General features: G+C 64.8%; 102 protein-coding genes and 1 pseudogene (2 of these 103 running past the window's edge). 44 read left to right on the plus strand and 59 right to left on the minus strand.

Going from position 1 to position 114,623, the window contains the following annotated elements:
- From RXV95_RS10325 to pgi, 5 genes are all read right to left on the minus strand, one after another.
- Positions 1-479 carry the beginning of an acyl-CoA carboxylase subunit beta gene (locus RXV95_RS10325; protein ID WP_338465965.1) on the minus strand. 1,054 nt of this gene lie to the left of the window's left edge, so 479 of the gene's 1,533 nt are visible here — the first part of the coding sequence; its start codon is at positions 477-479; the stop codon falls past the left edge of the window.
- 93 nt (positions 480-572) lie between these two features.
- The gene (locus tag RXV95_RS10330; RefSeq protein ID WP_338465966.1) at positions 573-1,589 is read right to left on the minus strand and encodes an NAD-dependent epimerase/dehydratase family protein; all 1,017 of its coding nucleotides are present in this window, start codon (positions 1,587-1,589) and stop codon (positions 573-575) included.
- A gap of 63 nt (positions 1,590-1,652) precedes the next feature.
- Positions 1,653-2,723 carry a cytochrome c oxidase assembly protein gene (locus RXV95_RS10335; protein ID WP_338465967.1) on the minus strand — a complete coding sequence of 357 codons (1,071 nt, stop codon included), beginning with the start codon at positions 2,721-2,723 and terminating at the stop codon, positions 1,653-1,655.
- A gap of 82 nt (positions 2,724-2,805) precedes the next feature.
- The gene (gene gorA / locus RXV95_RS10340; RefSeq protein WP_338465968.1) at positions 2,806-4,158 is read right to left on the minus strand and encodes a glutathione-disulfide reductase; all 1,353 of its coding nucleotides are present in this window, start codon (positions 4,156-4,158) and stop codon (positions 2,806-2,808) included.
- A gap of 65 nt (positions 4,159-4,223) precedes the next feature.
- Complete coding sequence (gene pgi, locus RXV95_RS10345) at positions 4,224-5,735, minus strand: glucose-6-phosphate isomerase (protein WP_338465969.1); 1,512 nt, start codon at positions 5,733-5,735, stop codon at positions 4,224-4,226.
- Positions 5,736-5,906: 171 nt separating this feature from the next.
- Here pgi and lepB point away from each other — a divergent pair, with 171 nt between their 5' ends.
- The 3 genes and pseudogenes from lepB (at position 5,907) to era (ending at position 8,359) form a co-directional block, all read left to right on the plus strand.
- Positions 5,907-6,773, plus strand: coding sequence for a signal peptidase I (lepB, locus tag RXV95_RS10350; protein ID WP_338465970.1), 867 nt, complete (start codon positions 5,907-5,909; stop codon positions 6,771-6,773).
- Positions 6,746-7,454: pseudogene (rnc, locus tag RXV95_RS10355) on the plus strand (ribonuclease III). The gene lepB and the pseudogene rnc overlap by 28 nt, the downstream one beginning before the upstream one ends.
- Entirely contained in the window at positions 7,451-8,359 is a 909-nt protein-coding gene (gene era, locus RXV95_RS10360) for a GTPase Era (protein ID WP_338465971.1), read from the plus strand. The pseudogene rnc and the gene era overlap by 4 nt, the downstream one beginning before the upstream one ends.
- 4 nt (positions 8,360-8,363) lie before the next feature.
- Here the strand turns inward: era and RXV95_RS10365 are convergent, their stop codons facing one another.
- The gene (locus tag RXV95_RS10365; RefSeq protein ID WP_338465972.1) at positions 8,364-8,978 is read right to left on the minus strand and encodes an energy transducer TonB; all 615 of its coding nucleotides are present in this window, start codon (positions 8,976-8,978) and stop codon (positions 8,364-8,366) included.
- A 166-nt stretch (positions 8,979-9,144) separates the two neighbouring features.
- Entirely contained in the window at positions 9,145-11,715 is a 2,571-nt protein-coding gene (gene topA / locus RXV95_RS10370) for a type I DNA topoisomerase (RefSeq protein WP_338465973.1), read from the minus strand.
- 243 nt (positions 11,716-11,958) lie between these two features.
- On the opposite strand from topA, the gene RXV95_RS10375 reads away from it, so the two are divergent.
- Entirely contained in the window at positions 11,959-12,528 is a 570-nt protein-coding gene (locus RXV95_RS10375; RefSeq protein ID WP_338465974.1) for a hypothetical protein, read from the plus strand.
- A 22-nt stretch (positions 12,529-12,550) separates the two neighbouring features.
- On the opposite strand, the gene dprA is transcribed toward RXV95_RS10375, so the two are convergent.
- The gene (gene dprA / locus RXV95_RS10380) at positions 12,551-13,654 is read right to left on the minus strand and encodes a DNA-processing protein DprA (RefSeq protein WP_338465975.1); all 1,104 of its coding nucleotides are present in this window, start codon (positions 13,652-13,654) and stop codon (positions 12,551-12,553) included.
- Positions 13,651-14,232 (minus strand): glycerol-3-phosphate 1-O-acyltransferase PlsY, encoded by a 582-nt coding sequence (plsY, locus tag RXV95_RS10385; protein WP_338465976.1) that lies wholly within the window; start codon positions 14,230-14,232, stop codon positions 13,651-13,653. Before plsY ends, dprA begins: the two co-directional genes overlap by 4 nt.
- Positions 14,233-14,350: 118 nt before the next feature.
- Here plsY and murI point away from each other — a divergent pair, with 118 nt between their 5' ends.
- A complete protein-coding gene (gene murI / locus RXV95_RS10390) occupies positions 14,351-15,157 on the plus strand; it encodes a glutamate racemase (RefSeq protein ID WP_338465977.1) in 807 nt (268 codons plus the stop codon).
- 144 nt (positions 15,158-15,301) lie between these two features.
- Positions 15,302-16,522, plus strand: a complete 1,221-nt coding sequence (gene hemA, locus RXV95_RS10395; protein ID WP_338465978.1) for a 5-aminolevulinate synthase — start codon at positions 15,302-15,304, stop codon at positions 16,520-16,522.
- 118 nt (positions 16,523-16,640) lie between these two features.
- Here hemA and RXV95_RS10400 read toward each other — a convergent pair whose 3' ends face one another.
- The 5 genes from RXV95_RS10400 to RXV95_RS10420 form a co-directional block, all read right to left on the minus strand.
- On the minus strand, positions 16,641-17,846 hold the full coding sequence (locus tag RXV95_RS10400; protein ID WP_338465979.1) for a type III PLP-dependent enzyme: 1,206 nt from the start codon (positions 17,844-17,846) through the stop codon (positions 16,641-16,643).
- A gap of 216 nt (positions 17,847-18,062) precedes the next feature.
- On the minus strand, positions 18,063-19,316 hold the full coding sequence (locus tag RXV95_RS10405) for a serine hydrolase (RefSeq protein ID WP_338465980.1): 1,254 nt from the start codon (positions 19,314-19,316) through the stop codon (positions 18,063-18,065).
- A gap of 18 nt (positions 19,317-19,334) precedes the next feature.
- Positions 19,335-20,537: a carboxynorspermidine decarboxylase gene (locus RXV95_RS10410; RefSeq protein WP_338465981.1), complete on the minus strand. Its 1,203-nt coding sequence runs from the start codon at positions 20,535-20,537 to the stop codon at positions 19,335-19,337.
- A complete protein-coding gene (locus RXV95_RS10415) occupies positions 20,538-21,077 on the minus strand; it encodes an O-acetyl-ADP-ribose deacetylase (RefSeq protein WP_338465982.1) in 540 nt (179 codons plus the stop codon).
- Positions 21,077-22,282, minus strand: a complete 1,206-nt coding sequence (locus RXV95_RS10420; RefSeq protein WP_338465983.1) for a saccharopine dehydrogenase family protein — start codon at positions 22,280-22,282, stop codon at positions 21,077-21,079. The genes RXV95_RS10415 and RXV95_RS10420 overlap by 1 nt, the downstream gene beginning before the upstream one ends.
- Before the next feature lie 76 nt (positions 22,283-22,358).
- On the opposite strand from RXV95_RS10420, the gene RXV95_RS10425 reads away from it, so the two are divergent.
- The 5 genes from RXV95_RS10425 (at position 22,359) to RXV95_RS10445 (ending at position 26,272) form a co-directional block, all read left to right on the plus strand.
- Entirely contained in the window at positions 22,359-23,354 is a 996-nt protein-coding gene (locus RXV95_RS10425; RefSeq protein ID WP_338465984.1) for a threonine/serine dehydratase, read from the plus strand.
- A 65-nt stretch (positions 23,355-23,419) separates the two neighbouring features.
- Entirely contained in the window at positions 23,420-24,634 is a 1,215-nt protein-coding gene (locus tag RXV95_RS10430) for a DUF3419 family protein (protein WP_338465985.1), read from the plus strand.
- Positions 24,631-25,293: a class I SAM-dependent methyltransferase gene (locus RXV95_RS10435; RefSeq protein WP_338465986.1), complete on the plus strand. Its 663-nt coding sequence runs from the start codon at positions 24,631-24,633 to the stop codon at positions 25,291-25,293. The genes RXV95_RS10430 and RXV95_RS10435 overlap by 4 nt, the downstream gene beginning before the upstream one ends.
- A 66-nt stretch (positions 25,294-25,359) precedes the next feature.
- Complete coding sequence (locus RXV95_RS10440) at positions 25,360-25,812, plus strand: MAPEG family protein (RefSeq protein ID WP_338465987.1); 453 nt, start codon at positions 25,360-25,362, stop codon at positions 25,810-25,812.
- Positions 25,813-25,843: 31 nt separating this feature from the next.
- Positions 25,844-26,272 (plus strand): MAPEG family protein, encoded by a 429-nt coding sequence (locus tag RXV95_RS10445; RefSeq protein ID WP_338465988.1) that lies wholly within the window; start codon positions 25,844-25,846, stop codon positions 26,270-26,272.
- Between the two features lie 4 nt (positions 26,273-26,276).
- Here the strand turns inward: RXV95_RS10445 and RXV95_RS10450 are convergent, their stop codons facing one another.
- The 7 genes from RXV95_RS10450 to RXV95_RS10480 form a co-directional block, all read right to left on the minus strand.
- Positions 26,277-27,476 carry a class I SAM-dependent RNA methyltransferase gene (locus RXV95_RS10450; protein WP_338465989.1) on the minus strand — a complete coding sequence of 400 codons (1,200 nt, stop codon included), beginning with the start codon at positions 27,474-27,476 and terminating at the stop codon, positions 26,277-26,279.
- Positions 27,473-28,903: an NAD(P)H-hydrate dehydratase gene (locus RXV95_RS10455; protein ID WP_338465990.1), complete on the minus strand. Its 1,431-nt coding sequence runs from the start codon at positions 28,901-28,903 to the stop codon at positions 27,473-27,475. Before RXV95_RS10455 ends, RXV95_RS10450 begins: the two co-directional genes overlap by 4 nt.
- The gene (locus RXV95_RS10460; protein ID WP_338465991.1) at positions 28,887-29,249 is read right to left on the minus strand and encodes a hypothetical protein; all 363 of its coding nucleotides are present in this window, start codon (positions 29,247-29,249) and stop codon (positions 28,887-28,889) included. The genes RXV95_RS10455 and RXV95_RS10460 overlap by 17 nt, the downstream gene beginning before the upstream one ends.
- A 5-nt stretch (positions 29,250-29,254) precedes the next feature.
- Positions 29,255-31,117: a dihydroxy-acid dehydratase gene (gene ilvD / locus RXV95_RS10465; RefSeq protein ID WP_338465992.1), complete on the minus strand. Its 1,863-nt coding sequence runs from the start codon at positions 31,115-31,117 to the stop codon at positions 29,255-29,257.
- Between the two features lie 102 nt (positions 31,118-31,219).
- Entirely contained in the window at positions 31,220-31,960 is a 741-nt protein-coding gene (locus RXV95_RS10470; protein WP_338465993.1) for an N-formylglutamate amidohydrolase, read from the minus strand.
- Positions 31,957-32,820, minus strand: a complete 864-nt coding sequence (locus RXV95_RS10475) for a 4-(cytidine 5'-diphospho)-2-C-methyl-D-erythritol kinase (protein WP_338465994.1) — start codon at positions 32,818-32,820, stop codon at positions 31,957-31,959. The genes RXV95_RS10470 and RXV95_RS10475 overlap by 4 nt, the downstream gene beginning before the upstream one ends.
- Positions 32,820-34,466, minus strand: coding sequence for an electron transfer flavoprotein-ubiquinone oxidoreductase (locus RXV95_RS10480; RefSeq protein WP_338465995.1), 1,647 nt, complete (start codon positions 34,464-34,466; stop codon positions 32,820-32,822). Before RXV95_RS10480 ends, RXV95_RS10475 begins: the two co-directional genes overlap by 1 nt.
- Positions 34,467-34,573: 107 nt before the next feature.
- Between RXV95_RS10480 and RXV95_RS10485 the strand changes: the two genes are divergently transcribed.
- The 4 genes from RXV95_RS10485 to RXV95_RS10500 all read left to right on the plus strand — a co-directional run bounded on the left by RXV95_RS10485 (position 34,574) and on the right by RXV95_RS10500 (position 38,891).
- On the plus strand, positions 34,574-35,383 hold the full coding sequence (locus tag RXV95_RS10485; protein WP_338465996.1) for a uracil-DNA glycosylase family protein: 810 nt from the start codon (positions 34,574-34,576) through the stop codon (positions 35,381-35,383).
- A gap of 51 nt (positions 35,384-35,434) precedes the next feature.
- The gene (locus RXV95_RS10490; protein WP_338465997.1) at positions 35,435-37,207 is read left to right on the plus strand and encodes a lytic transglycosylase domain-containing protein; all 1,773 of its coding nucleotides are present in this window, start codon (positions 35,435-35,437) and stop codon (positions 37,205-37,207) included.
- Positions 37,197-37,736: a molybdenum cofactor biosynthesis protein B gene (gene moaB, locus RXV95_RS10495; RefSeq protein ID WP_338465998.1), complete on the plus strand. Its 540-nt coding sequence runs from the start codon at positions 37,197-37,199 to the stop codon at positions 37,734-37,736. Before RXV95_RS10490 ends, moaB begins: the two co-directional genes overlap by 11 nt.
- A 75-nt stretch (positions 37,737-37,811) precedes the next feature.
- Positions 37,812-38,891: a PA0069 family radical SAM protein gene (locus RXV95_RS10500; protein WP_338465999.1), complete on the plus strand. Its 1,080-nt coding sequence runs from the start codon at positions 37,812-37,814 to the stop codon at positions 38,889-38,891.
- Between the two features lie 28 nt (positions 38,892-38,919).
- Here the strand turns inward: RXV95_RS10500 and RXV95_RS10505 are convergent, their stop codons facing one another.
- Genes RXV95_RS10505 through dnaE form a run of 3 tightly spaced genes read right to left on the minus strand, consistent with a single transcriptional unit; the run spans position 38,920 to position 44,592 of the window.
- On the minus strand, positions 38,920-39,351 hold the full coding sequence (locus RXV95_RS10505; protein ID WP_338466000.1) for a DUF1330 domain-containing protein: 432 nt from the start codon (positions 39,349-39,351) through the stop codon (positions 38,920-38,922).
- Positions 39,348-40,955, minus strand: coding sequence for a long-chain fatty acid--CoA ligase (locus RXV95_RS10510; protein WP_338466001.1), 1,608 nt, complete (start codon positions 40,953-40,955; stop codon positions 39,348-39,350). The genes RXV95_RS10505 and RXV95_RS10510 overlap by 4 nt, the downstream gene beginning before the upstream one ends.
- Before the next feature lie 37 nt (positions 40,956-40,992).
- On the minus strand, positions 40,993-44,592 hold the full coding sequence (gene dnaE, locus RXV95_RS10515; RefSeq protein ID WP_338466002.1) for a DNA polymerase III subunit alpha: 3,600 nt from the start codon (positions 44,590-44,592) through the stop codon (positions 40,993-40,995).
- 175 nt (positions 44,593-44,767) lie between these two features.
- Here dnaE and RXV95_RS10520 point away from each other — a divergent pair, with 175 nt between their 5' ends.
- Positions 44,768-45,934 (plus strand): Yip1 family protein, encoded by a 1,167-nt coding sequence (locus tag RXV95_RS10520; protein WP_338466003.1) that lies wholly within the window; start codon positions 44,768-44,770, stop codon positions 45,932-45,934.
- 28 nt (positions 45,935-45,962) lie between these two features.
- On the opposite strand, the gene RXV95_RS10525 is transcribed toward RXV95_RS10520, so the two are convergent.
- The 4 genes from RXV95_RS10525 to RXV95_RS10540 all read right to left on the minus strand — a co-directional run bounded on the left by RXV95_RS10525 (position 45,963) and on the right by RXV95_RS10540 (position 50,983).
- The gene (locus RXV95_RS10525; protein WP_338466004.1) at positions 45,963-46,655 is read right to left on the minus strand and encodes an ABC transporter ATP-binding protein; all 693 of its coding nucleotides are present in this window, start codon (positions 46,653-46,655) and stop codon (positions 45,963-45,965) included.
- Positions 46,648-47,889, minus strand: coding sequence for a lipoprotein-releasing ABC transporter permease subunit (locus RXV95_RS10530; RefSeq protein WP_338466005.1), 1,242 nt, complete (start codon positions 47,887-47,889; stop codon positions 46,648-46,650). Before RXV95_RS10530 ends, RXV95_RS10525 begins: the two co-directional genes overlap by 8 nt.
- A 179-nt stretch (positions 47,890-48,068) precedes the next feature.
- Positions 48,069-49,211: a cytochrome-c peroxidase gene (locus RXV95_RS10535; RefSeq protein ID WP_338466006.1), complete on the minus strand. Its 1,143-nt coding sequence runs from the start codon at positions 49,209-49,211 to the stop codon at positions 48,069-48,071.
- Positions 49,212-49,228: 17 nt separating this feature from the next.
- Positions 49,229-50,983 carry a chloride channel protein gene (locus RXV95_RS10540; RefSeq protein WP_338466007.1) on the minus strand — a complete coding sequence of 585 codons (1,755 nt, stop codon included), beginning with the start codon at positions 50,981-50,983 and terminating at the stop codon, positions 49,229-49,231.
- Positions 50,984-51,217: 234 nt separating this feature from the next.
- Between RXV95_RS10540 and purF the strand changes: the two genes are divergently transcribed.
- The 3 genes from purF (at position 51,218) to RXV95_RS10555 (ending at position 53,894) form a co-directional block, all read left to right on the plus strand.
- Entirely contained in the window at positions 51,218-52,714 is a 1,497-nt protein-coding gene (purF, locus tag RXV95_RS10545) for an amidophosphoribosyltransferase (RefSeq protein WP_338466008.1), read from the plus strand.
- Complete coding sequence (locus tag RXV95_RS10550) at positions 52,715-53,443, plus strand: SDR family NAD(P)-dependent oxidoreductase (RefSeq protein WP_338466009.1); 729 nt, start codon at positions 52,715-52,717, stop codon at positions 53,441-53,443. It abuts the gene before it with no gap.
- 106 nt (positions 53,444-53,549) lie between these two features.
- A complete protein-coding gene (locus tag RXV95_RS10555; RefSeq protein ID WP_338466010.1) occupies positions 53,550-53,894 on the plus strand; it encodes a PilZ domain-containing protein in 345 nt (114 codons plus the stop codon).
- A 46-nt stretch (positions 53,895-53,940) separates the two neighbouring features.
- Here the strand turns inward: RXV95_RS10555 and RXV95_RS10560 are convergent, their stop codons facing one another.
- Positions 53,941-55,209, minus strand: coding sequence for a cyclopropane-fatty-acyl-phospholipid synthase family protein (locus RXV95_RS10560; protein ID WP_338466011.1), 1,269 nt, complete (start codon positions 55,207-55,209; stop codon positions 53,941-53,943).
- Between the two features lie 50 nt (positions 55,210-55,259).
- Positions 55,260-56,642, minus strand: coding sequence for a deoxyribodipyrimidine photo-lyase (locus RXV95_RS10565; protein ID WP_338466012.1), 1,383 nt, complete (start codon positions 56,640-56,642; stop codon positions 55,260-55,262).
- Positions 56,643-56,770: 128 nt separating this feature from the next.
- Here RXV95_RS10565 and RXV95_RS10570 point away from each other — a divergent pair, with 128 nt between their 5' ends.
- Positions 56,771-57,400 (plus strand): phosphatase PAP2 family protein, encoded by a 630-nt coding sequence (locus tag RXV95_RS10570; protein WP_338466013.1) that lies wholly within the window; start codon positions 56,771-56,773, stop codon positions 57,398-57,400.
- Between the two features lie 15 nt (positions 57,401-57,415).
- Here RXV95_RS10570 and RXV95_RS10575 read toward each other — a convergent pair whose 3' ends face one another.
- Both RXV95_RS10575 and RXV95_RS10580 read right to left on the minus strand, forming a co-directional pair.
- Positions 57,416-58,450 carry a 2-oxoacid:ferredoxin oxidoreductase subunit beta gene (locus tag RXV95_RS10575; RefSeq protein WP_338466014.1) on the minus strand — a complete coding sequence of 345 codons (1,035 nt, stop codon included), beginning with the start codon at positions 58,448-58,450 and terminating at the stop codon, positions 57,416-57,418.
- A gap of 11 nt (positions 58,451-58,461) precedes the next feature.
- A complete protein-coding gene (locus RXV95_RS10580; protein WP_338466015.1) occupies positions 58,462-60,342 on the minus strand; it encodes a 2-oxoacid:acceptor oxidoreductase subunit alpha in 1,881 nt (626 codons plus the stop codon).
- A 220-nt stretch (positions 60,343-60,562) separates the two neighbouring features.
- Here RXV95_RS10580 and RXV95_RS10585 point away from each other — a divergent pair, with 220 nt between their 5' ends.
- A complete protein-coding gene (locus tag RXV95_RS10585; protein ID WP_338466016.1) occupies positions 60,563-61,531 on the plus strand; it encodes an alpha/beta hydrolase in 969 nt (322 codons plus the stop codon).
- Complete coding sequence (locus tag RXV95_RS10590) at positions 61,528-62,013, plus strand: RNA pyrophosphohydrolase (protein ID WP_338466017.1); 486 nt, start codon at positions 61,528-61,530, stop codon at positions 62,011-62,013. The genes RXV95_RS10585 and RXV95_RS10590 overlap by 4 nt, the downstream gene beginning before the upstream one ends.
- Positions 62,014-62,044: 31 nt before the next feature.
- On the opposite strand, the gene RXV95_RS10595 is transcribed toward RXV95_RS10590, so the two are convergent.
- The 5 genes from RXV95_RS10595 to RXV95_RS10615 form a co-directional block, all read right to left on the minus strand.
- Positions 62,045-62,551, minus strand: a complete 507-nt coding sequence (locus RXV95_RS10595; protein ID WP_338466018.1) for a tetratricopeptide repeat protein — start codon at positions 62,549-62,551, stop codon at positions 62,045-62,047.
- A gap of 61 nt (positions 62,552-62,612) precedes the next feature.
- Positions 62,613-63,794, minus strand: a complete 1,182-nt coding sequence (locus RXV95_RS10600) for an RsmB/NOP family class I SAM-dependent RNA methyltransferase (RefSeq protein WP_338466019.1) — start codon at positions 63,792-63,794, stop codon at positions 62,613-62,615.
- Positions 63,791-65,302, minus strand: coding sequence for an IMP dehydrogenase (guaB, locus tag RXV95_RS10605; protein WP_338466020.1), 1,512 nt, complete (start codon positions 65,300-65,302; stop codon positions 63,791-63,793). Before guaB ends, RXV95_RS10600 begins: the two co-directional genes overlap by 4 nt.
- 31 nt (positions 65,303-65,333) lie before the next feature.
- Entirely contained in the window at positions 65,334-66,875 is a 1,542-nt protein-coding gene (locus RXV95_RS10610) for a M28 family peptidase (RefSeq protein ID WP_338466021.1), read from the minus strand.
- A gap of 121 nt (positions 66,876-66,996) precedes the next feature.
- Entirely contained in the window at positions 66,997-67,782 is a 786-nt protein-coding gene (locus RXV95_RS10615) for a 3-hydroxybutyrate dehydrogenase (RefSeq protein ID WP_338466022.1), read from the minus strand.
- 95 nt (positions 67,783-67,877) lie between these two features.
- On the opposite strand from RXV95_RS10615, the gene RXV95_RS10620 reads away from it, so the two are divergent.
- The 3 genes from RXV95_RS10620 to RXV95_RS10630 all read left to right on the plus strand — a co-directional run bounded on the left by RXV95_RS10620 (position 67,878) and on the right by RXV95_RS10630 (position 70,643).
- Positions 67,878-68,741 (plus strand): neutral zinc metallopeptidase, encoded by an 864-nt coding sequence (locus RXV95_RS10620; protein WP_338466023.1) that lies wholly within the window; start codon positions 67,878-67,880, stop codon positions 68,739-68,741.
- A 73-nt stretch (positions 68,742-68,814) separates the two neighbouring features.
- Positions 68,815-69,402 (plus strand): hypothetical protein, encoded by a 588-nt coding sequence (locus tag RXV95_RS10625; RefSeq protein ID WP_338466024.1) that lies wholly within the window; start codon positions 68,815-68,817, stop codon positions 69,400-69,402.
- A gap of 89 nt (positions 69,403-69,491) precedes the next feature.
- A complete protein-coding gene (locus RXV95_RS10630; RefSeq protein ID WP_338466025.1) occupies positions 69,492-70,643 on the plus strand; it encodes an alpha-hydroxy acid oxidase in 1,152 nt (383 codons plus the stop codon).
- Positions 70,644-70,669: 26 nt separating this feature from the next.
- Here RXV95_RS10630 and creD read toward each other — a convergent pair whose 3' ends face one another.
- The 6 genes from creD to sdhC form a co-directional block, all read right to left on the minus strand.
- On the minus strand, positions 70,670-72,082 hold the full coding sequence (gene creD / locus RXV95_RS10635; RefSeq protein WP_338466026.1) for a cell envelope integrity protein CreD: 1,413 nt from the start codon (positions 72,080-72,082) through the stop codon (positions 70,670-70,672).
- A gap of 166 nt (positions 72,083-72,248) precedes the next feature.
- Positions 72,249-73,856, minus strand: a complete 1,608-nt coding sequence (locus RXV95_RS10640) for a M56 family metallopeptidase (RefSeq protein ID WP_338466027.1) — start codon at positions 73,854-73,856, stop codon at positions 72,249-72,251.
- The gene (locus RXV95_RS10645; RefSeq protein WP_338466028.1) at positions 73,853-74,224 is read right to left on the minus strand and encodes a BlaI/MecI/CopY family transcriptional regulator; all 372 of its coding nucleotides are present in this window, start codon (positions 74,222-74,224) and stop codon (positions 73,853-73,855) included. The genes RXV95_RS10640 and RXV95_RS10645 overlap by 4 nt, the downstream gene beginning before the upstream one ends.
- A gap of 138 nt (positions 74,225-74,362) precedes the next feature.
- Positions 74,363-76,171 (minus strand): succinate dehydrogenase flavoprotein subunit, encoded by a 1,809-nt coding sequence (sdhA, locus tag RXV95_RS10650; RefSeq protein ID WP_338466029.1) that lies wholly within the window; start codon positions 76,169-76,171, stop codon positions 74,363-74,365.
- 4 nt (positions 76,172-76,175) lie between these two features.
- Positions 76,176-76,559 (minus strand): succinate dehydrogenase, hydrophobic membrane anchor protein, encoded by a 384-nt coding sequence (sdhD, locus tag RXV95_RS10655; RefSeq protein WP_338466030.1) that lies wholly within the window; start codon positions 76,557-76,559, stop codon positions 76,176-76,178.
- A 49-nt stretch (positions 76,560-76,608) separates the two neighbouring features.
- A complete protein-coding gene (sdhC, locus tag RXV95_RS10660) occupies positions 76,609-77,034 on the minus strand; it encodes a succinate dehydrogenase, cytochrome b556 subunit (protein WP_338466031.1) in 426 nt (141 codons plus the stop codon).
- A gap of 154 nt (positions 77,035-77,188) precedes the next feature.
- Between sdhC and RXV95_RS10665 the strand changes: the two genes are divergently transcribed.
- Genes RXV95_RS10665 through RXV95_RS10675 form a run of 3 tightly spaced genes read left to right on the plus strand, consistent with a single transcriptional unit; the run spans position 77,189 to position 79,777 of the window.
- Positions 77,189-77,905, plus strand: coding sequence for an SDR family oxidoreductase (locus RXV95_RS10665; RefSeq protein WP_338466032.1), 717 nt, complete (start codon positions 77,189-77,191; stop codon positions 77,903-77,905).
- Positions 77,895-78,824 (plus strand): subclass B3 metallo-beta-lactamase, encoded by a 930-nt coding sequence (bla, locus tag RXV95_RS10670; protein WP_338466033.1) that lies wholly within the window; start codon positions 77,895-77,897, stop codon positions 78,822-78,824. Before RXV95_RS10665 ends, bla begins: the two co-directional genes overlap by 11 nt.
- Positions 78,821-79,777: a 50S ribosomal protein L11 methyltransferase gene (locus RXV95_RS10675; protein WP_338466034.1), complete on the plus strand. Its 957-nt coding sequence runs from the start codon at positions 78,821-78,823 to the stop codon at positions 79,775-79,777. Before bla ends, RXV95_RS10675 begins: the two co-directional genes overlap by 4 nt.
- A 22-nt stretch (positions 79,778-79,799) precedes the next feature.
- Here RXV95_RS10675 and RXV95_RS10680 read toward each other — a convergent pair whose 3' ends face one another.
- Positions 79,800-80,282, minus strand: a complete 483-nt coding sequence (locus RXV95_RS10680) for a PilZ domain-containing protein (protein WP_338466035.1) — start codon at positions 80,280-80,282, stop codon at positions 79,800-79,802.
- Positions 80,283-80,498: 216 nt separating this feature from the next.
- On the opposite strand from RXV95_RS10680, the gene RXV95_RS10685 reads away from it, so the two are divergent.
- Positions 80,499-80,939 (plus strand): hypothetical protein, encoded by a 441-nt coding sequence (locus RXV95_RS10685; RefSeq protein ID WP_338466036.1) that lies wholly within the window; start codon positions 80,499-80,501, stop codon positions 80,937-80,939.
- A 45-nt stretch (positions 80,940-80,984) separates the two neighbouring features.
- On the opposite strand, the gene ligA is transcribed toward RXV95_RS10685, so the two are convergent.
- Together ligA and RXV95_RS10695 are read right to left on the minus strand one after the other, a co-directional pair.
- Positions 80,985-83,060 (minus strand): NAD-dependent DNA ligase LigA, encoded by a 2,076-nt coding sequence (ligA, locus tag RXV95_RS10690; RefSeq protein WP_338466037.1) that lies wholly within the window; start codon positions 83,058-83,060, stop codon positions 80,985-80,987.
- Positions 83,061-83,094: 34 nt separating this feature from the next.
- Positions 83,095-83,793 (minus strand): DUF4396 domain-containing protein, encoded by a 699-nt coding sequence (locus RXV95_RS10695; protein ID WP_338466038.1) that lies wholly within the window; start codon positions 83,791-83,793, stop codon positions 83,095-83,097.
- A gap of 101 nt (positions 83,794-83,894) precedes the next feature.
- Here RXV95_RS10695 and RXV95_RS10700 point away from each other — a divergent pair, with 101 nt between their 5' ends.
- Positions 83,895-84,377, plus strand: a complete 483-nt coding sequence (locus tag RXV95_RS10700; protein ID WP_338466039.1) for a DUF2165 family protein — start codon at positions 83,895-83,897, stop codon at positions 84,375-84,377.
- A gap of 4 nt (positions 84,378-84,381) precedes the next feature.
- Here the strand turns inward: RXV95_RS10700 and RXV95_RS10705 are convergent, their stop codons facing one another.
- Both RXV95_RS10705 and recN read right to left on the minus strand, forming a co-directional pair.
- Positions 84,382-85,068, minus strand: coding sequence for a GNAT family N-acetyltransferase (locus tag RXV95_RS10705; protein WP_338466040.1), 687 nt, complete (start codon positions 85,066-85,068; stop codon positions 84,382-84,384).
- A complete protein-coding gene (gene recN, locus RXV95_RS10710; protein ID WP_338466041.1) occupies positions 85,065-86,744 on the minus strand; it encodes a DNA repair protein RecN in 1,680 nt (559 codons plus the stop codon). Before recN ends, RXV95_RS10705 begins: the two co-directional genes overlap by 4 nt.
- 187 nt (positions 86,745-86,931) lie before the next feature.
- Between recN and RXV95_RS10715 the strand changes: the two genes are divergently transcribed.
- The gene (locus tag RXV95_RS10715) at positions 86,932-87,834 is read left to right on the plus strand and encodes a UDP-2,3-diacylglucosamine diphosphatase (RefSeq protein ID WP_338466042.1); all 903 of its coding nucleotides are present in this window, start codon (positions 86,932-86,934) and stop codon (positions 87,832-87,834) included.
- Positions 87,831-88,928 carry a glycosyltransferase family 1 protein gene (locus tag RXV95_RS10720; protein WP_338466043.1) on the plus strand — a complete coding sequence of 366 codons (1,098 nt, stop codon included), beginning with the start codon at positions 87,831-87,833 and terminating at the stop codon, positions 88,926-88,928. Before RXV95_RS10715 ends, RXV95_RS10720 begins: the two co-directional genes overlap by 4 nt.
- 110 nt (positions 88,929-89,038) lie before the next feature.
- Here the strand turns inward: RXV95_RS10720 and RXV95_RS10725 are convergent, their stop codons facing one another.
- From RXV95_RS10725 to mdlC, 3 genes are read right to left on the minus strand one after another with little or no spacing between them, the layout of a single operon-like run.
- Positions 89,039-89,848 (minus strand): outer membrane protein assembly factor BamD, encoded by an 810-nt coding sequence (locus tag RXV95_RS10725; RefSeq protein WP_338466044.1) that lies wholly within the window; start codon positions 89,846-89,848, stop codon positions 89,039-89,041.
- Positions 89,849-89,900: 52 nt separating this feature from the next.
- Positions 89,901-90,347 (minus strand): Rrf2 family transcriptional regulator, encoded by a 447-nt coding sequence (locus tag RXV95_RS10730; protein WP_338466045.1) that lies wholly within the window; start codon positions 90,345-90,347, stop codon positions 89,901-89,903.
- A 50-nt stretch (positions 90,348-90,397) separates the two neighbouring features.
- Complete coding sequence (gene mdlC / locus RXV95_RS10735; RefSeq protein ID WP_338466046.1) at positions 90,398-91,963, minus strand: benzoylformate decarboxylase; 1,566 nt, start codon at positions 91,961-91,963, stop codon at positions 90,398-90,400.
- 139 nt (positions 91,964-92,102) lie between these two features.
- Between mdlC and RXV95_RS10740 the strand changes: the two genes are divergently transcribed.
- Positions 92,103-93,014, plus strand: coding sequence for a 2-dehydropantoate 2-reductase (locus RXV95_RS10740; RefSeq protein WP_338466047.1), 912 nt, complete (start codon positions 92,103-92,105; stop codon positions 93,012-93,014).
- 63 nt (positions 93,015-93,077) lie between these two features.
- Here RXV95_RS10740 and RXV95_RS10745 read toward each other — a convergent pair whose 3' ends face one another.
- Positions 93,078-94,265 carry an FAD-dependent monooxygenase gene (locus RXV95_RS10745; protein WP_338466048.1) on the minus strand — a complete coding sequence of 396 codons (1,188 nt, stop codon included), beginning with the start codon at positions 94,263-94,265 and terminating at the stop codon, positions 93,078-93,080.
- A gap of 101 nt (positions 94,266-94,366) precedes the next feature.
- On the opposite strand from RXV95_RS10745, the gene RXV95_RS10750 reads away from it, so the two are divergent.
- The 4 genes from RXV95_RS10750 (at position 94,367) to RXV95_RS10765 (ending at position 97,670) form a co-directional block, all read left to right on the plus strand.
- Positions 94,367-94,951, plus strand: a complete 585-nt coding sequence (locus RXV95_RS10750) for an aminodeoxychorismate/anthranilate synthase component II (RefSeq protein WP_338466049.1) — start codon at positions 94,367-94,369, stop codon at positions 94,949-94,951.
- Positions 94,948-95,943, plus strand: coding sequence for an anthranilate phosphoribosyltransferase (trpD, locus tag RXV95_RS10755; protein ID WP_338466050.1), 996 nt, complete (start codon positions 94,948-94,950; stop codon positions 95,941-95,943). The genes RXV95_RS10750 and trpD overlap by 4 nt, the downstream gene beginning before the upstream one ends.
- A 128-nt stretch (positions 95,944-96,071) precedes the next feature.
- Positions 96,072-96,860, plus strand: a complete 789-nt coding sequence (trpC, locus tag RXV95_RS10760; RefSeq protein WP_338466051.1) for an indole-3-glycerol phosphate synthase TrpC — start codon at positions 96,072-96,074, stop codon at positions 96,858-96,860.
- Between the two features lie 6 nt (positions 96,861-96,866).
- Positions 96,867-97,670: a glutaminyl-peptide cyclotransferase gene (locus tag RXV95_RS10765; RefSeq protein WP_338466052.1), complete on the plus strand. Its 804-nt coding sequence runs from the start codon at positions 96,867-96,869 to the stop codon at positions 97,668-97,670.
- A gap of 9 nt (positions 97,671-97,679) precedes the next feature.
- Here the strand turns inward: RXV95_RS10765 and RXV95_RS10770 are convergent, their stop codons facing one another.
- Positions 97,680-98,789, minus strand: coding sequence for a DUF5694 domain-containing protein (locus RXV95_RS10770; protein ID WP_338466053.1), 1,110 nt, complete (start codon positions 98,787-98,789; stop codon positions 97,680-97,682).
- A 260-nt stretch (positions 98,790-99,049) separates the two neighbouring features.
- Here RXV95_RS10770 and moaC point away from each other — a divergent pair, with 260 nt between their 5' ends.
- Genes moaC through lexA form a run of 3 tightly spaced genes read left to right on the plus strand, consistent with a single transcriptional unit; the run spans position 99,050 to position 101,510 of the window.
- A complete protein-coding gene (gene moaC, locus RXV95_RS10775) occupies positions 99,050-99,520 on the plus strand; it encodes a cyclic pyranopterin monophosphate synthase MoaC (protein ID WP_338466054.1) in 471 nt (156 codons plus the stop codon).
- Positions 99,505-100,734 carry a molybdopterin molybdotransferase MoeA gene (locus tag RXV95_RS10780; RefSeq protein ID WP_338466055.1) on the plus strand — a complete coding sequence of 410 codons (1,230 nt, stop codon included), beginning with the start codon at positions 99,505-99,507 and terminating at the stop codon, positions 100,732-100,734. The genes moaC and RXV95_RS10780 overlap by 16 nt, the downstream gene beginning before the upstream one ends.
- A 59-nt stretch (positions 100,735-100,793) precedes the next feature.
- The gene (lexA, locus tag RXV95_RS10785; protein WP_338466056.1) at positions 100,794-101,510 is read left to right on the plus strand and encodes a transcriptional repressor LexA; all 717 of its coding nucleotides are present in this window, start codon (positions 100,794-100,796) and stop codon (positions 101,508-101,510) included.
- Here the strand turns inward: lexA and RXV95_RS10790 are convergent.
- Entirely contained in the window at positions 101,507-103,762 is a 2,256-nt protein-coding gene (locus tag RXV95_RS10790; protein WP_338466057.1) for a ComEC/Rec2 family competence protein, read from the minus strand. The genes lexA and RXV95_RS10790 overlap by 4 nt on opposite strands.
- A gap of 28 nt (positions 103,763-103,790) precedes the next feature.
- Here RXV95_RS10790 and gltX point away from each other — a divergent pair, with 28 nt between their 5' ends.
- Genes gltX through RXV95_RS10805 form a run of 3 tightly spaced genes read left to right on the plus strand, consistent with a single transcriptional unit; the run spans position 103,791 to position 106,814 of the window.
- A complete protein-coding gene (gene gltX, locus RXV95_RS10795; protein ID WP_338466058.1) occupies positions 103,791-105,251 on the plus strand; it encodes a glutamate--tRNA ligase in 1,461 nt (486 codons plus the stop codon).
- A 50-nt stretch (positions 105,252-105,301) separates the two neighbouring features.
- Positions 105,302-106,588 (plus strand): citrate synthase, encoded by a 1,287-nt coding sequence (locus RXV95_RS10800; RefSeq protein ID WP_338466059.1) that lies wholly within the window; start codon positions 105,302-105,304, stop codon positions 106,586-106,588.
- Between the two features lie 31 nt (positions 106,589-106,619).
- A complete protein-coding gene (locus RXV95_RS10805) occupies positions 106,620-106,814 on the plus strand; it encodes a hypothetical protein (RefSeq protein WP_338466060.1) in 195 nt (64 codons plus the stop codon).
- A 21-nt stretch (positions 106,815-106,835) separates the two neighbouring features.
- On the opposite strand, the gene RXV95_RS10810 is transcribed toward RXV95_RS10805, so the two are convergent.
- The 4 genes from RXV95_RS10810 to RXV95_RS10825 all read right to left on the minus strand — a co-directional run bounded on the left by RXV95_RS10810 (position 106,836) and on the right by RXV95_RS10825 (position 110,799).
- Entirely contained in the window at positions 106,836-108,197 is a 1,362-nt protein-coding gene (locus RXV95_RS10810) for a HAMP domain-containing sensor histidine kinase (RefSeq protein ID WP_338466061.1), read from the minus strand.
- 1 nt (position 108,198) lies between these two features.
- Complete coding sequence (locus RXV95_RS10815) at positions 108,199-109,167, minus strand: hypothetical protein (protein ID WP_338466062.1); 969 nt, start codon at positions 109,165-109,167, stop codon at positions 108,199-108,201.
- 9 nt (positions 109,168-109,176) lie between these two features.
- Positions 109,177-110,394: a hypothetical protein gene (locus RXV95_RS10820; protein WP_338466063.1), complete on the minus strand. Its 1,218-nt coding sequence runs from the start codon at positions 110,392-110,394 to the stop codon at positions 109,177-109,179.
- Between the two features lie 96 nt (positions 110,395-110,490).
- The gene (locus RXV95_RS10825; RefSeq protein ID WP_338466064.1) at positions 110,491-110,799 is read right to left on the minus strand and encodes an Hpt domain-containing protein; all 309 of its coding nucleotides are present in this window, start codon (positions 110,797-110,799) and stop codon (positions 110,491-110,493) included.
- 71 nt (positions 110,800-110,870) lie between these two features.
- Between RXV95_RS10825 and RXV95_RS10830 the strand changes: the two genes are divergently transcribed.
- Entirely contained in the window at positions 110,871-113,588 is a 2,718-nt protein-coding gene (locus RXV95_RS10830) for a hypothetical protein (protein WP_338466065.1), read from the plus strand.
- Positions 113,589-113,892: 304 nt separating this feature from the next.
- Here RXV95_RS10830 and RXV95_RS10835 read toward each other — a convergent pair whose 3' ends face one another.
- Positions 113,893-114,623 carry the end of an amino acid permease gene (locus tag RXV95_RS10835; RefSeq protein WP_338466066.1) on the minus strand. It continues 865 nt past the right edge of the window, so only the last 731 of its 1,596 coding nucleotides appear in the window; the start codon falls outside the window, past its right edge — the gene reads right to left on this strand; the stop codon is at positions 113,893-113,895.

Below are 114,623 nucleotides of genomic sequence, written 5' to 3' on the forward strand. Positions count from 1 at the left end.
ATCTGCGGCACCACGCCCGATGCCAGCACGTTGCGCTGGAATATCTCGGCATAGCCGCCCAGCGAGGCGACGCCTTCCTGGATGCGCGCGCCGCCCGAATCGTTCAGCCCGATCACCGGCGCGCCAACTTTCATGGCGGCATCCATGATCTTGCAGATCTTCATCGCGTGGCGTTCGGAAACCGCGCCGCCGAACACCGTGAAATCCTGGCTGAATACATAGACGAGCCGGCCGTTGATCGTGCCGCTGCCCGTCACCACGCCGTCACCGGGGATCACCGTGTCCGGCATCCCGAAGTCGACGCAGTTGTGTTCAACGTATGCGTCCACCTCTTCGAACGAACCTTCGTCGAGGAGAACCTCAAGCCGTTCGCGCGCGGTCAGCTTGCCCTTGGCGTGCTGCGCATCGATGCGCTTTTGCCCGCCGCCCAGATGGGCTGCTTTACGGCGCTTTTCGAGTTCGGCGATGTTGGCGGACATGGGATTCAGCTCTCCTCTCTGGGAGAAACCGCCTAGCCACGGCAGGGGCTCACCGTCAATCCCGCGATTAATCGCGTGATTAAACGAAAGCGTTCAGACTTTGACGATTCCCAGATCGATCAGGCTGCGCGCGGTATCCACGATCGTGTCGCGAACGGGCCGCGGCTCCCACCCCAGCACGTCTCTGGCATGGCTTGCGTCCATATCGCGCCTGCTCCCCAGTTCGCCGATCACCTGGCGCACCACGGGATTGAACAGCGCCGCGATCCGCACCACGAAATCGGGCAGCCGCCGCAAGGGCACCTTGCGCGCTTCCGGCCCCAGTTCCGCCTTCAGGATGCGCGCGATGTCGATCATCCAGAGGAACGGGCCGGAACAGATGAAGCGTTCATCCTTCATGCCCGGCGCTTCCAGCACGCGCACGTGCAGGTCCGCCACGTCGCGCACGTCCACAATGCCGAAGCCGAAGTTCGGACAGCCGGGCAAGGCCCCGGTCATCAACTGCTTCATCGCTTCGATCGACGTGGAGAAATCGGCTGAAGCAAGCGGGCCGAGCACGAGTGCGGGATTGACGGTCGCGAACTCCATGCCGTCGCCCTCGGTCGCCACCCAGTCGCGCGCGCTGCCTTCCGCGATGGTCTTCGACTTGGCATAGGCCTGGACGCCCGGACCATCGACATCGGTCCAGTCGTCCTCGGTAAAACGGGATTTCGCCTTGCCGTGGCCATAACCGATTGCCGCGACCGACGATGTCATCACGAAGCGCTGCGCCCCCGCCGCCTTCGCCGCTTTCAACGCGCGCAGGGCACCATCTCTTGCGGGCACGATCAGGTCATTCTCATGGCGCGGCGGCTCTGCCGGAAGCGGCGATGCAACATGGCAGACATGGGTGCATCCGGCGGCCGCTTCCGCCCATCCGGCATCGTCCGTAAGGTTGGCCGCGAAGAATTTCAGCGTTTCCGCACTTCCGCCCAGAAGCGGGCGCACCCGCGCCTCGCTATCAAGGTTGCGGACGGTTGTGTGGACCGTCCAGCCTTTCGCCAGCAACTGGCGGATAATCTCCCCGCCGATATAGCCGCTGCCGCCGGTAACCAGAACCGTGCCCGCCATCGCAACCTCTCCCCGGTGTTCAGGAATAGCCGCGAAATACCACCCGTTCCGGACCGGGTCGAGTCAGCCGGGTATCTCGCCCGCCATGCCGAAATCGCGCTGCCCGCCGGGATGGTGGTCTATCGTGGCCACAAGGCTGAACACCACGGCCAGCATCAGCAGCGAAAACGCGCCAAGACCGAAGGCCAGCGTGCTGTTGCGCTTGCGTTCAACCACCAGTTGCCGTCCGGCGCGCAGGCGCTGGTCGGTCACGCGCTGCTCTTCGCTGCCGAAGCGATAGAGCACGATCAGCGCCGAAACGGCGAACATCATCGTGCCGGGTATCCACATGATGATGCCGCCGGTCTGCTCGTCCGACAGCATCGACACGTGCCACATATGCCCCAGTTCTATGTAGGCGTGATAAAGCGCCACGTTCTTGAAGGTAAGGAACGATCCGAGCACGATATTGCCCAGCGCCGCGGCAACGAACATGGCAAGCCGCGTGCCCAGCCCCGGCCCTTGCGGCGCGGTGCGGCGATCGAAGATCACCGAGAAGAACAGCAGCCCCGTAACCAGCAGCGAAATGTGCCACAGGTAATGGATCGGTTCGTTCTCGATCGCCATGTCGTGATAGTGCGGGATCATCCAGAAATAGCTGGCCGCAAGGAACAGCAGCGTCACCACCGGAGGATAGCGAAGGCCGTCTATTACCGCGCGAAGCCACCCGCGACCGGCGAAAAAGCGGCTCACCCCCGCAGGCAGGCCGCGCACCATCGCCGCTTGCGGCCGCGACAGGAAGATCAGCATCGGCGCAATCGTGCGCAGCAGCATGTGCTCAACCTGATGGACGGCGAAAATATGGTCGGCCAGTTCCTCGACCGGTGAGATCAGGGCAATGAACAGTGCGAACAGCCCGCCGAAAAAGGCCGCCATGCGCCAGCGGTCTCCGGCAAGGTCATGCCGCGCCCCGCGCCAGTAGATCCAGCCAGCAAGCACAAGGCCGATCACGATTTCGGGCGAAACGGACCACATCGACCACGGCGATGTGCCTTCGTGCACGTGATCGCCATGGGCGAAGGCAGGCGCCGGTATCAGGGCAAGCGGAAGAACGAGCGGCAAAAAGCGCGCGGAAAGGGAACGGCGGATCTCCATCACGCCAGTCTAGCAAGCCCGGCGCGCCGCGTTAACCGCTGTCCGCCTTACATTTTCGCCATGTTGCCGATGCCACACCGCTTCACCGCATCAGCACGAGTTCCTCGGCCATGCTGGGGTGCAGCGCCACGGTCGCATCGAAATCCGCCTTGGTCAGCCCGGCTTTAACCGCGACGGCGGCGGCTTGCAGGATTTCGGGCGATTCCGGGCCGATCATGTGAACGCCAAGCACCTTGCCCGATCCTTCGTCCACGATCATCTTGTAAAGCCCGCGCTCGTGCCGTTCTGCGAAGATGTTCTTCATCGGGCGGAAGTCGGACGAATAGACCTTGATGTTGCCATAGTGCGCGCGGGCCTGCGCTTCGGTCAGCCCGACACCGGCGAGCGGCGGCTGCGAGAAAACCGCGTTGGGAACGCAATCGTAATCCACGGTGCGCGGGTTGTCGCCGAACACGGTATCGGCAAAGGCGTGCCCTTCGCGGATGGCGACGGGGGTAAGCTGTATCCGGTCGGTCACGTCCCCCACGGCATAGATGCTTTCGCAGCTGGTACGGTTGTATTCATCCACGCAGATCTGGCCGCCGGGGCCGCACTCGATCCCGGCATTTTCCAGCCCCAGCCCACTGGTATTGGGCCGGCGCCCGGTGGCGACCAGCACCACGTCTGCCTCTACCGGATCGTGCTTTTCGAAATGGGCGATGAAGCCGCCGCCGTCCTGCGGCTCGATCCGCTTGATCGGGCAATGCAGGCGATATTCGATGCCGCGCCCCATCGTGATCTGCAACAGGCGGTCGCGCAGCGAATCGTCATATCCCCGCAGGATCTGGTCGGACCGGTTCACCACCGTCACGTGGCAGCCAAGTGCATTGAAAATTCCCGCGAATTCCATCGCGATATAGCCCGCGCCCTGGATCAGCACGCGCTTGGGAAGCTCTGGCAGGTGGAACACCTCGTTCGAGGTGATCGCGTGCTCCACCCCTTCGATATCGGGCATTACCGGCCAGGCGCCGGTCGCGACGAGAATGACCTTCGCGGTGATCTCGCGGCCCGAGGCCAGGCGCACCGCGTGCGGCCCGGCAATCGTCGCGCGTTCGTGGAAATGATCGACCTTATGGCTGTCCAGCGTGTTTGTGTAAGCCGTCTCCAGCCGGTCCACGTCGCGCAGCACCGTGTCGCGCAGGTGCGACCAGTTGAAATGCATCGCATCGATGTGCCAGCCGTAATGCGCGGCGTCCTGCAGCTCTTCCGCGAAATGGGAGCCATAGACGAGCAGCTTCTTGGGCACGCACCCCCGGATCACGCACGTTCCGCCGATGCGGTGTTCTTCCGCCACGGCAACCTTTGCCCCGTGCGATGCGGCCACCCGGCTTGCGCGGACGCCGCCCGACCCGGCGCCGATTACAAACAGATCGTAGTCAAAGGTATGCTCGGCCATGTGTGCTCCTGTTCAGAGGGCGCATATGGCGGCACACGCCCGCTTTTGCCAGCCTCTTGCGCCGGTCAGCCGATCCCCGCGGCATCGAGTAGCGCGGCGGTGCTGGCATCGAAACCCTCCGCACCGTCGCTTTCTATCCGCTTGGCGATCGCCTTGCCCAGTTCCACGCCGAACTGGTCGAACGAATTGATCCCCAGCATCGCGCCGTTCACGAACGTGCGATGTTCGTGGAAGGCGATCAGGCTGCCGAGCGTGGCGGGGTTGAGATCGTCGCACAGCATTGTTGCCGACGGACGGTCCCCCGGATAGGCGCGCGCCGCGTCTCCATCGTCTGCCTTCCCGCTCATCAACGCGGCCCCTTGCGCGAAGCAGTTGGACAGAAGGATGCGATGGTGCGCGGGATCGAGCACGTCGCCCGCCGCCTTCACCGCCAGGAAATCCACCGGGATCAGGTGCGTGCCCTGGTGGAGCAACTGGAACACCGCGTGCTGGGCATCGGTGCCCACCCCGCCCCACGTGACCGGCGCGCTGGGCCTGCCAAGTGGCTTCCCGTCCGCCGTCACCCGCTTGCCGTTCGATTCCATCTCAAGCTGCTGGAGATAGTCCGGCAACAGCGCCAGACGCTCGTCATAGGCGAACACCGCGCGCGTCTCGCAGCGGCGCGCCTGCGCATAATACAGATCGCCGAACGCGGCGCGAAACACGACGTTTTCGTAAAGCGCTGCTTCATAGAAGTGCCGGTCCATCGCGGCGGCACCTTCAAGGAAGGCCGAAAAATCCTCCCACCCCAGCGCCAGCGCGACCGGAAAACCGATTGACGACCACAGCGAATAACGGCCGCCGACCGTTTCCGAGAAAGGCAGGATGCGCGTTTCGTCCACGCCCCATTCGATCGCCTTGTCCGGCGATGCGGTAAGCGCCACCACGCGGCCATAGGGATCGCCCACGCCGGCCTGCCGCATCCAGTCGAGCGCGCTTTCCGCGTTGGTCATCGTTTCGATGGTGGTGAAAGTCTTGGAAGCGACCGCCAGCATCGTGGTCGCCGGATCGCAGGCGGCAAAGGCCTGTTCAAGCGCGCAGCCATCGATGTTGGAAACGACATGCACGTCCACCCGCGCGCCGTCGCGGGTCAGCGCATCGACCGCAAGCGCCGGACCGAGCGCGGACCCGCCGATGCCGATGTGGATCAGGCTCTTCACCTCTCCGAAGTCGCCGGACAGGATCGCTTCGGCCAGCCCGCGCATCCGCTCGTGATTGGCCATCGCGCGTTCGACCGATTCCCCGTTGCCGATTCCGCGTTGCGCGGTGTGTTCGGCCGCCCGGCGCTCGGTGGGATTCACGATTTCGCCCGTGAACAGCGCCTCGCGCCTGCCTTCCACGTCCATTTCGGCGGAAATGGATGACAGGACTTCCAGCACGGCGTTGTCCAGATGCGTTTTCGACCAGTCGAAGCGGATCGCACCGCCCGGCAGGTCAAGTGTGGTGCACAGCGCGTCGAGCCGACGCGGATCGGCGAAAAGTTCCTCCAGCGTGGGGCGCGGCAACGCCTCCAGCTTGCTCCAGCCCGTTTCGGTCATCTGCGCTTCATCCTTCCTGCCGCATGGCAATGTGCGGGCGTAATGCCCGTTCGGTGGCCAGCCGCCAACCCGTCGCGGACCGTGTGCGCCACTTGCGCAATGCTATTCGTGGACTGTAGTATAACAACAATACACTTGACGAAGGGGCCAGCCCTCCACATGACCGCCTCGATGACCGACACCCCCGATCCTGCGGCAGAGCCTGCAACCGCCCAGACGCCCGCCTCCACAGGCGCCGAAACCGCGCCGAAGAAAAAGCAGAAGGAAGAGGAAAGCTTCCTTGCCTTCCTGCTGAAGCTGGCCGTTGTCGTGCTGGTATTCCGCAGCTTCATCTTCTCGCCGTTCAACATTCCCAGCGAATCGATGCTGCCGAAACTGGTGGACGGGGATTATCTGCTCGCGGCCAAATGGCCCTATGGCTACTCCAGGTATTCGCTGCCCTTCAGCGTGCCTTTGATCCCCGGTCGGATACTGGCGGGTGAACCGAAACGCGGCGACGTGGCGATCTTCAAGGCGCCTCCGGGCAACGACACCGACTATATCAAGCGCGTGATCGGCCTGCCGGGAGATACGGTGCAAATGATCGGCGGGCAGCTTTACCTAAACGGCAACGCCGTGCCCAAGGTGAAGGTCGCCGATTTCGTGGTGCCGGTTTCGCCCAACACGCACTGCTATGACGCCCAGTTCGAAAAGACCGCGGCGGACGGCTCGCAGGTTTGCAGCTATCCGCAGTTTCGCGAAACGCTGCCCAGCGGGAAGAGCTACGACGTGCTCGACCTTGGCCCCCGGCCGCAGGACGACACCCCGCCCGTGGTGGTTCCCGAAGGCCACCTGTTCATGATGGGCGACAACCGCGACAATTCGCTCGACAGCCGTTATCCGGCGGTCGAGGGCGGCGGCATCGGCCTGGTGCCCGAAAAGAACCTTGTCGGGCGCGCCGAGATCATCATGTGGTCCACCAACGGTTCGGCAAGCTGGTATAACCCGATCAGCTGGTTCACCGCCGCGCGCTGGAACCGCATCGGCACGACGTTCTGAGGCGCGCGGGTGGCTCTGCCCCCTGAAACGCTGGACTTTCTCTCGAAGCTTGCCGGCGCGCCCGTGCGCGACGGCAAGCTGTGGCGGGAGGCGCTGACGCACGGCAGCATGGGCGAGCCGCGCGATTACCAGCGGCTGGAGTTCCTGGGCGACCGCGTGCTTGGCCTGGTCGTGGCGGAATGGCTTTACGAAAACAGCGAGGCCGCGGAAGGCAAGCTTTCGCAGCGTCTGAACGCGCTGGTCAGCCGCGCCACTTGCGCGGAAGTGGCGCGCACGCTGGGCGTTCCCGATCACATGCGTCTTGGCAAGCAGGCGCGCGACGATGGTGGCCAGCAGAGCGACAACATTCTGGGCGACGTGATGGAAGCCCTGATCGGTGCGCTTTTCGTGGATCGCGGGTTCGACGCGGCGCGCGAATTCGTGCGCAACGCCTGGGCAAAGCCGTTCGCGGGCGGCCATGGCCGGTCGAAGCACCCGAAGGCCGCCTTGCAGGAATGGGCCGCGGGCAACCGGCGCAAGCCGCCCGAATACACGCTCGTCTCCCGCGAAGGGCCGGACCATGCGGCAACCTTCACAGTGCGCGTTGCGGTGCGCAACGTCGGTGAGGCGGACGCGAAGGGATCGAGCAAACAGGAAGCCGAAACCGCGGCGGCACGGCTTTTCATGGAGCGATACGCATGACCGAGAAATGCGGCCTTGTTGGCGTGATCGGCGCGCCCAACGCCGGAAAGTCCACGCTGGTGAACGCGCTGGTCGGCCAGAAAGTCGCCATCGTTTCGGCCAAGGCGCAGACGACGCGCGCGCGGCTGATGGGCATCGCGCTGGCAAAGACCGATGGCGGGGACGACACGCAGATCATCCTCGTCGATACGCCCGGTATCTTCGCCCCGCGCCGCAGGCTGGATCGCGCGATGGTATCCGCCGCGTGGGAAGGCGCGCACGAAGCCGATGCGATCCTGCTGGTGGTCGATGCCCGCAAGAAGCGGCACGACGATCTGGAACCGATCCTGGACGCCTTGAAGGATCGGCCCGAACGCAAGATCCTGGCGCTCAACAAGGTCGATGCCTGCGAAAAGGAAAAGCTGCTGGTTCTGGCGCAAGACCTGGCCGGACAGGCGGATTTCGACGAGATATTCTTCGTTTCCGCGCTTACCGGCGATGGCGTGCCCGAATTGAAGGCCCATCTTGCCGGATTGATGCCCGAAGGCATGTGGCACTATCCCGAAGACCAGGTTTCGGACGCCAGCGAACGCCTGCTCGCCGCGGAAATCACGCGCGAACAGCTCTATCGCCAGCTTCACGACGAACTGCCTTATGACAGCGCGGTTCGCCCTGAAAGCTATACCCAGCGCAAGGACGGATCGGTGGAAATCCACCAGCAGATCGTGGTCGGGCGCGACAGCCAGAAGCCCATCGTGCTGGGCAAGCGGGGCGCGCGGATCAAGGCGATCGGTGAAGCCGCCCGAAAGGAACTGGCCGAAATCCTGGGCCAGAAGGTGCACCTTTTCCTCCACGTGAAGGTGGAGGAAAACTGGGCGGAAAGCCGCGAAATCTATGAAGAGATCGGGCTCGACTGGGTGAAGTGATCGATCAGCCTGCGGTCGTGAAACGCACGGTCAGCGAACGGACGTAGGGCACGTTCTCACCTTTGGTACCAAGGTTCATTACACCGAGCTGCATCCCGCCAAGCTGCTTGCAGGCAAGCGCAGTAAGCGTTGCGTCGGGCTTTTTGCCCACGGCGCCGCAGTGCTCGATCGTTCCTTGTGTCCCCACTTCCACTGCGACGTGTATATCGGCTGGCGACGAAAGCCCCGACGGCATCTGGCTGACCGTCAATTCCGCATCCGGCGCGCGGCGGATGGGCAAACCGTCCGATCCCGGCGTATTGGGGATGAAGAAGTTCACTGTATCGGTGTAGACACCATACGTCGTCATCCCGTCAGATGCGAGCGCGGGACGCAGCGTCGTTTTCCGCCGCTTGATCATGTCGCAAATCTGCCCGGCAAGCTTGTCGTTGCCCACCTTCGCGCGAATCATGCACTTGGCGATTTCGCCATCGGGCGAGATCAGCAGCGTATAGACGACGCCGGCGGATTTGTCCCGCTGAAGCGCCCATTGCGGATAGTTACTGTTCGAAACAAGCTCACCCTTTGGTTCGGGCGGCACAAGCGCCATCGCGGCGGCAAGAAGAGGAAGGGCCAGCACGGGATCGTTCCTTTCCGGATATCTGGTCGTGTCGCGAACGTAGCCCCATAATTGCAGCCACGCCAGTGCATGGCCGAAGACCACCCCCGCGGTCGCCCGTCACGCAGTCGCCAGTCACGCGATTCCAGACAGAACGCGCCGCGACAGGCGAAGGCTGTGGCCGCCCTTATTGTGCGGCGGCCTTGTCCTTCGCTTTTGCCGGGGCCTTCTTCTTTGCCGGCGCCTTTTTCTTCGCTGGCGCCTTCTTGGCGGCGGCTTTCTTTCGGCCGCCCTTTTTCGCCGGTCCCTTGGCGGCCTTTTCGTCGATCAGGCGTATCGCCTCTTCGGCGGTCAGCTTGTCCTGCTCAACCGCCTTGGGCAGCGTCGCGTTGGTCGTGCCGTCGGTGACATAGGGACCATAGCGACCGGCCATCAGCCTGATTTCGCCGCCCGTCGTGGGATGGGCGCCAAAGGTCTTCAGCGGCTCTGCCTTGCCGCGCGCACCGCGACCGCCGTTTTGCGCCGCTTCAGCAAGCTTTGTGACGGCAAGGTTCATGCCCGTCTCGAACACCTCTGCCGTGGATTTCAGCCGCGCATATTTGCCATCGTGCCGCAAGTAAGGCCCGTAACGCCCGATGCTGGCGCTGATCATCTCGCCCGTTTCCGGGTGAGGCCCGATTTCGCGCGGCAGCGAGAGCAGCTTCAGTGCCCATTCCAGATCGAGTTCCGGAATGTCCTTGGGGATGGATGCGCGCTTGGCCTCCTTGCCCTCGCCCAGCTGGATATAGGGGCCGAACCGCCCGGTCTTGCGCGTCACTTCCAGCCCGGTCGCCGGGTCCTTGCCCAGCGCGCCGTCTTCGCCCGCGTCCTCGTGCCCGCCCGGCTGCGCGAACTGGCGCGTGTACTTGCACTCGGGATAGTTCGAGCAGGCAATGAACGCACCATAGCGCCCGCCGCGCAAGCTGAGACGCCCGTCGCCGCATTGCGGACACAGGCGCGGATCGGACCCGTCGGCCTTTGGCGGGAACAGGTAGTCTTCCAGAAACAGGTCGAGCGCCTGGGTAACTTCGCTCGGCTTCTGTTCCATGACCTCGTCGGCCTTGGGCTTGAAATCGCGCCAGAACGCGTCGAGCACGTCCTTCCACGCCGCGCGCCCGCCGGAAACGTCGTCCAGTTCCTCTTCCATCCCGGCGGTGAAATCATAGGCGACGTAGCGATCGAAGAACCGTTCGAGAAAGGCGATCAACAGGCGTCCGGTCTCTTCGGCGAAGAAGCGGTTCTTTTCGGTCCGCACGTAATTGCGGTCCTTCAGAACCTGAAGCGTCGCGGCGTAAGTGGACGGCCGACCGATGCCAAGTTCCTCAAGCTGCTTGACCAGCGATGCCTCGGAAAAGCGCGGCGGCGGCTGCGTGAAATGCTGTGTGGCGTCCACGCCCTTCTTCGCGGGCTGATCGCCCTTGCCCATCATCGGCAGCAGGCCACTTTCATCGTCGTCGGCGTTCGCCTTCTGGTCCAGACCCTCTTCGTAAACCGCCAGAAAGCCGGGGAATTTCACAACCTGCCCGGTGGCACGCAGTTCGTGCCGGCCGGTGGGATCGCGCAAGGTTACGGTCGTGCGTTCAAGGCTGGCAGACGCCATCTGACTGGCCATCGCCCGCTTGAAGATCAGGTCGTAAAGCCGCGCCTCGTCACCGTGTCCGTGGCGGTCTTTCGAAAAATCGGTGGGCCGGATCGCTTCGTGGGCTTCCTGCGCGTTCTTGGCCTTGGTTTCATAGTGGCGCGGTTTTTCGGGCAGGTAATGCCCGTCATACCGGTCAGCGATGGCCTTGCGCGCGGCGGAAATCGCGCTCGGGTCCATCTGCACGCCGTCGGTTCGCATGTAGGTGATCGCGCCCGCTTCATACAGCGTTTGCGCCACGCGCATTGTGTGGCTGGCCGAAAAGCCCAGCTTGCGCGCGGCTTCCTGCTGCAAGGTGGATGTGGTGAACGGCGGCGCCGGGTTGCGGCGCATCGGTCGCGTTTCCACGTCTTCCACGCGGAACTGTGCGCCCTCGACGGCGGCCCTGGCGCGCATGGCAACGCCTTCGTCGCCAAGGCTCAGCCGCTCCAGCTTTTCGCCGTCGAAACGCACAAGGCGCGCGGCAAACTCGGTCCCGTCCTGCTCAAGTTTTGCGATGACCTGCCAGTATTCCTGCGCGCGGAATGCCTCAATCTCGCGCTCACGCTCTACGATCAGGCGCAGCGCGACCGATTGCACGCGGCCCGCGCTTTTCGCGCCGGGCAGCTTGCGCCACAGCACGGGCGAAAGCGTGAAGCCGAAAAGGTAATCCAGCGCGCGGCGAGCAAGATAGGCGTCAATCAGGTCCTGATCCAGTTCACGCGGATGCTTCATCGCATCGGTGACGGTCGCCTTGGTGATCGCGTTGAACGTAACCCGCTCGACCTCCTTTGGCAGCGCGCGCCGCTTGGCCAGCAATTCGCGCACGTGCCAGGAAATCGCCTCGCCCTCGCGATCGGGGTCGGTGGCGAGGATCAGGCGGTCCGCCTGCTTGGCGGCATCCGCGATCGCCTTTACGCGCGATTGCTTGTCGCCGTGCAGTTCCCAATCCATCGCGAAATCCTCGTCCGGGCGGACCGACCCGTCCTTCACGGGAAGATCGCGGACGTGGCCGTATGAGGCGAGCACCTTGAAGCCGGGGCCAAGGTATTTTTCGATGGTCTTGGCCTTGGCCGGTGATTCGACAATGACGAGTTGCATGGCGGTGTGTGGCATTCCTTACGCGTATACGTACGCGCGAGGGTGGATAGCTTCGCGGCCTATCGTCAAGAGAAAGAAATGCGCGGGCGGTGCAACCGGCACCGGATCGGTGCCTTGCCTCTCCGGTGGCCGGGAAGACAAATGGCCATGCATCCCTTCCGGGCCGGTCACCACCTTTCGCGGCGCCCTCGCCCGCGCTAGGACACGCATCAGGACGCGCGCCGCCGTCAGGAGACTACGCCCATGAAAACCGCGCTGCTTGCGCTTCTCGCAACCGGACTTGTGGCGGCCGCGCCGGGTCAGGACAGGGCGCAACCGGGCGACGGCTATCTGGCCGGTCCCACGCTGCCCGGCTTCGAGATCGGGCATACCGACGGGGACGGTCAGCAGTGGATCATGGAACAAGTGCCGCGGGGCGAATCCGTTCACGACTGGACGCGGATGATCACCACCCAGCGTTTTAACGGAATCGCCGGCCAGACGACGCCCAAGGACTATCTTGGCGTCATCGCGCGCAGCCTGCCCCAGTCCTGCAAGGGCGCGCACGCAAGCGATCCGGTAACGTTCACCGTTTCTGGCAGGCCCGCCGCGAAGATGCGGGCCGACTGCCCGAACAACCCCGAAACCCATCTGCCCGAAACGTTTGAGATCCTGGCGATATCCGGCCCGCGCGATCTGCACGTAAGGCAGGTCGCATTCCGCTACGTCCCGTCGCCGGAGGATATCGCGTGGGCCGAATCCTACCTGGCATCGACCACGTTCTGCCCGCCGCTGAGCAAGACGCCGGCCTGCCGGATCCTGACGCCCGATTGAGACCGCGGACACCCCATCGCTCCTAGTCCTGCAGGCTGACGCGCCCACCTGCGTGGCGCACCAGGCGGCCTGCCAGTTCGAGGTCGAGCAGCGCACCCTGCACCGTTGCCGCAGTCGTGCCCGACTGGCGGACAAGCTCGTCAATCGCGACAGGTGCGGGGGAAAGCAGCGCGGCAATATCTCCGGGATCGATCTCGGGCTCGGCTTCGGGCAGGTCGAACACGCCGGCACCATCGTCGCGGAAACGTGACTTCGGCTGCCCGTCGAATCCCGAAATCAACTCAAGCACGTCTTGCGCGGATTGCACCAGCACCGCGCCATCGCGGATCAGCTGGTTGCACCCGTGCGCGCGCGAATCGAGCGGAGAGCCGGGAATGGCCATCACTTCGCGCCCCGCCTCGCCGGCCAGCCGTGCCGTAATCAGCGACCCGGATTTCGGCGCGGCTTCCACCACGATGGTGCCCGCTGCCAGCCCCGCGATGATCCGGTTGCGTTTCGGGAAATGGCGCGCCAGCGGGTCGGTGCCCGGCGGCTCTTCCGCGATCAGCAGGCCACCGGTCGCGATGCGTTCCTGCAAGTCCGCGTGTTCGGGCGGATAGGCGATGTCTATCCCGCTGGCGATCACGCCAATCGTGCCGGTCGCGAGGCTGGCTTCGTGCGCCGCACCGTCAATCCCGCGCGCCAGGCCGGATACGACCACTATCCCCGCTTCGCCCAGCGTCGCGGCGAATTCTCGCGCAAGGCGCACGGCAGCGGCCGAGGCGTTGCGCGCGCCGACCATCGCCACGCAAGGGCGCAATGCCAGCGCGATGTTACCGCGCAAGGTGACGATCGGCGGTGCGCCGTCCATCTGCGCCAGCAGCGCGGGATACTCTTCCATGTCGTGGAACAGGTATCGCGCACCTGCCCGCCGCGTCGCTTCGATTTCGCGCTCTATCCGCGCAGCACTTGCCGCCTCGTACCGCCTGCCGCCCCTGCGGGCGAGGTCGGGCAAGGCAGCGACAGCCTCGACCGCCGAACCGAACCGCCGCAACAGTTGCGCATAGCTGACAGGGCCGACATTGGGCGAGCGCAACAGGCGAATGCGTGCGAATGCCTCTTCGCGCGAAAGAGCCTTTGCGGTCACCCCTTGCTGCCGACTTTCGGTTCGGTTCCCGCCATCAGGCGTGCGATGTTTGCACGATGCAGCCACAACACCAACAGCGCGATGGCCGCCAGCGTGGGCGCATATTCGCGATAGCCGAACGCAAGTGCAGCCGCGGGCGCGGCAATCGCGGCCAGCATCCCGCCAAGCGAGGAAATCCGCACGATCGCCAGCACGGCCAGCCAGACCGCAGCATAGGCCAGCCCGATCGGCCACCCCAGCCCGAAGCACACCCCCGCCGTGGTCGCCACGCCCTTCCCGCCCCGGAATCGCAGCCAGACAGGAAAGCAATGCCCGATCACCGCGCCCCCGGCAGCCGCCGCTTCCGCGCCGGGCCAGAAATGCCGCACCAGCGCGATCGCCGCGAATCCCTTGGCAAGATCAAGCAGCAAGGTCGCCGCGGCGAGCCCCTTGCGCCCGGTTCGCAGCACGTTGGTCGCCCCGATATTGCCCGAACCGATCGCGCGCAGGTCTCCCGCGCCGGTGATCCGGGTAAGGATCATGCCGAAGGGGATAGAGCCCAGCACATAGGCGGCGAGGAAGGGAAGAATGAGGTTCACCCCCGCTTCTTATCCGCGACAGCCGTCCGCTTCCAAGTGCTGTCTTTCCTTTTTGCCGCCGATACCGATAGAAAGCATGTTCGACAGTGCGGGACCGCGGACGGGATTTGAACGACAAGTGACCAAGAGCGTCAAACCTTCTGCGCCGCTGCTGATTTTCGATTCGGGCGTTGGCGGACTGTCCGTGCTGCGCGAAGTGCGCGACCTGCTTCCGCAGGCACCCGTGATCTATGCGGCGGATACCGCGGGCCTTCCCTACGGTTCGAAAACCGAAGCCCAGATCGCGGCGCGCGTTTCGGGCCTGCTGGGCCGGATGACCGAACGCTTCCGCCCAAGACTGGTCTGCATCGCCTGCAACACCGCGTCCACCATCGCGCTGGGCATGGTGCGCGACGTTCTGGAAGTTCCGATCGTGGGCACCGTCCCGGCGATCAAGCCCGCCGCGGCGATGACCCGCACCGGCGTGATCGGCCTTCTCGGTACCGAAGCGACGATCCGGCAGGGATATGTCGACCGGCTGGAGGCGGAGTTCGCCGCCGGAAAGACGCTGCTGCGCCATGCCGCGCCCGGCCTCGTCACCGCTGCTGAAGCGAAGCTGCGCGGCAAGCCGGCCGATCCACGGGTATTCGCCGAAGCGGTGGCGGGGCTGCGCAGCCAGCCCGGCGGCGACAGGATCGACACCGTCGTTCTCGCCTGCACGCACTTCCCGCTCGTCCAACAGGAACTGGCCGAAGCGTTCGGCAACGGCGTTGCCTTTATTGACGGATCGCAAGGCATTGCGCGGCGCATCGCTTACCTGACCGCAGGCCAGGAATGGAATCGCACGGAAGACGATCTTGCCCTGTTCACCAGCGACGGCGGCGATATCAATGCCCTGCGCCCGGCACTGGCGGAATACGGACTGGGGCGCGTGGCGATTTTCTGACCGGTCGAAGACAAGCAATCGGCTTTGCGGTACGCAGGCGTTCGCGGAATTGAGACTGGCCATTCGCGGCGCGCGGCGCTAATAGCGCGAATTCGCCGATAATTGTCCGTTCGGGGGATCGGACTGTCGCCAGGAGGAACGGCGTTGAACTACGATCAGGTATTCGACCAGGCAATCGATCGCCTTCACACGGAAGGCCGCTATCGCGTCTTCATCGATATCCTGCGCAACAAGGGCGCCTATCCCAACGCGCGGTGCTTCGCCGGGCACAACGGACCGAAGCCGATTACCGTATGGTGTTCGAACGATTACCTCGCGATGGGGCAACACCCGAAGGTGATCGCCGCGATGGAAGAGGCGCTGCACGATGTCGGCGCGGGTTCGGGCGGCACGCGCAACATCGGCGGCAACACGCACTACCATATCGAGCTTGAAGGCGAACTGGCCGACCTTCACGGCAAGGAAGGCGCGCTGCTGTTCACCAGCGGATACGTCTCGAACGACGCCACGCTTTCGACGCTTGCCAAGATCCTGCCGGGCTGCGTGATCTTTTCGGACGAACTGAACCACGCCAGCATGATCGCGGGCATCCGCAATTCGGGCGCGCCCAAGAAGGTGTTCCGCCACAACGACGTTGCGCACCTGGAAGAGCTGCTGGCCGAAACCGATCCGGCGCTGCCCAAGCTTATCGCATTCGAAAGCGTCTATTCGATGGACGGCGACATCGCCCCCATCCACGAGATCTGCGACCTTGCCGAAAAGTACAACGCGCTGACCTATATCGACGAGGTTCACGCGGTCGGCATGTATGGCCCGCGCGGCGGCGGCGTTACCGAACGCGACGATGCCGCGCACCGCATCGACATCATCGAAGGCACGCTGGGCAAGGCGTTCGGCGTGATGGGCGGATACATCGCGGCGGACAAGCGCATCATCGACGTGATCCGGTCCTATGCGCCGGGCTTCATCTTCACGACCTCGCTCTCGCCCGTCCTGGCGGCAGGCGTGCTGGCGTCGGTTCGTCACCTCAAGTCCTCCAGCGTCGAGCGCGACGGCCAGCAGGCCGCCGCCGCGATGCTGAAGCAGAAGTTCCGCGACGCGGGGCTGCCGGTGATGAATTCGACGACGCACATCGTGCCGCTGATGGTGGGCGATCCGGTGCGCGCCAAGAAGATCAGCGATATCCTGCTTGCGGAATACGGCGTCTATGTTCAGCCGATCAACTTCCCCACCGTGCCGCGCGGTACGGAGCGGCTGCGCTTCACGCCCGGCCCCGCGCACACAGAGGAAATGATGGACGAATTGACCGGCGCGCTCGTCGAAATCTGGGAACGCATGGAAATGAAGCTGGCCGACGCGGCCTGACCCTTAAGCCGGCCCTGAATTTCACGCCGGCCCTCACCTGCACACCTGCAAAACCACGAAAAAGCCCTCCCGCCCCATCGCGCGGGAGGGCTTTTTCAATGCGGCATCCGCAATTGCGTCAGCGCAGCGCCACCACGTTGTCCGACACGCGCGGATCGTTGCGGTCCCCGCGATACTGGCTGGCCATCGGCTCGTCGCTGACATTGATGACGTCGGCGGCGTCAAAGCCGTTGAACGCGGTCTTCATCGCCGCGCCATAGGCACCCAGCATGCCGATCTCGATGAAATCGCCCGCCTTGATGTCCGAAGGCAGTTCGAACGGGCCTTCCATATAGTCCATGTCGTCACAGGTCGGGCCATAGAAGCTGAACGCCTCCACCTCTTCCGACGCGCCGTTGCGCAGCAGCCGCACGGGGAAACGCCACGCGACGTGGGCCGCATCGAACAGCGAGCCATAGGCACCGTCGTTGATGTAAAGCTCGTTCCCGCGCCGCCGCTCTACCCGCACGATCAGCGAGTTGTATTCGGCAGACAGCGCGCGGCCCGGTTCGCACCACAGCTCGGCCGAATAGGAAATCGGCAGCGATTCATAAGTGCGGTCGATCAGCGAGAAATAGTCTTCCAGCGGCGGCGGTTCCATGCCCGGATAGACCGAGGGGAAGCCCCCGCCCACGTCCACCACGTCGACCAGTACCGAAGCCTCCACAATCGCTGCGCGCACGCGCTCAAGCGCCTGGACATAGGCGAACGGGCTCATCGACTGGCTGCCGACGTGGAAACACACGCCAAGCGCGTCCGCCACCTGGCGTGTCGCCTGAAGCAGTTCGGGCGCATCGGTCAGGTCGCAGCCGAACTTGCTGGCAAGGCTCAGTTCCGAATATTCGGACGAGACGCGCAGCCGCACGCAAAGCGTAAGGTCGGTGGCCGGGTTGCCGTCTGCATCCACGGTCGCCGCCTTGATCTTTTCCAGCTCTTCCAGCGTGTCGAGGCTGTAGGTGCGCACGCCGTGCACCTTGTAGGCTTCGGCAATCGCGCTTGGCGTCTTGACCGGGTGCATGAAGCACAACGTCGCTTCGGGCAGCGTTGCGCGCACAAGGCGCACTTCCGCGATCGAGGCGACGTCGAAATAGCGCACCCCTGCATCCCACAACACGCGCAGCAAATCCGGCGAGGGATTGGCCTTTACCGCATAGAGCGAGCGGCCCGGAAACTTCTCTACAAAGAAGCGGGCGGCGCGCGCAGCGGCGTGCGGGCGGTTCAGAATGACGGGTTGGTCCGGCGCCGAAGCGCCAACTACAGCCAGTGCGTCAGGATGTTGGAGCAATTCAAGGGACCCCCAAAACGGTAAGTTGGACAAGGCTGCCTTGCGGTTTGGAAGTCCCCATGGGGCAGCGGGGGGTCGCTATAGAACCCATACGCTGAACATCAAGTGAAATAATCGGCTGTCCGATTATCGGTCACAAAAATGCACCTTCGCTGCCCCGACCGGGTCTGGCGCCGGGGATGCAAGCGCCACTTATCTTACGAAAACACAAGGCTTTCATACGTTCCCGAGATAGTCACCCAATGCGCGCCAGCACGGAAGCGACGTCGGATCGTTGGCACCGTTCGCCGCAACCGGATGCGACGCGAATCGGGCGATAACCATCCCGGCAACCGGATCGATCCACAGCGTCTGGCCATGAATCCCGCGGGCGCAATAGCATCCATGATTTTCGTGGGCCACCCACCACTGGCTGCCATAGGACCAGCCGGGAAGCTGCGGAAAGCGCGCCTTGTCGAACCGTTCCGGTTCTCCGCCTGCCGCCACGCGTTCCACCACGCGCGCCGGAATCACGCCCAGCCCGCCCAGACGCAGCGCCTCTCCGAATCGGGCCAGATCCTCAAGACGCAGGTTAAGGCCGCCGCCGCAGAACGGCATGCCCGCCTCGTCCACCAGGAATTCGGCATCGCCCATCATGCCCAGCGGCTGCCAGATCCGTTCGGACAATATGCGGGCGATGTTCTTCCCCTCGACCCGCGAGACGATCCAGCCGAGCACATCGGTGTTGACGGTGCGATAGGTGAAGCCTTCGCCATGCGTGCCGCTTTTGCCGACGGTGGCGGCGAACGACAGCAAGTCGCGCGGGCCGTCATATCCTGCCGGGCGCGGCGTAAGCCCCAGTGCATTCGACAAACCGCCGATGCCCGACGTGGGATCGGCATAGTCTTCCGAAAAGTCGATCGCGGTTGTCATGTCCATGACCTGCCGCACCGTGGCATCTCCGAACCCGCTGGCGCGCAGTTCGGGGACAAGGCTTGCCACCGGCGTTTGAGGGTCGAGCCGTCCTTCCTCGATCAGCATTTCGGCCAGCGTGCCGATAAAACTCTTGGTCATGGAAAAGGCGATGTGGCGTGTTTCCGGCCCGGTTACGCCGAACCACCGTTCGTAAACCACCGTGCCCTTGTGCAGCACCAGTATGCCGTCCGTGTAGTTCGCCAGCAGTCCTTCGGCGAATGTCATCGCCTTGTCTGAACCTAGCGGCGTGCAGGTGACGCTTTCGATATCGTCGCGCAGCGCGCGGGCGAAAGGCGCACCGCCCTGCCCCGCGCCGACGCGCAGCGTGGGGCAGAACTGGCGCATGTTGGAATAGGACCAGCGGATCATAGGAAAGCGCATGTGGCCGGCTTCGCTGGCCAGGATGCGCTTTGCGGCAGGCGGCGGCGTGCCTTCCATCCAGCCCATCGTCACCGGATCGCTGGTGACGGCGTCAAGCATCTGTTCCGGCATGGCCTCTCCTTCCAGCCCGGTCACTCCACTGCGCAGAGTGCCCTAGGAAAGCCGGTCGCGAAAGGTCTCCCACGTGAAATTCCGGACACATTCCAATGCGTCGGTCTCGCTGTCCCACAGCCAGATGGACGGCAACGGCACGCCGTTGAAGGTGGTGGTCTTCACCATCGAGTAATGCGCCTGGTCAAGAAAGGCGAAGCGCGTTCCCGGCGTCTCCAGTCCGGGCAAGCGGTAATCGCCGATCACGTCCCCCGCCAGGCATGACGGGCCGCCCAGCCGCACCGGTTCCGGCCCCTCGCCCACGCCATGTTCGTATTCGTCGATAGGCAGTTCGCCCAGCATCGCCGGGCGATAGGGCGCCTCGATAACGTCGGGCATATGGCACGTGGCGGAAATGTCGGTGATGGAAACCGGCATGCCGTTCCAGTGACTGTCGAGCACGGTCCCCGCAAGAATCCCGGCATCCAGGGCCACCGCCTCACCGGGTTCGATATAGACCTGCGCGCCCGTATCCTCTGCCACGTCGCGCAGGAACTCTACCAGTTCCTCCCGCTGGTAATCCGCGCGGGTGATGTGGTGCCCGCCGCCAAGATTGATCCATTCGAACTGGCCGAAACAGGGTTCAAGGAAATCGAACACCTTGTCCCATGTGCGGCGAAGCGGCTCAAAGTCCTGCTCGCACAGGTTGTGGACGTGGAACCCGTCGACCAGTTCCACGTGTTCTTCGGTCAGCTGGTCGATCGGGAAGCCCAGCCGCGAATGGGGCGCGCTGGGATCGTACTTCGCCACTTCGCCTTCGGGCTGCATCGGGTTCAGGCGAAGCCCGATATCGAAGCTTTCGCCGCGCGCGCGCGCCGCTTCGATAATGGCTGAACAGCGGACAATCTGCTGCGGCGAATTGAAGATCACATGGTCCGAAAGCCGCAGCACCTCGTCCAGTTCGTCGGGCTTGTATGCGGCAGAGTATGTCGCGATCTCACCGTCGTAGAACTCGCCGGCAAGCCGCGCTTCCCACAGGCCAGAGGTGCACACGCCATCCAGATATTCGCCGACAATCGGCGCGGTGGACCACATCGAAAACGCCTTTAGCGCGGCCAGGACTTTCGCACCCGAGCGCTCACCTATGTCCTGCAACACGCGCAGGTTATCCCTCAGTTTCGCGGCATCGACCACGAAGGCAGGACTATCGACGCGGGTGAGGTCGAAATGGGCGAATGCGCCCGGATCGCCGGCTCTGGTTTCCATCTATTCATCCCCAAGCGCGGCCAGCGCGCTGTTGAATTCCGCCGCCGCCGAATCGTTGAAACAAACGAGCAAAATGCGATCGAATGTGCCCGGCGAAACGCGCAGCACGTCTGCAATCGTCTCCACCGCCGTCCGGGCGGCCCTGTCCACCGGATAGCCATAGACTCCTGTCGAAATCGCCGGAAAGGCAACGGTTCGCGCCCCTGCCCTTGCTGCGACGGCAAGCGAATTGCGATAGCAATCGGCCAGACGTTTCGGCTCGCCGTTTCCGCCCCCGTGCCAGACCGGCCCGACCGTATGGATCACATGGCGCGCAGGGAGGCGGTACCCCCCGGTGATCTTCGCCTGCCCGGTTTCGCAACCGCCAAGAGCGCGGCATTCTTCCAGCAGGCGCGGACCGGCGGCCCGGTGGATCGCCCCGTCCACCCCGCCACCGCCCAGAAGCGACCGGTTGGCGGCATTGACGATGGCATCGACGTCGAACGTCGTGATGTCGCCGGTCACAACCTCGACCGGCGTACCGGCGACGATACGCTCCATCAGAACGAAAGCGGCCCCGGCAGTTCCTTCACCTGCCACGGCAACCCGTGCCTGTTCAGCATGTCCATGAACGGATCGGGGTCCATCTGCTCCATGTTGAATACGCCCTCACCCTTCCACGCGCCGGTCACGATCATCGCCGCGCCGATCATCGCGGGAACGCCGGTGGTGTAGCTGACCGCCTGATTTCCGGTTTCGGCATAGGCGTCCTCATGGTCGCAGATGTTGTAGATGTAATAGGTGTGCTCTTCCCCGTCCTTGTAGCCGGTAGCGATATCGCCGATGTTCGTCTTGCCCTTTGTGGTGGAGCCAAGGCTGGAAGGTTCGGGCAGCACCGCCTTCAGGAACTGCAGCGGAATGATTTCCTTGCCTTCGTACATCACGGGGTCGATCCGCGTCAGCCCCACGTTCTGCAACACGGTAAGGTGCGTGATGTAGGCATCGCCGAAGGTCATCCAGAAGCGGATGCGCTCAATCTCCGGCATATGCTTCGCGAGGCTTTCCAGTTCCTCGTGATACATCAGGTACATGTTCTTGGGGCCAACGCCTTCGAAACTGAATTCCTGTTTTGTGCCGAGCGCCGGAGTCTCGATCCACTTGCCGTCCTGAAAGTGCCGTGCGGGCGCGGTCACTTCGCGGATGTTGATTTCCGGATTGAAGTTGGTGGCGAAGTGCTGGCCGTGGTCCCCGCCGTTGCAGTCGAGGATGTCCAGCGTGCGGATCGTGTCCAGCTTGTGCTTCTTGAGCCACGTCGCGAAAACGCTGGTCACGCCCGGATCGAAGCCGGAACCGAGCAGCGCCATCAGCCCCGCCTGCCTGAACCTTTCCTGGTAGGCCCACTGCCACGAATATTCGAAGTGCGCCTCGTCGCGCGGTTCGTAGTTCGCGGTGTCCATATAGTTGACGCCCGCTTCAAGGCAGGCATCCATGATGTGAAGATCCTGATAGGGCAGCGCCAGGTTCACCACCAGCACCGGCTGCACCTTGCGGATCAGGGCAACGGTGGCGTCCACATCGTCCGCGTCGATCTGGAACGTCTCGATCGAAACGCCGGTGCGCTGCTTCACACTCTCGGCAATCGCATCGCATTTCGCCTTGGTGCGGCTTGCCAGCGCGATGCCGGTGAAGATGTCGGCATTCATCGCCATCTTGTGAACCGCGACCGAACCCACGCCGCCCGCGCCGATCACCAGTACTTTCGCCATGGTATCTCCAATTGTATTGCGCCTTGCGCATCCCGCTATGGCGCGGGAATCAATCGCCGCGCTTTAGGGGAAGCCAGTGACAAACCCAAGTCCCGACACACCGCAACGCGAACCGACAAGCGAAGGCGTTGCGCGCGCCGCAAAGAAGATCGCGGCGCTGCTTCCACCAACGCCGCTTCTCCCCCTCGAAGTGGGGGGAGCCACCGTCTGGTGCAAGGCGGAAAGCCTGCAACCGGTCGGCGCGTTCAAGATACGCGGCGCATGGCACCGCCTTTCGGACATGGGCGAGGAAGAGCGCGCACACGGGGTTGTCGCGGTGTCGAGCGGCAACCATGCGCAGGGCGTGGCATGGGCGGCGCGGCGGCTGGGCATCCATGCCGCCATCGTGATGCCGAACGACGCCCCTGCGGTGAAGCTCGCCAACACGCGCGCGCTGGGGGCGGAAGTAGTGCTTTACGACCGGCCCGGCGGTGAAGATCGCGATGTCATCTCGCGCGCGCTGTGCAGCGAACGCGGTGCAACGCTGGTCCATGCCTATGGCGATCCCTGGGTGATCGAAGGGCAAGGCAGCGCGGGGCTGGAGATCGCGGAACAGATGGAACGCCTGGCCGGTGGCAGCCCCACGCGGATCGTATGCCCCTGCGGCGGCGGCGGACTGACCGCCGGCCTTGCCCTCGCCTGTCCCGATGCAGAGATCGTTCCGGTCGAACCCGAAGGGTGGGACGATGTGCGGCGCAGCCTTGAACAGGGCCGGATCGTGCCCGTGCAGCCATCGCCCCCACCCACGGCCTGCGACGCCTTGCAGACGCCGCGCACGTTCCCGATCAACTTTGCCGTGATGAAGGCGCGCGGCCTGCGCGGCATCAGTGTGACCGAAAGCGAAATTCGCGCGGCGCAGCGCCTGGCTTTCAACACGTTGCGACTGGTGATCGAACCGGGCGGCGCGGCGGCCCTTGCGGCGATCATGACGGGCAAGGCTGCCACCGATGGCCACACGGCGGTCGTCCTGTCGGGAGGAAACGTCGATCCGGCGGCATATGCCGCGATCGTCGCGAAACCGTCGCACGACTGACACGCGCGCGTCACCGAAGGTTCGTAATCGCCGGTCCCGGGAATCGCAGACGGGACGGGCGAAGCATGAATATCCGGGGCCACGAAATAGATCGCGCGGTGTTGCGCAGCGATGCAGAGCCGAAATCGAGGATACTGGACCGCGCGTTCGCGTTTGCCTTTCGCGGGCTGGTCTATGCACAGATCTGGGAAGACCCGGTGGTCGACATGGAAGCGCTGGATATCCGGCCCGAAAGCCACGTCGTCACCATCGCCAGCGGCGGATGCAACGTGCTGTCATACCTTACCGCCGATCCCGCGCGGATCACGGCGGTGGACCTCAACACCGCGCACGTCGCGCTGGGGAGACTGAAGCAGGCCTCGGTCCGGCACCTGCCCGACTATGCCGCCTTCCGCAGCTTTTTCGCTGAGGCGGACCGGGACGAAAACCTTGCGCTTTACCACCGGTACGTCGCCCCGCATCTCGACGATGCGACGCGCCGCTATTGGGAAGGCCGCGATCTTGTCGGCCGCCGCCGTATCGCGGGATTTGGCAAGGGCATCTATCGGCGCGGGCTGCTGGGCAATTTCATCGGCATCGCGCACCTTCTGGCAAAGCTCTATCGCATCGACCTGCATGCGGTGCTCGAAGCCGAAACGCTGGAAGACCAGCGCCGCGTGTTCGAGGAAAAGCTCGCCCCCGTGTTTGACCGAAAGTTCGTGCGCTGGCTGACCGACCTGCCCGCGTCGCTGTTCGGCCTTGGCATCCCGCCCGCGCAGTATAACGCGCTGGCCGGAAACCGGCGGATGGCCGAAGTACTGAAAGCGCGGCTTGAAAAGCTGGCTTGCGGCTTCCCGGTCCAGGAAAACTATTTCGCCTGGCAGGCCTTTTCGCGCGGGTATGGCAAGCACGCGGATTGCCCGCTTCCGCCCTATCTCGAGGAACGCAACTATCGCACGGTCAAGGCGCGGATCGACCGGATCGAAACGCGCCACGCGAACATGACCGGTTTCCTGATGGAACAGGACGAAAACAGCGTGGATCGCGTGGTCCTGCTGGACGCGCAGGACTGGATGGACGATGCGCAGCTCACCGCGCTGTGGAGCGCGATCACGCGTGCGGCCCGCCCCGGTGCGCGCGTGCTGTTCCGCACCGCTGCAGAACCGTCGCTGCTACCCGGCCGCCTGCCCGATGCCATCCTTTCGCGCTGGGACTATGCCGAGCGACAATCGGGTGACTTCACGCAACGCGACCGTTCGTCGATCTATGGCGGCGTCCACCTCTATACGCTGCGCGCATGACCGCCGCCGAAGGGGCAAGGGCCACCCATGCGGCTGCGATGGACGCGCAGTATCGTTATCAGCGACACCTCTATGACCTGACGCGCAAGTATTACCTTTTCGGCCGCGACCGCCTGATCCGCGAACTGGACTGCAAGCCCGGCGACAAGGTTCTGGAAATCGCCTGCGGCACCGGGCGCAATCTGGCAAAGGTTGCGCGCCAATGGCCGGGCGTTTCGCTCTACGGGCTGGATATCTCGGCCGAGATGCTGAAATCGGCACAAGCTGCACTGGGCGAAGAAGCGCGGCTGGCGCTGGGCGACGCGACCGGATTCGATGCCGCCGGTCTGTTGGGCCATGCCCGTTTTGACCGCGTATTCATTTCCTTCGCCGTGTCGATGATCCCCGATTGGCAAAAGGCCGTCGATCATGCCGCGGCGCTGGTTGCGCCCGGCGGTTCGCTGTCGGTCGTCGATTTCGGGGACATGGACGGGCTCTGGCCCGTCGCACAAACGGCACTCGGCGCGTGGCTGGCCAAGTTCCACGTCACGCCGCGGGCCGATCTGCCCGACGTCGCAAGCCGGGTTGCGCAAAGGCACGGCCTGTCACTGGAAACGCGGCGCGGTGCCTTCGGGTATTACACGCTGATCCAGATCGAACGCTCCGTTCATGCAACCTAGGTTGCATTTGACAATCCATTGGGCCGCGCGCAGTCTCCCGGCCGATAACAAAGGGGGGAGACAATCATGCAGGCGCAGATGCTTGCACCCGCTGCCGTGCTGGTGCTGTGGTCGCTTGTCATGCTGTTCTGGACCGCTGGCACGCGCTTTCCGGCCATGGCGAAGTCGGGGATCGACCTGAAGCAGGCCAAGCCCGGCGGACGCGGGCAGGATCTTGAAGGCGTGGTGCCGGACAAGGTGCAGTGGAAATCCCACAATTATTCGCACCTGATGGAACAGCCGACGATCTTCTATCCCACGGTCGTCATCATCGCGATCATGGGGGCCGGCGCAATCGATGTCGCGCTGGCGTGGGCCTATGTTTTCATCCGGATCGTCCATTCGATCTGGCAGGCGACCGTCAATGTCGTCAGCGTGCGCTTCATGCTGTTCATATTGTCCACTTCGTGCCTGCTGGCGCTGGCGGTGCGCGCGGTGCTGGCAACGCTGCTGCACGATCCATCCGTACTGGCCGGATAGATCCGGTTCAACGACCAAGGGGGAGACAAGAATGATAGGCATGGAAATCCTGAAACCCGTCGTGGTGCTGGCGGGCTGGACGATGATCATGTGGATCTGGATGTTCGCCACGCGCATTCCGGCAATGGGCGCGGCGAAGATCGACAGCGCGAACATGGTCGGCGGCACCGGCAAGGATCTTGACGGACAGTTGCCCGAAAAAACCATGTGGGTTGCCCACAACTACAATCACCTGCACGAAGCGCCGACCGTGTTCTATGCGGTCGCCATCGTGCTGGCGGTCATCGGACAGGGAGACGGGCTGAACGCGACGCTTGGCTGGTCCTATGTGATCCTGCGCATCCTGCATTCCCTTGTGCAGGCAACCTTCAACCGCGTGATGGTGCGCTTCCTGATTTTCGTGCTGTCTTCACTGGTGCTGATGGCGCTTACGGTACACGCCCTGCTGGCGCTGTTCTGAACGCTCAACGCACGAACAGGCTTGCCAGCTCTACGTGGGTGGACCAGCGGAACTGGCCCACCGGCCGAAGTTCGGCGAGCCTGTAGCCACCCGCCGCCAGTTGCGCCGCATCGCGTGCCCAACTGGCGGGGTTGCAGCTGATATAGACGACGCGCGCCACCTTGGACGCGGCGATCTGCGCCACCTGCTCGCGCGCGCCGGCACGCGGCGGATCGAGCAAGACGGCGTCGAAGCGGTCCAGCTCTTCGGCGCGCAGCGGATTGCGAAACAGGTCGCGGTGAAGCGAATGGACCGGCTTGCCCGATGCCCGCGCGGCGGACTGGCAGGCAAGGTGCGCATCGCGCGCGGCCTCGACCGCCAGCACTTTGGCCGGTCCCGCCAGGGCAAAGGCAAACGTGCCCAGCCCGGCGAACAGGTCGGCAATCGTCCCGGCGCCATCCAGCCATTCGGCCGCTGCGCCAGCCAGTGCCGCCTCGCCATCGGGCGTGGCCTGAAGGAACGCGCCGGGTGGAAGCGTCACCGGCGTGCCGCCAAGCGTGACCGTCACCGGTTCAGGTTCCCACTGGGTTTCCGGCCCGTATCCGCCATCCAGCGTCAGGCGTGCAAGGCGGTGATCCTGCGCGAAGGCAATCAACGCCTCGGTCGCGGCCAGCCCTTCCGCCTCCAGCCCCTTGATCCCCGCTGCAACGCCCTGATCGCAAGCCGTTAGTTCGATATCGGCAGCCAGCTTGCGGTTGCCCATCTTTGCCAAGAGATCGCGCAATGGGTCCACGAGTGCAAACAGGTCCGGCGCCAGTACATGACATTCGCGCATATCGACGATGCGGTGCGAACCTTGCTCGCGAAATCCCAGCACGATGCGCTTGCCGATGGCCTGCGCATGAAGCGCCGCGCGGCGGCGGCTGCGCGGCGGAGACAGATGCGCGGCCTGCACCAACTCCGCATCAAGCCCCTGGCCCTTTGCCGGACCAAGCACCCGGTCGCTGACGAATGCGGACAGCGCGGCCTCGTCCAGATGCTGCAACTGACATCCGCCGCAAGCGGGGAAATGGCGGCACGTCGGCGCAGCGTGATGCGGCCCCGGCACCAGAACGCCGTCCGCGCCGATCACGTCCCCCGGCGCGGCAAAGGCCACGTGGCGGCCGTCCGCCGTAACCCCGTCGCCCTTCGCGGCGACACGCACGATTTCCGCACCCCCGCTCATGCCAGTGCGCATTCAAGCGAAGGAGCAATCGCCGAAGCCAGATCACCGGCGGTGAATGCCGCGCCGCAATGCCGCGCCGCCGCCGCGTGGAGCCACAACCCCTCCTCGGCCGCGCGCAACGCATCGCCATGAACCGCAAGGCGGCTGGCAATCGCGCCCGCCAGCACGTCTCCGCTGCCCGCGACGGAAAGCCAGCTTGGCGCGCGCGGAGCCATCACCACCGTCCCGTCCGGCGCGGCGATCAGGCTGTCCGGCCCCTTGAGCAGCACGACCGCATCGCTCGCTTTTGCAAGCGCCAGTGCGCGGTCGCGCCGCGCGCCCTGCCCCGCCAGCCCGAACGACCCTTCCAGCGCGGCCATTTCGCCTTCGTGCGGCGTAAGCACGAGTGCGCCCTGACGTTCGGCCAGAAGATCGGGCGACAACAGTTTCAGCGCGTCGGCATCGGCCACGGCCGGCGGTGCAAGATCGAGCACGGCGCGCAACCGCTCGCGCGCGTCCGCGCCCGTGCCGAGCCCCGGCCCCACCAGCATCGCCGCGATGCGCCGGTCGCGCAGGCTGTCCCACACGGCTCCGGGATCGGGCGCCTCGGTCACGACCAGCTCATGCGGAACGCTCGCCGGACGGCGCGAAGCGACCAGTTTCACATACCCGGCACCGGCCCGCAGGGCTGCATCGGCCGACAACAGCGTTGCACCGGGCATATCGCCGCCGACGATGGCAAGAAGGCCGCGCGTGTATTTGTGTGCATCGGGCGCGGGCGACGCGATTTGCGGTTTGGCCAGCACTCTTGCCGCGCCGCCCGTCGCACCCACGCCGATATCGACAAGATGCAGCGCCCCCATCGTTTCGCATGCGGGCATCGTCCAGTGCGCGAATTTCCACGCGCCCAACGCGACGGTCATGTCCCAACGCGGCAGCCCTTCGTTCAGCGGCTTCCCGCTGTCGCTCTCGATGCCGCTGGGCAGGTCAATCGCTATGCGATGCGTGTGGCTTGCCGAAAGGCTCGCAAGCAGCGCCAGAAGGTCGTCCGACAAGGCCCGCGCAAGACCGCTGCCGAACAGGCAGTCGACCAGCACCTCACCATGCGGTAATGGCTCCGCCGGGACAATTGGCCCCTTGTAGAGCGAACGCGCTGTCCTTGCGGCGTCGCTTTTGGGCTCGATCGCGGCGACGACCTCTACGCTGTTTCCATGCGCGAACAAGTGCTGCGCGATCACATAGCCGTCGCCGCCATTGTTTCCCGGCCCGCACAGAACCGTCACCTTGCGCCCCGCCGCCACGCGCCGCACCCATTCGCCCGCGCCGTGCCCGGCACGCTGCATCAATTCGTCAACCGACGTTCCGGCAGCGATCAGCGCCTCTTCCGCCTCGCGCATCTGCGCGACGGTGAGCACCTGGCCCAGCCGGGGATCAAGGTGTTGCGGCATCGTCCGGTTTCACGCTGGCGGGGAAAAGATAGCGATCGCTTCCCACGGTAATTTCAAGGCGGCCATCCGCGGTCCATCTGGCGGACGAATCCTCGGCGCCGTCGGCGGGAACGGCTCCGCGCCCGTCATCGACGGCCCGGAAGCGCCGGAACGCGCCGTCGGAGGACTGAACGAACAGATACTTGTCTCCGCCCTGCGTAACGGTTTCGACCGAACAGACCTTTGCGAAAGCTGCCGTCCCGCCAATCGCGCAATCGATCTTGCGCGCGTTCGAAGAGGCGGCACCGCCGCTGCCCGAACAGGCGGCAAGAGCGAGAATCGGCAAGGCAGCGAAAACGGGGCGCATGGCCCCTAGTCGCGCTTCGCCTTCAATTGCGCAAGGTCGCGCACGGCACCGCGTGCCGCGCTGGTCGCCATCGCGGCATAGGCCTGCAAGGCGACGGAAACCTTGCGCTTGCGCGGCTTGACGGGTTGCCAGGCGGCGTCGCCTTTCGCTTCCATCGCGGCGCGGCGCTCATCCAGCACCGCGTCCGAAACCGTCAGGTTGATCGTGCGATTGGGGATATCGATCTCGATCGGGTCGCCATCCTCGACCAGCCCGATCGCACCGCCTTCCGCAGCTTCGGGCGATGCGTGACCGATGGAAAGGCCCGATGTTCCGCCCGAAAAACGCCCGTCGGTGATAAGCGCGCAGGCCTTCCCCAGACCTTTCGATTTCAGGTAGCTGGTGGGATAGAGCATTTCCTGCATGCCCGGCCCGCCCTTCGGCCCTTCATAGCGGATAACCACCACGTCGCCCGCTTCCACCTGCCCGGTAAGGATGCCGGTCACGGCGGCGTCCTGGCTTTCGAACACCTTGGCCTTGCCGGTGAACTTCAGGATCGAATCGTCAACCCCCGCCGTTTTCACGATGCATCCGTCGCGCGCGATGTTGCCGTAAAGGACGGCCAGCCCGCCGTCCTTGCTGAACGCGTGTTCGGCGGAACGGATCACACCGTTTTCGCGGTCAAGATCGAGGCTGTCCCACCGGCGCTCCTGGCTGAACGCGACTTGCGAGGGCACACCGCCCGGCGCGGCGCGGAAGAAGGTCTGCACCTCTTCATTGTTCGTGCGGCCGATGTCCCACGTGTTCAGCGCATCGAGCATGGACTTGGAATGCACGGTCGGCAGGTCCGAATGGATCAGCCCCGCACGCTCAAGCTCGCCAAGGATCGCCATGATCCCGCCGGCGCGGTGGACGTCTTCCATGTGCACATCCGATTTCGCCGGCGCCACCTTGGAAAGGCAGGGCACGCGGCGCGACAGGCGGTCGATATCGGCCATGGTGAAGTCCACGCCCGCTTCGTGCGCGGCGGCCAGTAGGTGCAGCACCGTGTTGGTCGATCCGCCCATCGCGATATCCAGGCTCATCGCGTTTTCGAACGCTTCGAAGCTGGCGATGTTGCGCGGCAGCACGCTTTCGTCGTCCTGCTCGTAATAGCGGCGGCACATATCCACGACCTGGCGGCCCGCCCGCAGGAACAGCGCCTTACGGTCGGCATGGGTGGCCAGCGTCGATCCATTGCCCGGCAGCGAAAGGCCCAGGGCTTCGGTCAGGCAGTTCATCGAATTGGCGGTAAACATGCCGCTGCACGAACCGCATGTGGGGCAAGCGGAACGTTCGATGCTTTTCACTTCATCGTCGGTGAAGCTTTCATCCGCTGCGGCAACCATCGCATCGACCAGGTCGAGCGCCTGTTCCTTGCCCTTCAGCAGCACCTTGCCCGCTTCCATCGGGCCGCCGGACACGAACACCACCGGAATATTGATGCGCAGCGCGGCCATCAGCATGCCGGGCGTGATCTTGTCGCAGTTGGAGATGCACACCATCGCGTCGGCGCAATGGGCGTTGACCATGTATTCAACGCTGTCAGCGATCAGATCGCGGCTGGGCAGCGAATAGAGCATCCCGTCATGCCCCATCGCGATACCGTCATCCACAGCGATGGTGTTGAATTCCTTGGCAACGCCGCCCGCAGCCTCGATCTCGCGCGCGACCATCTGGCCCAGATCCTTCAGGTGCACGTGACCCGGTACGAACTGCGTGAAACTGTTCACCACGGCAATGATCGGCTTGCCGAAATCGCTGTCCTTCATGCCGGTGGCACGCCACAGGCCCCGCGCGCCTGCCATGTTGCGGCCGTGAGTCGTGGTGCGGGAACGATAGGCAGGCATTTCAAGCTCCGGTGGAGAGTCGGGGGGATCGAACGCGCGCCCTACTCCCTTGTGCCCGCTATTCGAAGCAAAATCGCAAGTTGGTTGCGGCCGAAACCGGCTCTATTCCGCCACTTCCAGCGCAATCGTGTTGCAGATGCGCGCCAGCCGCGCGGCCCATTCCCGCTGCCCTTCCGTATCTGCGATCAGGTCCTGCCGGATCTCGAGATAGAGATAGGGGCGACCCTCGCTTTCGAAATGGCGGCGGATCACCGCGTTATAGATCTTGCCCGAATAGGGCAGCTGGTCGCCCACCAGCAGGCCGTCCGCCTCAAGCAGCGGTTCGGCCAGGCGCGCGCCGCGACTGTCGTTGTCATACAGCACGCCGCAATGCCACGGCCGCGGTTCCGCCGGATCGCTGGCAAGGCTGGGCGTGAAGCTGTGCAGCACCAGCGTAAGCGCGGGCGGCGTTTCATCCAGAACGCGGGCCAGCGCAGCATGATAGGGCCGGTGGAAACGCGCAAGCCGCGCTTCTCGGTCGATCCCGATATTGCCCGGAATTGACCGCCCGTCGCTCGCTTCGGGAATGGCCGCGGCATCGCGTTCGTCCCGGTTCGTATCGCACACCAACCGCGAAACGTTGCCCAGGAAAGCGGCCGTCCCCGTGCGCACCATGGCTTCGGCCACGCCCGCGACGCCTATATCCACCGCGATATGTTCGCGCATCAGCGCCGGCGCGATGCCGAGGTCTATATCCTTCGGCACGCGATTTGACGCGTGGTCCGCAACCACCAGAATACCGCCGAAACGCGGGGTTCCGACAAGCCGCCAGGCTTCGGGTTCGTCAACGCTCTCGGCTGTCATGACAGGCGGGTTTCCATCACCCACCAATCGGGATGCGCGCGCCGGATTGCAACACCCGCCGCATCTCTTTCCGCGCAAGAGCCGAACAGCGCAAAACACGTTGCGCCCGAACCGCTCATCCGCGCGCCGAATGCGCCGGGTTGCGCCGCAAGCGCATCGATCGCGTCACCGATCGCCGTAGCCAGCGCACGCGCCGGCGCTTCAAGATCGTTGCGGCCCGAAGCCATGACGTCAGCGAACCGGGGAGTATCACCCAGCCCGCCGCGATCCCTGCCGTCCCATTCCCTGAAAATAGCACCGGTCGATACTTCGACGCCCGGATTGACCAGCACCACAGGCCAGTCGCGATAGGCCGCATCGCCAAGCCGCGTGAAATGCTCCCCACGTCCAATGACATGCTTGGGCCACGAAAACAGGCACGGCGCGACATCGGCGCCAAGCGTGGCGGCAATACCTGACATGCGATCAGGATCGTCCGGCAAATCCCACAGCGAAACCAGCAGCCGGATCGCTGCCGCCGCGTCGGCCGACCCGCCGCCTATGCCGGAAGCGAGCGGCAGGTTTTTCACCAGCGTGATGGCCGCGCCCCGATCACCCCCGTATTCCGCCGAAACCGCGCGTGCGGCGCGCATGACAAGGTTATCCTCGCCGGTCGAAAGCCCGTTCCCGAACGGTCCCGTAATCGTCAGCGAAAGCGCGTCTGCCGGTTCCGCCCACATCTCGTCCCCGTCCACGCAATGAACGAAGACGGAGTCGAGATCGTGGTATCCATCTGCCCGCCGCGCACGAACATGGAGGGCAAGGTTCAACTTTGCGCGAGCAACCTTGCAAATCCGGCCACCGCCTGTCCGGTCGGCCATCACATATTCGGATAGTTCGGCCCGCCGCCGCCCTCGGGCGTGACCCAGTCGATATTCTGGGTGGGGTCCTTGATGTCGCAGGTTTTACAGTGGACGCAGTTCTGCGCGTTGATCTGCAAGCGGACCTCGCCCTCGTCCTCTCCCACGAATTCATAGACGCCCGCCGGGCAATAGCGCGCTTCCGGCCCCGCATAGACCGGCAGGTTGATGCGCGTTGGAACCGTGGGGTCCTTCAACACAAGGTGAACCGGCTGGTCTTCTTCGTGGTTGGTATAGCTGAACGAAACGCTGGTCAGCCTGTCGAAGCTGATCACGCCGTCGGGCTTGGGATAATCGATGGGCCTGTAAAGATCCGCGCGCTGCGTCGATTCCGCATCGGTATGGTGTTTCATCGCCGGAAGCACGCCAACCTTCAGCACCCGCGACCACATGTCCGCCCCGGCCAGGACGGTGCCCAGCGATCCGCCGAACTTGGCGACGAGCGGCTGCGCGTTCTGGACCATCTTCAGCTCCTTCGCGATCCAGCTTTCGCGGACGGCGGCGTCATATTCGCCCATCTCGTCCTTTTCACGTCCCGCGGAAATCGCGGCGGCGATGGATTCGGCGGCGAGCATTCCGCTCTTCATCGCGGTGTGGCTGCCCTTGATGCGCGGCACGTTGACGAAACCGGCCGAACAACCGACCAGCGCGCCGCCGGGGAATGCCAGCTTCGGCACAGACTGCCAGCCGCCTTCGTTGATCGCGCGCGCGCCATAGGCGACGCGGCGCCCGCCTTCCAGGATTGCGCGGATTTCCGGATGCTGCTTCCAGCGCTGGAATTCCTCGAACGGATAGACGTAGGGATTCGCGTAATCGAGCGCGGTAACGAAACCCAGCGCCACCTGGTTGTTCGCCTGGTGGTACAGGAAACCGCCACCCCAGGTATCGCTTTCGGACAGCGGCCACCCCTGCGTGTGGATCACGCGTCCGGGCACGTGCTTGTCGGGATCGATGTCCCACAGTTCCTTGATGCCGAGGCCATAGACCTGCGGCTGGCAATCGCGCTCAAGGTCAAAATGCTGCTTCAACCGTTTTGTGAGGCTTCCGCGCGCACCCTCTGCAAACAGGGTATATTTCGCGTGAAGTTCCATGCCGGGCTGGTAGTCGGGCTTGTGGCTGCCATCTCGCGCGATGCCCATGTCGCCGGTCGCCACGCCCATCACCGCGCCGCTTTCATCGAACAGCACTTCGGCCGCCGGGAAGCCGGGGAAGATTTCCACGCCCAGTTCCTCGGCCTTGCCCGCCAGCCAGCGGCACAGGTTGCCAAGACTGCCGGTGTAATTGCCGTGGTTGGAAAGGAAGGGCGGCATCGGCCAATGCGGGATCGCATATTTCTTTCCGCGCGTGAGCACCCAGTGCCAGTTGTCGGTCACCGGCACTTCGGCCATCGGGCAATCCTGATCGCGCCAGTCGGGCAGCAGTTCGTCCAGCGCCTTGGGATCGACCACCGCGCCAGACAGGATGTGCGCCCCGATTTCGGAGCCCTTTTCAAGGATGCAGACCGAAAGATCGGCGTTCACCTGCTTCAGCCGGATCGCCGCAGAAAGGCCCGCCGGGCCACCGCCTACGATCACCACGTCGTAAGGCATCGATTCGCGTTCGCTCATTCCCCGGCTCCATTTCCCTTAATTGCGCGATTATTTCACACGCGAGCCTTGAAAGAGGCCCTTGGCAAGGTCAAGACCGCATCTTGCACAAAAAGCGGGCGGGACCGGTGGACGCAAATGACGACAGGCCAGTTGAAACGCAGCCGGGGGCACCCGGCCGCGTCGATCTGGCCGATTGGATCGGCGCCGCGCTCGACTGGTGGCGAGACGCCGGGGTTGACGCCGATTATGCGGAAAATCCGCAAGACTGGCTGGAAGCCGCGAAGGCAAAGCGCGCAGCGGCCAATCCGGCCTCCCACCCGGCGGACACGCCGGCCGAATCGCGCAAACCTGAAACCGAGGGAAAGGCCGTCCGCATCGGGGGCGAACGCGATCGATGGCCCGACACGGCGGAAGCGTTCGCCACATGGTGGCTCACCGAACCGACTCTTTGCCCGCTTCCCGCCGAACGGCGCGTTCCACCCTCCGGTCCGGCAGGCGCACCGTTGATGGTGCTGGTGCCGATGCCCGAGGCGGAAGACACCAACGCGCTGATGACGGGCGCGCAAGGCCGGCTGCTCGATTCCATGCTGCGCGCAATGAGCCTGTCGCGCGATGCGATCTATGTCGCCAGCGTCCTGCCCGCCCGAATCGCGGCTCCCGACTGGCAGGCACTCGCGGCAGGCGGCATGGGCGATATTGCGGCCCACCACATCGCGCTCGCCAGCCCGCAAAGGCTGCTTGTACTGGGCCGAACCGACATTTCGCCGCTGCTCGGCAACGATCCGGCGAAAAGCGCTCCATTTGAACCGATTGTTAACCATGAAGGGCAAAAGGTTGCAGCGTTTGCCGACTATGGCCTCGATGTCATGTTGGCGCGACCGGGATTGAAGGCAGGGGTCTGGAGCCGCTGGCTTCAATGGACCGCACAAGGGTAGGTTAAACCCGGCCGGACGGGACCGGCGGGGGCATTGGACGGGGAAATACGCATGTCGAGGACGCGCATGGCGCGCGCTGCAATCCTGGGGCTTGCCGCAGCCGGAACGCTGCAGGCGATGCCTGCTGCCGCGAACAGCGCCGCGGCCGCCTATTTCAGCAGCCGGGCAGACCGCACCGCGGTGCCGATGCTGCTGACGCAGGACGACCGCACCTATTACACGAAGCTGTTCTCCGCGATCGACGCGAAGGACTGGTCCACGGTCCAGCAGATGTTCGCGCAGCGCCCCGACGGCCCGCTTCATTCGGTGGCCCGCGCGCAGTATTATCTTGCCCCCACGTCCCCGAAGATCGAACTCCAGCCGCTTACCGACCTTCTGCAGAAGGCACCCGACCTGCCATGGGCCGCACAGGTTGAAAGCCTGGCACAGAAGCGCGGCGCTGCGGCGCTGCCCGCCCTGCCCTATGCGCAAGGCCTTGTATCGCTTCCGTCCATGCCGCGCCGCCAGCGGCCGCCCAGCGTGGACGACGGCACGATGCCTTCGGGTATCGCGGATTCGATTACCGACCATATCGTGAACGACGATCCCGCAGGCGCGCAGCAACTGCTTGACGGCATCGACGCTTCGCTGTCGCCCCAGGCGCGCGCCGAATGGCGGCAGAAGGTCGGCTGGTCCTATTACATCGAGAACAACGATGCGATGGCGCGCGCCGTATCGCTCAGCGCCACGCAGGGCAGCGGCCCGTGGGTTGCCGAAGCGCTGTGGACCGCGGGCCTTGCCAGTTGGCGGATGGACGATTGCCAGTCCGCGGCGCTTTCGTTCGAAAGAACCGCGGCGCAAACCGCGAATTCAGAGCTTCGCGCGGCGGGCGAATACTGGGCAAGCCGCGCATGGACACGCTGCCGCCGCCCCGACAAGGTAGAAAACCTGCTGCGCAGCGCCGCACGCGCGGACGAGACGATGTACGGCATGCTTGCGGCCGAAGCGCTGGGAATGCGCGGCCAGAGGCCTGACCGCGAGGCGGATTTCACCAATGCCGACTGGCAGAAGCTGCGCACCGTCCCCAATGTTCGCGATGTTGTTGCGCTGGCCGAAATCGGGCGTGACGAGCTTGCCGGCGAAGTGCTGCGTTACCAGGCGCGGATCGGCGATCCTTCCGAATACGGCGCGCTGTCGCGCCTTGCGCGCGATCTGGGCCTGCCCTCCACGCAGTTGTGGATGGCCTATAACGCGCCGCGCGGCGCCCGCCCCGACGAAGCGGCGCGCTTTCCCGCGCCGAAATGGGTTCCGGCGAATGGCTGGCAGGTCGATCCCGCGCTTCTCTTCGCGCATTCGCTTCAGGAATCGAGCTTCCGCACCGATGCGGTCAGCGGCGCGGGCGCGCGCGGATTGATGCAGGTGCGCCCCGGCACCGCGCGAGACATGGCGAGCGAAGACCCGCGCCTTTCGGGTCGGAGCGGCCAGCTCGACAACCCGAGCGTGAACCTTGCCTTTGGCCAGCTTTACCTTGAGCAGTTGCGCGATAACAGCGCGACACAGGGCCTGCTGCCCAAGGTGATGGCCGCCTATAACGCCGGGCCGGTTCCGGTCGCGCGTTGGAACACGGAAATCCGCGACGAAGGCGATCCGCTGCTGTGGATGGAATCGATCCCCTATTGGGAAACGCGCGGATATGTTGCCACGGTGATGCGCAACTACTGGATGTACGAAAAGCAGGCAGGCGGCGAATCCGACAGCCGTCTGGGCCTTGTCGAAGGGCTCTGGCCGAAGTTCCCCGGCCTTGCCGGTGCGGATTCGGTGCGGGTCGCCTACAATGGCCGTTGATCCGGAACGTGCGTTCAAACCGGTCAACATCGCCGTCCTGACCGTTTCGGACACCCGCACCTTAGATAACGACACATCCGGCGATATCCTGGTGGAACGGATCGCCACGGCCGGGCACACCCTTGCCGGCCGCGCGATCGAAAAGGACGATGCGACGCGCATCGCCGCGCTGCTTGACGATTGGGTTGACGACGACGGCATCGACGCCGTGGTGATAACGGGCGGAACCGGGCTTACCGGGCGTGACGTGACGCCGGAAGCGCTCGAACGCGTGAAGGAAGCGGGCGGCGGCAGGGACATCCCCGGCTTTGGAGAGCTGTTCCGCTGGATCAGCTTCAAGACCATCGGCACCAGCACCGTGCAATCGCGCGCCTGCGCCATCGTGGCGCGCGGCACGTATATCTTCGCCTTGCCCGGATCGAACGGCGCGGTGAAGGACGGGTGGGACGGCATCCTGGCCGAGCAACTCGATAGCCGGAACCGGCCCTGCAACTTCGTGGAACTGATGCCGCGCCTTCGCGAGGTCTGATCCTAACCGGCCACCGCCCACCAGTTGGCCGCCTTCGTTTGACCTTTTGTTCCGTATATGTTCTTATGCAGCGTCATGTCTGGCCCCTCCCCTGTCCGCGGCCGCGGCGCGCAATCGGGCGCGGTCCCGCTGCGTTTCGGCCTTGCCGAACGCAATGCGGACGCGGACTGGCTGGACATGCGCGAAACGGTTGACGGGCCTGCCGGCAAACTTCGGACCACCGTAACCGAAGAGTTTCCGCGCACGATCATGACGTTCAACCGGTCGCCAGACGTGCCGTTCGATCGTTCGCTGAATGCCTATCGCGGATGCGAGCACGGCTGCATCTATTGCTATGCCCGGCCCACCCATGCCTATCATGACCTTTCGCCGGGGCTGGACTTCGAAACGAAGCTTTTCGCCAAACCCGATGCCGCGCGGCTTTTGCGGGAAACATTCGCAAAGCGCGGTTACAAACCCGCCCCGCTGGCGATGGGGACCAATACCGATCCCTACCAGCCGATCGAGGCACACTATCGCATCACGCGCGCGGTGCTTGAGCTGTGCCTCGAAGCGCGCCACCCGGTAACGATCACAACCAAGTCCGACCGCGTGCTGCGCGACATCGACATGCTGCGCGATCTTGCCGCATTGAACCTTGTGGCGGTCAGCATCTCGGTCACCAGCCTCGACCCCAGGCTGTCGGCGCTGCTGGAACCGCGCGCGGCGGCCCCCGCCAGACGGCTGGCGGCGCTGGGCGCACTGGTCGAAGCGGGGATACAGGCGCACGTCTCGGTCGCGCCGGTCATCCCTGCGATCACCGACGAATTCATGGAGGCCATACTGGAGCGCGCGGGTGCGATGGGTGTGCGTTCGGCAAGCTGGATCATGCTGCGACTGCCGCATGAGGTTGCGCCGCTGTTCCGCGAATGGCTGGACACGCACTTTCCCGACCGCGCGGCGAAAGTAATGCATATCGTGCGCGACGTTCGCGGCGGAAAGGACAACGAGGCGCGTTTCTTCGACCGGATGAAGCCGCACGGCGTTTGGGCGGACCTGATCAGGCGGCGCTTCCGCGTGGCTTGCAGGCGATCGGGGATCGATCAGCCCGCATTCGAACTCGATGCCACGGGGTTTGTCGCGCCCGGACCCGACGGCCAGTTGCGCTTGTTGTAACGTTCAATCCGTGCCGCGTCGCAAGCGGTCAGCCAAAGCCGCCGCCCGCCTCGCCCGGCGCAAATCGCACCAGCCTGCTGGTCTTCACCGCGGCCTGCCGGTTGACCACCGCCTTCTGGTATTCCGGATTGGTGATCATCGCCAGGAACGACGCTGCATCGGGATAATAGGCAACGAAGCCATCGTCCCAGCGTTCGTCATCCGGGCCAATCACCGTCGCCTCGAAAGTGCCGCGCCACACGATCTTTCCGCCGACAGCGGCAAAATGCGGGCCGCTGGTCTTGCCGTATTCCTCATAGGCGCGCCGGCCGGTCCAGCCCTTGCCCGCGTTTTCGTGCCCTTCGGGATATTGCGCTTCGTCGTGATAACGCAGCAGGTTCAGCATGTGGATCGGCGTATCGCGCGGCAGGCTTTTGAAGATTTCGAAGTTTTCACGGCTCGGATCGAGATAATCGGTCACGCTGCATCCTCCAGGGTATAGTCCTTGAACCTTTCGCGCAGGTCCTTCTTGCTGATCTTTCCGGTGCCCGTGTGCGGAATATCGTCCACGAATTCAATCGCATCGGGCAGCCACCACTTGGCAACATGGCCAGCCAGATAGTCTTTCAGTTCATCGGCGGAAACGTCCTGCCCCGCTTTCTTCACCACGAACAGCACAGGCCGCTCGTCCCATTTTGGGTGATGAATGCCGATCGCCGCCGCTTCCGCCACCGCGGGGTGGCCCACCGCCGCGTTCTCCAGCTCTACAGAACTGATCCACTCGCCGCCGGACTTGATCACATCCTTGGTCCGGTCGGTCAATTGCAGTGTGCCGTCCGGATAGAGGATCGCCACGTCGCCCGTGTCGAACCAACCGTCCTTGTCGACAGCATCCTCCTCGGCCTTGAAATAGCGTTTGAGCACCCACGGACCGCGCACCTGCAAGGCTCCCGACGTCTCTCCGTCGCGCGGCAGAACCACGCCGGGATCGTCCAGGCTGACGCAGCGCAGTTCAACGCCGAAGGGCGTTCGGCCCTGCTTGCACTTGATATCGACCTGCTCTTCGAACGAAAGATCGTCCCAGTCGAACGTCCGCGCGCCGGTCGTGCCGATCGGGCTTGTCTCTGTCATCCCCCACGCGTGGGCCACGTTGACGCCCGCTTTCATCAGCCGCTCAACCATGAAGCGCGGCGCGGCGGACCCGCCAATGATGGCCTGTTTCAGGTGCGGCAATGTCGCGCCCGTCGCGTCCATATGCTGGAACGTCGCCAGCCAAACGGTAGGCACGCCCGCCGAATGCGTCACTTTTTCGCGCTGCATCAGGTCGCACAGAACGGCCGGATCGTTGACCGCGGAATAAACGAATTTGACGCCCGCCGCGGCTCCGCCCCAGGGCAGGCCCCAGGCGGCGGCGTGGAACATGGGCACCACCGGCAGCATGACCGAGCGCGCATCGAAATCGAAGATCGACGGCTGGAGACCGGCCATCGCGTGAAGCATTGTCGATCGGTGCTCGTACAGAACGCCCTTGGGATTGCCCGTGGTGCCGCTGGTATAGCAAAGCATGCACGGCTCGCGCTCGTCCCCGTCTTCCCATTCGGTTTCGCCGTCCTGCGCACCGATCCAGTCCTCGAAATGGATCGCCGGCTCTCCGCTGTCGAAGCACACGTAATGTTCGATCGTCTTCCATTTGGGCTTCATGCGTTCGACAATCGGCGCGAAGGCGGCATCGAACAGCAGGACTTTGTCCTCCGCATGGTTCGCGATGTATTCAAGCTGATCGTCGAACAGGCGCGGATTGACCGTGTGCAGAACGCCGCCAACGCCCACGGCGCCATACCAGGTAACCAGGTGCCGGTGGTGGTTCATCGCCAGGGTGGCGATACGATCACCCTTTTTTACACCCATCTGGCGCAGGGCCTGCGTCATTTTCAGCGCATCGCGGCGAATGCCCGCCCAGTTCGTGCGCGTTTCCGAACCGTCCGCCCAGTGGCTCACGATCTCTCGCGTGCCATGTTCACGCGCGGCATAGTCCGCAAGGTGCGTGACCCGCAATTTCCAGTCCTGCATTGCGCCGAGCTGCATCCCATCCTCCCTGCCGCCCGGCTTCGACGCCGGGACTCTATTCCACCAGGCGCAGGTGACTCCCCGCCCGCGCCGTCAGCGCGACATTGGCAAGTCCTTCGATCCCGATCAAGCCTTCCACAAGGTCGCTGTCGAGCATGAAATCCTTGCCCAGCGAAACCAGGGGGTCCGCGCCGCGCCCGGTGCGCAACCGGGCCTGGACCTCGCCCATGCCACCGTGCCCGCGCGGCAGGATCAGGGCCAGTTCCGAAAGCACGTCGGGTCGGCTCACATCCAGCTTCAGCAGCATCCGCGCCGCCTTGGTAACCGATGCCAGCGGGCGGGCGCCGCGAACCGTGATGCGCGGCGGTTCATCCGGGTTGGGCCGGTCCAGTTCCACGTTCAGCAGCACGCAGGTTCCGTCAGCCGCCCATTTCTGGAAGGATTCGACCAGCGATTCCTCAAAGCACGAGGAAGAGAATTGCCCGCTCGAATCCGAAAAATCGGCGGCAATGTAGTCGCGGCCTTTCTTTGTCTGGCGGCGCTGCGCCTTTTCCACCAGCGCGGCCATTACCGCACCCTGCCGGCCTGGCAATGGCGGATCTTCCGAACCGCCCGCCATCAGGCTGGCATACGTCCGCGCGCCATTGGCGGAGGCCACCGCGCGGTATTCCTCGACCGGGTGCGCGGCGAAATAGAAGCCGAAATTTTCCTTTTCGAATCCCATCTGGTCAGAGCGTGACCACTTGGGCGTTTCGGCCAGCCGCAAAGTCGGTTCGGCATGATCCTCGCCCCCGAACAGCCCGCCCTGCCCGCTCGCCTTGCTGCGCGCCGCCTCATCCGCCACGGCAAGCAGCAAATCGGCGTTGGCGACAATCCGCGCCCGGTTGGCATCCAGGCTATCGAAAGCCCCGGCAGCGGCCAGCCCTTCCAGTTGCCGCCGGTTCATCGATCCCTGCGGTGCGCGGCGGAACACGTCTTCCAGCGTTTCGAACCAGCCGTGGGCTTCGCGCTCTTCAACCAGCGCGTCCATCGCCTTTTCACCCACGTTGCGGATTCCTGCCAGCGCATAGCGCACGGCATAGCCGGTATCGGTCCGCTCAACGGTAAATTCCGCCTCCGACCGGTTGATATCCGGCCCGGCCAGTTCGATGCCGTTCCGGCGCATATCGTCGACGAAGACAGCCAGCTTTTCCGACTGGTGCATGTCGAAGCACATCGATGCGGCATAGAATTCGTGCGGATAGTGCGTTTTCAGCCAGGCGGTCTGGTAAGCCAGCAAGGCATAGGCGGCCGCGTGAGACTTGTTGAAGCCGTATCCGGCGAACTTGTCGATCAAGTCGAACAACTCGTTCGCCTTCGCGGCGTCGATGTTCGAAACCTCCTTGCACCCGGCGATGAAGCGGGCGCGCTGGGCGTCCATTTCTTCCTGCTTCTTCTTGCCCATCGCGCGGCGCAGAAGGTCGGCATCGCCCAGCGAATATCCGGCCAGGATCTGCGCGGCCTGCATGACCTGTTCCTGATAGACGAAAATCCCGTAAGTCTCGGCCAGGATGCCTTCCAGCTTTGCGTGCGGATACTCGATCGTCGCCAGGCCGTTCTTGCGCTGGCCGAACAGCGGGATGTTGTCCATCGGGCCGGGACGATAGAGCGAGACGAGCGCGATAATGTCACCGAAATTGGTGGGCTTCACCGCCGCCAGCGTGCGGCGCATACCTTCGGATTCCAACTGGAACACACCCACCGTGTCACCCGACTGGAGCAGCCGATAGGTATCCGCATCGTCCCACTTCAGCGCGGACAGGTCGATATCGATCTGCCGCTTCTTGAGAAGGTCCACCGCCTTTTTCAGGACCGACAGGGTCTTGAGGCCAAGGAAGTCGAACTTCACAAGGCCCGTATCCTCGACAAACTTCATGTCGAACTGGGTCACCGGCATGTCCGATCGCGGATCGCGATAGAGCGGCACCAGCTTTTCCAGCGGCCTGTCACCGATCACCACGCCCGCCGCGTGGGTAGACGAATTGCGCGGCAGCCCTTCCATCTGCATGGCAAGGTCAATCAGGCGCTTCACCTCTTCGTCACGGTCGTATTCGCGCTTGAATTCGCTCACGCCATTCAGCGCGCGCGGCAGGGTCCAGGGGTCGGTCGGATGGTTGGGCACCATCTTGCACAGGCGATCGACCTGGCCATAGCTCATCTGCAGGATGCGGCCCGTATCGCGCAGCACCGCGCGGGCCTTCATCTTGCCGAACGTAATGATCTGGGCGACGCGATCGTGGCCGTATTTCGCCTGGACATAGCGGATAACCTCGCCCCGCCGCGTTTCGCAGAAGTCGATATCGAAGTCCGGCATCGAAACGCGTTCGGGGTTGAGGAAACGTTCGAACAGCAGGCCCAGCCTGATCGGATCGAGATCGGTAATGGTCAGCGACCACGCGACAAGGCTGCCCGCGCCGGACCCGCGCCCCGGCCCCACCGGGATATCGTTTTCCTTGGCCCATTTGATGAAGTCCGCAACGATCAGGAAGTAGCCGCCGAAACCCATGCCGTTGATGATGCCGATCTCGAATTCCAGGCGGCGGCGGTATTCAAGGATTTCGTCCCACACACCTTCCACCGTAAGCGCCGGATAATCCGCCGGATCGGGTTCGGCATCCGGCCCCAGGCAGATAACGCGCGAAAGGTCTTCCCACGCGGCCTCGGGGTAATAGGCCTTCAGGCGCTCCACCAGGCCGGTGCGCGAATCCGCCGCGCACATGCGGGCCTCGCCCTCCTTGTCGCCGGCAAGGCTGGGCAGGATCGGCTTGCGGCGCGGCGGCATGAACGCGGTGCGCTGCGCAACGACCAGCGTGTTGGCAAGCGCTTCGGGCAAGTCCGAAAACGCTTCCTCCATCATCTCCGCGGACTTCACCCACAACTGGTCCGAACTGCGTGGCCGGTCGGCACTGTCGATGTGCGTGGAATGGGCGATGCACAACATGGCATCGTGCGCCGGGTGGAAGGCGGGATCGGCGAAACAGGCGGGGTTCGAGGCGATCAGTGGAAGATCGCGCTCATAGGCGAGGTCGATCAACGCTTCCTCGGATGCGTCTTCCACCGGATCGCCTCGCCGGGCGATCTCTATATACAGCCTGTCCGCGAACAGTTCCTGCAACCTGTCCGCATAGGCACGCGCGGCGGGCACCTGCTCTTCTGCAAACAGCCGGGCCAGCGCGCCCTCCCCAGCCCCGGTCAGCGCGATCAGGCCATCGGTGTAACCGACAAGATCGGCCAGCACCACGTGCGGCGGATGCTCAAGCGGCCTGCCGAGGTGCGCGTGGCTGACAAGGTGGCACAGGTTGTCATACCCCGTTGCATCCTGCGCATAGAGCGCCAGCCAGTCGATGGTCGGCGCGGCGGGGCCGAAGCCAACCTGCGCGCCTTCGTTTTCCGGCCTGGCGACGGCCAGCGTCGCGCCGATGATCGGCTGCACGCCTGCATCCTTCGCCGCTGCCGCGAAGGCCGATACGCCATACAGCCCGTTGCGATCGGCAATGGCGATGGCGGGAAACCCGCGATCCGAAGCCGTTTTCGCGATTGCCTTCGGATCGATCGCGCCATCCAGCATCGTGTAGGACGAATAAATGCGGAGCGGGACGAAGGGAGCAAACGGCATGGCCGGATTATGGCCCCTGCCCTCCGGACCGCCAAGCCTTGCGAACCACTTGACGGAGGAAAACTGCATCAACGCCAGGGCTTCACGAATGCCCCCCTTTGATTTCATCCGATCCGGGCGTATCCTGAGCGGGCAATCGGGTCGCGTGCCACCTCTGGAGGGAAGGACAACGCGAATGACGGATACGCAGACGCCCGCAGCCGGGCACGGCCTTGTCGAGAGAGCCAAGGCGATCATCCTCAATCCGGCCGAACAGTGGCCGAAGATCGCCGCAGAGACCGAAAGCCCGGGCGATATATTCGTGCGCTATGCCATGCCGCTTGCGGCAATCGGGCCGGTCGCGCAATTTATCGGCGGCCAAATGTTCGGCGTCGGCGCGTTCGGTTTCAGCTACAAGCCGGGATTCTTCAGCGGACTGGGATCGGCCGTCCTGTCCTATGTGCTGTCTCTTTTAGGGCTGGTGGTGCTGACCTTCATCGCCGACTGGCTGGCCCCCCGGTTCGATGGAAAATCCGATCGGGCGCGGGCGTTCAAACTTGTCGCCTATGCCGCGACAGCCGGATGGATCGCCGGGATTTTCGCGCTGATACCGATGCTGGGCTGGCTCTCGCTGCTGGGCCTTTACAGCTTCTATCTGTTCTACACCGGCGCCGCGCCGCTAATGCAGGTGCCCGGAGAAAAGGTGATCGGTTACACGGTGGTCACCGTGATCGTGGCGGCGGTGCTCTATATCGTGGTCGGCGCGCTGGTCGGGACGTTCGCGGCAATGCTGTTCGGCGGAAACCTTGCGACCCACGTTACCCCGAACGACCGGATATCCGGAACGATGACGATTCCCGGCGTCGGCAAGGTGAACATGGACAAGATCCAGAACGCCGCCGACCGGCTTGAGGCGCGTTCCAAAGGCGACGCAAAGGCGGTTTCACCCGATTCGCTGAAGGCCCTGCTGCCGCAATCGATCGGCGGCTTCCAGCGGACATCGGTTGAAAGCACCGGCATCGGCGCACTGGGAAGCAATGCCGAGGGAACGTATGAAAATGGCGACCAGCGCTTTACCCTCCGGATCTCTGACCTGAACGCCGCCGGGGCGCTTGCCGGGATCGGCGCCGCGATGGGCGTAAGCCAAAGCAAGGAAGACGCGAACGGCTATGAACGCACGGGCGTGGTCGACGGGCAGATGCAAACCGAAAAGTGGGACAGCTCAAGCAATTCGGGCACGTTTGGCCGCGCGGTGGATGATCGCTACATGATCCAGGCCGATGGCAACGTCGGCAATATCGACCAGCTCAAGCAAGCGGTCGCGGCGATCGATCGGGGCAAGCTCACCAGCCTGGGCGGATAACGGCGCCCAGGCCTTCACGCAGGCGTGTCTATTCCAGCACGCCTTCGTGAAGGCGGACAATGCGGTCCATGCGGCGGGCCAGACGCTCGTTATGCGTGGCGACCAGCGCCGCGCTGCCTTCGCCGCGGACCAGTTTCAGGAACTCGTCGAACACGCGATCCGCCGTCACTTCGTCAAGGTTCCCTGTCGGCTCGTCCGCCAGCACAAGTTCCGGCCGGTTGGCCAGCGCGCGGGCGACCGCCACGCGCTGCTGCTCCCCGCCGGAAAGCTGGCTGGGCCGATGATCCAGCCGCTCCGCAAGGCCCAGAGCGCTCAAAAGGTCGCGCGCGCGCGCTTCGGCGTCCGCCTGCTTCGTGCCGGCCACCAGCTGCGGCAACACCACGTTTTCGACTGCGTTGAAATCGGGCAGCAGGTGGTGGAACTGATAAACGAAACCAAGGTGCTCACGCCGCAAGGTGGTGCGCCCATGGCCGGGCAGCGCCGAAGCATCGTTGCCGGCGATCTCTATCCTGCCTTCGAACCCGCCTTCGAGCAGCCCGATGGCCTGGAGCATCGTCGATTTGCCCGAACCCGACGGGCCAAGCAGGGCGACGATTTCGCCGGGGCGGATTTCAAGGTCCACGCCGCGCAATACGTCAATCGTCACGCCGCCTTGCCGGAAGCTGCGCTTCAGCCCGGTCAGGCGCACGACGGGATTGGCCGGACCTGCCATGTCATTCATAACGCAACACCTGCACTGGATCGGTGCTGGCCGCCTTGAATGCCGGGTACAGCGTTGCAAGGAAACTGAGCACCAGCGCCATGACGCTGATCACCACGATCTCGGTCGGGTCGCTGCGACTGGGCAGTTCGGTCAGGAACCGGATCGAGGGGTCCCACAGGTTCTGCCCGGTCAGCCGTTCCATCAGGTGCACGATGGGCTGCCGGAAATAGAGGAACACGAAGCCCAGCATCAGGCCGACCAGCGTGCCCAGTGCACCGATCACAAAACCGATCGTCACGAATATCTTCAGCAGGCTGGACCGCGTCGCCCCCATCGTTCGCAAGATCGCGATGTCGCGCGTCTTGGCGCGCACCAGCATGATGAGCGATGAAAGGATATTGAACACCGCCACCAGCACGATGATCGAAAGCACCACGAACATCGCCACCCGCTCTACCGCCAGCGCCTCGAACAGCGACGCGTTCAGCGTCTTCCAGTCGGTGATCACGGCGGTGCCGGCCAGTTGCCGTTTCAGCGGTCCCAGCGTCTGCATCACCGTGTCGGGGTTCTTGGTGGTCACTTCGATCATGCCGATGGTGTCGCCCGTCAGCAGAAGCGTCTGCGCATCGGGTATCGGCATGACGACATAGGCATTGTCGTAATCGTAGATGCCGATCTCGAAGATCGCGGCGACACGATAGCCGATCTGTCGCGGAACCGTGCCGAACGGGGTGGATCGCCCCTGCGGATTGATGATCGTGATCGTGTCGCCCACGCTGACGCCAAGGTTTTCCGCAAGGCGGGAGCCGATCGCGACATTACCCGATCCCGGCGTCAATTCCGCGAAAGAGCCGGCCGTGCGCTTGGCGGACAGGCGCTTGATATCCCTGGCCGTGTTGCCGCGCAGCAGGATCGCTTCCACCCGGCCGTTGGACGTTGCCAGCAAGGGCTGTTCGATCAGCGGCGAGGCGCGCGTTACGCCCGGCGTCTTTTCAACCTCTTTCAGGATCGATTGCCAGTTATCCAGCCGGCCGCCGTAGGCCTGGATGATCGCGTGGCCGTTCAGCCCCACGATCTTGTCGACAAGCTCGGCCCGAAAACCGTTCATCACGCTCATCACGATGACAAGCGCGGCAACGCCCAGCATCACCGCAGCAAGGCTGATGCCTGCGACCAGCGCGATGAACGCTTCGCCGCGCCCCGGCAGCATATAGCGCTTGGCGATGGTCCATTCGAAGTTGGAAAGGATCAAGCAGAGGGCTCGCTTATGGTGGGACCCGACAGTTCCGGGGATGTAGGCTCTGGCGCGCCGAAGGGCAATGCCTTGTACCACTCAGGCCGGGTTGCGCCCGAAAAATGAAAAGGGCCGCTCCCTTGCAGAGCGGCCCCTCCCTGGCGATCCGCCTGGTTCATGACGGATCAGCGCCCGCCTTACCGGTCAGGTCGCAGTGTGTCCGGTCCACTGGCGGGCAGAATGGGGACCATGACCTTTGGCTGGTCCCCGGTCAGCGCATCCAGGAATGCGCTGATCTTGTTGACGTCCTCATCGCTCAACTGTTGTCCGAGTTGAGCCTGGCCCATCACACGCACCGCTTCCTTGAGATCCCAAACGGAACCGGTGTGGAAATAGGGAGCCGTAAGCGCGATGTTACGGAGCGACGGCACCTTGAACGAGTACTCGTCGCTGACTTCGTTGGTGACGGCTTCGCGACCCTTGTCAGCGGCAGGCCGGTACTTTGCGGCGGGAGCGGCGACGACGCCGAACTTGGCATACATTGCACCGCCAACGTTGATGCCGTTGTGGCAGGCCGCGCATCCCTTATCGATGAAGAGGCGCAGGCCGTCCGTCTGTTCGGTCGACAAGGCCGTGGCATCGCCAGCGAGATATTTGTCGAATGGCGCATTCGGCGTGATCAGCGTGGTTTCAAAGGCCGCGATCGCCTTTTGCGCGTTTTCAAGCGTTACCGGCTGTTTGTCACCGGGAAAGGCCTTGGCAAAAAGCGGCGGATAGCCGGGAATGGACTTCAACTGCTCGGGCACGTGGCCCGGCCTGGAGTTCATCTCGATCGGATTGACGATCGGCCCGCCCGCCTGTTCGTAAAGATCCTTTGCCCGACCGTCCCAGAACTGCGCGGTATTGAACACCGCATTCAGCACCGTGGGGGCGTTGCGGCCGCCCTCCTGCCATTTGTGCCCGACGGACGTTGACGCGTCGTCGCCGCCGCCCAGCCCGATATTATGGCAGGATGCGCAGGACAACGCATGGCTGCCGGACAGGCGCGGATCGTGATAGAGCATATTGCCGAGTGCGACCTGGGCCTCAGTAGCCGTGTTGCCTGGCTCGTCCTTGTAGCTGGCGGGTATCACCTTGAACAATTCGCGGGCCGAACGCATCAGTTCGTCGCTGGCCGGAGCCATCGCCTGCCCGCTCGCCGAACCGTTGGCCGCATCGCCGCCACCCTGCCCGCAGGCAGCCAGGGAAAGCGCCAGGAATGAAACAGCTACTATCTGCACGCGCCGCATTGCGCCCTCCATTGCTTGGATGGGCGCAATGATGATCTGCCAGGCTGACAAGAACCTGACCTTGGATGCTATTCCCCGTATATCTGGCGCTGGACGCGATCCATCTCGGCCGCATAGCGGCGCCGAACATAGCTGTCGCTGAGCATCCCTACGATACGGCCTTCGGCGTTCACCACGGCAAGATCGTCTGCCTCGGACTGATCGAAACGGCGCATCACTTCGCCGATACCCATCGTCGGCGCCAGCGTGCATTCGCGATAGGCGGCGAGCGACGACACCGGTTCTTGTGGATCGACGTCGCCATAAGCCGTCGGCGTCTGCACCAGCCCCGCGTAACGCCCCGCCGCATCCCGCAGCATCACGCGCTTGGTGGACCCCAGCGGGAACTTCTCGCGAAGCGCGGCAACCGTCTCGTCCTCGCGCATGGTGGCGGGAGCGCGGCGCATCATGCGCTCTGCCGTCAGGTCGCGCATCCAGCCGATATCGCGCGCGCTGCGCACAACCTCTCCGCGCAAGTGCAGGCGCCAGGTGGAGAAGGAATAGCCAAACTGCGCGCGGACCAGCGCGCTTGAACAAAGCGCGGCGGTCAGCACGACCGCGGTGATGCCGAAATCGTGCGTCGTCTCAAGCACAAGGAGCGACATGGTCATCGGCCCGCCAACCACGGCCACGGCCATCGCCGCCATGCCTACAAGCGCCGCGTCGACCGGCATCAGCGGCGGTGCGCCGGGGATCAGCGCCCATGCCAGCGCAAAGATCTGGCCCAGCACCGATCCCAGGAACAGCGACGCGAAAAACAGGCCGCCGCGAAAGCCGAAGCCGAGCGATACGGCCGACGCCAGCAGTTTCAGCAGGAAGATCATGCACAGCGCCAGAAGCGATAGCTGGCTGGCAATCGTCAGGTTCAGCGCGCCGTGCCCGGATGACAGCGCCTGCGGTGACAGAAACGCGATCGGCACCAACAGGACGCCGCCGATAATCGGCCGGACAGGTTCTGGCAGTTTCAATCGCCGCACGCCGCTGTCGACAACGGAAACAAAGCGCATCAGCGCAATGGCAACCAGCGCGGCGACGATGCCCAGCAGCGCATATATGCCATAGTCTATGCTCGGCAGGGACCGTTCGGCGGTTGCGGCGATCAGGTATGGCTGCATCCCGATGGTGCGCGCGGTGACGACGGCGGACAGCGCGGCAGCGGCTACCGGGGCGATTCCCACCGGGCTGTAAGCGCCGATCACGATCTCGAAGGCATAGAACGCCCCCGTCATCGGCGCACCGAACGCCGCGCCCAGCGCCGCGCCCGATCCCGCGCCCACCAGCGTGCGCAAGTCCGCGCGGCGCAGGTTGAACCACTGGCCGACCAGCGAAGCGAGGCCCCCGCCTACCTGGGCATAGGCGGCCTCAAGCCCCACAGACGCGCCGAATCCGTTGGAGACAACCGTTTGCGCGGCGACAGCCCCGGTATCGCGCGCGGGCACGCGCCCCCCGTGCAGCGCGTTCGCCTCGACCACGTCGACTGCGGTACGGCGCGCGCGCGTTGTGGCGATGATCGTCAGGGCAAGCACAACGCCGCCAACCGGCAGGACAAGAAGGCGCACCGGATCGAGCCGGGGAATCGCGCTCAGGTGCAGTTCGCCGGGCTGGAGCCCGAACAGGATATGTTGAAGCCCGTGGGCAACGAAGCCCAGCGCTGCCGCCGAAAGCCCCGCACCGATCCCGACGATGATGGCCAGACCGATCAGGCTGGTCTCGCTGGACCGCACTTGCCGCCGGGTAAGCGCCAGCAGGCCGTGGGGTCTCAGGTGTCGGGGAATCGCGGTCATGAGGCTGGCAGACGGAAAATTGCGGAGGACTCGGGGAAGCGCGACGAGTCGCGCGCCGCGCCCATAGGGCACATGGGCGGCCCTGTCTGCCCCTAGTGACGTCCCGCCGCACCCGCTTCAGGCCGGAACAAGTTCCACCCGGCACGACGGTCCACCCTTGCCATCGCGCCAAAATGACGCCATTGGCGCCCACATCAACGGCGCGACAGGCGCCGAGGCGAGACCGGGCGGCCAATGACCATCTCTGAACCCCTTCGCGAAGGCCTGCCGTGGGACATTGTCCCCGGCGGCAATGACGATGACCACCTGCGTGAGGAATGCGGCGTTTTCGGCGTGATCGGCGCGCGCGATTCCGCCGCCATGGTTGCGCTGGGGCTCCACGCGCTCCAGCACCGCGGCCAGGAAGCGGTGGGCATCAGCAGCTATGACGGGCAGGAGTTTTACTCCCGCCGCGCGCTGGGCCACGTTGCACAGAATTTCTCGAGCGGCGCGGCCATCGCGGAACTGCCCGGCAGCATGGCATCGGGGCACGTGCGCTATTCCACCACCGGCGGATCGGGATTGCGCAACGTGCAGCCGCTTTTCGCGGATCTTGCGACCGGCGGCTTTTCCATCGCGCACAACGGCAATATCTCCAACGCGATCCACCTGAAGCGCGATCTTGTGAAGCGGGGCGCGATCTTCCAGTCGACGTCCGATACGGAAGTGATCATCCACCTCGTCGCGACCAGTCGTTATCCCACGCTGCTCGATCGTTTCATCGATGCGCTGCGCATGGTCGAAGGCGCCTATTCGCTGATCGTGATGACGCCCGAAGGCATGATCGCCTGCCGCGATCCGCTGGGCATCCGTCCGCTGGTGATGGGCCGCATCGGCGATTCGGTGGTATTCGCGAGTGAAACGGTGGCGCTCGACGTGGTCGGCGCGGAATTCGTTCGCCAGGTTGAACCGGGCGAGCTGGTGGAAGTGTCGATGGACGGCACCGTGCTTTCGCACCACCCCTTCGGCAACCGCAAAGCCCGGCCGTGCATTTTCGAGCACGTCTATTTCAGCCGCCCCGATTCCATCGTCGACGGGTCGTCGGTGTACCAGGTGCGCAAGGCGATCGGCGAACAGCTCGCGCTGGAAAGCCCGGCGGATGCCGACCTTGTGGTGCCGGTGCCCGACAGCGGCGTTCCGGCCGCCATCGGATATGCGCAGCAATCGGGGATTCCCTTCGAACTGGGCATCATCCGTTCGCACTATGTGGGCCGCACATTCATCCAGCCTTCGGATGGTGCACGCCACGCCGACGTAAAGCGCAAGCACAACGCCAATCGCGCGCTTGTGCAGGGCAAGCGCATCGTGCTGATCGACGATTCCATCGTGCGCGGCACGACCAGCCTGAAGATCGTGCAGATGATGCGCGATGCCGGCGCGAGCGAAGTGCACATGCGCATCGCCAGCCCGCCGACCAGCCATTCGTGCTTCTATGGCGTCGATACGCCCGAACGATCCAAACTGCTGGCCGCGCAGATGGATATTGCCGCCATGGGCGAGTTCATCCACGCCGACAGTCTGGCCTTCGTTTCCATCGACGGTCTTTACCGCGCCGTCGGCGAAAAGGACCGCAAGGCAAAGTGCCCGCAATATTGCGACGCCTGCTTCACCGGTGATTACCCGACGACGCTGACCGACCTTGGCGAGCGCGACCAGAAGCAGCTTTCGCTTCCCGTCGAAAAGGTCGCCTGAATGCCTGAAAACCAGTCCACCGGCCCGCTTGCGGGCAAGCTTGCGCTTGTCACCGGGGCCAGCCGCGGAATCGGTGCCGCCACCGCAAAAGCCCTCGCCGCCGCCGGTGCCCATGTTGTCTTGTGCGCGCGCAGCGCCAAGGAACTGGAAGCGGTCGAACAGGCGATCTTCGAAGCGGGCGGAAATGCCACCATCGCCCCTGTCGACCTGGCCGAGCCGGACGGGATCGCCCGGCTCGCAACCGCCATCGGCCAACGCTGGCAGGCGCTCGACATCCTGGTGATCAACGCCGCGGCCTTTTCCCCGTTGATGCCGACCTGGCAGATCGACAGCCGGGATTTCAACAAGACTCTGACGCTTAACGTGCTGGCGACGCAGGCCCTGCTTGCCAATTTCGATGCGATGCTGAAACGCAGCAAGGACGCGCGGATCATCGCGATGACCAGCACCGTTGCCGCATCGCCGCGCGCCTATTGGGCCGCTTACGGTTCATCGAAGGCCGCGATGGAAGTGCTGCTGGATTGCTATGCGCAGGAAGTCCGCGCGCTGTCCGGTATCAAGGTGGTTATCCTCAACCCCGGCGCGACCCGCACGGAAATGCGCCGCCGCGCCTATCCGGGCGAAGATCCCGAAACGGTGAAGCCTCCCGAAGTGGTGGCGGATCGTGTTGTCGAACTGTGTGGTGAACAGATCGACAGCCCGCAACGCGAAACCATTAACCAGTCCTGATAGGGCGCGCGTAACCCAGAACAGACATACATTGCCAAGCAGCGTCGCAAAGGCGGCGTCTACCATACACAGCGCTTGGGGTGCGCCGGGTACGGGAAACAGGGCAATGAACACCAAGGCGGAACAGAACCTTTACGAGATCGCGGCCCAGGAAGATCGCTGTGCGCCGCGCGTCCGCGTAAGCATTCCTGCGTCGCTGCGTCCGTCGGGCGGGCGCAGTTACCAGACAACGGTCCACGATCTTTCGCTTGGGGGCTTTTCCGCCACCGCGCACAGCCGGATGTACGCCGGCAACATCTGCTGGCTTACCCTGCCCGGCCTGGAAGCCCTGCAGGGCGAAGTGATCTGGTGGGAAGGCGGCCTTGTGGGGTGCGCGTTCGCCAGCCTTCTCAGCCCCATCGTTTACGACAACATCCTTGCCCGTTTCCGGAGCGACGGCACATTGCGCTGAACAAAGCCGGGATCAAAACGGCAATCGGGTCGCCAACGGCGCGGTATCATCCTTTGACCAGCGTAACCTGGCACACGTCTATGCCGCCGCCGAGAAAACCGCCTTCGCAATACATCAGGTAATATCGCCACAAGCGCACGAAGCGCTCGTCAAAGCCTGCGGGCAAGGTTCCGTCTTCAACGGCCGCGTCGAACGATTCGCGCCACGCCGCCAGTGTGCGGGCATAGTCCTGCCCAAAGGCGGCGCGGTCGCGCCAGACCAGTCCGTTTTCGAAGGCGAGCCGCTGGAATTCGCGTTCGCTTACCAGCATCCCGCCGGGAAAGACGTATGTCTGGATAAAATCGGCGCTGGCGGCATAGGCATCGAACAGTTCTTCGCGAATGCAGATATATTGCAGCGCGGCCTTACCGCCGGGCTTCAGGTTGCGGGCAAGGCAGGCAAAGAAATCCGGCCAGTATTCGCGGCCGACCGCCTCTACCATCTCGACGCTGGCGATCGCGTCGAACTGTCCGTCCACATCGCGATAGTCCTGGCGGCGGTATTCGATGAATTCCGCCCCTTCGCGGCGCTGCTCGTCGCGGCACCAGCCAAGTTGCTCGTCAGACAGGCTGATACCTGTGACCTGCACCTTGTGCCGTTGCGCCATCCGGCGGGCCAGAAAACCCCATCCGCAACCGATCTCCAGCACGTGCTGGCCGGGTCTCAGATCCAGCCGTTCGGCCAGCAAGTCCACCTTGTTGGCTTGCGCTGCACGAAGGTCGGCATCCCTTTCCATCCCTTCCCAACGCGCGCTTGAATAGCTCATCGTCGGATCGAGCCAGAGCGCATAGAAATCGTTGCCGAGATCATAGTGTGAGGCGATGTTCGCCCGCGCACCGGTGCGACTGTTGCGGCGCGCGGCGTGCAGCGCGCGGGCTGCCCAGCGCCACGGCCCCTTGGCCCGCGCCGCTTTGCCCAGCGAAGCGGCATTGCGCATGAACAGCGCGAATATCTGCACCGGATCGGGGCTGTCCCATTCACCCGCTTCCCAGGCCTGGTACCAACCGGCGGACCCGCCCGTTGCCAGCCGCACCAGCGCCCGCCAGTCTTTCAGGTTTATCTCTGCAGCCGGCCCCTTCGCGCGCCCGCCAAGGATGCGCACCGATCCATCGGGCAGGCGCGCCTCGATCATCCCTGCGTCCAGCCCCTTGTCGATGCGGTCCATCACGCGGTGGAACGAACCCGCGAAACGGCGTGCTATCCACCCACCGCCAGCTTTGGCCCGGCGGCCACCTTCGACCAGATGTCCGCCCCTCCTCGGCGTCTGTGCATTCATGGCGCGATTCTATGCGCTCTTGCCGCGCCAAGGGCAACGGTCGGGCGCGTTCATTCCCCGGCGCGTGTCTTTGCCTCTTCCCATGCGGCCAGCGCCCGTTCGCGCGCTTCGCGATGGCCGATGATCCTGGCCGGATAGCCGCGCACCGGCCGTTGCGGATCGTGGATCTCGCTATCCGGCACGTCCGCCAGTTCGGGCACCCATTCGCGGACATAGGCCGCCGCATCGAACTTGTCCGACTGTGAAAGCGGCGCCATGATCCGCACGAACATATTGGAATCCACGCCGGACCCCGCCGTCCACTGCCAGTTCACCGAATTGCTCGCATAGTCGGCATCCACCAGCGTATCCCAGAACCATCGCTCACCTTCGCGCCAGTCGATCAGAAGATGCTTCACCAAGAAACTTGCCGCGATCATGCGAACCCGGTTGTGCATCCATCCCGTGCGCCACAACTGGCGCATGCCTGCGTCCACGATCGGATAGCCGGTGCGGCCCTGCTGCCATGCGGCAAGGTCCGCATTCGCCGCCTCGCCCGTTCGCCATGGAAAGCCATCGAATGTATCGCGGGCGGACTTCCCCCCGTAGTCCGGAAATTGCAGGATCACGTTCTGCGCATAATCGCGCCAGCCCAGTTCACCCAGAAACGTGGCCACCGATCCGCCGACAGACGACGTCGCGTGCCATGCCGCGGCAGGCGAAATTTCACCGAAATGCAAGTGCGGCGACAGGCGCGAGGTGCCTTCGCGCGACGGCAGGTTGCGAACGCCTTCATAGCGGGCCGCGCGGCGAGAGAAGGCGTCCAGTCGCTTCCTTGCCCCTTCCTCGCCCGGCTCCCATTCGTCGCCAAGGCCGCCCGACCAGTCCGGCCTTGTGGGCAAAAGGTTCCAATCCTCCAGATTGTCGCTTTCCGCCCACTGGTCCGGTGCGGGAACCTGCGCCGGACGACGCTGCGGTTCCGGCGGCGGCATCCGTTCGGACAAGGCGCGCCAGAACGGGGTATAGATCTTGTACGGGCTGCCCGAACCCGTGGTCACGCTGCCGGGCGGGGCAAGGTAGTTTCCGTCATGCAGGCAAAGGTCCACCGTCTTCGCCAGCGCCCTTTCGGCATTGCGCCACCACGGTTCGTAATGATGCAGCGCGTGTATACGCGATGCCCCGCATTCTTTGGCAAGCCGGGCCAATTCCACGTCCGCCCTTCCCCGCCGCAGTGTCAGTTTAGAGCCCTTCGCACGCAACGTGGCGTCAAGGCTGACAAGACTGTGGTGCAGCCACCAGCGGGATGCGCCGCCCATGACCCGGTGCTTCGGCGTCTCGTCATCCAGAACATAGACGGGGATCACCGGCCCGCCCGCGTGGCAGGCGGCGGCGAAAGCTGCCTGGTCGGAAAGCCGCAGATCCCTGCGAAACCACACGATCTGCGGTGCTGGCAACTGCGTCCTCCCCCCGGTTGTTTGCGCCTGCTATCCGGAACCGTTCCGCCGCGCTAGGGTTCCTGCGCCCGATGGATCAGCGTTTGCCCTCCCCATCTCCCTGCCGCGCCCGCGTGCAAAGCGCGCTTGTGGCTGGCGCAATGTGCTGGGCCGGGTTCCTGCTGATCGCGTGGCTGGTTCACATCGGGGCGGCACAGGGATTTGACCGCACGGGCCTGTTTTACTGGCGAACCGGCGCGAACCGGATGCCGTGGGGGCCGTCGTGGCTTCCGGATGTCATGCTAAGCCTGACGGCGCTGGGCGGTGTCCTGCTGCGCAACCTTCTCGCACTGGCGGCCGCCGCGGGCCTGATGATCGGGCGAAGAACCCGTGAAGCGGCTTGGTTTGCGGGCACCTTCGGCAGCGCGTGGATCGTGGACTGGCTGCTGAAAATCGCCATCGCGCGTCCGCGCCCGGAAATCGTGCCGCACCTGACGCATGCCACCGGCATGAGCTTTCCCAGCGGGCACAGCTTCAATTCCGCCGCCATATACCTAGCGATGGCCCTCACCTTCGGCGCGCTCAGCCAACGTCGCCGCATACGGGTGTTGCTGGTTGCGGGCGCCTTCACGCTTTCGTCCGCGATTGCGCTCAGCCGCGTCTGGTTGGGCGTGCACCATCCCACCGACGTAATAGCCGGCTGGCTGGGCGGCACGGGCTGGGCATTGTTCGCTTACGCCCTGTCTCACCGCAGCCGCGCCGCTGGTGAGACAGGGTAAATCAGGCCGGGTAGGTCAGACCGGGTCCTGTGCAGTGCCGCTTACGGTCCATGTCTGGCCCTTGGCGAGAAGCGCGGCGAGGTCTGGCTTCTTGCCCTCGCTTGCCTTCGCATTCTGCGCCACGACACCCGTTTCGTAAGTCGGGCGCGGATCGTCGTAGATCACGCCCAGCGCCATCGGGAACGCGCCGAACGGCAGTTCCACCAGCATGTGCGCAACCGAACGGTTGGTCACATCGTGGACGATCACATCCGCCGCCTGCCAATCGCCGTCGACCACGTCGACAACCTTCAGCGTCAGCGTATCGCGGCACAGCGTGATGCCCTTGGTGCCGTTCGCGAAGAGCATCGGCTCACCGTTCTTCAGCCAGAGCTGCCGGTCTTCCGCGCCCTTGGGGGCGGCGAAATCCTCGAACACGTCCTTGTTATAGACGATGCAGTTCTGGAAAATCTCGATGAATGCGGCGCCCTGGTGGGCATGCGCGGCCTTCAGCACGTTCGGCAGTTCCTTGGACACGTCGAACCCGCGCGCCACGAAGCGCGCACCCGAACCCAGCGCGAAGGCACACGGGCTGGCGGGGCGGTCGATCGAACCCAGCGGCGTGGAAGGGCTGGTGGTGCCCACACGGCTCGTCGGCGAATACTGGCCCTTGGTAAGACCGTAAATCTCGTTGTTGAACAGCATGATCTGCATGTTCACGTTGCGCCGCAGAACGTGCATCAGGTGATTGCCACCAATCGACAGGCCATCGCCGTCACCGGTGATCAGCCAGATATCCAGATCGGGATTGGACAGCTTCGCCCCCGTCGCCAGCGCCGGTGCGCGCCCATGGATGGTGTGAAAGCCATAGGCTTCGACATAGTAAGGGAACCGGCTGGAACAGCCGATGCCGCTGATGAACACGGTCTTGGCCGGGTCCGCACCGATTTCCGGCAGCGTGCGTTGCACCGCCTTGAGGATCGCATAGTCGCCGCAACCGGGGCACCAGCGCACTTCCTGGTCGGTTTCCCAGTCCTTCAGCGTGGTCTTGATCGGGGTCATGTCGTTCATCGTCTATCCCCTCAGGCCAGGATGTCTTCGATCGCGGCTTCGATTTCCGCGATGGTGAACGGCTGGCCCGACACCTTGTTGAACGGCCTGGCGTCGACCAGGAACTGATCGCGCAGGACCGTCTTGAACTGGCCCGTGTTCATTTCGGGCACCAGGATCTTTTCGTAACCGCGCAGAAGATCGCCCAGATTTTCAGGCAGCGGCCAGACATGGCGGACGTGCACGTGGCTTACGTCCAGCCCCTTCTTGCGCGCGCGGCGCACGGCCTGGTGGATCGGTCCGTAAGTGGAACCCCACCCGACGACCACCAGCTTTCCGCTCGTCTCGCCCAGCGACACGTCCTGCGCGGGCACGCCCTTGGCGATACCGTCCACCTTCGCCTTGCGCGCATCGGTCATCGCCTGGTGGCTGGCGGGCGCATAGTCGATGTTGCCGGTGCCGGGATTCTTCTCGATCCCGCCGATACGGTGCATCAGGTCCGGCGTGCCGGGCTTGATCCACGGTCGCGCGCCCTTCTCGTCGCGCGCGAAGGGCAGCAGCGTTCCGTCCGGCCCGTTGCGTTCTTCAAGGAATTTCACCGGAAACGGCTCGAACGCTTTGGGATCGGGCACTTTCCACGGCTCCGCCGCGTTGGCGATATAGCCATCGGTCAGCAGCATGACCGGCGTCATGTATTGCACCGCAAGCCGGCACGCCTCGATCGCGCATTCGAACGCATCGGCAGGCGAGCGCGCGGCAACCACGGGGAGCGGCGTATCGCCGTTCCGGCCATAGACCGCCTGGTAAAGGTCGGACTGCTCGGTCTTGGTGGGCAGCCCGGTGGAAGGCCCGCCGCGCTGCGAGTTCACGATCACCAGCGGAAGTTCCGTCATCGCCGCAAGGCCGATCGCCTCGGTCTTGAGCGCGATGCCCGGCCCCGATGACGACGTGACGCCAAGATGCCCCGCCCAGGAAGCGCCGATCGCGCTGGCGACAGCGGCGATTTCGTCTTCCGCCTGGAACGTGGTGACGCCAAATTCCTTCAGGCGCGCCAGATGATGCAGGATCGCCGATGCCGGCGTGATCGGATAACCGCCGAAGAACATCGGCAATTCGGCCAATTGCGCACCGGCAACCAGCCCCAGGCTGATCGCTTCGGCCCCGGTCACGGTGCGGTAGAGGCCCGGCTCGGTCTTCACCGGATTGATGTGCACCTGCCGCAGCGGGCCGGAAAGTTCGGCCGTCTCGCCATAGGCATGGCCGGCGTTCAGCGCGGCGATGTTGGCTTCGGCGATGATCGGCGCCTTCTTGAACTTGGCGTTCAGCCAGTCGATCAGCGGCTGCCGGTCGCGATCGAACATCCACAGCGCAAGCCCCAGCGTCCACATGTTCTTGCAGCGCAGGGCTTCCTTCTTGCCCAGTTCGAAGGGTTTGACCGCTTCAAGCGTCAGCGCCGAAATATCGAAGGCGAGCAACTGCCACTTGTTGAGGCTGTCGTCCTCAAGCGGGTTTTCGGCATACTTGGCCTTTTCCAGGTTGCGCTTGGTGAACTCGCCGCTGTCGGCAATGATCAAGCCGCCTGGCTTCAACGACGCGACATTGGTCTTCAGCGCGGCGGGGTTCATCGCCACAAGCACGTCCGGCGCGTCGCCGGCGGTATCGACTTCGGTCGACCCGAAATTGATCTGGAACGCCGAAACACCGAACAGCGTGCCCTGCGGCGCCCGTATTTCCGCCGGGAAATCCGGAAAAGTGGCAAGGTCGTTGCCGGCCAATGCCGTGGAAAGCGTAAACTGCCCGCCTGTAAGCTGCATCCCGTCGCCGGAATCGCCCGCGAAACGCACCACGACCGCTTCGGGCGCACCTTCGCCCGGCTTCACCGCCGTCGTCTCGTCAATCGTTGCTGTGGCCATCAATCGTCCTTGCTGCGCCTATCGGGATCTTTTCTGCCCCTTGTTCTCTTCGCGCCTAGCCATTCCGGTGCCGCGACGCAAAAAAGAAAAATTCGTCCCGCTGATACGATCACCTGACCCTAGATTCCCATCCGGAACGCTAGTCAAGTTGCAAAACCGCACCTAGACCGGGGGAAACAGCGACGATTTGCGATTCATCAAGGGACGAGGAAAGACTTTCATGAACGACAGCGACACCATGGATAAGACCCCGCATTTCGTGCGCCCTGACGTAAGCGCCTTCCTTTCCTTCCTTAACGGGATGGACCGCCCGCAGCTCAGCGAAATGGCGCTGGAGGAAGCGCGCGCATCCTATGTCGCGATGAACCCGCTGGCCGAGGCCGATCCGCGCGAACTGGCGGTTATCAAGGATCTGACCTGCCCCGGACCGGCAGGGGACATCCCGATCCGGCTTTACGATGCGCGCGGGACGCGCGAACCAGGCCCGGTGGTGATGTTCTATCACGGCGGCGGCTTCGTGATCGGTGACTTGGAAAGCCACCATAACCTTTGCACCGAAATTGCCGCCGAACTGGATATGCCGGTCGTCGCGGTCCATTATCGACTGGCACCGGAACATCCGTTCCCCGCCGCTCCCGACGATTGCGAAGCGGCAACGCGCTGGGTCGCGGGCAGCCCCGAAGAGCTGGGCCGCAAGATCACCGGCCTGATTCCGATGGGCGATTCGGCCGGCGGCAACCTGACGATCGTGACGACGCAGGCACTGGCGGAAAAGCCGGCAGACGTGCCGGTTGTGCTGCAGGTGCCGATCTATCCGCTGAGCGACGAAAAACCCGATCACCCATCCATGATCAATTTCGCGGAAGGCTTCCTGCTGACGGCGGAAGCGATGGCGTGGTTCGGCGAATGCTACAAGGCGGCGTCCGATGACAAGCGCGCCTATCCGATCCTTGGCGAACACAGCGACATGCCGCCAACCGTGCTGATCACGGCAGGGTTGGACCCCATTCGCGACAGCGGCCGTGTCTATGGCATGGAACTGATCCGCGCGGGGTCCGACGTCGTTTTCCTTGAAATGAAGGGGTCGATCCACGGCTTCACCAATGTGCGCAAGGCGATTCCCTCAGCGCAGGTGGACCTGCACAGGGTCTTCGCCGCGATGCGCCTTATGCTCGGGATGGCCGAATGACAGACGAATACGCCTCGCTTCCTTACCGTCCCTGTGCCGGGCTGATGCTCGTCAACGGGGACGGCCACGTGTTTGTCGGCAAGCGGATAGACAACAAGGAAGGCGATGCCTGGCAGATGCCCCAGGGCGGAATCGACGACGGCGAGGACTTCCTCGCCGCCGCGATGCGCGAGCTTTGGGAGGAGACGGGCGTTTCGGAAGGGCTTGTCTCCGTCCTGGCCGAAAGCCGCGAGGAATACTTCTATGACTTGCCCGAAGACCTTCTGGGCAAGCTGTGGGGCGGAAAATATCGCGGACAGCGCCAGAAATGGGTGCTTTTGCGCTTTTCGGGAAATGACAACGACGTGCGGCTGGATGCGCACAACCCGCCCGAATTCTGCGACTACAAATGGGTGGTGCCCGATGACCTGCCCGACCTGATCGTGCCGTTCAAACGACGCGTCTATCGCCAGGTGGTAGAGGAGTTCCGCACCCTGATCTGAGCCGCACAGTGCGGCGCCGGTTGCGGCTGCCTCAGTTGCTTTCGACCTTGGGTTCGGGCTTGACCGATTCCGCGCTTACGACGCGGGGCATCGGGCCGCGCGCGATCGTGGCGGCAAGCGCCTTGGAAGCGTCACACGTCTTGCCGCACAGGCCCTCAAGCCGGGCAAGATTGCCCTTGGCGCGATCGAGCGCGCCCTTGTCTGCCAGCGCCTCACCCTCGCCCGAAATGGCCGAGACGTTGTTCGGATCGCGGCTGAGCGCTTCGCGGTAATAATGGATGGCCTTGCCCGGCATTCCGTTGCTGCGCTCTGCATTGCCGAGCGCCACAAACGTGGCCACATGCCCCGGATCCAGTGCGAGGGCGGATTCGAACGATCCTATCGCCGCATTCTTCTCACCTGCCGAAAGCTGCGCCTCACCACTTGCCAGCAAGGTATTCACCCGCGGATCGGCAGGTTCCACATCCCGCGCCTGGCCCACGCTTGCCGTAACCGCGGCGAGCATGGAAAGGGCAATGGCAGCGGGATAATAACGCATGGCAAACTCCTTGAGCCGAGGTCCCAGATCTTGAGCAACGGCAGTCATGACCGGATCGTTATCACAGCCTTTGCAGCGTTGCGAAGAAAAACCCGTCCGTGCCGTCATGGCACGGTGTCAGCCGCGTTCCCGGTCCATGCGGCCGCCCGGCGGCAAGCAGCGAGGGCAGCACCTTCCAGCCAGGGTGGCTATCGAGAAACCACGCAATCTGGTCCGTCCCTTCGGCATCGAGCAGCGAACAGACGATATAGGTGAGCCGTCCACCCGGCGCGACCAGCGCCTGCGCAACGTCCAGCACGCCGCGCTGGGCGGCAACGTGCCGGTCGAGCGTCTTGGGAGACAAGCGCCAGCGCGCTTCCGGGTTGCGCCGCCAGGTGCCCGTGCCCGAACAGGGCGCGTCCACCAGAACGGCATCGGCACGGCCCTGCCAGTCCGCCAGCATCTCTGGCTCGCGTCCGGGGTCCAGCAAGCGCGTTTCGACGATGGCCCCGGCCCGCGCGGCGCGCGGCTGGAGGCGCGATAGGCGCGTGCGATCGATATCGCAGGCCAGAAGACTGCCGTTGTTCTCCATCGATGCGGCCAGCGACAGGGTCTTGCCCCCTGCCCCGGCGCACAGGTCTATCACCTTTTCGCCCGGCGCTGCCGCAAGCGCGGCGCAGGCAAGCTGGCTGCCGCCGTCCTGCACCTCGAACAGGCCCTCGTCGAACTGTGGCCAGCTTTCGACCGGGGTGCCTGCGGCGAACCGCAAGCCATCGGGCGCGGTCAGCCGCTCTGCCGGGTGCGCCAGTTCGGCGGCAAGCGCATCGCGATCCGCCTTCAGCCGGTTGACCCTGATATCCAGCGGCGCGCGGTCCAGCAGCGCGGCCCGCTCTGCCTCGTCAACGCCGGACGCCGCCAGTGCATCGACCAGCCATGCGGGGGCGACACCGCCCGATGCTGCGCCTTCGCCTTCGGCAACGGGCGCCGGACCATAACCGGAACCATCGAACAGCGGCGCAATCGCCGTGTCCACTTCCGCCAGACGCAGCATGGCCGCGCGCCCGCTTGGCGGAATATCGCCGCAAGCGCGGATTGCCGACCAGACCAGTTCGCGGATCGCGCGCCGGTCCTTCGATCCGGCAAACCGCCGCGCGCGGAACCATTCCGCCGCAATACGGTCGGCAGGCGCCCCGCCGGACCGGGCGGCGGCGATCACACCGTCGAGTATCTCGATGGCTGCCTGAACACGCGCGGCAGGCGTCATTGGGTCGGGTAGTTGGGCGCTTCGCGAGTGATGGAAACGTCGTGAACATGGCTTTCGCGCAGGCCCGCGCCGGTAATGCGCACGAAGCGCGCATTGCGGCGCAGCTCGTCGATAGAGCGCGATCCGGTATAGCCCATGGCCGCCTTGATGCCGCCGACAAGCTGGTGAACCACGTCCTTGGCCGGCCCCTTATAAGGCACCTGCCCCTCGATGCCTTCGGGCACCAGCTTCATCTGGTCCTTGATGTCCTGCTGGAAATAGCGGTCCGCGCTGCCGCGCGCCATCGCACCGACAGAGCCCATGCCGCGATACGACTTGTAGGCACGCCCCTGATACAGGAACGTTTCGCCCGGCGCTTCCTCGGTGCCGGCCAGCATCGACCCGACCATGATTGTGGAAGCACCGGCGGCAAGCGCCTTTGCCGCATCGCCGGATGTGCGCAGGCCGCCATCGGCGATAACCGGGACGCCCGATTTTTCCGCCTCCGCTGCGCATTCCATCACGGCGGTAAGCTGCGGCACACCAACACCCGCAACGATGCGCGTAGTGCAGATGGAACCGGGGCCGATGCCCACCTTGATCCCGTCTGCCCCCGCATCGATCAGCGCGCGGGTTGCTTCCGCGGTGGCGACGTTGCCGGCAATCACCTGCACCGAATTGGACATCTTCTTCACCGCTTCGACAGCGCGCGCGACGTCGCGGTTGTGACCGTGCGCGGTATCGATGATGACCACGTCGCATTCGGCCGCGATCAGCGCCTCTGTGCGCGCGAAGCCCTTTTCGCCCACAGTGGTTGCCGCCGCGACGCGCAACCGGCCCGCCGCGTCCTTGGTCGCATTGGGGAAGGTCACCGCCTTTTCGATGTCCTTCACCGTAATCAGACCCACGCAGTGATAGGCATCGTCCACCACCAGCAGCTTTTCGATGCGGCGCGCGTGCAGCAGGCGGCGCGCATCTTCCTGGCTGGTGCCGAGCGGGACGGTCGCCAGGTTTTCGCTCGTCATCAGTTCGCTTACCGGCTGGGCCGGATTGTCGGCAAAACGCACGTCGCGGTTGGTAAGGATGCCCACCAGCCTGCCGCCGTTTTCCACCACCGGGATGCCGCTGATCCGGTTAGCCTGCATGATCGCCTGCGCCTCGCCCAGCGTCGCGCCGGGCGCAACGGTGATGGGATTGACGACCATGCCGCTTTCGAACCGCTTCACCGCGCGCACCGCGGCGCACTGTTCCTCGATCGTCAGGTTCCGGTGCAGCACGCCGATCCCGCCCACTTGCGCCATGACGATCGCCATGTCCGCTTCGGTAACGGTATCCATGGCGGATGAAATGACCGGGATGTTAAGGCTGATTTCCCTGCTGAGGCGCGTCCGCGTATCAGCCTGCGATGGCAAGAGGTCGGACTCGGCCGGACGCAGCAGGACGTCGTCGAATGTAAGGCCGATGGGGATATCGAAATTGGCTGCCACAGCTTTGTCCGTTCGTGCGCGGGGGGAATCGTGGCGGCCCATGTAACCAAGCCGGGGCGACTGCGCTAGTGGTTCAATGCGCGCCACTGTCCGGCAGGGGCCACCGGCGCGGGTCGGCGAATTCCCGCACCAGCGCGACGAGCATGTTCACGTCGTCCACTGCCCCGCCCAGTTCCAGCTTGGGGGAATATTCGTCGTCCGGCTTGTGATAGCGTTCTTCCATGAAGCGTTTCAGGCGCTTGTCGTCGCCATAGGCGGTGCTGACCATCACGGATGGCACATCGTGCTGCATGAAGGCCCAGATGTCCTGTCGTTTGACATAGGCATTGGCCTCATCGCCGTCGGCCAGCTTGCGCTTCGTTGCCGTGACGACCTTTTCGATACCGGGATCAAGCCCCGTCATCCCCTTGCCGACGATCCCGAATGGCCCGCCCGATCGGGCGATCGCATCGGAATCGACGTTGAACGCGGCCACTATACGGTCAAGCGGCAATGGCGGGTTTTCGGTGAACGCCTGTGCACCCAGCATCCCCATTTCCTCGCCCGTGGTCGCGACGAAATAGACGTCGCGATCGAGCGGTTTGCCGCGAGCGAGGATGCGCGCGACTTCGGTGATAACCGCAAGGCCGCTGGCATTATCGACCGCGCCGTTGCAGATCGCGTCTTTCGACGGATCGCCGCACCGGCCCAGATGGTCCCAGTGGGCGACAAGCAGCACCGCCCCGTCCTGCGGCCGCTTGCCCGGCAACCGGCCGACAAGGTTGTGCGTCTGCACACGGGTTTCGCGGCTTGTCGCTTCAAGCGAGACGGTAAAGGGCATCAGGCGCGGCACGAAGCCCGCCTTCGATGCCTGCGCTTCCAGCGAGGAGACGCCTCCGCCCGGTTTCGCTCCCAGCAGCGTCGCGGCAAAGGCCGGCGTGACAAACGCCTCAAGGTCTCCGTCCGAACGCCCGTTGGCCAGGGCATATCCGGCCTTTGCCCGCTTTGCGCGTATATCGGGTATCGAATGATCGCCGTCGAGCACGGTCATGACCGCGGCCGCGCCGCCGTCAAGCAGCCGGCCCTGCCGTTCTGCCAGCGAAATGCCGGATTTTTCCTTGTCTCCGTCGCCGGTCTGGGCATCCAGCATCATCGCCACCCTGCCGGCAAGTTCGGCGCGTGGCGGCACCGGGCCGTTCCCCTGCCCGACAAACAGGACAGGCGCGTTGTTGACCAGCCCGCGCGTGCCGGAGGTCGCGACGAATGCCGCCCCTTCCGGAACCGGGATGCGCCGCTTGCCGCGCATGAACACCGCGCGCGAGGCAACGGGAACGCGTTCGACAAGGGCGACGGGCGCGAACCAGGGATTGCCCGGATCGTTCGTTCCTGATTCCAGCCCGATATCGAACCATTGCCGCACCAGGTAACGCAGCGTTTTTGTCTCACCGTCGGTGCCTGGCAGACGGCCTTCGAACGCATCGCTGGAAAGCGTTTCGATATGCGCGCGCAAGGCTGCCTCTATCCGCGCGTCGGACGGGCCGTCGGCCGTGGCGGGCGCGCGTGCCGCAAGCAACGCTGTTGCCGCAAGGACAAGCCCTGCCGCACGCACCGCCACACCAAAACGCAAACGCTTCATCGCCCCCCTCGGAAGGTTCCGCCCCCGATATTCAGAAAGGCGGCGGCGAACGCAAGGTTCCCTGTGTCCGGGGCGGACGCGTTTGCGCAGCGATTGCGTGGCGATTGTGTCGTGCGTGCCGCTATTCGGCCGTCCAGCCACCATCGATCGACATATTCGCGCCGGTGATCTGGGAGGCTTCGTCGCGGCACAGGAACAGGGCCATCGCGGCCACCTGTTCGGGCAGCACGAACTCACGCGTGGGCTGGCGCACCAGCATCACTTCGTTCAGCACCTGCTCGCGCGTCATGTTACGCGCTTTCATCGTATCGGGAATCTGGTTTTCCACCAGCGGCGTCCAGACATAGCCGGGGCTGATGCAATTGACGGTGATGCCGCAGGTCGCCAGTTCAAGCGCCAGTGTCTTGGTAAGCCCCGCAAGGCCGTGCTTGGCCGAGACATAGGCCGATTTGAAAGGCGATGCCGTAAGCGAGTGGGCAGACGCGGTGGAGATGATGCGCCCCCAGCCCTTCTCCTTCATGTACGGCACCGCCAGTCGCGCGGCATCGAAAGCGGAGGTCAGGTTGAGCGCGATGATCGAGTCCCATTTTTCCGGCGGAAATTCCTCGACCGGCGCGACGTGTTGCATCCCGGCATTGTTGACGAGGACATCCACCCCGCCGAACGTATCGGCGGCCAGCGCCATCATCTCTTCGACACCCGATCGCCTGGTGAGGTCCGCCCCTGAATGCACGGCCCTGCCGCCGCTGGCCGACGCCAGTTCCTCACATATCCGCGCGATTTCCGCCTCGTCGCCAAATCCGTTGATGACCAGATTGGCGCCTTCGGCCGCGAATGCCTTTGCATAGGCAAGACCGATTCCGGATGTGGAACCGGTAACCAGTGCGCATTTGTCCTTGAGGAACATGACTCGACTCCGGATAGTGGCTGACGATGGTGCCAATCGCCGTCCGCGCCCCGCTTGTCCAGAAGCAGGCACGACCAGACCAACAGGGGATCACGATGCGCCTCGACGATTACGATAACAACATAAGGGTCGAGGACCAGCGCGGTTCCCGCATGTCCATTGGCGGCAGGGGCGGCAAGGTCGGCTGCGGCGGCATCGTGATCGCGCTGATCGCGGCGCTGGTGTTCGGGGTGGACCCCGGCCAGATGCTGTCGATGATGGAAGGCAGCGGCTCCACGACCGGCCCCGTGCAGACGCAGGGCGGCAACACGATAGAGGAAAGCTGCTCTGTCAACGAATACAGCCATGAAAGCTGCAACGCGCTGTCTTCGCTGAACAAGACATGGGCACCGCTGTTCAGGCAGGCGAACATCCCCTTCACCGCCCCCAAGCTGGTGTTCTATTCGCAGTCGGGCCAATCGGGCTGCGGCGCGGCGCAAAGCGCGATGGGGCCGTTCTATTGCCCCACCGACCAGGGCATCTACATCGACACGGATTTCTACAGGGAAATGGCCGGACAGATGCGCGCCGGCGGCGATTTTGCCCGCGATTACGTGATCGCGCACGAATACGGGCATCACATCCAGAACCTGCTTGGCCTGTCCAGCCAGGTACACAGCCTCCAGCAGCGCAATCCCTCGCGCGCGAACGAGCTTTCCGTGCGGCTTGAGCTTCAGGCCGATTGCTATGCCGGCGTATGGGCAGGCCGCAATCGCAGCCGGATTGAACCCGGCGATATCGAGGAAGGGATGACCGCGGCCCACCAGATCGGCGACGACGTGCTGATGAAGGCCGCCGGGCGCCGCCCGGTCGAATCCGCCTTCACCCACGGCAGCGCGGCGCAGCGCATGAAGTGGCTGAGGACCGGCATCGAAACGGGGGACGAAGACAAGTGCGATACGTTCTCCGACTTGCGATAATGCCCATGCGAATAAGGGATTGGGGGAACTCCTTCCCTTTCCTTGCGTAGAAAAAGGAGAAAGATTTATTCGCATGAAAGCCGCCCGGTTCCTTTCCCTTGCCATTGCCGCCACTACCGCGGGGACGGCGTTCATTCCTGCTTCGGCGCAGACCGCGGTGGACCCGGACAACGTGACCGCGCGCGACGTGGTGTTGAAGCCGTTCACCGACTTCAATCTTGAGAAAGACCCCGTTCCCGACATCCTGCAAACGGCGGTTGCCAAGCCATACGACCTGACCGGGCTTCGCGAATGCAGCGCCATGTCGAACGAAGTGCGCGACCTCGACACCGTTCTGGGCGACGATATCGATGCGGTGCAGGAAAAATCGCGCGGAGAAAAGCGCGGAAACGCGATTGGCGGGGCGGCGCAATCGGTTGTCGGTTCGCTGATCCCTTTCGGCGGCCTGATCCGCGAGATTTCAGGCGCGAACGAAAACCGCAGGCGCTGGAACGTCGCGCTTTACGCGGGATCTGTGCGGCGCGCGTTCCTGAAAGGCATCGGCCAGCAGCGCGGCTGCGCTTATCCGGCGCGGTCGGCCGACCACGCGACGCCGGAGCAGGTCGAAGCGGAGCGCCTGCGCATCGACGAGGCGCGCAAGAACGGCAAGGAAGACGACTGAGCGCCGCACGCGCGCTTCGCAGACCTGCTTGCTCAGGCCGCAGGATTTCGGCCCTTCGCGTTTGGCGGCAATTCGCCTAAAGAGCGCCGATGCGCCTGACCGACTGCCACAACATCGCCGATTTCCGCCTGCTCGCCAAAAAGCGGCTGCCCTGGCCGGTGTTCGACTATATCGACGGCGCGGCCGACGACGAGATCACCAAACAGCGCAATACGGCCGCTTATGACGACGTGGACCTGGTGCCCGAAATCCTTGCCGGGGTCGAAACAATCGACATGTCGACCACGATCATGGGCAGGAAAAGCGCGCTGCCTTTGATGCTTTCGCCCACCGCGCTGCAACGCATCTTTCACTGGCAGGGCGAACGCGCGGTGGGCCGCGCGGCAGAAAAGTTCGGGCTGTGGTTCGGCATTTCCAGCCTGTCCACGGTCAGCATAGAGGAGATCGGATCGACGATTTCCACGCCCAAGCTGTTCCAGTTCTATTACCACAGGGACAAGGGCCTCAACCATTCGATGATTGAGCGCTGCCAGGCCGCGAAGTTCGACGCGATCGCGCTGACGGTGGACACCATCGTGGCCGGCAAGCGCGAACGGTGCCTGCGATCGGGCTTCACCTCGCCGCCGAAGCTGACCCCGCGTTCGGCCATTTCCTATGCGATCAAGCCGCAATGGGCGTTGAACTGGTTCCTGCGCGAAAAGTTCAGCCTGCCCAACCTGGATACCCACGTCAGCGAGGGCACCGGGCAGGCCGTGTCCATCGCCGACTATTTCAACAAGATGCTCGATCCGTCGATGGACTGGAAAGCCGCACAGGACATTCGCGACCGCTGGGGCGGCAAGTTCTGCCTGAAAGGCGTGATGAGCGTGGCCGACGCGAAGCGCGCGGTGGAGATGGGCGCCGACGCGATCATGATTTCCAACCATGGCGGCCGCCAGCTTGACGGCAGCCGCGCCCCGTTCGACCAGCTTGAGGAAATCGTCGATGCGGTGGGCGGGCAGATAGAGATCATCAACGATGGCGGTGTGCGGCGCGGAACGCACGTGCTGAAGGCGCTGGCCACGGGGGCGACGGCCGCTTCGGGCGGGCGGCTTTACCTTTATGCACTCGCCGCCGCCGGTCAGGCGGGTGTCGAACGCGCGCTCTCTATCCTGAAGGAAGAGATAGAGCGCGACATGAAGCTGATGGGCGTGACGAGCGTGGACCAGCTCGACCGCACCCGCCTGCGCCGCCGCCGGTAGGGCAAGCGACGCCGGCGGGCGCACGGTCAGGCTGTGGCGTCGTGCCGGCCCACCGCGCCCCAGTCCACCTTGCGCGTCGCGTACATCACCCCAGCCAGCGCCGCGAAGAGCAGCACCGAACCGATCAGCAGGGACCATGCCGCAAGGTTAAGCAGCACGAACAGAAGCGCATAGAGGCCAACCAGCAGCGCACCGATGAAGCGCGCGCGCTTCCAGCTTCCCAGCACCGCGGCGCTATAGGCCGTCAGCAGCCCGATGATCGCGGCGCTGGCCAGAAGATAGGCGGCGGTAAAGCCGATCACTTCGGCAAAGGCCAGCAACAGCACGAAGAACAGGATAAGCCCCGCCCCGGTCAGCAGGTATTCGGCGGAAGCCACCCGCGCGCCGCCCACAACGTCGAACAGCAGGAACGCCAGGAACGTGAAGCCGATGAACAGGAAGCCGTATTTCACCGCGCGGTTGACCTTCGAATAGAGGTTTACCGGCTCCACCAGCCCGACTGTAACGGCCAGCGATTGCCCCGACCCGCCGCGATCGGCCCGTGCCATCGCGATATAGCTGCCGGACGAACCGTCCAGATTATCGATCTGCGGCGGCGCCATGTCCTCGTTCGCCACGGGCGGCTGGCCCAGCGCCAGCTTGTCGACCGTGTAACTGGCGGTGAAACCCTTGCCGGAGATCCGCGGTTTTTCCGGCAGGAACGATCCGCCGAAGCTTGGGCTGGGCCATGCCGACGTAACGTCCCAGCGGGTCGATCCTCCGCGCGGGACAAGGCCGATCGCGCGGCTGCCGCGCACCGAATAGGCATATTCGACTGGCAGCGTGCCCTGCCCGTCCCACGGCACGAACGCGAAAAAGCCTTGTCCGCCGCTGGCTGCCGGACCGTTTCCGGGCTGCACTTCAAGCGGCTTTCCACTCGCCTTGACAAACCCGCCGGTCGTCAGCCCGCGCGCGTCGGACACGCCGATGCGCAGTTCGGCGCGGTCCCACAGTATTTGGGCGGGCTTTATCCCGAACCGCGCAAGGTCCGCCGGAACGGCAAATGACGCGTGGCCTGAAACCCGCGCGGTATAAAGCACGCTGCGATAGATGGATTTCTTGCGCTCCTGCGGGTCGATCCGCGTCTCCGCCCTGTTTTCCACTGGCGAGAGATAGAGCGTCTTTTCCACTTCCACCGCGCGTTCAACGGTTTTTCCGTCAACGCTTTCGCGCTGCAGTTGCGTGGTCTTGTAGGGGATCGCGACGATGGGGCCTGAAAGCACCTGCTGCCCGCCCCACCCGGCGTTGATCGCCTGCTGCGCGGTTTGTGCCTGATCCTGCCGGTCGTAAACCAGTGCATAGACCAGCATCAGCGGGACGATCAAAACGGCGGCGACAATCGCCACGAACAGCAGCTTCATCCCCGGCGACCGTTCGCGCCGCGTCACACCGTTATCCATCGCGCTCTCCCCGTCGGCGACGTGTCATCCATGCACAGGGCTATGCCGCAAACGATGAACGGTTGCTGACGCACGACCAGACGAAATGGGCCGGCGGATCGAGGGGGACTGGAATCCCTCGTGCCGCCGGCCCGGGCCAAGTCAGGAAACCCGTGGGGATCGGGTGTCAGCTTTCCTGAGACAGCTTGGCGATTTCGCGGTCCATCGCGCGCAGGATGGTCTGCCGGATGCCATCGTCCATCTTGGGATCGGCGGCGATCTTCGCGCGGGCCTGGCGTATGCCGTCAAGCGCCTTGCCCATCGCGCAAACGCGGATGCGGGCGGCGCGCTGCTCACGCCCCGTTCCCGAACTGGCGGAGAAGTCATAGCTGTTGCCCGATGTGCCGCAGGTCGACGCTTCGGTCCGGGCAAGCGCGCGATCGGCTTCCGCTTCCGCGTTTGCGCGGATTTGACGCGAATTAACCTCGACCTGCGCGGCCTTGGCGGCGGCCTCGTCGGCCTGGCGCCTGGCCTCCGCCACTTCGCGATCGACCTTGGCCATCTCACGATCGAATTCGGCGTCGCTCATCCTCCGGTCGGTCTTGAGCACATAGCGCTGGCCGTTGCGCTCCACCGTGCGGGTATAGAGCTTGCCGTCCTTGCCGCCTTCGTTGCGGGTGATCATCACGATCCTGTGCCCGTTCTTTACCGCCTGGGGCGGAGCCTGAGGCGTGGGCGGTTCGGGAGCATCCGGCGCTGCAGGAGCGGCTGGCGCGGGCGGTGCGTCAGGGGCAACGGGCGCCTGCGGGGCGGCAGGCGGCGCCGGCGGCTCGGGCGCATCGGGCGCGCTGATCTGGGCATAGGTGACAGTGGCGGTAAGCGGCAGGGCAAGCGCGCCGAAGGCAACAAGCGTGCGCCCGGCCATGCGGCGGCGGCGGCTTGGGGTGGACATCGTCAGGCTCCTCAAACGGTGAATTATCGATTTTTCGCCGGCGACCGGGCAGGCGAGCGCCAGTTCGCGGCCAAGGCGCGGCCCGGCGGCGAAACCGGCGATCAGGCGGGCATAGGCCTCCCGCTCGGCCTCTGGCTCACCGGCAAGAACGCGCGCATCGCAAGCCGCTTCCTGGTCGCGCCGCAATGCGCGCCACGCCAGCCACGACACCGGGTTGAACCAGTGCAGCGCGAAAAGCGGCTGCATGGCCATGTTGAGCAGAATGTCCCCGCCATCGTGGTGCTGCAATTCGTGCCGCAGCGCCAGGTTGCAGCCCCGGCGATCCGCGCTGGCGGATAGCCCCACCGGCAGCGCCACGATCTTGTCGAACACGCCGAATGCAACGGGTGCGGGAACCATCGCGCTCTCGATCACGCGGATCTTGCCAACGCGGCCCAGTTCCACGCTGTCTTCGAGCACGCGCTTGCGCATCGTGTAATAGGTGACACCGCGCCACAGAAGGAACGCAAGCGCCCCCGCGATCCACACGGCCAGCAGCGGTGTTACAAAATTGATGCCGGCAGCGGTGGACACACTCGCCTGCACCGGCGCAGCGGTCGATGCGGCGTCGTTTGCGAGAACCGGCACGACCAGCGGCGCCCCGCCCGATGCCTGCATCGCGGAGACCGGCAACGTCACCGGGGGCACGACAAGGCGCAAAAGCGGCAGAAGCCAAAGGGCATAGGCAAGGCCGGGACCGAACGTGCGCGAAACCGGTCCGCGCAGGACCAGCACCAGCGCCATCAGCCCGCCGGTCCACACGAGCGTTTCCAGAAGCCAGGTTGCGAAAAGGGTCTGGGTCATTTGCGCAGCTCCTTCAGAAGGGCCTCGATCTCTGCAAGGTCGGCATCGGAAAGGGCTTCCTGCTCGGCCAGGTGCGCGAACAGCGACGATGCGCGCCCGCCGAACAGGCGATCTACCAGCCTGCGCGATTCACCGCCTACATAGGCGGAGCGTTCGACCAGCGGCGAATAGAGGAACCGCTTTCCGTCCGGTTCCGTGCCGACGGCCTCCTTCGAAACAAGGCGCGACAGCAGCGTCTTTACCGTGGCCAGGCTCCACCCTCGCGGTTTGCAGACGGCTTCGCACACTTCCTGCGCGGTAAGCGGGCTCCTGTCCCAGAGCGCCTCCATCACCGCATGCTCGGCCTCGCTGATACGTTCCTCGGCCATGAGCCTCCCTTTCGTTTACACACGTAATCGACTACGCATGTAAACGTGAACGGCATATGAATGGAGTCGTAATGAAAAGGGCGCGGCGGCCATTGGCCACCGCGCCCTCGACAAACGTATGTTCGTGATCGACGAGCGTCAGTACACCCGCTTCTTCGGCTTGATGTAGTCGATGTCGCCGGTCAGCGTGTAGTCGTGAACCGGGCGGTAATCGAGCGAAACGGTGCCACCCTTGCCGCCCCAGCCGTCGAAGCGAGAGACGGTGTGTTTCATCCACTCCGCATCGTTGCGATCGGGATAATCCTCGTGCGCGTGGGCGCCGCGGCTTTCCTTGCGGGCGTGCGCTCCGTGAAGCGTTACGCTGGCCTGCGCGATCAGGTTGTCCAGCTCCATCGTCTCGACAAGGTCGGAATTCCAGATCAGCGAACGGTCGGTCACGTGGATGTCGTTCATCCGCTGGTAGGTCTTGGCAAGCTGCTCCTTGCCTTCCGCCATCAGCTCGTCGGTGCGGAACACCGCCGCATGGGCCTGCATGCACTGCTGCATTTCCACGCGCACTTCGGCGGTGGGCGAACCGCCCTTCGCATTGCGGAAATGATCGAGGCGCGACAACGCAAAATCCGCGCTGTCCGTCGGCAGTTCGGGCTGCTTGCCGTTGGGTTCGACCAGTTCCTTGAGGCGATGCCCGGTCGCGCGGCCGAACACGACAAGGTCGGTCAGCGAGTTGGAGCCGAGGCGGTTCGCGCCGTGGACCGAAACGCAGGCCGCCTCACCCACCGCGAACAGGCCCGGCACGGTCGCGTCGGGGTTCTCGGCGGTCGGGTTCAGCACTTCACCGTGATAGTTCGTGGGAATGCCGCCCATGTTATAGTGCACCGTGGGGCAGACCGGCAGCGGCGCGCGCGTCAGGTCCACGCCCGCGAAAATCTTGCCGCTTTCGGTGATGCCGGGCAGGCGTTCCGCCAGCACCTTGGGATCGATGTGATCGAGGTGCAGGTAGATATAGTCCTTGTTCGGCCCCACGCCGCGCCCTTCGCGGATTTCCATCGCCATCGAGCGCGAAACGACGTCGCGGCTGGCAAGGTCTTTCGCGCTGGGGGCATAGCGTTCCATGAAACGCTCGCCTTCGGAGTTGGTCAGGTACCCGCCCTCGCCGCGCGCGCCCTCGGTGATGAGCACGCCCGCGCCATAGATGCCGGTGGGGTGGAACTGCACGAACTCCATGTCCTGCAACGGCAGCCCGGCGCGCAGCACCATGCCGCCGCCGTCGCCAGTGCAGGTATGCGCGCTGGTGCAGTTGAAATAGCTGCGGCCATAACCGCCGGTCGCCAGCACCACGGCCTGCGAACGGAAGCGGTGGATAGACCCGTCGTCGAGGCACAGCGCGATCACGCCCACGCACTTGCCTTCGTGCATGATCAGGTCGATCGCGAAATATTCGATGAAGAAGTCCGCGTCGTACTTCAGGCTCTGCTGGTACAGCGTGTGGAGCAGCGCGTGCCCGGTACGGTCGGCCGCGGCGCAGGTGCGCTGCACCGGCGGGCCTTCGCCCATGTTTTGCATATGGCCGCCGAACGGACGCTGGTAGATCGTGCCGTTCTCGTTCCGGCTGAACGGCACGCCTGCGTGTTCCAGTTCAAGGATCGCATCGGGCGCTTCGCGCACCATGTATTCGATCGCATCCTGGTCGCCCAGCCAATCGGCACCTTTCACGGTGTCATACATGTGCCAGGTCCAGTGATCGGGCGTGTTGTTCTTAAGCGACGCGGCGATCCCGCCCTGCGCGGCCACGGTGTGGCTGCGGGTGGGGAAGACCTTGGTGATGCAGGCGGTGCGCAGGCCGGCCTGGGCCGAGCCCATGGTGGCGCGCAGGCCCGAACCGCCGGCGCCGACGACGACGGTATCGTATGTATGGTCGATGATCTTGTAAGCGGGCTGGTCAGCCATCGGTTCAGGCGCCTCCCAGCGCGATGCGGATTACCGAGACGATGCCGAATACGGCGCCGGCGAGCGGAATGGTGTTGAGCAGCGCGAGAACCAGGATCTTCGATCCGTCCTCGTGCACGTAATCCTCGGCGAATACCTGAAGGCCAAGACGCGCGTGCCAGAAAGTGGAAACGATCAGCAGGATCATCGCGGTGGCGGGCACCGGGCGCGAAAGCCACGCGTGCATCGTCTGGAAATCGTATGACGGCATCATCAGCAGGCTTGCCAGAAACCAGACAACCAGCACGATGTTGCCGATGGCGGTGAAGCGCTGTACCAGCCAGTGGTGCGGTCCCTGGTGCGAAGAGCCGAGCCCCCGCACCCGTCCGATCGAAGTTCCGTTGCCCATGTCAGTCTTTCCCGAAAATTCAGCGTAAGGTTCGTGGCCGCGCGATGCGTCAGCGCAGCAACACGAAAGCCCAGAAGGCGATGGTGGCAAGGACGGAGAAGACCACCGTCATCGTCGACCAGCGCGCGTTGGCATTCAGTTCATAACCCGCGCCGATATCGAGTACGAAGTGGCGCACGCCCGACGCAAGGTGCTGGAAGAACGACCATGTCAGCCCGACCAGCGCGATCTTGCCCAGCACGTTCGCCGCGCCCTGCAAGCCATTGCCCGGCTCTGCCGCCCAGACCCAGTGAACGAACGTGGCGTAGGCATCCGGACCGCTCGCCAGTGCGCCCAGCCACCACAGCAGCAGCCCGAGGCCCGCGATGGCGAGCGCGGTGCCGGTGGCGCGATGGACGATCGAGACGAACATCGCCGGACCCCAGCGCCATATCTGCAGATGTGGCGAGAGCGGACGGTTGCTGGCTTGCGCCATGATATTCCCCTTGTTGCTCAGCTCTGCGCGGGGCCATGCGGCCGCCGGCGATCGAGACTCGCTATTAGTCGAAACGCCGCCCCGTGCAAGCGCGCCCGCCAAACGAGTGCGCCGCCGGTTGCGGCATATGCCCTTGCCCGCCTACTAGGGGGCGATGAACACGTCCACCACCATTCTTGTTACCGGAGCGACTCGCGGCATAGGCGCGGCAACGGTTTCCGCCCTTGAATCGGCCGGCGCGAAAGTAATCGGCCACGGCAGCCGCGCGCGCGACGGCGTGATCGGCGCCGACCTTTCCGATCCGCAGGCTCCGCAGGCCTTGTGGGAAGAAGCGCTGGATCGCGCGGGCGGCAGGATAGACATCCTCGTCAACAATGCCGGCCTGTTCGAGGCGAGTGCACTCGATTCCTCGGACATCGCCTGGCTCGACGCATGGGAAGAAACGCTGCGCATAAACCTGACGGCGGCCGCGCAGCTTTCGCGCTTTGCCGTGCGCCACTGGCAGGAACGCGGATCGGGCGGGCGGCTGGTGCACATTTCGAGCCGCGCCGCCTATCGCGGGGACAGCCCGGCGCACTGGCACTATGCCGCCGCGAAAGGCGGGATGGTGGCCATGCACAAGACCATTGCCCGCGCCTATGCATCCGAAGGCATCCTCAGCTTCGCGATCACGCCCGGCTTCACCGACACGTCGATGGCCGGGGACTACCTTGCCAGCCGCGGCGGGCCGGGGCTGCTGGCCGATATTCCGCTGGGCCGCGTGGCGACGCCCGATGAAATAGCCGCCATCGCGAAGTTCTGCGCGCTGGAGGCGCCGCCCAGCATGACCGGCGCGGTGATAGACGCGAACGGCGCAAGCTATGTCCGTTAGGCTTTTCGTGCTGGGCGCCGCGCTTGCCGCAAGCGGGGCCGCGACCGTATCGAAAGCCCCGGAAAGCTGCCTTGCCACAACACCCGCAGCCCATGCAGCGGCCTGCAAGGGGCACGACGGCTGGAGCGATCCCGCCCCGCCCGTCCACGTCTTCGGCAATACATGGGACGTTGGCACCTGCGGCATCACCGCGCTGCTGGTCTCGTCCGACAAGGGGTACGTGCTTGTCGACGCCGGGATGGCGGACGCGGCGCAGTCCGTCCTCGCGAATATCCGGCGGCTGGGCGTGGAGCCGCGCCAGGTGAAGTGGATCGTATCGAGCCACGAACACTTCGATCATGCCGGCGGCCTTGCCGAACTGAAGCGCGCGACCGGCGCGAAGCTGGCGTTGAGCGCGCCCTCCGCCGCCGTGCTGGCAAGCGGACAGCCGGAACGCGACGATCCGCAATTCGGCAGCCTGAAGCCGATGGCCCCCGCGCAGGCCGACCGCATCCTTGCCGACGGCGACACGATCGCGCTCGGCTCGTTGACCATGACCGCGCACCTTACCCCCGCCCATTCCCCCGGTTCGACCAGTTGGACGTGGAAAAGCTGCGAAGGCACCGACTGCAAGACGATCGCCTATGCCGACAGCCTGACGATGATCTCCGCCGACGGCTACCGTTTCAGCGACCATCCCGCATATGTCGCCCGCGCGCGCAAGGCGCTGGCCAGGGTCGCCGCCCTGCCCTGCGACATACTGGTTACCCCGCATCCGGGCGCGAGCAACCTGTTCGCGCGGCTTCACGGCGAAGCGCCCCTTAACGATCCGCCCCTGTCGGATCCGGGCGCCTGCAAGGCATACGCGGCAAAGGCCGGACAGAGGCTGGACGCGCGGCTGGCGAAGGAAGCGGCGCAATCGCAGGAGCCACGGCGATGAGCTGGAAGATCACCGCATTCGCCCCGCGCGACATCGTGCAGGCCGCGCTTGTCGCCCACGAAGATGCCTTCGACTGGGATTACGACATCGTTCTGGCCGGCAGCGAGATCGCGGAAGACAAGCCGGAGGAATGGCAACTTGAAGCCTGGCTTCCCCGCAAGCCGACGCGGGCAGACAAGGCCGCCATTGCCGCTCTGTTCGAAGCGGGCGCACCCGGGATGACTGTGGAAAAACTGCCCGAAACCGATTGGGTAACGTTGAGCCAGCAAGACGTGGCGCCGATCCGCGAAGGGCCGTTTCACGTCCACACGCCGGAATATCCCGCGAAAGACGGACCGGGCCTGCGCGACTTCACGATCCCGGCAAGCCAGGCCTTCGGCACCGGGCAGCACGAAACGACCGCCGGATGCCTTGCCATGCTGGCGGAAATGAAAGCGCGCGGCGCGCTGGTGCGTAACCTTGCCGACATCGGCACCGGCACCGGCCTTCTGGCCTTTGCCGCGATGCACCTTTGGCCACGCGCGCTGGCTACGGCGAGCGATATCGACGCGGTCTGCGCGCCGGTGGTGCTGGACAATGCCGCGTTGAACGGCGTGGCAACCGGCGCGCGGGCAGGCGAACTGACCATGGTGATCGCTGACGGAATGGCCGATCCGCTACTGAAGGCGCGCGGCCCTTATGACCTGCTGATCGCCAACATCCTGGCCGGACCGCTGGTGGAGCTTGCGCCCGATTTCTCGCGCGCGGTGCTGCCCGGCGGAAGCATTCTTCTGGCGGGCCTGCTGGCGACACAGGAACGCAAGGTGCGCGCCGCCTATGCCCGCGCGGGGTTGCGTCTTGCCGCGCGGATCCAGCGCGGCGACTGGTCGATCCTGTGGCTGCGCAAAAGGGCGTATGGCCGGGTGCGCGGATCGCGCGTTGGCCAGATGCCCGATTGGTCGCGCGGCTGGTAACGCCCGGCCGCGGCGGCGCGACCTATCCGGTCTGCTTGCGCCCGAATGCCCTGCGCGGCCCAAGCGGAATGTTGCCGAGTTCCGCGCCGGGAAGCCCGCGCCGCACCTGCCGCCTGCCGCCAAGCGAAACGGTGCGCAAATCCGCTTCCGGGCGCGGCTCTTCCATTTGCTGCCCGCTGGTTTGCGTAACGGTGCCTTGCGAAACGGGGCGTTCGAACACCAGCCCGCACGCTCCATTGTCTGCCCATACCACCTTGCAGAACATCTGGAAGGTCTTCCACTCCAGCATCACCGTCGTCCCTTCACGCGGAGGATCGGCCAGTTCCAGGCGGACACCGCCGGTGGAAATGTTGGTCAACCGGCCCGTCCGGCTTCCGGTGGTCAGCTTCAATTCGGCGGAACAATGGGCGAGAACCCGCGTGTCTGCGCGGCGCTCGATCTGGAGGACTTCCTCCTCTCCGTCGAAATAGGGCATCTGCAAAAGCTCCAGACGATCACGGCGCATTGTCATGCGCTCTGTTGCGGACGTTGTGCGAACACCCGCATTGCCCGGCCAGGTTTCCGATTTCCTCCAGAATGCTGGTTACCCGAACTTTACCATTCGGTTCGGCGCGAAAAGGCGGCATCCGATTGGGTGAATGGCCACTTATGCATTTCCGTTCGGCTGCGGTTAACCCGACGATCCGGAGCATCCGCGAACGGGATTCGCCGCGGGGTTCGCATGTCCATAATGCATACGGCGTTCAAGATCGGGGTTGCAGGAACCTTTGCCGCGTGGAGCGGCATGGCACCGGCAGAGCGCGCGCAAGACCGCGCATCGCCGCACGACGCGCTCGCCCGACAGGCAGGTTCGAACGATACCGGGGGGTCCAACGAAACCGGGCTTTGTATCGCCGGGATCGACCCGGCAGCACCCGGCGCGCTGCCGCACGAGCCGACGACCTGCCCGGCATTCCTGGCCACGGCGCTTCCGGCAAAGGCCGACGCATCGGGGATGCTGCCGCTGGGCGTCGCGCCGCAGCCCGCGTTCGACGACCGGCCCCGCCCGCAATGGGAACACCGCTTCGATGCCACGGGGCCATCGATCGAACTGGGCGCACTCGGCTTCGGAAGGCCGGGCACACCCTCACTGGTGCATTTCGCGTTTGCCTGGGATTTTTGAGGCCGGACTGGGGCGCATTCGGATCGCGCAGCCCGCGAACCCTGCCTATCCCGCGGCCTTCACGATCTCTGCCCAGCCCGCTTCATCAATCACGCGAATGCCCAGCTTTTCCGCCTGTTTCAGCTTCGATCCCGCGCCGGGGCCGGCAACAACAAGGTCCGTTTTGGCGGAAACTGAGCCCGCCGCACGGGCACCGAGCCGCTCGGCCTGGGCCTTTGCCTCGTCGCGGCTCATCGTTTCCAGCTTGCCGGTGAAAACCACGGTCTGCCCCGCGACTTCACTCTCAAGCGTCTCCACCACATAGCGCGGCGGATCGACTTCGTTCAGCAAGTCGGTCCAGACCTCGATATTGTGCGGTTCGTGGAAGAAGTCGCCCAGCGCCTCGACAACCACGGGGCCGACCCCGTCGATGCCGGCAAGTTCATGCCCGGCGTCCTCGTCACCCGAACGCGCCCTTTCGGAAACCTCCCGCAAGGCCGGAAGCGTGGCGAAACGCTTCATCAGGTCGCGCGCCGTTACCGCGCCAACGTGGCGGATACCCAGGCCGAACAGCAGGCGCGCGGCATCGGGCTTCCGCCGTGCTTCTATCGCCGCCAGAAGGTTGTCGACCGATTTTTCCTTCCAGCCCTCCAGCGCAAGGATATCCTCGCGCCGGCCTTTCAGGCGGAAGATGTCGGCCGGGCTTTCCAGCCAGCCTTTTCCGAAAAACTCGTCGATGGTCTTTTCGCCCAGCCCGTCTATGTCGAGCGCGGCGCGGCTGACGAAGTGCTTCAGCCGCTCTGTCCGCTGCGCGGGGCAGATAAGGCCGCCGGTGCAGCGCACGTCCACCTCACCCTCTTCCGCCACCGCCTCGCTGCCGCATTCGGGGCAATGATCGGGAAAGACATAGGGATCGCGCGGCTCGTCCGGCGTCAGGTTCTCCACCACTTGCGGGATCACGTCTCCCGCGCGCTGGATCACCACGCGGTCGCCCACGCGCAGTGCCAGCCGGCCAATCTCGTCACGGTTGTGCAGCGTGACGTTGGACACCATCACGCCGCCCACGGAAACCGGCGTCAGCCGACCCACCGGCGTCAGCTTGCCGGTGCGGCCAACCTGGATGTCTATCGCCTCCAGCGTCGTCTGCGCCTTTTCCGCCGGGAACTTGCGCGCGATCGCCCAGCGCGGAGCCTTGGCGACAAAGCCCATGCGCGCCTGCCAGTCTAACCGGTCGACCTTGTAAACGACGCCGTCGATATCGTGCGGCAGGTCTGCCCGCTCGATCTCTATTTCGCGATAGTGCGCGATCATCTGTTCAAGCGAGGTGCAGCGCTTCAGCAAGCGTGAGACCGGCACGCCCCATTTCGCGATCCGCTCCATCATCGCGTGCTGCGTTTCGGCGGGCAGGTCGCCTTCCACCAGCCCCCAGCCCCAGGCGAGGAAGCGCAAGGGGCGACTGGCGGTTACGGACGGGTCTTTCTGCCGCAGCGATCCGGCGGCCGCGTTGCGCGGGTTGGCGAAGATCTTGCCGCCAGCCGCCTCCTGCGCCGCGTTGAGCGCCTGGAAATCGGCCTTGGCCATATAGACCTCTCCCCGCACCTCGAACACGGGGGGCACATCGCCGGATAGCCGCGCGGGAATATCGGCGATAGTCGCGACGTTGGGCGTCACGTCCTCGCCCACCTCGCCGTCGCCGCGCGTCGCGGCGCGCACCAGTGTGCCGTTTTCGTACCGCAGCGAGCAGGAAAGCCCGTCGATCTTGTCCTCGGCCGTCATTGCCACTTCGGCGTCTTCGCCAAGCGCCAGGAAGCGCCGCACGCGCGCGACGAAATCGGCCAGGTCTTCGTCCGAAAAGGCGTTGTCCAGGCTGAACATCCGCACGTCGTGGCGGACCTTGCCCAGCGGAGAGGCGGCGACTTCGAAACCGACCTGCTTCGAAGGGCTATCATCGCGCACAAGCTGCGGGAACGCTTCTTCAATCGCGGTATTGCGATGAACCAGCGCATCGTAATCGGCATCCGAAATCTCGGGCGCGTCTTCGGCGTGATACAGCTTGTTGTGACGCGCGATCTGGCGCGCGAGGCGCATCAGCTCGTTCGCGGCGTCGGCCTCTGTCATGTTCGCGATGGAATCGTCTGCCATGACCGAGGGCTATGCCGCGCGCGAATGCCAGCCGCTACATCTTTTCCTTCACGCCGGTTCGCACCAGCCACCAGTTGACCGGATAGGCCGTGGCAAAGCCCGCCAGCATCGCAATCTGCATCACGAACCAGAATTCGGGCGAATTGACCGGCGCCACCTTACCGTAAAGCGGTTTCAGAAGGCCGAACTGGATCAGCGCCATGCCGCCGTACATCCCCACCTGCCACGAACTGATGGAAAGTGTATCGGCCTTGATCGCCGCGGCCAGCCCCTCTCGCAAGCCCAGCCCGCGCATCGGCGCGATGGAGAAATACTGGAATACGATGCCGATCGCGAAGGCGAGGATGAAATCGGGAATCCACATCGCGAAGGTCTTTTCCGCGAAAATCGTATGCCACCCGAACCACACCGCCAGGACGGGGAACGCAAGACCTACCCATTCCGCGATAATATCGCCCAGCGTGCAGCCCGCGCCGCAGTGGCTGGCCCCCTTCGCGACGGCCAGCGGCATGGGCGTTTCGCCGCCCCCTGACGCCTGCGCGCGCGATTTTCTGTAGAGGGCGAGCCACAGCACGCTGCCGAACATCGTGGCGAGCGGCCAGACCCAGTTCATCACCACCATCTTCTCCGGCCGGCGCAAGAGGTCGAAAGTTATCCACAGCGCACAAGCCGCCGCGACGGCCAGGGACGCGATGGCAAGCGCATGGAACCAGACAGGAAATTGATCGGACATACCGTCCCAATGGCCGGAAACGCGCCTGTGTTCCCGTAACGGCGATTCTGCCCCTGCGCTGTGCCGCGTTACCCTCTGCGCGGGGAACAAGGGGAGATCGCATGACGGACCGTATTCTGAAGGCCCTGTTTGCCGTGTGCCTTGGCGCAATGGCCTTGCTCTATGTAGCGCACAACATCGCCAACGTGGGCGCCGCCTATGACTTCTTCGTCTATACCACCACGCCCATGGAGAAGGCGGCCTATCCCGTCACGCTGCTGCCCGTGCCGCCCGCGCCGCTGATCGTGGTTGCGATGGTGCTGGTCTTCGCGCTTGAGATCGGCGCGGGCGTGTTCCTGATCTGGGGCGGGTTCGATATGTGGCGTGCGCGAAACGGCGATACGCAGGCATTCGGCAAGGCGGCACGATATGCGAAGATCGGCATCGGCTGCGCGGTGGTGAACTGGTGGGGCCTGTTCCAGGCGCTGGCCGTCGCGGGATACCAGCTCTGGCAGAAGCCGTTGGGGGAATCGCCGTTCTACGGTTCGTTCTTCTATGGCGCGATGAACCTGCTGCTGCTTATCTACATCAACCAGCGCGAATGACCGTTCAATCGGCGGCGAGTATCGTCACCATCATCTCGCGCCGGATTTCGAAGCCCAGCGAACGGTAAAGCGCGATCGCAGCCGTATTGCCGGCGTAGGAATGCAGGAAAGGCGTCAGTCCTTCGGCGCACATCCCCGCCATGACGCGGCGGATCAGCCTGCCCGCATATCCGCGTCCGCGCGCGGCCGGATCGGTGCACACGCCGCTGACTTCGGCATAGCCCGGCGCGGGCCGCATTCGCGTTCCGGCCATCGCGATCAGCCGCCCATCCGCGCGAATGCCGTGAAACGGGCCATAGCGGTGGGTGGATGTGCCCCACGGCCCCGGCTCCGTCGCATGGGCAAGCGCGGCCATCTGCGCCGCATCGGCTTCGCCCAGCGGCACGATATCGTCCCCGCCGGGATCGGGCGCGGGGCTTCGGGCGACCATCTGCACCAACGGCGCGGTGCGAACCACGCGCGTTCCGCGCGGGGCGGGCCATTCGTCGGGTTCGACCAGCCACAAAGCGCCCATACTGCGCGAAACCATCGCGGCAAGATCGGCCTGGGCTGCATCGGAAAGCTCACGCGCCGCGGCGAAAGGACCATAGGCGGGATCGATGCGCACCGCCGATCCATGCCGCACCGCCAGTGCCGCCTGCCCCCCGCCAAGCATGTTCCAGACCGGCCGGTCCAGCGGATGGCCGCTCACGCTCCCTCCATCAACCGCTCCGCCTGCGCGCGCGCCTCTTCGGTCACTTCGGCGCCCGAAAGCATCCTGGCGATTTCTTCCTGCCGGCCGTGCGCGTCCAGCAGGTGGACGGACGTGCGCGTAACCGTGCCTTCGTTCGATTTGGCGATCATGTAATGCACCGTACCGCGCGCGGCGACCTGCGGGCTGTGCGTTACCGCCAGCAACTGGCCGCCGCCCGCCAGCCGCGCCAGCCTTTCGCCGATCGCGCTGGCCACTGCGCCGCCCACGCCGCGATCGATCTCGTCGAAAATCACCGTCGCCGCGCCGCCCTGCTCGGCCAGCGCGACCTTCAACGCCAGGATAAAGCGCGAAAGTTCGCCGCCGCTGGCGATCTTGGCAAGCGGGGCGAAATCGGCGCCGGGGTTGGTGGCGATAAGGAATTCCACCGCGTCCATACCGCCCGGCCCCCAGCGATCCTCCGGCAGGCGCATCACCGCGGTGCGGAAGCGCGCGGCATCCAGTTTCAGCGGCGCAAGTTCTGCCGCCACGGCCGCGTCCAGCTTGCGCGCCGCTTCGGCCCTTTCAACCGAAAGCGCCTCCGCCCTCGCCTGGTAGTCGAGCGCAAGGTCGCGCGCCTTGCGCTGAAGCCCGGCAAGCTCGGCCTCGCCGCCTTCGATGGCGTCGAGCGTGCCGCGCATCCGGCGCATCAGGTCTGGCAGTTCGTCAACCGTGCAGCCGTGTTTGCGCGCGGCGGCGCGAAGATCGAACAGGCGCGTTTCGATGCGGTCCAGCTCTGCCGGATCGTGCGCAAGCGCTTCTGCCGCGCGGGCCAGCCTGTCTTCCGCCTCGCCCGCCTCGATCACCGCGCGATCGAGCGATTCCAGCGCCTCGGCCAGCATCGGGTGTTCGGCGGCAATCCGGTCCAGCCGCCGCGCCGCGCTTCGCAGCGAAGCAAGCGCCGAATCCGAACCTGCCCAAAGCTGCTGCAATTCGGCAAGGTCGCCCGAAAGGCGCTCTCCCTTCTGCATCGTCGCGCGCGCTTCGGCCAGGCCTTCTTCCTCGTCGTGCTGCGGCTCGAGCGCGGTCAGTTCGGCCAGGTGCGCCAGCAGAAGGTCGCGGTCCGCCGCCGCCCTTTCTATCGCTTCGCGCGCGGCGGCCAGATCGCGCTCTGCCGCTTGCCATCGCTCCCACACATCGGCCACGCCCTTGCGCCCCGCATTCGCGTAACGATCGAGCAAGGCGTGATGGCCGCGCGCGTTCACCAGGCCGCGATCGTCATGCTGGCCGTGCAATTCGACAAGGTGGCGCGCCAGGTCGCGCAGCAGCGCCACGCCGACCGGCTGATCGTTGATGAACGCCTTGCTGCTGGCGCCCGAATCGCCCTCGCCCGAACGGATGCGGCGCTTCACAATCAGCGGCTCGTCCGGTTCCACATCCACTTCGGCATCGGACATTATCTCGCGAATCCCCGGCGGCAGGCGGTCGAATTCGAATGTCGCGGTTACGCTGGCCTGCGCTTCCCCTGCCCGCACCAACGCCGCATCGGCCCTGTCGCCCAGCACAAGGCCCAGCGCGTCTAACAGGATGGATTTGCCCGCGCCCGTCTCGCCCGTAAGCACGCCCAGACCGCCGTGGAAGGCAAGGTCCAGCGCCTCGATCAACACGATGTTGCGGATGGAAAGGCTTGTCAGCATGGGGTGTCGTCCGCCTCCTTAGCCGGTCCCGCCCGCGCCGTCACCAGCGCAACTTTATCGCGCGGGGGAGAAGCCGGAAATGCCCGCCGCAAGGGCGCAGGTTTCACCATCGTGACACACCGCCACGCCCCCGCAACGAATCCATGGGAAATAAAGGCAGGTCGCCACTGCCGAGGAAGGAAAACCCATGACCGAGGCGAACAATCCAATCGCGAACCTGTCCATCGGAACCGGCGCGGGCGTGCCTGCATGGCTCGACCTGCCCGAACCGCGCGGTTTCAGGCCCAAGCGCAAGTTCCGCACCGTGTGGATATCCGATACGCACCTTGGCACGCGCGGTTGCAATGCCGCGATGCTGCTGGACTTCCTCCATTCGATAGAGTGCGAAACGCTCTATCTCGTTGGCGATATCGTCGACGGCTGGCGGTTGAAGAAGGGCTGGTACTGGCCTGACGCGCACAATGAAGTGGTTCGCCGCATCCTGAAACTTGCCCATCGCGGAACGCGCGTGATCCTGATCGCAGGCAATCATGACGAAGTGCTGCGCCCCTATGCGGGGATGAGCTTCGGCGGCGTCGAACTCGCGCTGGAAGCGATCCACCAGACGGCGGACGGGCGCCGGTTGCTCGTCACCCACGGAGACGGGTTCGACGGCGTGGTGCTCTATGCGCGCTGGCTCGCCTTCCTGGGGGACCAGGCCTACGAGATGATGCTGCGCGCGAACATCGTGTTCAACGCAATCCGCCGCCGGCTGAAAATGCCGTACTGGTCTCTTTCCGCGTACCTCAAGAAGCGCGTGAAGAACGCGGTCCAGTTCATCTGCGATTTCGAGGAGGCCGTCGCCCACGCGGCGCGCGAACGCGGCGTGGACGGCGTGGTATGCGGCCATATCCACTCGGCGGAAATCCGGCAGATCGGCGATGTCACCTATTATAACGATGGCGACTGGGTCGAAAGCTGCACCGCGCTGGTGGAGGACAAGACCGGCGCGATGAGCATCGTCGACTGGACAGAGGAAGGCCGCCAGCGCGAACAGGAAAAGCGCGCGGCTGCCGCAAACGTCCCCGCACGCGAGGAAGTGCCGGCATGAGGATCGCGATTTGCACCGATGCCTGGCACCCGCAGGTCAACGGCGTGGTCCGCACGCTGGGGATGACGGTGGATCGGCTGCTCGCGCGCGGGCATGACGTGGAACTCGTCACCCCGTCGCAATTCCGCACCGTGGCCCTGCCCGGATACAGCGAGATCCGGCTGGCGCTGGCGCCCCGCTTCGGCACGCGGCGCGCGCTGGCCGAATTCCGTCCGGACATCGTCCACATCGCGACCGAAGGCCCGATCGGCTGGAGCGCCCGAAAGTGGTGCCGCGACAACGGATTGCCCTTCACCAGCGCGTTTCACACGCGCTTTCCGGACTATGCGGCGGTGCGCACCGGGCTGGACGCGAAGCGCTTCTGGCCGGTCATGCGCCGGTTCCATGCGCCAAGCCGCGCGGTGCTGGTGTCCACGCCCACGCTGGGCCGGGAACTGGCGGCGCAGGGTATCGCGCAATGGAAGCTGTGGTCGCGCGGTATCGACCGCGACCTGTTCCACCCAGGACACGCCCCGCTGCCCGAACTTGCCGGGCTTCCCGGCCCGGTCATGCTCAACGTCGGGCGCGTGGCGGTGGAAAAGAACTTGACCGCGTTCCTCGATGCGCCGGTGGAAGGGACGAAGGTCGTCGTCGGCGACGGGCCGGACCTTGCCGAACTGCGCGACCGCTATCCGCAGGTGCGCTTTACCGGCGCACTATCCGGGCAAAAGCTGGCGCAGGCCTATTGTTCGGCGGACGTTTTCGTCTTCCCCAGCCGCACCGACACGTTCGGACTTGTGATGATAGAGGCGCTTGCCTGCGGTGTGCCCGTGGCGGGCTATCCGGTGCCCGGTCCGCTGGACATCGTCGGCGCTTCGGGTCGCGGACCGGACAATGCCCTGCCCGCGGCGGTCGGCGCGCTTGACGAGACGCTTGCAACAGCGATCCGCAAGGCGCTTGCCTGCGATCCGCTCAACTGCGCGATCCATGGCGCCAGCTTCAGCTGGGACCGCGCGACCGACCAGTTCATGGCCGCGCTGGGCGAAGCGTCACGATGCGCAAGCGCGATTGGCGGCGGCGCGGTGGAGTTGGGCGACGAGATGGAGCCTGCCTGACCCCGACACCAACCGATCCCCCCGACTGAAAGGCCCGCGGTGCCATCCGGCAGCGCGGGCCATTTGTTGTTCGGTCGCCAAGCGATACGGCCCGCAACAGGGCCAGCGTATCAGCTTGCCTTTGTATCGGGGGCGTACTTGTTCATCAGGCGATAGGCCTTCTGGTACCACTTGCTGCCCGGATAGTTCGAGCCCAGCACCGCAGCGTTCTTTTCCGCTTCCACCGGAATGCCCAGCGCAAGGTTGGTTTCGACCAGGCGGAACAAGGCTTCGGGCGTGTGGCTGGTGGTCTGGTAGTTCTGGATCACGTTGCGGAAGCGCAGCTGCGCGGCAAGCCACTTGCCGCTGCGTTCATAGAACCGGCCGATCTCCATCTCCTTGCCCGCAAGGTGATCGTTCACAAGGTCCAGCTTCAGCTTGGCGTCCGCCGCATACTCGGTTTCGGGGAAGCGGCGCATCACTTCCGTCAGCGCGGTTTTCGCCTGCTCGGTAATCTTCTGGTCGCGCGTGACGTCGCTGATCTGCTCGTAATAGCACAGCGCGATCAGGTAATAGGCGTAGGGCGCGTCCTTGTTGCCCGGGTGGATCGACAGGAAGCGCTGCGATGCCTGGATCGACTTGGTGTAATCGCGCGCGACATAATAGCTGAACGCGCTCATCAATTCGGCGCGGCGCGCCCACGGCGAATAGGGATGCTGGCGCTCGACCTCGTCGAACAGCGCGCCCGCCACCTTGGGCTGGTTGCGGTCAAGCCGGTCCTTCGCCGCCATGTAGAGCGTATCGACATCGCGCGCGACATAAGAGGTATCGCGCTTGCCGCGCCCGCCGGCAGCGCACCCTGCGGTCAGCGCGGTGGCGGCGGTGGCGACAGCCAGGGCGGCGAGGCGCAGCGGGCTGCGGCCATGAGCGTTGATCGACATGGGACGCCCTATAGCCAGCGTACCCCTGAACGCCAAGTGAAGTTGCGCGCCTTCACGCGTGCTCATCCACACCCGTCCCGATCGTGGCGGTCGGGATGGGGTCGGCAAGCGTCACCTGGTCCAGCATCGCTGCCATTTCATCACGCAGCCGAAGCATCAGCACGCGCAGGCGGCATTCCGATTCGGGCAGGCAGTTTTCGCAATGTTCGTGCGCGTTGCGGCTGGCGCAGGGCACCAGCGCAAGGCTGCCGCGCGTGATACGGATGATATCGCCATAACGGATATCGACCGGAGGCAGCGCAAGTTCATACCCGCCGTCGCGCCCGCGATGCGAAGCCACGATGCCGTCGCGCGCCAGTTCGGCCAGGATAACGGTCAGGAACTTGCGCGGAATGTTCTGCGCCCTGGCTATCGCGTCAAGCCGCACAGGCCCCTGGCCGAAGGCATCGGCAAGGTGCTGGAGCGCACGAATGGTGTATCGTGTCCTTTGCGAAAGCATCGGTTCCCCAACGCGCGGGCAGAGAAAAAGTCAATCGCAGGGGTAGATATTTATCCGTCGACGATGACTTCCACAAGACTCGGACCGTGGGACGCGAAATTTTTCGACAGGGCGGCATCGAGGTCGGCCGACTTTTCAACCCGCGTGGCGGGCACGCCCTGCCCCTGCGCAAGCGCCACGAAATCGAGGTGCGGCAGCGCGGTGCCGACAAGTTGCTGCATCCCGAACACCCGGCCGAAGCTGTGCAATGCCTCGTACCGGCCGTTGTTGACGATCACGAACGTCACCGGCAGCTTCCATTGCGCGGCGGCGTGAAGCCCCTGGATCGCGTACATCGCCGAACCATCGCCCAACAGCGCAATCACCCGCTCTCCCGGACGGCCCAGCGCAACGCCCACCGCCGCCGGAAGCCCGTGGCCCAGCCCGCCACTGGCCGTGGTATAGAACCCGTCCCGCATGACGATGGGTAGCCGGTCATGCAGCACACCACGGCTTGACGGCGCTTCTTCGACAAGGATCGCGCCTTCGGGGCGCAGGCGGGCAATCTGCTGAAGCAGGTAGGCATCCGAAAGAACCGATCCGTCCAGCGGGCCGGGCCGCGTCAGGGGCGCGGGCGCGGCCCGCTGCGGCGCATCTGCGCGAAGCAGCGTTCCGATTGCCAGCCGGGTGTCCGCAACGATGCCTATTCCCGCCGGATTCCATGCAACGTGCGCGGGATTGTCCGCGATCTGGACCAGCCTCGTGCCCTCCGGCACGTGCGGCCCGAATGCTTCCACGTGGTAAAGCGACATCGGCCCGCCCAGCACCAGCACAAGGTCGTGCCCGGCAAGGTCGGCCACGATCGGTTCGCGCCCCGCCGTAAGGAATCCGGCGAACAACGGGTGATCCTCAGGAAAGCTGCACCGCGCGGACATCGGCGCAACCATGACCGGCGCATCGTGCTTTTCCGCCAGCGCGATAACCGCGTCCCATGCGTCGTCGCGCGCGACGCCCGCGCCGACCACGATCAGCGGGCTGCGCGCGCTGGAAAGCATCGCCGCCGCCTCGTCCAGAAGAGCGGGATCGCCCGGATTGCGCGCGCTGACCTTGCGCGCGGCAAGCGGCTCGCATTCGCGGTCCCAGTCGTCGACAGGAATGGAAACGAACGTCGGCCCGCAAGGCGGCTGCATCGCCACGTACCATGCCCGCGCGATGGCGGCGGGCACGTCTTCGGCGCGCGCGGGTTCCGCCGCCCATTTTACGTAAGGCTGCGGGAATTCAGTCGGCCGCTCGGCAAAAAGGAACGGCTCGAACGGCAGGATGGACCGCGCCTGTTGTCCTGCCGTCACCACCAGAGGCGTCTGGTTCTTGTAAGCGGTGAACAGGTTGCCAAGCGAATGGCCCACGCCCGCCGCCGAATGCAGATTGACCAGCGCCGCGCTGCGCGTCGCCTGCGCGAAACCGTCCGCCATGCCCATCACGATCGATTCCTGAAGCCCCAGCACATAGCGGAAATCGTCGGGAAAATCGCGGAACATGGGCAGTTCGGTGGAACCGGGATTGCCGAACACCGTCGTCATGCCAAGTTCGCGCAAAAGGGAAATCGTCGCGTCGCGCACGGTGGTCATCTGGGGCATGCTCCTTGTCCGGGTTAGCCGCCTTTGCCGGAAGGATGCCCCTCTGCGCAATCCCGCACAGCCCTCGCCCGCCGCATTGCGGCAAGGCGATTCACATACTATCCGCTGCGTGAAACCGGACCGAAGGACAGCGCCGCGCATGAAACACGTAACGATCGTTGGCGCCGGCGCCATGGGTTGCCTGTTCGGCGCAAGGCTTGCCGAATCGGGCGCGGACGTCACGTTGGTGGATATCGATCCGGCGCGGATTGCCTTGCTGAAACAGCACGGCGTGGTGCTTGCGGACGATGCCGGGTCGCGCCGCGTCGCGCTGGGGGCGGCGCTGGCGGAAGAAGCGGGGCCGGCGGACCTGGTGCTGTTCTTCACCAAGGGAATGCACACCGAAAACGCCGCGCGGTCGGTTTCGCACCTGGCAGAAGCGGGCGCTCTCGCGCTCACCTTGCAGAACGGGCTGGGCAATGCCGAAGCAATCGCGCAGGTTTTCGCGCCCGAACGCGTATTGATGGGCGTAACCGACGTGCCCGGTGATCTTGAACTGCCCAACCGCGTTTCCAGTCACGGCAGCGGCAAAGTGGTGATCGGCGGGCTTGTGCCCGGTGCGCAGGGCCACGCCGAACCCGTAGGCGCGCTGCTGGACAAGGGCGGCTGGCAGGTCGTGGTCGATCCGCACGTACAAGTGGCCGTATGGGAAAAAGCCGGCTTCAACGCCGCGTTGAACGCCATATCGACCATCCTGCGTGTGCCAGTGGGCGGCATGGACAATGCCCCGTGCCGCCGCGTGGCGAGCGCGGTGCTCGACGAAGTATGTGCAGCGGCCAAAGCACGCGGGCTGGAGTTGGATCGGGCAAGGCTGGATTCGCGCGTCGACTTCGGGCTTGCCAACCACAAGGCGCACAAGCCCTCCATGCTGCAGGACCGGCTGGCGGGCCGCCCGACAGAGATCGAAACGATCAACGGTGCGGTTGCAAGGCTGGCGGCCGAGGCTGGCGTGGCAACTCCGGTAACACAGGCGCTGGCAGACCTGGTGCGCGCCGGCGAACTGCCGGAGTAACCTGCAAGCCTTCGCCTCGCCGCAAGGGCGAACGACGGGAATCGAGCCGCGGTCCCGTGCGGCTCAACCGGCTCCCGTCGGGTAATCGGGCAGGTCGATCCGGTCCGTCAGCGTGCGGCCGAATGCGGCCTTGGCGATCCAACCCACGTTCATCAACCGGCCTACGGCGGCGCGGAACCGGATGCCGAACGGCGTTTCGGGAACGAACGCGCGCCCGATCGGCAGGGCCGCGTCCTGCTTCGCCTTCATGAAACCGGCAAGGCGGGCGTGATATGCGGAAAGCGCCGCCTCCACGGTTTCCGCCCGCCGCAACTCACCCGCCAGCACATAGGCGCCGATCATCGCCAGCGCCGCGCCCTGCCCCGCAAGGAAAGACGGTCCGAACGCCGCGTCTCCCAACAGCGCGACGCGGCCCTTGTGCCAGCGATCCATGCGGATCTGCGCGATCCTGTCGAGATAGAGATCGCGCGCGCCATCAAGCGCCGCCAGCATTTCGGCCGCTTCCCATGCCATCCCGGCAAAACGGCGGCGCAGCAGCGCGCGCTGGCCCGCTTCTTCGTGCGGGATCGGTTCCCCTTCCGCGTCGCGCCACAGGAACAACGCAAGGCTGGTCCCGTCGCGCAAGGTAAAGCGCGCGGCGGTGCGGCCCGGTTCGCCATAGGCCAGGTAGGCGTCCTCGTCGCGGTGCGGATAGTCGGGCATGATCCACGCCGCGAACTGGTATCCCAGATAGCGTTCGAATGCCTCGCGCGGGCCGAATGCAAGGTCTCGCGTTCGCGAATGCAGCCCCTCGCAGCCGACCACCAGATCGAAACGCCGCGATGGCGCGTGCTCGAATGTCACGTCCACACCTTGCGCGTCCTGCCGGATCGCGGCGATGCTGTCTGCGAACTGCATCCGCGCGCGGTCCTTCACCACGTCCACCAGCGCCAGCGAAAGTTCGCCGCGCGGAAGGCTGATAAAGCGTCCGTCCGTTACCGAAAGGAAGGCCTTGCCTCTGACCCCGCTCTGGCGCTGTCCATCCGCATCGACAAGCCGCAGTTCGTCCAGCCGGTATCCCGCGTCGAGCAGGCGCGGCAGGATGCCCATGCGTTCGGCAATATCGTATCCCTGTCCCCAGAAATCGACGATATAGCCGCCAGTGCGCGGCGATGCGGCACGCTCGACGATCGTGACCCGGTGCCCGTTTTCCAGCAGCCACCAGGCGAGACAGGGGCCGGCCACCCCCGCGCCGCTGATCAATACGTCCATAACGCCCGTTTTACGCCGCTATCGCGCCCGCGCAAACAATCGCCCGCCCCGCGATTGGGCGATTGCCAAGCCCCGCGCCGCCCCGTAAGCGGCAAGGCGCCATGATCCTTGTCATCGACAACTACGATAGCTTCACCTGGAACCTCGTCCATTACCTGATGGAAATGGGCGCGGAAACAGAGGTTGTGCGCAACGACGCGATGAGCGCGGCGCAGGCGATCTCTTCGGGCGCGAAGGGGTTCCTCATCTCGCCCGGCCCCTGCACGCCCAACGAAGCGGGGATCAGCCTCGACCTTGTCGCCGCTTGCGCGGATGCGGAAATTCCGCTGCTGGGCGTTTGCCTTGGGCATCAGTCGATCGGCCAGCACTTTGGCGGCCGCGTGGTGCGCGGCGGGCTGATGCACGGCAAGGTCTCTCCCGTAGAGCATGACGGGACGGGCGTGTTCGCAGGCTTGCCCTCACCCTTCATCGCCACGCGCTATCACTCGCTGGTGGTGGAAGACGCGCCCGAATGCCTGATCGTCAACGCAACCAGCGACGATGCGCACGTCATGGGTTTCCGTCATGAAAGTCTGCCGATCCACGGGGTTCAATTCCACCCCGAATCCATCGCCACCGAACACGGCCACGAACTGATCGGCAACTTTTTGGGGATTTGCGGGATCGAGGCGAAAATCCCGGCATGAACGTGCTCCCACCCGTCGATACGCCGCTGTCCGAAGCGGAGGCCGAAGCCGCGTTCGGCGCCATGCTGGACGGTGCGATTGCCGACGATGCGGATATTGCCGCATTTCTTGTCGCGCTGTCGGACCGGGGCGAAACGGCCGGGGAAATCGCCGGCGCAGCGCGGGCGATGCGCGCGCGGATGGTACCGGTCCGGGCGCCCGAAGGCGCGATTGACGTGTGCGGCACGGGCGGAGACGGGCATCACACGCTGAACGTTTCCACCGCCGTATCGCTGGTGGTCGCCGCGTGCGAAGTGCCGGTCGCCAAGCACGGCAACCGCGCCGCCAGTTCAAAGGCAGGCGCGGCCGATACGCTGGAAGCGCTGGGCCTCAACCTCGACCGTGCGGCCGAAACCGCCGAACAGACGCTGCACGATCTTGGCATCTGCTTCCTGTTCGCGGCAAAGCATCATCCCGCGATGGGTCGCATCATGCCGATCAGGAAAGCGCTGGGCCGCCGCACGATCTTCAACCTGATGGGACCGCTGGCAAACCCTGCGGGCGTGACCCGGCAACTGGTGGGCATCGCGCGGCCCGCCTATGTCCCGATCTATGCAGAAGCGCTGCACCGGTTGGGGAGCGAACGCAGCTTCGTCGTCTCGGGCGACGAAGGGCTTGACGAGCTGAGCCTTGCCGGCGGCAACGAACTGGCGATCGTCACGCGCGAAGGCGTGCAGATGGGCCGCGTTGCGCCGTCCGACGCGGGGCTGCCGGGTGCCGCGGTATCGGCGATCCGCGGCGGAGACGCGGCATTCAACGCAAACGCGCTGCGCGGGTTGCTGATGGGGGAGCCCGGCCCCTATCGCGACGCGGTGCTGTTCAACGCCGCCGCCGCGCTACAAGTGGCAGGCGCCGCAGCCCACTGGCACGAAGGCGTGGAAGAAGCCGCCGAAGCGATCGACAAGGGCCTGGCCAAGGCGCTGCTCGATTGCTGGATCGCGATGCTCAGCTAAAGCATCGCTTCTTATTCAACTTCAAGCCGCGATGCCGTAGAGACATTTCCGTTCGGTTAGAGCGGCGTTCAGCAACGAATGCACAACCTGTCTCGACTTTGCTCGACACGAACGGCAGAGAGGCCGCGATGACCGACAAGCTGACAGAAATCTGCGCAACCAAGCGCGAGGAAGTGGCCGCGCGCAAGGCGTTGGCAACGGTGGCGGACCTCGACAGCCGGGCCGCGGCGCAGTCCGCCCCGCGCGGGTTCGAGGCGGCGCTGCGCTCGAAAGCCGCAACAGGCTTCGCGCTGATCGCGGAAATCAAGAAAGCTTCGCCGTCCAAGGGATTGATCCGGCCAGATTTTCGTCCGGCTGAACACGCCGCAGCCTATGAAGCGGGCGGTGCCGCCTGCCTTTCGGTGCTGACCGACGCGCCCTATTTCCAGGGGCACGAGGACTTCCTGCAGGATGCCCGCGCGGCCTGCGCGCTGCCGGTTCTGCGCAAGGACTTCATGGTCGATCCCTGGCAGGTCGCGGAAGCGCGCGCGATCGGCGCGGATGCGATCCTGATCATCGTCGCCGCGCTGGACGACGCGGTGATGGCCGAAATCGAAGCTGCCGCGCGCGAACGCGGCATGGACGTTCTGGTGGAAGTTCATAACGAGGGGGAAATGGAGCGCGCGGCGCGGCTCAAATCCCGGCTCATCGGCGTCAACAATCGCGACCTGAAACGCTTCGTGACCGATATCGCCATTACCGAACGGCTCGCCCCGCTTGCGCCGGAAGGCACACTGCTGGTCAGCGAAAGCGGCATAAACGCCCATGCGGACCTTGAACGCCTTGCCAGATGCGGCGCGCGCACGTTCCTGGTGGGCGAAAGCCTGATGCGGCAGGACGACGTGGCGGCCGCGACCAGGGCGCTGATCGAAGGCTAGGCCGCGATGTCCCTCCTCCGCGCGCCTCCCCTTGCCCTGTTTGCAGCCGGCGTTCTGCCAGCCGCCGCCCATGCGGACATTCCGGTGTGCGATTACACCGTCGTGCGGAGCTATCCCCACGGCACAGGCGACTTTACCGAAGGGCTCTTCTACCGGGAAGGGCTGCTCTACGAGAGCACAGGAGAGCCCGGCCACTCGCGCATTGTGGTGCGCAAGCTCGACAGCCTGAAACCGCTGCGCGAAGCGCGCATACCCGCCCCCCTGTTCGGCGAAGGCGTGATTGACTGGGGGGATCAGCTTATCAGCCTCACCTGGCGCGCCGGGATCGGATACCGCTGGGACCGCAAGACGCTGCGCAACACCGGCACCTTCACCTACAAGGGCGAAGGCTGGGGAATGACGCGCGACGGCAACACGATCTACCAGAGTGACGGATCGTCCACCCTGCTGCTGCGCGATCCGGCAACGATGAAAGTCACCGGCACGCTGCCCGTCACCGCCGAAGGCCGCGCGGTGCCGCTGCTGAACGAACTGGAATGGATTAACGGGGAAATCTGGGCGAACGTCTGGATGACGGACAGCATCGCGCGGATCGACCCGGCCAGCGGCAAGGTAAAGGCGTGGATCGACCTTTCCGGCCTGCGCACCCGCGCGAAGGGATACGGGCAGGACGACGTGCTGAACGGCATCGCATGGGACGCGAAGCACCACCGCGTATTCGTGACCGGCAAGAACTGGAACCAGCTGTTCCAGATCCGGTTGAAGCCGCCGTGCAAAATGCCGGCCGGCAAGCGCGAGGCACGGCAATAGGGCGTCTGGTCAGCGCAGCATCTTTTCCGCGTCGACCAGTTGAACGTCGCTCATCCGGTCTAGAAAGTCTTCCAGATAGAACTTGTGCGATGCGCCGGTGAAAACCAGCATCCGCGTGCCGGGGTGGCGGGCAAGAACGTCGCGGATATTCGCCGCCATGCGCAGGTTGCGCACGTCCCATGACCCGGCATAGCCGCGCCCATACTGGCCGGGCGAAGGTTCGTTCATCGCCGCGCCGAAATCGGACCGGTATATCTCCATCGCCTGCGCCGGATCGTTATAGGCCCGGTACATGGCCAGCACCGCACCCGGCTTGCCAAGGTTCGCCGCCAGCGCATCGTCCAGCGCCTTGCGCCGGGCGGTGGCGGGATTGTCCCACGCCTTGCCTATGGCCTCCCCGGCCGCCTTGCGGTCCTGCGCCGATCCGTCGCGCGTGTCCGCGGTATGATCGTCGATCGGCCAGACCCGCTGGAGCCCCAGCCGCACCGCAAGGCGCGCCGCGATCAGCAGGGATTCGTTGCTGCCGCCGATCCGCTCATCGAGGAACTTGACGAGCGCGGCGCTTATCCCGTCGCCGGCGCGGCGTTCCGCACGGGGAAGATAAAGCCACTGGACGAATGCGGAAAACTCGTCGCCGGCAGCCAGCATCAGCGCGGCAAGATGGCGCCGCTGCGCGGCGGACGGGTTGTCCGGCCAACGCGCGAACGTGCTGTCCATCTCGGCGGTTGCCGACGGAACGTCCAGCCCGGTGGCAAGGCGCGCAGGCGCGGTGTCTATGCAATAGTCATCGATGTCGAAATTGTAGCGGCCCGGATAATGCAACAAGTACCAGCACTGGATACCGGAAAGGTTCTCTATGGCGATTTCCTGCGGCTTCCACGCGGCAAGGCGCTGCATCAATGGCTCAACCATCGCGTCGTCGATTTTCACCGGAAGCTGCGGAAGATGCGCGCCGCCCAGCACCATGACCTCGTTCGGTTTGTGCGGCCCGTGGTACTTGAACACGCCGGGATCGAAGGCGGCGCGATAAGGCGCGGCCAAGGCCGGTGCAGCGCAAAATGCCGACAGGCCAAGCGCGATTGCGGGAAGAATGCCCCGAAAAACGGATCTGCGTGCCATGCCGTGTTCCCTGTGCGGATTGCTCTTGCGACTGCTGTCGCAAGTGACTGCCCAATGCGTATTACTGTGTCAATACAGCAAGTCTCATCACATCGGCGCAGACTATCCTGCTGGCGCAGACTGCCCCCTCGCGGCGGCACGGCTGCCCCGGACTTTTCTGCCCGCTTTGACCATACCCCTTCCCTTCATCGCCCGGCGTCGCCAAGTTGCGATGCGGAACCGTCAATTTCGTCCACTTATTCGGGGTAATCTGCAAAGGCATGAACAAACTCACCCATCTTGACGACGCGGGCAACGCGCGGATGGTCGATATCGGCGGAAAGGCGGAAACGCATCGCGTGGCCGTGGCCGCCGGGCGGATCGCGATGTCGCAAGAGGCGCTGGCCGCCGTGCGCGAAGGAACCGTGGCGAAGGGCGACGTGCTTGCCACCGCGCGGATTGCCGGCATCATGGCCGCGAAGAAGACCGGCGAACTTATCCCGCTTTGCCACCCGTTGTCGCTTGACGCGGTAAGCGTCGACTTCACCTTTCCGGACGGCGCAATCGAAGCGACCGCAACCGCGTCTCTGACCGGCCGGACCGGCGTTGAAATGGAAGCGATAACAGCGGTTTCCGTCGCGCTTTTGACAATTTACGACATGGCAAAGGCCATCGACAAGGGCATGGTGATCGAAAGCGTTCGCCTGATCGAGAAGCGCGGCGGGAAAAGCGGCACATGGAAGGCCGCGTGAGGGACGCGCCGCGCCAGCCGCCGCTTCCGCTGGAAGAAGCGCAGCGCCGCCTGCTGGACCTTGCGCCCCAATTGCGCATGGAACATCGCGCGGCAGAGGAATGCGCGGGGTTCTACCTTGCCGAACCGCTCAAGGCGCAGCGCAGCCAGCCTGCGCGCCCTGTTTCGGCAATGGACGGTTATGCCTGCCGCGCGGCCGACCTGCCGGGGCCATGCCGCATAGTCGGCGAAAGCGCGGCGGGGCATCCTTTTGCCGGACGGGTAGCCCCCGGCGAGGCGGTGCGCATCTCCACGGGTGCGGTCGTGCCCGAGGGAGCCGATTCCGTACTGTTGCAGGAAGACTGCACGTGCGAGGCAAACCACGTGCGGGTAACGGGTGAGCCGCCCTCGCCCCCGCACCGCCATATCCGCCCGGCGGCGATGGACTTTGCATCCGACAGCGAAATCCTGCCCGCCGGAACCCGGCTTGGCCCCGCGCAGATCGCGCTCGCCATCGCGGGCGGGCACCACCTGTTGCCCGTGCGTGCCATGCCGCGCGTAACCGTGATCGATTCGGGCGACGAACTGGTTGCGCCGGGGGCCGCGTGCGGGGTGCACCAGCTTCCCGCCAGCAACGGCCCAATGCTGGCCGCGATGGCTTCCGCCTATCCCGCCGCCGTTACCCGCGTCGGCCCGGTGCCGGACAGCATCGATGCCATCGTCGCCGCGCTCGACACGCAACCCGCGGCGGATCTTGTGGTGACGAGCGGCGGTGCATCGGTTGGCGATCATGACCTGATCCGCCCCGCGCTGGCCGAAATCGGCGCGGAACTGGCGTTCTGGCGCGTGGCGATAAAGCCGGGCAAGCCGCTGCTGGTGGCCCGCAGGGGCAAGCAGCTGATCCTGGGCTTGCCGGGCAATCCGGCGTCGGCCTTTGTCACCGGCTGGCTGTTCATGCTGCCTCTGTTGCGCAAGGCACTGGGAAGCGCCCACCCGCTACCCACCACCATTCCCGCCACGTTGGGCGCGCCGATGGCGCGTGGCGGAAGCCGGATGGAGTTCATCCGGGCACGCTGGGACGGCGAATGCGTGGTGCCCGAATCGCTTCAGGATTCGGGTGCGCTTTCCCCCCTTGCCCATGCCAACGCGCTGATCGTGCGCAAGGCCGGCGCGCCCGAACGCCCGGCGGGAGACGTAGTGCCAACATATGTCCTGGGGCTGGACGGGGTTACTTGACGAGTAGCGAATCGTTTCGTATCTGTTCCGCATTCGTTCACCACACGGAGTGGCGCGAGATGCTGACCCGCAAGCAGCACGAACTGCTGACTTTCATCCAGTCGAAGCTCGAGGAATCGGGCATTTCCCCGTCTTTCGAGGAAATGAAGGACGCGCTGGACCTCAAATCGAAGTCGGGCGTGCACCGGCTGATTTCCGCGCTGGAAGAACGCGGCTTCATCCGCCGCCTGCCAAACCGGGCAAGGGCGCTGGAAGTGCTCAAGCAGCCCGATGCGGTCGCCGCCCGTCCCAAGGCTGCGGCGCCCGCTGCGGCCAATGCGAACACGGCAACCGGCGTGGTGCGCGGCGGACAGGCATCGCGGCCTGCTCCTGCCAATCCGGCCCCTGCCAACGACGTGGTGGAAATCCCGCTGCACGGCCGCATCGCGGCGGGCGTCCCGATCGAGGCGCTGGAAGATAGCGCGACCCTACCCGTCCCCGCCGCCCTGCTTGGCTCGGGCGAACATTATGCGCTTGAGGTTTCGGGCGATTCGATGGTGGAAGCCGGCATCCTTGACGGCGACTATGCGCTTGTCCGCCGCACCGACACGGCCCGCGATGGCGAAATCGTGGTGGCGCTGGTGCGTGGAGAGGAAGCGACGCTGAAATACCTTCGCCGCGAAGACGGGCTTGTGCGCCTCGATCCGGCAAACGCTGCTTACGAACCGCAAATCTACCGACCGGACGAAGTGCAGGTGCAGGGCCGTCTGGCGGGGCTGTTGCGCCGCTATCACTAAGGCACGTTCGCGCTGGCCGGTTTGACGTCCGTCGCGGTGGGTGCCGGCCGCGTGGTCGGGCGTTTGATGTAGGTTCGTTGCCCGCCAAGGCGTTCCCATCCGTGTCGTCCCTGCTGGCTTGCAACGCTGGTGACGCGCCGGCTTTCCAGATCGATGGAAAGCCCGCCCGCCCGTTCGAGGAAGCGTCTGTCCGCCTTGATCCAGCGCGGACGGCAGCTTGACGGAAGCCAGCGATCGGCGATGACGATATCTGCCCGTTCGCAAGCAGCGGCCAATGCCAGTGCATCCACCCTGTAACGGCTGCGCGCCATCAGCAGGTGCCAGTTCCTGCCGCCGCGCCGAATCGTGACGCTGCAGAAATCGGGACTGCAGCGCGCGCCCGGCGATCCGGCCACCGGTGCAGGCTCTCCCGCCCTGCCAGCCATTTCTTTCAGGTTGTCGCGCGTATAGCTGCTTCGCCCCTCGCGCAGGATGAACAGATCGTGCCCCGCGCCGGCAATCGCGACATTGCGACCGTCACCCGTCACAAGGACATCGGGTGGTTTCACGAAGGCAAGACCCGCCACGCCCAGTCCGATCGGAACCAGCCCGGCCAGGCGGACCCTGCCGCTCCACAGTGCCAGCCACAGTCCGCCGCCCACGAAAAGCGCAAACGCAGCGCCCCCCATCGCGGGCATCAGCGTGACAGCGCCCGGACGACTCGCGGTGAAACGGGCGATGGCGATCAGGAGGTCGAGCGATTGGCCCGCCAGCCACCACACAGGCGCGCCGATATGCGCAAGGTCGAGCACAAGCGCGACTGCGATCAGCGGCATCGAAACGAAGGTCGTCAGCGGGATGGCGATTACGTTGGCCAGCGCGCCATAGACGCCGGCACGATGAAAGTGGAACAGGCCGATGGGCATAAGGACCAGTTCGATCACGACGCCGGTTGCCAGAAGAACGGCCGCGCCACGCGCAAGGCGCCGAACCGGACCTTCCTCTCGCGGCGCGGCGAACGCCTTCATCGGCGCGGAGGAATGAAGCGCAACGATCGCGATGACCGCCGCGAAGCTCAACTGGAAGCTGGGACCGGCCACCGCCTCGGGCCAGAACGCCATGACGAACAGCGCGGCCGCCGCTACCAGCCGCATGGACAGCGGATCGCGCCCCAGCGCCAGCGCCCCCAGCACCAGCACCGCACCGATGCACGAACGCACCGTCGGAACCTGCGCGCCGGTCAGCAAGGTATAGAAAATACCCGTCACCGCCCCCGCCCCCGCTGCGACGAGTGGCAACCGCACGCGCAGCGCCAATGCGGGCCAAAGCGCGAGCAGCCGGACGGTGAGGAAATAGGCGGCGGCAATCACCGCGCTGACGTGCAGCCCGCTGATCGACAGAAGATGCGTAAGCCCCGCATCGCGCATCGCGTCTTCGTCCGCCTTGCGGATTCCGCCCCGGTCGCCACTGGCGAAGGCCGCCGCGATCGCCCCCGGCGTTCCGCCAAGATGCGCGCGCACATGGCGCGACAGCGCGTGTTGCAATGCGCGCATCGTGCCGCCGCCGCGCGAGGACTTGACAAGGGTCGGCCTGCCCAGCGCGCTGCCCGTCGCCGCCCACCCGCGAAACCACGCCGTGCGCGCGAAATCGTAAGCCCCTGGAAGCATCGGCCCCGCCGGCGGCATCAGCCGCGCCTTTACGCGGATTACCGCGCCTTCCCTGTAATCCGGCGCATCCAACTTCTGCAGCAGGTTGATCCGCACCCTTGCCGCCCGGTCAACGCCGTCGATCCGGGCATCGAGTACAAGCCGCACACGCTCATGCGCGGGCTGCACTTGCCGGTCCACGATGCGCCCCAGAACCGTGGTCACCATTCGTCCGGGCAACGGTTGGACTCCGGCAAGCGCGGACTTCGTCCAGATCGTCGCGCAGCCTGCCGCCGCCATCACGGCAAGGCCCATGGTCGCGCCAAGCAGCACCGGGTATTTGCCCGCCAGGGCGCCCTCGCAAGCCAGCATCGCACCCGCCAACACAGCGCAGGCCGCGCAACCGGCGATAAGCACGGTCCATTCCGGCCATCCGGGAAGAACAAACCACGCGGCAATCCCGCATGCGAAAGCAACGGCCAGCCAGGGGCCGCGTTCGAACGGATGGGCGGCCAGAAACTTTTCCGCAGTGCGGCAAACGCTGGACAATCGGGGAAATCTGTCCCAATGCCGCGCCGTCCCGGCAATGTCGCCCAAGGGTGCGGCGGCTGCTTTACCGGGCGCCATGAGCCAAAAGGAAAGGATCGCGCGGCCGATGGCAAGCGCTAACGCAACCGATTCAGCAGCAACGGGAAAAACCCCGGTCGTAACCCGCTTCGCCCCCTCGCCCACGGGGTTCCTTCACATCGGCGGTGCACGCACTGCGCTGTTCAACTGGCTGTTCGCGCGCCATCACGGCGGCAAGTACCTGCTGCGGATCGAGGATACCGACCGCGCCCGATCCACCGAACCGGCCATTGCCGCCATTTTCGACGGATTGAACTGGCTCGGCCTTGGCGGAGACGAAGAGCCGGTGTTCCAGTTCGCCCGGTCGGACCGTCATGCCCAAGTCGCGCAACAGCTGCTGGACGCGGGCCAGGCATACCGCTGCTATCTGACACCCGAAGAATTGAAGGCTCGGCGCGAAAAGGCGCAGGCCGAGCGCCGCCCGTTCCGCATAGAAAGCGAATGGCGCGATGCCGATCCGGCCACCTGGCCCGAAGGCGCGCCCTATGTCGTGCGGATCAAGGCCCCGCGTGAGGGCGAAACAAGTATCAACGATCAGGTGCAGGGCCGCGTCAGCGTGTCCAATGCCGAGATCGACGACTTCGTGATCCTGCGCTCGGACGGTACGCCGACCTATATGCTGGCCGTCGTGGTGGACGACCGCGACATGGGCGTAACGCACGTGATCCGGGGGGACGACCACCTGAACAATGCGTTCCGCCAGCTGGTTATCCTGCGCGCGATGGACGCGATCGAAGGTGGCTGGCCCGATCCGGTCTATGCCCACGTGCCGCTGATCCACGGGGCCGACGGCGCGAAACTGTCCAAGCGGCACGGGGCGCTGGGCGTCGATACCTATCGCGACGAACTGGGCATCCTTCCCGAAGCGCTGTTCAATTACCTCCTCCGGCTTGGCTGGGGCCACGGCGACGACGAGATCATCGCGCGCGAAAAGGCGGTCGAATGGTTCGATATCGCCCATGTGGGCAAAAGCCCGTCGCGTTTCGATCTCAAGAAGCTGCAGAACCTCAATGGCCACTATATCCGCGAAGCGGACGATGCGCGCCTTGCCGGGCTCGTCGCACCGCTTCTGGCCGAAAAGTCGTCCGGTTTCGACGAAGCGCGCGACACGGCCCTGCTACAACGCGCGATGCCCGTGCTGAAGCCGCGCGCGGCCGACCTGCACGAGCTGGCTGCCGGCGCGGGCTTCCTTTTCGCTTCTCGCCCGCTCTCTCTGGACGAGAAGGCCGCGAAGCTGCTCGGTGATGAACAAAGGGCGCTTTTGGCCAGCATTTCCGCCCGTCTCGAAGCGGAAAATGACTGGACAACCGAAAGGCTGGAAGCCACTGTCAAGGCTATGGCAGAAGAGCTCGGGCTGGGCCTGGGCAAACTGGCCCAACCACTTCGCGCGGCGCTGACGGGGCAGGCGACCTCGCCCGGAATTTTCGACGTGCTGTTCCTGCTTGGCAAGGACGAATCGCTGGCGCGGATACGCGACCAGGCGGCTTGATCCGGTCATCGGGGTGCAGCGCAGAACACAACAGAACAGGAGTCTCTGACATGGGTGACAAAACAGCGACACTCAACGCGGACGGCAAAGGCTATGACATGCCGGTATTGAGCGGCACGTTGGGGCCGGACGTGGTCGACATCCGCAAGCTTTACGGCCAGTCGCACATGTTCACCTATGACCCCGGCTTCACATCGACCGCGAGCTGCGAAAGCGGGCTGACCTATATCGATGGCGAAGACGGCGTGCTGCTGCATCGCGGCTATCCGATCGGGCAGTTGGCGGAACATTCCAGCTTCACCGAAGTCGCCTACCTGATGCTGAATGGCGAATTGCCCAGCAAGGACGAGCTCGACACTTTCAACTACACGATCACGCGGCACACGATGCTGCACGAGCAGTTGATGACGTTCTATCGCGGTTTCCGCCGCGATGCGCACCCGATGGCGGTGATGTGCGGCGTGGTTGGCGCGCTGTCGGCCTTCTATCACGACAGCACGGACATTTCGGACCCGGTGCAGCGCCGTATCGCCAGCCACCGCCTGATCGCCAAGATGCCGACGATCGCGGCGATGGCCTATAAATACGCGGTAGGGCAGCCGTTCCTCTATCCGGACAACTCGCTCAGCTACACGGGCAACTTCCTGCGGATGACGTTCGGTGTGCCGGCGGAGCCCTATGAAATCCATCCGGCGGTCGAACGCGCGATGGATCGCATCTTCATCCTGCATGCCGACCACGAACAGAACGCCTCGACCTCTACCGTGCGGCTTGCCGGCTCGTCCGGCGCGAACCCGTTCGCGTGCATCGCGGCGGGCATCGCCTGCCTGTGGGGCCCCGCGCATGGCGGCGCCAACGAAGCGGCGCTCAACATGCTCCACGAGATCGGCACGCCCGACAAGATTCCCCACTATATCGAGCGGGCGAAGGACAAGAACGATCCGTTCCGCCTGATGGGTTTCGGCCACCGCGTGTACAAGAACTATGACCCGCGGGCGACGGTGATGCAGAAGACCGTGCGCGAGGTGTTCCAGGCGCTCAACGTGACCGATCCGGTGTTCGAAACCGCGCTTCGCCTTGAAGAAATCGCCCTGTCGGACCCCTACTTCGTCGAGAAGAAGCTGTTCCCGAACGTCGATTTCTATTCGGGCATCATCCTTTCCGCGATCGGATTCCCGACCACGATGTTCACTGCGCTGTTCGCCCTTGCCCGCACCGTGGGCTGGGTTGCCCAGTGGAACGAAATGATTTCCGACCCCGGCCAGAAGATCGGCCGCCCGCGCCAGCTTTACACCGGCCCGACGCAGCGCGACTACGTGCCCGTAGACAAGCGCTGAAGCTGACAACATCAAAAAGGAGCGCGCAACGATGCGGATCGTCATTCAGGCCATCGGAATCGCCGCGCTCCTTATGGGCCTGCTCTGGATCGGCCAGGGCACCGGCCTTGTGATGTGGCCGTCGTCAAGCTTCATGCTGGCGCAGGGCCAATGGGCGGTTTACGGGGCAATCCTGGCCGCCGCGGGCATCGCGATCTTCATGCTGGCGCGCAAACGACGCCCTTAGATCGGTTTCGGATCGCTTCGCTCAATCGCGGGCGGGCAGCGTCAGCACAAAGCGCGCACCGCCGCTTTCGGCACGTTCGACCATCAGATCCCCGTCCATCGCGCGCGCCAGCCGCCGCGAAATATACAGACCAAGCCCGCTGCCGCCGTCGCCGCTACGGCCAAGCCGCTCGAACTTTTCGAAAACGCGGTCGGCCTGATCGGGCGTCAGCCCTTCCCCTTCATCCTCGACCGCGACCCATGCGCGGCCATCGGTGATGCCGCAACGGATCGTGACGGTCGTCTCTTCCGGACTGTAGCGGATCGCGTTGCTGATAAGGTTCAGCAGCACCTGGAGAACCCGCCGGTCTTCCCCCACCGCAGGCACTTGCGGTTCTTCCGGCGGAACGGCCAGCACGATGGCCCGTTCCGCGGCGCGCACCGAAAGGATGCCGGCGGCACGGCGCGCGCAATCCGCCAGATCGATGTGATCGGGAGCCGTCGAAAAATCAGCCGATTCAATCGCTTCCAGATCGGCCAGGTCTTCCACCAGCCCCAGCAGGTGGCGCCCCGCCTCGGCTATGTCGCCGGCATAGGAGCCATAGGCATCCGCCAAAGGCCCCGCCAGACGGGTGCGGATCGTTTCGGCATTGGCAATGATGCGATTGATGGGCTGGACCAGCGCCGGCCCAAGTTCGCGCGCAAGCAGGGCATTGTACCCGCCTTCCGCACCCTCGTTCAGCTTTGCATCGTTGCCCGGCAGGCTGTCGATGGCGAGTGGCAGCAGGAACATGTCCAGGCCCCCCGCCTTCAGTGGGGAGAAGCGTACCTGCCATTCGGCCTTTCCGCCGCGAAGCAGCACGCCCGCCCCGTCAAGCAGGCGCCAGTGCAGCCCGTCGCGGTCCATGCCGCCTTCAAGGCGGACAAACGTGGTCCAGCGCCGCCCGCGCCCCGCGTTCATCTCGTTCGCCAGCGTGTGCAGCCGTTCATCCCGCGCTTGCGCGAAGACGATCGCCTGATCCTCATCCAGTCTTGCGGTCAGCCCGGCAATCTGGCCAAGCAGCGCCTCATCGGACAGCGGTGCCAACCCCTCCGGGACGCCCGGAGAGGCCTGCCACTGGCCGATCTCCACAATCGTTCCATCACCGAATGGTTCTACCCTCGCCCAAAGCGAAATGGGCTGGCCATCGTCGTCAACGGTCAGGCTGCGGGACAGGCGCATGTGCTGCCGCCGGGCCTTGCGCACAAGGCCAAGCAACGCAGGCACCGCGATAACGCCCGGAATAACCCCGCCACATCGCCGCTGGAGCGCGGCAATGGCCTCGTCCGCCTCGACCAGCCGGTCGCGGTCGTCGCAGCGGGCCCGCAGCGGTCCGGCCGTCCCGGTCGAAGCGGCGCTGCTCATGTCAATGGCCGGCCGTTCCGGCGGATTGCCCCAGCAGGGCAGCCGCGCGGTCGGCGTGCAGGGCTTCGAGCCCTTCGGGAAGCTCGACATCGGGATGGATCGCAGCGAATTGCGTGACAAGCGCATCGCGCTTCAACCCGCAGGCGGCAAGCGCCAGCACAAGGCGCCCCATCTGTCCGTCGGTGGTGGACATCATCGCCGCATCCCGGTCCTGCCCGGCACCCAGCGCCAGCGCGGACAGGAACAGTGCGACGCCTGCGTCCTCTATCGAAAGCGCGGCAGCGGCATTGTTGCCCATTTCACCCAGTAACCCGGCCGCAAGATCCACGCGCGCCGCGTGGTTTTCGTGCTCCGCGCGCAACGTTTCCTCGGCGGATGCCGCGCATTCGTCCATCGCCGGGTCCTGCCCTGCCTGCGCGCGCATGGTGAGCATCGCCGCATGGAAGAAATCGCCCGGAAGTTCTGCCAGCGGCATCTCCATCCGCCGCTGCGTCTGGCAGAACCGCGCCTGCGCGGTGAGAAAGTGCATCGCCACCGTCGCCACTTCGGGCAAGGCGGATGCGACTTGCGCCTGGAGCAGCGGCGAGAGGACGGGATCGATCGACCGTTCCCGCTCAAGCCGGCAGGTTAGCTGGTATTCCAGTGCAAGCGCATGGAAATGCGCGATCAATGCCTGGTTTCCGGCGAGTGCCACGGCAAGTTCCGGCGCCGCTTCTTCCGCCCAGCCGTGCGCATCGTCGTACCCGGCCGCCCGCGCCAGCGCGATAACAAGCTGGCGCGCGACATCGGCCACCATCCCGCGCACACGCGCGATCACTTCGTCACTGAAGACGGAATGATCGTCGCTGCGCAGGAGATGGCGCAGGATCACAGCATTGTTCTCCGCAACCTGCAGGGACGCAGCCAGTTCGTCACGCAACAGCGCGTCGATCGACTCCGTCCCGGCCGTGGGATACGCCGATTGCATCATGCCTTCGCCTTAGCGGCTTTTGGTTAAGGGCGGGTTAGGGTTGTCAGGCAACAGGTAGGTGGAAACGACCGCCATCGCCAGTATCAGCAATGCGATTATCGCCACGGCCATGTCGAAAGGCAGAAAGGCGCTCACCAGAATCAGCACCAGCGCCGCCACGGCACGATCCGCCAGCCATCGCGTCCAGCCCATTCCCGGCAAGACGCGCGGCACAAGCCGCAACAGGCCGAAAAGCACCAGCGGCGCAAACAGGTCCGCACCCGCCGGCAATCCGGCCGCAAGCGGCAATTCGCTGCGCCAGGCGCACAGCGCGACGAACGCGGCATCCAGCAGCCAGGAAAATGCCGCCGAAAATCCGAAGCGGTCCGGGCTGTCGACAACGGAAACACGCTCAATCCGGTCAAGGAGAACCGCGCTGCTCCGCGCCAGCCACGCAAACCCAAGCAGTGCGAACCCGGTGCCTGCATAGCCGAACCATCCTGCGCCCAGCCCAAGCAGGGCGGCAAGCGCGGCACCGGCAGACACGATCCACGGACGCGTGCCGGCATGGAGGATGGCGGGGCCGGTGGTTCGCACCAGCAGGCGGCTGGCAGCGACGCCCGGCGATTCCGGCCCTTGAGCCGCCGTATGGATCTTCATCCACGCGGATTCGACGTTCGCGGCCTCATCCTCCGAGCGGACGAGTTGCCACGTTCCGGCGGCTACCGATCCCGCCGGGATGCCTTTCAGCGGCACGCCAGCCTGCACGGCGATGCGCAAGAGCGCGGATTGCGCGCTCCAGTCGCCCGGCAATTCGCCCAGCCGTGCCACCAGCCGGCCGGGAAGGCGCATCGCGCCGGCATCGGAATGGTTGATATCCAGCCGTTCGAAACCCGCGGGCAGGCCCGTTTCCACCGGCAGCGTCAATACCGCCGGGCCTTCTTCCAGCACGTCGCGCGCGGTTGCCGGGATGGCAAGGAACCCATCCGAAAAGACGAACAGCTCGTCCGCCGGGCTGACCAGCGGCACAAGTGCGCGCGGCGCGGCGATCACGTGGAATTGCGCCCCGGCGTCCTCCGCCACGTGCTGCAACGCGACGAGATCGGCCTCAAGCCGCTCTGCCAGGAACACGATCCGGGTGCAGCCCAGCGCAAGCGCCAGGGCCAGCTGGTGACGCGCCACGCTTCGTCCGCCGACGTGCAGCCCGCCGCGCAGAGCTTCATCGCCGTCAGCGGCGGATTCCAGCATAGAAAGAAGTGCGACCCGCACCTGATGCGTCCTCCCGGGGGAAAGCCGGAGAGATAGGGATACGAAGCCGCGCTGCCAAGCGCGCTTGGGGTGGGCTCAATCGCGGTCGGACGAAAGATCGGTGATAAAACGCTCTATTCGTCGCAGGATGCCGGGTTCCCCCGGTGCGGCCTCAAGCGCCTCTTCGGCGAGGACGATAAGCTGTTCGGCATGAAAACTGGCGGCAAGCCCCTTCAGGCGCATGGCTGCGATCTGCCAGTTTCCATCGCATCGCGAACGTCGCATCAGGTCAAGCTGCTGTGCCGCGCTTTCGATGAACGCGGCCCGCAATTCAAGGAACAAAGCGGCATCGTCGCCCGAAACAAGCGCCAGATTCGCGTCGATTCCTTCGCCGAGGTAGGCCATTCGGCAACACCTAGCGAAGGAAAGTTAAGGCGGGGTTTAGACTTGCCCCCGGCTCATGATATGAAGACGGCATGAGTGCGGGATCACGGATCATTCCGATCGAGGGTGCGGATGCGGCCGATTCGGCTGCCGATACGCCATATGAAGCAACCCAGCTGGCAGACGAGGATACGACTGCCGAAGCCGAAGCGCCGTGGGATGAAGCCTTCGAGGATGAACCTGCACAAGCGCGTGGCGGATGGATCGCGCCGGTGCTTGCCGGCATGGCAATCGCCGCGTGGACGGGCTTTTTCGCTTTCGCCCACTGGCCCGCAATCGCCGCGCCGGCGCCGCTGGCGCAATGGGCCGACTGGGTCGCTTCGTGGTCCGTGCCCGTGCTGCTTGTGTTGGTGATCCTTCTTGTCACCTTGCGCACGAGCCGCCGCGAAGCGGCGCGCTTCGGCGACGTTACGCGCGATCTGGCGCATCATTCGGCTCTGCTTGAAGACCGGCTTCGCACGGTCAACACCGAACTTTCTCTGGCACGTGACTTCATCGCGTCACAGGCGCGCGACCTTGAAGCGCTGGGGCGCATCGCGGTCGATCGCCTGTCCGGCAGCGCGGGCCAGCTGGAAACCCTGATCGGCGACAATGGCGAAAAGCTGGATCGGATCGCCTCCGTTTCCGAAAGCGCCACGGAAAACATGGAAAAGCTGCGCGGGCAGCTTCCCGTGATCGCCAACGCTGCCAAGGACGTAACCAACAATATCGGCAACGCAGGCCGCACCGCGCACATGCAGCTGGAAGACCTGGTTGCGGGCTTCCACAGGCTGAACGAATTCGGCGTCGCCAGCGAAAAGCAGGTCGACATGCTGCGCGGACGTCTGGCCGAAATTCATGACGAGCTGGAACAGCGCGCGGGGCAGATGCAGGAAATCGCCACCGCGCGGTTCTCGACGCTCAACGAGGAAAGCGAAACGCTGCGCGCGCGGCTGGACCAGGACGAGATCGCCGCACTTGCCGCAATTCGCGGCCGCGCTGAGGCGCTGGGCGAAGAACTGGCGGCTCATCGCGATTCGCTGGCCGGAGCGGAACGCGAAATGCTCTCCGCGCTGCGCGAACGGCTGGCCACGCTCTCCAACGAAAGCGAAGAGCACAGCCGCCGGTTCGCCGAAGCGGAATCGACGGCGCTCGCACACTGGCAGGACCGCGCCGAAGCGCATGCTGCTTCGATCCGTCAGGCCATAGATGCGCTGACCGAAGACCATGACCGTGCGGTAACGGCCGCGGCAGAACGCCTTGCCTCTTTCGAGGACCACGCGCGCACGATCTCTTCGGGCATGGAGGAGCACGCGAAAACCGCCGAAACCGCGCTTGGATCGCGTTTCGCGGCCATGTCTTCAAGCCTTGCCGAGCAGCGCGAAACGCTGTCGCGGCGGCTGGAGGAAATCGACACGGCCATTTCCGAACGGCGCGATGCGATCGCGGACGCCGGTGCGCGCGCGGCGGACGAACTGGCGCGCAAGCTTGCGGACCTCGACGCGGTGATGGAAGAGCACCGCGAACGGCAGGAAACCAACGCTCAGGGCCTTGCCGCGCAGTGCGACGCTGTGGGTGAGCGGGCGGCGGCGCTTGCCGAAACCCTGCGTGCATCAAGCGAACATGGCGAGCATACCGCCCGCGCCGTCAGCCAGGCGCTGGCCCATCTCAACGACAGGCTTGGCGCAAGCCGCGAAACGCTGCACGGCACAAGCGGCGACATCACCGACCTGACCGACGCGGCCGTGCGACTGCTGGAACTTATCCAGGCCAGCAGCGATCACGCGCGCGATCACATACCGGTCGCCATCGGAGAGGCGGAACAGCGTCTGCACGCCATAGATGACCGCGTGATGAGCCTGAGCGACACGATCTCGGAAGCTGGCAAACGCGGCAGCGACCTGTCCGATTATGTGCTTGCGGCAAGGCGCGAAGTTACTGGGACGATTTCGGAGATGTCGTCGCTCCACCAGACGATGTCCGACGAGGCCGTGGCCCACGGCGAAAAGATCGCGGCGATGCAGCAGCGCCTTGCCGAAGCGCGCACCGAAAGCGAGGCGTTGAGCCGCGATGTGGACGAGGTGCTGACGGCGGCGATTGCGCGCCTGTCCGAAGCCGCGCAAAAGGCCAGCGCGGACCTGAAGGGCAATACCGCCGCGGAAATCGACGCGCTGGCGGAAAAGCTGGGAAGCGAAACGAGCGAGGCGCTGGCCAAGGTCATGAAATCGCGCGGCGCGGAACTGGTCGCGCGGCTGGAAGAAGCGCTCGACAACGCGGCAGAGGCAAGCCGCGACACCGCGTTGGCGATGCGCGACCAGCTTGCCAAGGTGGACGAGCTTGCGGGGAACCTGGAAAACCGCGTCGCCCGCGCCCGCGAACGCGCGGAAGAGCAGGTGGACAACGATTTCGCCCGTCGCGCCGCGTTGATCACCGAAGCGCTCAACTCTACCGCCATCGACATTGCGAAGGCGCTTTCGGCCGATGTTTCGGAAACCGCGTGGGCATCGTACCTGCGCGGCGACCGCGGCATCTTCACGCGCCGCGCGGTCAGCCTGCTGGACAGCGCCGAAGCCAAGGCGGTTCAGCAGCATTACGAAAACGATGCCGAGTTCCAGAGCCACGTGAACCGCTACATCCACGACTTCGAGGCGATGCTGCGGCAGCTGCTTTCAACGCGTGACGGCAATGCGCTGGGCGTGACGCTGCTTTCTTCCGACATGGGCAAGCTCTATGTCGCGCTGGCTCAAGGGATCGAGCGGCTCCGCGCCTGAGGACTTTCGTGCGTTTCAGGCTGTTCGGGCCGCTTTGACGGATGCGGTTTCGATGCGGCTGATGGCCTGCCCCTGCTGACGACCTGCGCCTACGAGCGTTGAATCGGGTTGCACATCCGGCGCTTGCGCAATGCGCTTCGACAGGCTCAGGGCGAACGGGTGTCTGGAAGGCTGCATTGCCTTGGGTCACGCAAATTTATGTCAAATTCAGGTGGCTGCCAGATGCCGCTGATCGGACCGGAAACGAGAAAGGCCGCCTCCCGAACCCGGAAGGCGGCCTTTTCCTTTTGCGTCGACGCTCTCGTCAGGCGTCGTTACCGCCCGGCGTGTGCGCACCCGGCATCGGCGGAACCGGCTGCGGCGGACTGTCGGTATCGTCCTCGTGCACGTCGATGATGCCGCGCCCCACGTGGCTCTTGCGGAAGCCGTAGAGGAAATAGACGACAAGGCCGATACCGCCCCAGACGGGCAGCACCAGCATCGCCTCTATCGGCAGGTTGAAATAGAGCAGCAGGCATCCGACCGCCGAAATCGGCGCTATCACCCACACGATCGGCGTGCGGAACGGGCGCGCGCGATTCGGGTCGCGCACGCGCAGGACCAGCACCGCGATCGACACCATGAAGAACGCGAACAGCGTGCCAGAGTTCGAAATGTCGGCAAGCTGGCCCACCGGCAGCAGCGCCGCGGCGATGGCCACGAAAACGCCGGTAATCAGCGTGACGATGTGCGGGGTCTTCCACTTCGGGTGAACCGTGGCGAGCTTTTCTGGAAGCAGGCCGTCACGCGCCATGACGAAGAAGATACGCGTCTGGCCGAACAACATCATCAGGATGACCGAAGGCAGCGCCAGGTTGGCGGCAAGGCCGATAAGGTCGCCCGCCCAGGTATAGTTCACCGCGCGCAGCACGTGGGCCAGCGCTTCCTTGGAACAGACCAGCGGTTCCTGCCCCTGTGCGACCAATGCCTGGCACTGGTTCATGAATTCGGGCGTACCCGGCTGCACGCCCAGCGCCGTGGGCTGCGCGCCGATGG

It is taken from the genome of Novosphingobium sp. ZN18A2, assembly GCF_036784765.1.
Lineage (GTDB): Bacteria > Pseudomonadota > Alphaproteobacteria > Sphingomonadales > Sphingomonadaceae > Novosphingobium.

Excerpts from the sequence above, each read along its gene's own strand:
- RXV95_RS10330 (WP_338465966.1), bottom strand. The coding sequence starts at position 1,589 with ATGGCGGGCACGGTTCTGGTTACCGGCGGCAGCGGCTATATCGGCGGG.
- RXV95_RS10335 (WP_338465967.1), bottom strand. The coding sequence starts at position 2,723 with ATGGAGATCCGCCGTTCCCTTTCCGCGCGCTTTTTGCCGCTCGTTCTT.
- gorA (WP_338465968.1), bottom strand. The coding sequence starts at position 4,158 with ATGGCCGAGCATACCTTTGACTACGATCTGTTTGTAATCGGCGCCGGG.
- pgi (WP_338465969.1), bottom strand. The coding sequence starts at position 5,735 with ATGACCGAAACGGGCTGGAGCAAGCTGGAGGCGTTGCCGCGCCCCACG.
- lepB (WP_338465970.1), top strand. The coding sequence starts at position 5,907 with ATGACCGACACCCCCGATCCTGCGGCAGAGCCTGCAACCGCCCAGACG.
- era (WP_338465971.1), top strand. The coding sequence starts at position 7,451 with ATGACCGAGAAATGCGGCCTTGTTGGCGTGATCGGCGCGCCCAACGCC.
- topA (WP_338465973.1), bottom strand. The coding sequence starts at position 11,715 with ATGCAACTCGTCATTGTCGAATCACCGGCCAAGGCCAAGACCATCGAA.
- RXV95_RS10375 (WP_338465974.1), top strand. The coding sequence starts at position 11,959 with ATGAAAACCGCGCTGCTTGCGCTTCTCGCAACCGGACTTGTGGCGGCC.
- RXV95_RS10410 (WP_338465981.1), bottom strand. The coding sequence starts at position 20,537 with ATGGAAACCAGAGCCGGCGATCCGGGCGCATTCGCCCATTTCGACCTC.
- RXV95_RS10415 (WP_338465982.1), bottom strand. The coding sequence starts at position 21,077 with ATGGAGCGTATCGTCGCCGGTACGCCGGTCGAGGTTGTGACCGGCGAC.
- RXV95_RS10420 (WP_338465983.1), bottom strand. The coding sequence starts at position 22,282 with ATGGCGAAAGTACTGGTGATCGGCGCGGGCGGCGTGGGTTCGGTCGCG.
- RXV95_RS10430 (WP_338465985.1), top strand. The coding sequence starts at position 23,420 with ATGAATATCCGGGGCCACGAAATAGATCGCGCGGTGTTGCGCAGCGAT.
- RXV95_RS10435 (WP_338465986.1), top strand. The coding sequence starts at position 24,631 with ATGACCGCCGCCGAAGGGGCAAGGGCCACCCATGCGGCTGCGATGGAC.
- RXV95_RS10440 (WP_338465987.1), top strand. The coding sequence starts at position 25,360 with ATGCAGGCGCAGATGCTTGCACCCGCTGCCGTGCTGGTGCTGTGGTCG.
- RXV95_RS10445 (WP_338465988.1), top strand. The coding sequence starts at position 25,844 with ATGATAGGCATGGAAATCCTGAAACCCGTCGTGGTGCTGGCGGGCTGG.
- RXV95_RS10450 (WP_338465989.1), bottom strand. The coding sequence starts at position 27,476 with ATGAGCGGGGGTGCGGAAATCGTGCGTGTCGCCGCGAAGGGCGACGGG.
- RXV95_RS10455 (WP_338465990.1), bottom strand. The coding sequence starts at position 28,903 with ATGCCGCAACACCTTGATCCCCGGCTGGGCCAGGTGCTCACCGTCGCG.
- RXV95_RS10460 (WP_338465991.1), bottom strand. The coding sequence starts at position 29,249 with ATGCGCCCCGTTTTCGCTGCCTTGCCGATTCTCGCTCTTGCCGCCTGT.
- ilvD (WP_338465992.1), bottom strand. The coding sequence starts at position 31,117 with ATGCCTGCCTATCGTTCCCGCACCACGACTCACGGCCGCAACATGGCA.
- RXV95_RS10470 (WP_338465993.1), bottom strand. The coding sequence starts at position 31,960 with ATGACAGCCGAGAGCGTTGACGAACCCGAAGCCTGGCGGCTTGTCGGA.
- RXV95_RS10475 (WP_338465994.1), bottom strand. The coding sequence starts at position 32,820 with ATGGCCGACCGGACAGGCGGTGGCCGGATTTGCAAGGTTGCTCGCGCA.
- RXV95_RS10480 (WP_338465995.1), bottom strand. The coding sequence starts at position 34,466 with ATGAGCGAACGCGAATCGATGCCTTACGACGTGGTGATCGTAGGCGGT.
- RXV95_RS10490 (WP_338465997.1), top strand. The coding sequence starts at position 35,435 with ATGTCGAGGACGCGCATGGCGCGCGCTGCAATCCTGGGGCTTGCCGCA.
- moaB (WP_338465998.1), top strand. The coding sequence starts at position 37,197 with ATGGCCGTTGATCCGGAACGTGCGTTCAAACCGGTCAACATCGCCGTC.
- RXV95_RS10500 (WP_338465999.1), top strand. The coding sequence starts at position 37,812 with ATGTCTGGCCCCTCCCCTGTCCGCGGCCGCGGCGCGCAATCGGGCGCG.
- RXV95_RS10510 (WP_338466001.1), bottom strand. The coding sequence starts at position 40,955 with ATGCAGCTCGGCGCAATGCAGGACTGGAAATTGCGGGTCACGCACCTT.
- dnaE (WP_338466002.1), bottom strand. The coding sequence starts at position 44,592 with ATGCCGTTTGCTCCCTTCGTCCCGCTCCGCATTTATTCGTCCTACACG.
- RXV95_RS10520 (WP_338466003.1), top strand. The coding sequence starts at position 44,768 with ATGACGGATACGCAGACGCCCGCAGCCGGGCACGGCCTTGTCGAGAGA.
- RXV95_RS10525 (WP_338466004.1), bottom strand. The coding sequence starts at position 46,655 with ATGAATGACATGGCAGGTCCGGCCAATCCCGTCGTGCGCCTGACCGGG.
- RXV95_RS10540 (WP_338466007.1), bottom strand. The coding sequence starts at position 50,983 with ATGACCGCGATTCCCCGACACCTGAGACCCCACGGCCTGCTGGCGCTT.
- purF (WP_338466008.1), top strand. The coding sequence starts at position 51,218 with ATGACCATCTCTGAACCCCTTCGCGAAGGCCTGCCGTGGGACATTGTC.
- RXV95_RS10550 (WP_338466009.1), top strand. The coding sequence starts at position 52,715 with ATGCCTGAAAACCAGTCCACCGGCCCGCTTGCGGGCAAGCTTGCGCTT.
- RXV95_RS10555 (WP_338466010.1), top strand. The coding sequence starts at position 53,550 with ATGAACACCAAGGCGGAACAGAACCTTTACGAGATCGCGGCCCAGGAA.
- RXV95_RS10560 (WP_338466011.1), bottom strand. The coding sequence starts at position 55,209 with ATGAATGCACAGACGCCGAGGAGGGGCGGACATCTGGTCGAAGGTGGC.
- RXV95_RS10575 (WP_338466014.1), bottom strand. The coding sequence starts at position 58,450 with ATGAACGACATGACCCCGATCAAGACCACGCTGAAGGACTGGGAAACC.
- RXV95_RS10580 (WP_338466015.1), bottom strand. The coding sequence starts at position 60,342 with ATGGCCACAGCAACGATTGACGAGACGACGGCGGTGAAGCCGGGCGAA.
- RXV95_RS10585 (WP_338466016.1), top strand. The coding sequence starts at position 60,563 with ATGAACGACAGCGACACCATGGATAAGACCCCGCATTTCGTGCGCCCT.
- RXV95_RS10590 (WP_338466017.1), top strand. The coding sequence starts at position 61,528 with ATGACAGACGAATACGCCTCGCTTCCTTACCGTCCCTGTGCCGGGCTG.
- RXV95_RS10595 (WP_338466018.1), bottom strand. The coding sequence starts at position 62,551 with ATGCGTTATTATCCCGCTGCCATTGCCCTTTCCATGCTCGCCGCGGTT.
- RXV95_RS10600 (WP_338466019.1), bottom strand. The coding sequence starts at position 63,794 with ATGACGCCTGCCGCGCGTGTTCAGGCAGCCATCGAGATACTCGACGGT.
- guaB (WP_338466020.1), bottom strand. The coding sequence starts at position 65,302 with ATGGGCCGCCACGATTCCCCCCGCGCACGAACGGACAAAGCTGTGGCA.
- RXV95_RS10610 (WP_338466021.1), bottom strand. The coding sequence starts at position 66,875 with ATGAAGCGTTTGCGTTTTGGTGTGGCGGTGCGTGCGGCAGGGCTTGTC.
- RXV95_RS10615 (WP_338466022.1), bottom strand. The coding sequence starts at position 67,782 with ATGTTCCTCAAGGACAAATGCGCACTGGTTACCGGTTCCACATCCGGA.
- RXV95_RS10620 (WP_338466023.1), top strand. The coding sequence starts at position 67,878 with ATGCGCCTCGACGATTACGATAACAACATAAGGGTCGAGGACCAGCGC.
- RXV95_RS10625 (WP_338466024.1), top strand. The coding sequence starts at position 68,815 with ATGAAAGCCGCCCGGTTCCTTTCCCTTGCCATTGCCGCCACTACCGCG.
- RXV95_RS10630 (WP_338466025.1), top strand. The coding sequence starts at position 69,492 with ATGCGCCTGACCGACTGCCACAACATCGCCGATTTCCGCCTGCTCGCC.
- creD (WP_338466026.1), bottom strand. The coding sequence starts at position 72,082 with ATGGATAACGGTGTGACGCGGCGCGAACGGTCGCCGGGGATGAAGCTG.
- RXV95_RS10640 (WP_338466027.1), bottom strand. The coding sequence starts at position 73,856 with ATGACCCAGACCCTTTTCGCAACCTGGCTTCTGGAAACGCTCGTGTGG.
- RXV95_RS10645 (WP_338466028.1), bottom strand. The coding sequence starts at position 74,224 with ATGGCCGAGGAACGTATCAGCGAGGCCGAGCATGCGGTGATGGAGGCG.
- sdhA (WP_338466029.1), bottom strand. The coding sequence starts at position 76,171 with ATGGCTGACCAGCCCGCTTACAAGATCATCGACCATACATACGATACC.
- sdhD (WP_338466030.1), bottom strand. The coding sequence starts at position 76,559 with ATGGGCAACGGAACTTCGATCGGACGGGTGCGGGGGCTCGGCTCTTCG.
- sdhC (WP_338466031.1), bottom strand. The coding sequence starts at position 77,034 with ATGGCGCAAGCCAGCAACCGTCCGCTCTCGCCACATCTGCAGATATGG.
- RXV95_RS10665 (WP_338466032.1), top strand. The coding sequence starts at position 77,189 with ATGAACACGTCCACCACCATTCTTGTTACCGGAGCGACTCGCGGCATA.
- bla (WP_338466033.1), top strand. The coding sequence starts at position 77,895 with ATGTCCGTTAGGCTTTTCGTGCTGGGCGCCGCGCTTGCCGCAAGCGGG.
- RXV95_RS10675 (WP_338466034.1), top strand. The coding sequence starts at position 78,821 with ATGAGCTGGAAGATCACCGCATTCGCCCCGCGCGACATCGTGCAGGCC.
- RXV95_RS10680 (WP_338466035.1), bottom strand. The coding sequence starts at position 80,282 with ATGCGCCGTGATCGTCTGGAGCTTTTGCAGATGCCCTATTTCGACGGA.
- RXV95_RS10685 (WP_338466036.1), top strand. The coding sequence starts at position 80,499 with ATGTCCATAATGCATACGGCGTTCAAGATCGGGGTTGCAGGAACCTTT.
- ligA (WP_338466037.1), bottom strand. The coding sequence starts at position 83,060 with ATGGCAGACGATTCCATCGCGAACATGACAGAGGCCGACGCCGCGAAC.
- RXV95_RS10695 (WP_338466038.1), bottom strand. The coding sequence starts at position 83,793 with ATGTCCGATCAATTTCCTGTCTGGTTCCATGCGCTTGCCATCGCGTCC.
- RXV95_RS10700 (WP_338466039.1), top strand. The coding sequence starts at position 83,895 with ATGACGGACCGTATTCTGAAGGCCCTGTTTGCCGTGTGCCTTGGCGCA.
- recN (WP_338466041.1), bottom strand. The coding sequence starts at position 86,744 with ATGCTGACAAGCCTTTCCATCCGCAACATCGTGTTGATCGAGGCGCTG.
- RXV95_RS10715 (WP_338466042.1), top strand. The coding sequence starts at position 86,932 with ATGACCGAGGCGAACAATCCAATCGCGAACCTGTCCATCGGAACCGGC.
- RXV95_RS10720 (WP_338466043.1), top strand. The coding sequence starts at position 87,831 with ATGAGGATCGCGATTTGCACCGATGCCTGGCACCCGCAGGTCAACGGC.
- RXV95_RS10725 (WP_338466044.1), bottom strand. The coding sequence starts at position 89,848 with ATGTCGATCAACGCTCATGGCCGCAGCCCGCTGCGCCTCGCCGCCCTG.
- RXV95_RS10730 (WP_338466045.1), bottom strand. The coding sequence starts at position 90,347 with ATGCTTTCGCAAAGGACACGATACACCATTCGTGCGCTCCAGCACCTT.
- mdlC (WP_338466046.1), bottom strand. The coding sequence starts at position 91,963 with ATGCCCCAGATGACCACCGTGCGCGACGCGACGATTTCCCTTTTGCGC.
- RXV95_RS10740 (WP_338466047.1), top strand. The coding sequence starts at position 92,103 with ATGAAACACGTAACGATCGTTGGCGCCGGCGCCATGGGTTGCCTGTTC.
- RXV95_RS10745 (WP_338466048.1), bottom strand. The coding sequence starts at position 94,265 with ATGGACGTATTGATCAGCGGCGCGGGGGTGGCCGGCCCCTGTCTCGCC.
- RXV95_RS10750 (WP_338466049.1), top strand. The coding sequence starts at position 94,367 with ATGATCCTTGTCATCGACAACTACGATAGCTTCACCTGGAACCTCGTC.
- trpD (WP_338466050.1), top strand. The coding sequence starts at position 94,948 with ATGAACGTGCTCCCACCCGTCGATACGCCGCTGTCCGAAGCGGAGGCC.
- trpC (WP_338466051.1), top strand. The coding sequence starts at position 96,072 with ATGACCGACAAGCTGACAGAAATCTGCGCAACCAAGCGCGAGGAAGTG.
- RXV95_RS10765 (WP_338466052.1), top strand. The coding sequence starts at position 96,867 with ATGTCCCTCCTCCGCGCGCCTCCCCTTGCCCTGTTTGCAGCCGGCGTT.
- RXV95_RS10770 (WP_338466053.1), bottom strand. The coding sequence starts at position 98,789 with ATGGCACGCAGATCCGTTTTTCGGGGCATTCTTCCCGCAATCGCGCTT.
- moaC (WP_338466054.1), top strand. The coding sequence starts at position 99,050 with ATGAACAAACTCACCCATCTTGACGACGCGGGCAACGCGCGGATGGTC.
- RXV95_RS10780 (WP_338466055.1), top strand. The coding sequence starts at position 99,505 with ATGGAAGGCCGCGTGAGGGACGCGCCGCGCCAGCCGCCGCTTCCGCTG.
- lexA (WP_338466056.1), top strand. The coding sequence starts at position 100,794 with ATGCTGACCCGCAAGCAGCACGAACTGCTGACTTTCATCCAGTCGAAG.
- RXV95_RS10790 (WP_338466057.1), bottom strand. The coding sequence starts at position 103,762 with ATGGCGCCCGGTAAAGCAGCCGCCGCACCCTTGGGCGACATTGCCGGG.
- gltX (WP_338466058.1), top strand. The coding sequence starts at position 103,791 with ATGGCAAGCGCTAACGCAACCGATTCAGCAGCAACGGGAAAAACCCCG.
- RXV95_RS10800 (WP_338466059.1), top strand. The coding sequence starts at position 105,302 with ATGGGTGACAAAACAGCGACACTCAACGCGGACGGCAAAGGCTATGAC.
- RXV95_RS10805 (WP_338466060.1), top strand. The coding sequence starts at position 106,620 with ATGCGGATCGTCATTCAGGCCATCGGAATCGCCGCGCTCCTTATGGGC.
- RXV95_RS10810 (WP_338466061.1), bottom strand. The coding sequence starts at position 108,197 with ATGAGCAGCGCCGCTTCGACCGGGACGGCCGGACCGCTGCGGGCCCGC.
- RXV95_RS10815 (WP_338466062.1), bottom strand. The coding sequence starts at position 109,167 with ATGATGCAATCGGCGTATCCCACGGCCGGGACGGAGTCGATCGACGCG.
- RXV95_RS10820 (WP_338466063.1), bottom strand. The coding sequence starts at position 110,394 with ATGCTGGAATCCGCCGCTGACGGCGATGAAGCTCTGCGCGGCGGGCTG.
- RXV95_RS10825 (WP_338466064.1), bottom strand. The coding sequence starts at position 110,799 with ATGGCCTACCTCGGCGAAGGAATCGACGCGAATCTGGCGCTTGTTTCG.
- RXV95_RS10830 (WP_338466065.1), top strand. The coding sequence starts at position 110,871 with ATGAGTGCGGGATCACGGATCATTCCGATCGAGGGTGCGGATGCGGCC.